Here is a 115,343-nt window from a genome sequence, read left to right on the forward strand (position 1 = left end):
ACAGGACCACAGGACCACAGACATAAAAAAAGCGAAGCCTCATTAGACTCCGCTCAGTTTATTTTTCCTCCAGGACCCAGGACCCAGGACCCAGGACCCAGGACCCTGCTCCTAAACCGCTCTTACCCTTTAAACCTCATCGACAAATCCATCGCTTTTAAATGCTTAGTCAATGCACCAACCGAAATGTAATCCACCCCTGTCTCAGCAAACTCTTTGATGGTATCCATCGTTACGTTCCCTGAATTTTCTAGTGCGGCGCGGCCTGCATTGATTGCTACCGCCTCACGCATCATCTCTTGAGTGAAGTTATCGAGCATGATGATATCAGCGCCGGCCTCGATAGCTTGTTTAAGCTCTGTTAGCGATTCGGTCTCTATTTCTACTGGTTTTCCCGGGTTCAATTGCTTAGCCGTTTCAATGGCCTTAGCGAGGCCTCCACAAGCAATGATGTGGTTTTCCTTAATTAGGTAAGCATCGAAGACGCCAATACGGTGGTTGTGACCACCGCCACAAGCAACAGCATATTTCAGCGCACTGCGTAAGCCTGGAATCGTTTTACGAGTATCAAGCAAGCGACACTGGGTGTGCGCTATTTTTTCCGCGTATTGGGCGGTAGTCGTCGCGCAACCAGACAGTGTTTGAATAAAGTTCATCGCATTACGTTCGCCCGTTAAAAGAATTCTCGCAGGGCCTGTCATGGTACAAAGGACTTGATTAGGCTCAACTTTATCGCCGTCGCTGACGTGCCAATCGATATTCACTTCACCACCCAGTTGCTTGAAGACTTCATCAGCCCACATCTGTCCACAAAAAATACCGTGCTCACGGGTAATAATGGTCGCCACGTTTTGGGTGTCGGCTGGGATTAAACTGGCCGTAATATCTGCGGTAACATCTAGCGTTCCACCCAAATCCTCACGAAGTGTATCGGCGACGGCACGGGTAATTTCGGTAGGGAGTTGTTGCTTTAAATACTCGAGGCGTTCTTGGCTATTATGTGTGTTTTTCATCGCTTAAGGCATCTGTATGGGGGAACAAAGTGGGCATGATACTCTGGCTTGTTTGGAATTTCAGCATCAATTCTCGCATTTTATTGGTTGTTGGATAAAATCATAGCCACCTAGCGTAGATGGATGCCGTTAATATGCAGAACACAGATAGACCACAAATGACCCCTTCCCGTTTATCTATTGATGAGCTTGGGTGGTATTTACCTGCACGGCAGGTGCCGTCACCGCATTTTGACGAGCGCGATGATGAACAAGATATCTCATTGCTGGTGGTCCACAACATCAGTTTGCCGCCGGGTCAGTTTGGTGGTGATCATATTGAGGCTTTTTTTCAAGGTCGTCTGGATGCGAGCCTTCATCCATTTTTCAAGGTTATTGAGCATGTACGGGTGTCTGCGCATTGTCTTATTCGCCGCGATGGTGAGGTGGTGCAATTTGTGCCTTTTACTGCTCGCGCTTGGCATGCTGGTGTCTCGAGTTTTGCCGGAAGATCGCGATGCAATGACTACTCTATTGGCATTGAGCTTGAGGGGACCGATTATCAGGCCTACACCGAAGCTCAGTACCTAAGTTTGGGTGCACTCAGTGCTGCCATTATGTCTCGTTATCCTAAAATCACTCCGCAACGCATTACAGGGCATCAATACATTGCGCCGTTGAGAAAGACCGATCCTGGCCTTGTCTTTGATTGGTCAAAATTCAAACAGCTAATGTAATAAAATATTAATCTCATCAATAGCTTGCCTAACATTAGAACGCTTTTATTTATTTTGTTACTCAAATTATAAATCCCCCCTTTCGCGACGTGACGTGGTTTTTGATATTGATCAAGTTTTCTTGTATGACAAATGTCTTTCTTAGTTATTGATTTTTAATGAGTTTTCTAGCACGAAAAATTCCCTATAGGTTTCGTGTATGTAATTGGTCTGACCATGGGTGTTGATGTTTTAATCTATAAATGTTTCATGGCTGTTAACGCAAGCCTGCTTCTATGATTTGAATCAATTTTTCACTAGACATTTACGTTTTAAATGTGTTAATTTTTAGCCCAACTTGAAATTGGTAATACCAATTGTCAGCATGAGAAAAGTAGAACTATAGACATGGCTTATCAAAGGATTCGTCAGCCCAAACTTTCGGATGTTATCGAACAGGAACTTGAGCGGTTGATCGTCGAAGGAACGCTTTCAGCAGGACAACAGCTCCCGCCTGAGCGTGAATTAGCAAAACAATTTGATGTTTCTCGACCTTCCATTCGAGAGGCAATTCAGCGCTTGGAAGCAAAGCGTTTGCTGACTCGCAGACAGGGTGGTGGAACGTTTGTAAGTGATAATATTTGGAAAAGTTTTTCAGATCCTTTGCTAGAGCTCCTATCTTCACATAATGAAACTCAGCTCGACTTGCTAGAAGCTCGTCATGCGATGGAAGGTATCTCTGCTTACTTTGCTGCACTACGTGGTACCGAAGAAGATTTTGCTCAAATAGAAAGCTGCTTAGAAAACATCAGTGAAGTGCAGGCAACAAAAAATGTAGATGCTGAAGCTTCTGCTGTGATGGCCTTTCTTATTGCTTTAACGGAAGCCGCCCATAATGTGGTGCTACTTCATATAGTGCGCAGCTTAGCTCCGCTACTTGAGCAAAATGTTCTACAGAATTTAAAGTTATTACATCGCCGCACAGAAGTGTCGGAGAAAGTCAGTAAACATAGAGCTAATATTGTGGATGCGATTGTTTCTGGTCAGCCAGAAAAGGCACGAGAAATGTCGCACTCTCATTTAGCGTATATCGAAGAAACATTGTTGGATTTGACTCGAGAAGAATCGCGCCGCGAGCGCTCTTTACGTCGAATTCAACAGGGTAATGAGTCGTAATTAAACGGCCCATTAAATGTTTAGTAGAATCCAACTAATAAAAGGATAGACCGCCATGTCTGACATGAAGCATGACGTTGATGCTCTAGAAACTCAAGATTGGTTAGAAGCACTAGAGTCAGTAGTACGCGAAGAAGGCGTTGAACGTGCACAATATTTACTAGAACAAGTTCTAGACAAAGCACGTTTAGACGGCGTTGATATGCCAACCGGCATCAACACGAACTACATCAACACCATCCCAGCAGCACAAGAGCCAGCTTACCCTGGTGACGTCACTCTTGAGCGTCGTATTCGTTCGATTATTCGCTGGAACGCAATCATGATCGTATTGCGTGCTTCTAAGAAAGACCTAGACCTTGGTGGTCACATGGCTTCTTACCAGTCAGCTGCAGCGTTCTACGAAGTCTGTTTCAACCACTTCTTCCGTGCTCCAAATGAGACGGACGGTGGCGATCTCGTTTATTACCAAGGTCACATCTCTCCAGGTATCTACTCTCGTGCATTCGTTGAAGGTCGTCTAACTGAAGAACAGCTAGATAACTTCCGTCAAGAAGTGGATGGTAAAGGTATCCCTTCTTACCCGCACCCGAAACTGATGCCTGAGTTCTGGCAGTTCCCGACAGTATCTATGGGTCTTGGTCCTATCTCTGCGATCTACCAAGCGCGCTTCCTTAAGTACCTTGACGGCCGTGGCCTGAAAGAAACCTCAGCGCAGCGCGTATACGCGTTCCTAGGTGATGGTGAGATGGATGAGCCAGAATCACGTGGTGCTATCTCTTTCGCTGCACGTGAGAAGCTAGACAACCTATGTTTCCTAATTAACTGTAACCTACAGCGCCTAGACGGCCCTGTAATGGGTAACGGTAGCATCATCCAAGAACTTGAAGGCCTATTCAAAGGCGCAGGTTGGAACGTTGTTAAAGTTATCTGGGGTAGCAACTGGGATTCTCTACTAGCTAAAGACACGACTGGTAAGCTTCTTCAACTTATGAACGAAACTATCGATGGTGACTACCAGACATTCAAATCTAAAGATGGCGCATACGTACGTGAGCACTTCTTTGGTAAGTACCCAGAAACAGCTGCACTAGTTGCAGACATGACTGATGACGAAATCTTCGCGCTTAAGCGTGGTGGTCATGACTCTTCTAAACTGTTTGCTGCATTCAACAATGCAAAAGAGACAAACGGTAAGCCAACGGTAATCCTAGCTAAGACTGTTAAAGGTTACGGCATGGGTGATGCAGCTGAAGGTAAGAATATTGCACACGGTGTTAAGAAAATGGACATGACTCATGTTCAACACCTACGTGATCGTCTAGGCCTAGAAGACATTCTTTCTGATGAGAAAATCACAGAGCTTCCTTACCTTAAGTTAGAAGAAGGTACGCCTGAGTACGAATACATGCACGCTCGTCGTAACGCTCTACACGGTTACACGCCTGCTCGTCTTCCTAAGTTTACTCAAGAGTTCAAGGTTCCTGAGCTAGACGCATTCGCCCCTCTACTAGGTGAGCAGAAGCGTGATATCTCTACAACGATGGCTTATGTACGTACGCTAAACATCCTTCTTAAAGATAAGAACATTGGTAAGAACATCGTTCCTATCATCTGTGATGAAGCTCGTACATTCGGTATGGAAGGTCTATTCCGTCAGGTTGGTATCTACAACCCACACGGTCAAGAATACACACCTGAAGATAAAGGCATTGTTTCTTACTACAAAGAAGCAACGTCTGGTCAAGTTCTTCAAGAAGGTATCAACGAACTAGGTTCTATGGCTTCATGGGTTGCGGCTGCAACGTCATACAGCACAAACGATCTACCGATGATCCCGTTCTACATCTACTACTCAATGTTCGGTTTCCAACGTATTGGCGACATGGCTTGGTTAGCAGGCGACCAACAAGCTCGTGGCTTCCTACTAGGTGCGACTGCAGGTCGTACAACACTGAATGGTGAAGGTCTACAGCACGAAGATGGTCACTCGCACATTCAAGCGAACACTATCCCTAACTGTATCTCTTACGACCCAACGTTTGCTTACGAGCTAGCGGTTATCATGCAAGACGGTATCCGTCGCATGTACGGTGAGAACCAAGAGAACGTTTACTACTACCTAACAGTAATGAACGAGAACTACGCAATGCCAGCAATGCCAGAAGGCGCTGAAGAAGGCATTCGTAAGGGTATCTACAAGCTTGAATCTCACGCTGGTGCTAAGGGCAAAGTTCAACTAATGAGCTCTGGTACTATCATGAATGAAGCACGTAAAGCGGCTGAGATTCTAAGCGAAGAGTACGGCGTAGCCTCTGATGTGTTCTCTGTGACGTCGTTCAACGAGTTGACTCGCGATGGCCAAAACGTAGAGCGTGACAACATGCTTCACCCAGAAGCTGAAGAGAAAGTACCGTACATCACGACTGTTCTTGGTCAAGAACCTGCAATCGCAGTGACTGACTACATGAAGAACTACGCTGAGCAAGTACGTGCGTACATGCCAACTGAGTCTTACAAAGTACTTGGTACAGATGGTTTCGGCCGCTCTGACAGCCGTGCAAACCTACGTCGTCACTTCGAAGTTAACGCTGGCTACATTGTTGTCGCAGCGCTAACTGAGCTAGTTAAACGTGGTGATATTGAGAAATCTGTGGTTGCTGAAGCGATCGCTAAATTCGATATCGACACTGAAAAAACTAACCCGCAATACGCATAAGACTTCCATTAAGATAGGAAAACACAATGACAATCGAAATTAATGTACCAGACATCGGTGCAGATGAGGTTGAAGTAACTGAGATTCTAGTAAACGTTGGCGACAAGGTTGAAGAAGAGCAGTCACTGATCACTGTTGAAGGCGACAAAGCTTCTATGGAAGTTCCTGCGTCTCAAGCGGGTATCGTTAAAGAGATCAAAATAGCAGAAGGTGATTCAGTTTCTACTGGTTCTCTTATCATGATCTTTGAAGAGGCAGGCTCTCCTGCGGAAGGTGCAGCAGCACCGGCTGCGCCAGCAGTTGAAGCGGCGGCACCCGTTGCTGCTGCACCTGCGGCCGCTGAACTTAAAGAAGTTCACGTTCCAGATATCGGCGGTGATGAAGTTGAAGTCACTGAAATCATGGTCGCTATCGGTGATGCAGTAGAAGAAGAGCAATCGCTTCTTACTGTTGAAGGTGACAAGGCTTCAATGGAAGTGCCTGCACCATTCGCTGGTATCGTTAAAGAAATCAAGATCGCTTCTGGTGACTCAGTATCAACTGGTTCTCTAGTCATGGTATTTGAAGTTGCAGGTTCTGGCGCTCCAGTTGCAGCCGCTCCTGCTCCAGCAGCGGCCCCTGTTGCAGCAGCTCCAGCTGCTTCTGCTGAAAAAGAAGTCAACGTACCAGATATCGGTGGTGACGAAGTAGAAGTTACTGAAATCATGGTAGCGGTTGGCGATACAGTAGAAGAAGAGCAATCTCTAATTACTGTTGAAGGTGACAAAGCTTCAATGGAAGTGCCTGCACCATTCGCTGGTACAGTGAAAGAAATCAAGATTGCAGCTGGCGATACCGTGTCAACTGGCTCTCTAATCATGACGTTTGTCGTTGAAGGCGCAGCTCCTGTTGCAGCACCGGCACAAGCAGCCGCTCCAGCGGCGGCACCTGCCGCATCGGCGGACCGTCCTAAATCAGAAGCACCTGCAGCGGCTGGCGACTTCCAAGAGAACGGTGACTACGCGCACGCTTCTCCAGTTGTTCGTCGTCTTGCTCGTGAATTTGGCGTTAACCTGTCGAAGGTGAAAGGTTCAGGTCGTAAGAGCCGCATTCTGAAAGAAGACGTTCAGTCTTACGTTAAAGAGGCGCTTAAGCGTCTTGAGTCTGGTGCAGCAGCATCTGGCAAAGGCGGTGACGGCTCTGCTCTTGGTCTGCTTCCATGGCCTAAGGTTGATTTCAGCAAGTTTGGTGATACTGAGATCCAGAAGCTTTCTAAGATTAAGAAAATTTCTGGTGCTAACTTGCACCGTAACTGGGTAATGATTCCACATGTTACTCAGTGGGACAACGCAGATATCACAGCGCTTGAAGCATTCCGTAAAGAGCAAAACGCGATTGAAGCGAAGCGAGATACGGGCATGAAGATCACACCACTTGTGTTCATCATGAAAGCGGTCGCTAAAGCACTTGAAGCGTTCCCAACGTTTAACTCTTCTCTATCTGATGACGGCGAAAGCATTATTCTGAAGAAGTATGTGAATGTTGGTATTGCGGTTGATACGCCAAATGGCTTGGTTGTTCCTGTCTTTAAGGATGTGAACAAGAAAGGCATTTACGAGTTGTCTGAAGAGCTAGCCGTGATTTCTAAGAAAGCACGTTCTGGTAAGCTGACAGCTGGCGATATGCAAGGCGGTTGTTTCACTATCTCTAGCCTTGGTGGTATTGGTGGTACGGCATTTACGCCAATCGTCAATGCACCAGAAGTGGGTATCCTAGGGGTATCTAAGTCTGAAATGAAACCGGTATGGAATGGCAAAGAGTTTGAGCCACGCCTACAACTCCCATTGTCTCTATCATACGACCACCGTGTGATTGATGGCGCGGAAGGTGCGCGTTTCATTACTTACCTAAATGCTTGCTTGAGCGATATTCGTCGCTTGGTACTATAAGCAAAGGTTAGAAAGTAGGGCGGCTAAAATAGTCGCCCTTATTTACGATATTCAATGACAATTTGATGATACTGTAATTTTTACAAATCGAATTGCTGTCTAGCTCACAGGCTAAATTGATTTACTTTTCACACCATTAACATCTCTGTAAACTGTTGGCGGTCTGACGTTGCATTGTTTAAGTGATTTTTATTTTAAACAACGCCTCAAAATAAGAAATCAATACCCACTCAGCCTGTTAGGGATAATGACTACAAGAGGTCAAAATGAGCAAAGAAATTAAAGCCCAAGTGGTAGTACTTGGTGCCGGTCCTGCTGGTTACTCCGCTGCATTCCGTTGTGCCGATTTAGGCCTAGAAACGGTTCTAATCGAGCGTTATAGCACGCTTGGTGGTGTATGTTTGAACGTGGGTTGTATCCCATCTAAAGCACTACTTCACGTATCTAAAGTTATCGAAGAAGCGAAAGCACTTGCTGAGCATGGCATCGTATTTGGTGAGCCACAAACGGACATCGATAAGATCCGTCTTTGGAAAGAAAAAGTTATTAGTCAACTTACCGGTGGTCTTGGCGGTATGGCTAAGATGCGTAAAGTGACGGTAGTGAACGGCTTAGGTCAGTTTACTGGTCCTAACTCTATCGATGTTGATGGCGAAGATGGCAAAACAACGGTTAACTTTGATAATGCGATCGTAGCCGCAGGCTCTCGCCCTATTAAGTTACCGTTCATTCCGCATGAAGACCCACGTATTTGGGATTCAACGGATGCGCTAGAGCTTAAAGAAGTTCCTGGAAAACTGCTTATCATGGGCGGTGGTATCATCGGTCTAGAAATGGCGACGGTTTACCATTCACTAGGTTCTAAGATCGACGTTGTTGAGATGTTCGATCAACTGATTCCTGCTGCTGATAAAGACATGGTTAAGGTTTACACCAAGCGCATTAAAAACAAGTTTAACTTGATGCTTGAAACCAAAGTGACGGCTGTTGAAGCGAAAGAAGACGGTATCTACGTTTCAATGGAAGGCAAAAAAGCACCAGCAGAAGCTGAGCGTTATGATGCGGTTCTTGTTGCGATTGGTCGTGTGCCAAACGGTAAGCTTTTGGATGCTGAAAAAGCGGGTATTGAAGTGGATGAGCGCGGCTTTATCAATGTTGATAAGCAAATGCGCACTAATGTACCTCATATCCACGCTATCGGTGATATCGTTGGTCAGCCAATGCTTGCGCACAAAGGTGTGCACGAAGGCCACGTAGCGGCAGAGGTTATCTCTGGTAAGAAGCACTACTTTGATCCGAAAGTCATCCCGTCGATTGCTTATACCGAGCCAGAAGTTGCGTGGGTAGGTAAGACTGAAAAAGAAGCGAAAGCAGAAGGTCTAAACTACGAAACAGCAAGCTTCCCTTGGGCAGCATCAGGCCGTGCGATTGCTTCTGATTGTGCTGATGGTATGACTAAGCTTATCTTCGACAAAGACACACACCGTGTGATTGGTGGTGCTATTGTTGGTACTAACGGTGGTGAATTACTAGGTGAAATTGGTCTAGCTATCGAGATGGGTTGTGATGCAGAAGATATCGCACTGACCATTCATGCTCACCCAACCTTGCACGAGTCAGTGGGTCTTGCCGCTGAAGTCTTTGAAGGTACGATTACTGACCTTCCGAATGCAAAGGCGAAGAAAAAGAAATAATCACCTTTCTTCATGATACAAAAAACCGCTCTTAAGAGCGGTTTTTTTACGTTTCTAAACTAGGTAAGACTACCTTTATCTATTGTTAGATGGGCGTCTTAATGATGTGCAACGTCTTTGTAGATACACACCATATTCATGTAACAATCCGTTAAAGACTTAATACTGTCACTGTCTTTATTACGATTTGCCTCAATGAATAGCGAATAACAAATCCCGTGGAAAAGACTCGTCAGATGTTTGGGTTCATGATGAGGGCAGACCTCACCACGCTCAATGGATTTAATGAACATATTCTCAACAAGCGCTTGGCTCGTTTTATTTGACGACATAAACAGTGGCCAAACTTCATCACGAGTTGACGTACTCCACTCAAACCATACCTTATTCCAATGACAATCTTCCATAACTAGGTCAACGACATTGTCGAGGATATTCGTTAGGTTCTCTTTGATAGTGACATCGAGATCAATGGTGTTAGATAAAAAGTTAGAATGTTGACAGACGACATGATTGAGCACTTCGTCGACGAGGTCTTCTCTGGTTGGGAAGTAGTTGAAAACTGTAGCAACAGAAACCTGAGCAATTTCCGCAATATCAGCGTGTCCACCACGGCCAATCCCACGTGTCGCAAATACTTCTAAGGCTATCTCCATGAGTTGCAGTTTACGCTTCTGAGGAGATAGGCGGGTTCTAGGTCTTTTAATGATTGAGTCCATGTTATTTCCTTGCCAATGTTGTTTGAGCATATGACGTAAATGCTCTTATTGTGATGCCGAGTCAGATGTCCGCAATGGGAGATGACTAAAGAAAGACGAGGTGACTTTCATTATATCGATTTCCATTTTGGAAATTTACCGCTTGGCTTTTTCTTTTAAGTGATAAGTGTAATGGTGCATATATAGGTTGGTCAATGCACATTCACTGATAATTATGATAATTAGTGCTTATTTACCTGCACATCACACTTTTTTTGAAAGTGTAATTTTTTTTCAACAGGTTACGTTAACAAGGAGCCTCATGTGGTTTAGACCACATGAGGCTGGTAGGGGGAAATAGCCTTGGTTTTTATCGAAAGGCATAAAGTGTTACCATACGGCCACTTTAAAAACGACTCTCCTAATCCTGATAGCTGGCCAGTATCAACAGAGATACCTGCCTAGGGTGACATGGTTGGAGTTAACAACAAAAATAGAGATCGATATGAAACATACCATTGAAGTGATGATTTCTGAGAAAGAAGTACATGACCGTGTTCAAGTCTTAGGTAAGGAAATTACCGAGTACTATAAAGGCAGCGAAGACCTTGTTATGGTCGGCTTGTTGAGAGGTTCGTTCGTCTTTATGGCTGACCTAGCGCGTGCTATTGATATTACGCACTCAGTCGATTTCATGACCGCATCTAGTTACGGTAATACCATGGAAAGCTCTCGTGATGTTCGTATCTTGAAAGATCTTGATGACGATATCAAAGGTAAAGATATCCTGTTGGTTGAAGACATTATTGATACTGGCAATACGTTAACGAAAGTGAAAGAGATACTTTCTTTACGTGAGCCGAAATCTATCCAGATCTGTACCTTGCTCGATAAACCGTCTCGCCGTGAGGTTCCTGTTGATGTGAAATGGATTGGCTTTGGTATTCCAGACGAGTTTGTTGTCGGTGTGGGTATTGATTACGCGCAGAAGTACCGTCACTTACCTTACATTGGTAAGGTTGTACCGCAAGAATAATAAAATGCCCACAGAAGTGGGCATTTTTACAATAGTGGTACTGTTGGGAATCGAGTTACTTCAGTACTTCACTATTGAGAATTTTTGCCATCGCGGCTTGATAGTTGACTTCGAGAGTTTCGCGGCTATAACAACGAACGCCTAGGTCTTGCAGCTTGCCATCACCGATGCCGTAAACCACGCCATGGATTTCAGTATCTTGTCCACGCTCCCATGCGCCCTGCATGACCGTTGAGTTACCGAGGTTGTATACCTGCTCAGCAACGTTGATTTCACATAGCTTATCGGCTCGCATGTCTTGCGGCAGCTCACCGAGCCAATTTCTATGTTTTAGGTATAAATCACGAATGTGCAGCAGCCAGTTGTTGATGAGCCCAAGTTGTGGATTATCGATGGCAGCATTGACACCGCCACATCCATAGTGCCCGCAAACAATAATATGCTTCACTTTCAACACGTCTACCGCATATTGCACAACGGATAAGCAGTTGAGGTCAGTATGGATCACTTGGTTTGCTACATTACGGTGTACGAAGAGTTCGCCAGAATACAAACCGGTAAGGCGCTCTGCTGGGACACGGCTATCTGAACAACCGATCCAAAGAAACCCAGGGTTCTGACCTTCTTCTAGCTTGGCAAAGTACGCGGGGCGTTCTGCTCTAATTTGCTCTGACCATTTTGAGTTATTGTCAAAGAGTTGTTTGATTTCTGGCATGGTTATTCCTTTAAGTGACTTAAATCACTATACACAATGTTACAATTTGAATCCCGTAAAAGTTATGTCAAAAAGCACTCATCTGACGTCTTCATGCACCGAAAATCAGCGACTTACACATTAAGTTTCGTTTTGAATATGAGTTATAACAATTGAATCAATTCATAACACTTCTTCATGGATGCTTACGTTTGATATTGTACGGCGATTTTTGATGTATTGAACAGGGATGGCTATGCAGTTAACACATCGTTTTAGTGACATGAGTTTGAAAGGAGATCTCTTTGGCGGTGTTACTACCGCAATCATCTCGCTGCCCCTCGCACTAGCGTTTGGGGTCGCATCGGGCGCGGGCGCAGAGGCAGGATTGTGGGGCGCCATTATGGTTGGCCTGTTTGCCTCGTTATTTGGCGGCTCATCAACGTTAATCTCTGAGCCTACAGGGCCAATGACCGTGATTATGACGGCGGTGCTAACCAGTATGATGGCTAAGTACCCAGAGACCGGGCTGGCCATGACTTTTACGGTCGTAATGATGGCTGGGGCGTTCCAAATGTTGCTGGGCACATTGCGACTGGGGAAATACGTCACGCTTATGCCATATAGCGTCGTGTCCGGTTTTATGTCGGGCATTGGCGTTATCTTGATTATTCTTCAGTTTGCTCCTTTACTCGGACAGGCTGCGCCGGCTGGTGGGGTGATCGGCACGCTGCAAGCGGTTCCTGATATTTTCGCGCAGCTGGATATTGCCGAACTATTTCTTGGCCTGTTGACGCTGGCGATTTTATTTTTCTTTCCTAAGCGGTATCAAAAATATGTTCCGCCACAACTGGTCGCACTCGTAGCGGTCACCTTATTGTCGGTGGTGTTTTTTGATTCAGACAGTATACGTCGTATAGGCGAAATTCCTGCAGGGCTCCCTACCCTTGTGATGCCTTATATCAATGCCGATATGTTGACTACGATGGTGATTGATGCGCTCGTACTTGGCACGTTGGGGTGTATTGATACCCTATTGACCGCCGTGATTGGAGACTCTTTGACTCGTAAAGAACATGACTCCGATAAGGAGTTGCGGGGTCAAGGTCTAGCGAACTTAGTTGCTGGACTTTTTGGGGCGCTTCCTGGTGCAGGCGCGACCATGGGAACCGTGACTAATATCCAAGTTGGGGCTCGTTCACCATTGTCTGGTGTGGTTCGTGCCATGGTATTAGCGTTAGTCGTTTTGGTGGCTGGTGGGCTAACTGAACCGATCCCAATGGCTGTTTTGGCGGGTATTGCCGTGTTTGTTGGGTTCAATATATTGGACTGGAGCTTCATCCAGCGAGCTCATAAAGTCAGCCTTCAAGGCATGGCAATCATGTACGGTGTGATGTTATTAACGGTGTTCGTTGATCTCATTGTTGCCGTCGGGCTAGGGGTGTTTATCTCCAATATCATTATTATTGAGCGCTTAAGCCGTGAGCAAGCTCGCCAAGTTAAAGCCATTAGTGACGCAGATGAAGATGATGTGCCGCTGACAGCGAATGAACGTCGTTTGCTAGAGCAAGCCAACGGCAAAATATTATTTTTCTATCTATCGGGGCCGATGATATTCAGTGTCTCAAAAGCCATTTCTCGCCAACATTCAAGTATCGCCGATTACGAAGCAATGATTCTCGATCTGACGGATGTGCCTATGATTGATGTCACCGTCGGGCTTGCCCTTGAAAATGCGATTAAAGATGCACTGGATGCCAACTGTAGGGTGTATTTACTTTGTCCTAATGAACAAACACAACAGCAATTAGATAAGTTCCACATTATTGATTTGGTGCCTGACAGCAACATCTACCCCTCAAGAGAGCTCGCATTGAGTGCCGCTTCACGTGCGCTTGCGACAAGCCCACTTACACAGGATAACGAATGAGGTTGCGTATACGATTGTTATTTTTCGACAGCAATATGAGTGAAGCAAGGGAGGCATAGATTCAAACGGATTGTACGCTTACTATTGAAAAGAGAGCGACGCGCCATCATGTTGGTGGGAGATAAATAACCACGACTTCTTTATTTTTCGATATAATCGGAATTGTCAAAACATCCTAGTCTGATCACAATCGGTGCACAGCATGTACGCATTAGAAATAGAACAACTCCGCAAGACCTATGCAGGTGGGTTTGAGGCGCTCAAAGGTGTAAGCCTGACCGTAGAGCAAGGGGACTTTTACGCCTTGCTTGGCCCAAATGGTGCCGGGAAATCGACCACAATTGGTATTATTACATCGCTAGTAAACAAAACCTCTGGTGGTGTAAAAGTGTTTGGTTATAACATCGATAACCAACTCGAGCAGGCAAAGCAGCAGCTCGGCCTTGTACCACAAGAATTTAACTTCAATCCATTTGAGACCGTGCAGCAAATCGTATTGCAACAAGCTGGTTATTATGGTGTCCCGCGTGATCTTGCTAAGCAGCGTGCGCAAAAATACCTAACACAATTAGATTTGTGGGAGAAAAAAGATGAACGTGCACGCCACCTATCGGGGGGCATGAAGCGTCGCTTAATGATTGCACGGGCATTGATGCATGAACCCAAGCTTCTGATCCTTGATGAACCAACCGCTGGTGTTGATATTGAGCTGCGTCGCTCTATGTGGGATTTTCTAAAAGAGATTAACAAGCAAGGTATTACCATTATTTTGACCACGCATTACCTAGAAGAGGCTGAATTGCTGTGCCGAAATATCGGTATTATTCAAAGTGGCGAGTTGATCGAAAATACCTCGATGAAGTCATTATTGAACAAACTTCATGTCGAGACCTTTATTTTTGATATTGCCGATAATCATGACATACCAGTACTTTCAGGTGTGACGGCTCAGCATATGGTGAATGGTTCGCTGGAGATTGAACTAGAAAAAACACAAGGACTGAATCACGTGTTTGAGCAACTGACTCAAGCGGGTATCACTGTATTATCAATGCGAAACAAAGCGAACCGACTTGAAGAGTTGTTTGTCTCGATTGTTCGTAAACCGCAACAGGAGCAGTAGTATGCACACTCTTTACTGGACTGCGTTTAAGAGCTTACTCACGAAAGAGATCAACCGTTTTACGCGTATTTGGGTACAGACCTTAGTACCACCCGCGATCACGATGACATTGTATTTTATTATTTTTGGCAGCTTGATTGGATCTCGAATTGGTCAAATGGGTGGGTTTAGTTACATGGAGTACATCGTCCCTGGCCTTATCATGATGTCGGTGATTACTAACTCTTACTCTAACGTTGCCTCCTCCTTTTTTAGTGCTAAGTTTCAAAAAAATATTGAAGAGCTGCTGGTCGCGCCCGTCCCTAATTATGTGATTATTGCTGGGTTTGTGATGGGCGGTGTGGTTCGCGGTCTGCTTGTTGGTACGATCGTGACGTTTGTATCGCTTTTCTTTGTTGATCTTCAGGTACAGCATTGGGGCATCATTATCGCGACGGTATTCTTAACCTCGGTCGTATTTTCTCTTGGTGGACTAATCAACGCGGTATTTGCAAAAACGTTTGATGATATCTCTATTATTCCAACGTTTATTTTAACGCCATTGACGTATCTAGGCGGTGTATTCTATTCAATCAGTCTCTTACCTGAATTCTGGCAAGGTATATCTAAAATCAATCCGATTGTTTATATGGTCAATGCCTTCCGTTATGGATTCTTAGGGGTATCCGATGTCGGGATTGTGACTTCATTTGGCGTACTCTTAGTGTTTATCGTGGTACTTTATGGGGTAGCACATTATTTAGTAACAAAAGGGATTGGCCTTCGAAGCTAATCGCTTGAATCAATTACTGAACTGATAAATTAAATGGTGGCGAATGAGTCACCATTTTTGTTTTTGGGTCGAGACAAGGACGACGAATGCAACTGCCAGCATCATTAGAATTACATACTCAACAGTCAATTGAGCGAATCCACGAACGATATGTAGACGCTTCGCATTGGCCTGCCACGCGTTTAGAGCAACTGCAACGTGTGTTGTCAATCAGCGAATTTGTTGAAGAAGCATTATTGAAAGATGAGGTTCTATTTCAACAGTTACCACAAATGCTCGAGCATCCAGAGCGCGCTGAATCTTACCGTGAGCACCTACGCACCGTGTTGTCGGCGTGCTCGATTGAAACCGATGGCCACCGTGAATTACGACGCTTTCGTAACCGTGAAATGACGTATATTGCGTGGCGTGACATGGTGGGCGACTGGACGCTAGAAGAGAGCTTGCAGCATTTATCGATGCTTGCAGAAGCCATGATATTTGAGACGTACCGCTGGCAGTATCAGGTATGTTGCAATGAGTGGGGAACCCCTTGCAATGCCGAAGGCGAAGCACAGCCAATGCTCATTATCGGAATGGGCAAGCTAGGCGGTGGTGAACTGAATTTCTCATCCGATATCGATTTGATTTTTACCTACCCAGAAAATGGTGAAACGCAGGGCGCACGACGCTCCATTGCTAATGCGCAGTTCTTTACTCGTTTAGGCCAGCGTATCATCAAGGCTTTGGATCAGCAGACCTTCGACGGTTTTTGTTACCGTGTGGATATGCGCCTTCGCCCCTTTGGTGAAAGTGGGCCGCTGGTGATGAGTTATGCCGCTCTTGAAGATTACTACCAAGAGCAAGGTCGAGACTGGGAGCGTTACGCCATGATAAAAGCTCGGGTAATGGGGAGTGAGATGTATCCTGAATACCAAGAGCTGCGCCAAATGTTGCGTCCGTTTGTGTTCCGCCGCTATATTGATTTTAGTGCGATCCAATCCTTACGCCGTATGAAATCGATGATCAGCAGTGAGGTGAGACGTCGTGGACTTGGCAATAATATCAAGCTGGGGCCTGGCGGGATTCGTGAGGTTGAGTTTATTGCACAAGTTTTTCAGCTTATTCGTGGTGGTCGAGAACCTAGCTTGCGAGGACGCGGGTTACTTGAAACGCTCGATGCCATTGAAACCCTCGCACTACTTGAGAAAAAAGAAGTGATGCACCTGCGAGAGGCTTACTGTTTCTTAAGACGTCAAGAAAACTTACTGCAAGCCATGGCGGATAAACAAACACAAACATTGCCAGAGAAAGAGACGGACCAAATCAAGCTCGCGTTTGCGATAGGGTTTGAGTCTTGGGATCTCATGCTGGAGGCGACGTCTCAACATATGCTTAACGTTCATTGCGTGTTTGGTGATCTGATTGGTGAAGATGAAGAAGAAACGCCGAGTCCAGTACAGAAGCACTTCCATGAATTATGGGATATGGTGCATGATCCTGAAGTCGTCGAACACATTCTTGAGCATGACTTGAACCTTGATAATGCAGATGTAAAGCGAAGCACGATTTGCCAATTTAAAAAAGATTTGGCGAAGAAAACCTTAGGGCCTCGAGGTCGAGAGGTGCTGAATCGCCTAATGCCTAAGGTATTCAGTGCTATTTATGCCCATAAAGATGCCGAGTTTGGTTTATCTCGAGTGCTGCATGTCTTGCATCGCATCGTCACTCGAACGACGTACCTTGAGTTATTAGATGAGCACCCAGCCGCGCTGGTTCAATTAGTTCGTTTATGCACAGCAAGCCCTATGATTTCAGAGCAGCTGGGTCGTTATCCTATTCTTCTTGATGAATTGCTTGATCCGTCTCATTTGTATAACCCTGTTCCTTTAGCGTCGTATAAAACAGAGCTTAGAGATTACCTTGCTCGTATCCCTGAAGAGGATATGGAACAGCAAATGGAAGCACTGCGCCAGTTTAAGCAAACCTGTATTTTGCGGATTGCGGCGGCGGATATTGCAGGGGTTCTGCCTGTGATGAAAGTGAGTGATCACCTAACGTACTTAGCCGAGGCCATTGTTGAAGCTGGTGTGAACCAAGCCTGGCAACAAATGGCGGAGAAGTTTGGAGAGCCGACTCATATCAAAGATCGCGGGAGCAATGGCTTTGCTGTGATTGGCTATGGCAAGGTGGGTGGTTGGGAGCTTGGATATAACTCCGACCTTGATATCGTCTTTATGCACGACTGTCCTGTGAATGTGTATACCGACGGTAAAAAAGAGATTGATGGCCGACAATTTTATCTACGCTTAGCTCAGCGTATTATTCATATCTTCTCGACGCGTACTGCGTCAGGTATTTTGTATGAAGTCGATACGCGTCTTCGTCCGTCTGGTGTCTCTGGCTTACTGGTGAGTCCGACAGAGGCATTTGATGAGTATCAGCATAATGATGCTTGGACATGGGAGCATCAAGCATTGGTTCGCACGCGGCTAATATATGGTGATGAACTACTGCATCAAGCCTTTAACCACACGCGTGTGGACGTATTGAGTAAGCCGCGTGATGCTGAAGAACTTAAACCCAAGGTGGTTGAAATGCGTGAAAAAATGCGCGCTCATCTTGGTGGAAAAAAAGCCGGGCGCTTTATGTTAAAGCAAGACCCCGGTGGTATTACCGACATTGAATTTCTGGCGCAATACCTAGTGCTACGTTTTAGTCATGAGAAACCAAAGCTGACTCGTTGGTCGGACAATGTTCGAATTTTTGAAAGCATGCTCCAGCAAGGAGTCATGGACGAAGAACAAGTGATGACATTAACCCGAGCCTACACAACGCTACGAGATGAAATCCATCATCGTAATTTGTTAAATTTGGATGCCGATGTGGCAGACGATAAGCTACTTGAAGAGCGAGAAGCGGTTAGGCAAGCATGGCAACAATGGATGACTTGACCACTGGAGTTTGGTGTCAGCCCTAAGAGTTGTGCTACTATCTTTTCAAAGTCTTAAATTCGTATTGTGATGCTTTATCCGTTGATAATTCATGTCGATACCGTGATGAGATGCCGTAACATAAAGAACAATTATAGCCTGGGAGCAAAAGCCCCCCCAGGCTTGTTATTTGGAGTGAGAGAATGAAACCCATCCTACCTAATTACAGCGATTCAGGTGTACTGATTGTTGGTGATGTTATGCTGGATAGATACTGGTATGGCCCAACAGGGCGTATTTCACCTGAAGCGCCAGTACCTGTAGTGAAAGTAGAAAACAACGAAGAGCGTCCAGGTGGTGCTGCCAACGTTGCGATGAATATTGCTTCGCTAGGCGGTCACGCACACACGATAGGGCTTGTTGGCAAAGATGAGCCGGCTAAAGTGTTGACCGATACGTTGTCGTCATTACATGTGACATGCGACTTCGTTGAGCTTGCCGATTACCCAACCATCACAAAACTACGCGTGTTAAGTCGTGGTCAGCAACTCATACGTTTAGACTTCGAAGATAAATTTGAAGGTACCGACCCTGCGTTAGTATTGAACAAGATGAAGACTGCTTTGCCTAATGTTAAAGCAGTGGTGCTATCTGATTACGCTAAGGGTGCCCTAGAGCATGTACAAGCGTACATCCAGCAAGCGAAAGCGGCGGGTGTCCCGGTATTCATTGATCCGAAAGGTGCCGATTTCGAGCGTTACCGCGGTGCAACATTGCTGACGCCCAACATGCTTGAATTTGAAACGGTTGTCGGCAAAGTTAAAAATGACCAAGAGCTCGTTGAAAAAGGTTGTGCGTTAATCGAAGAGTTCGATTTTGAAGCCCTACTAGTGACACGTAGCGAACATGGTATGACGCTGTTACGTCGCAACGAAGCACCATTTCATTTGCCGACTCAAGCCAAAGAAGTGTTTGATGTGACGGGGGCCGGTGATACGGTTATTTCTGTCTTAGCCGCTTCTGTTGCGGCAGGTAAGCCATTAGATGAAGCGTGTGCATTAGCAAATGCGGCCGCTGGTGTTGTAGTTGGTAAATTGGGTACATCTACGCTATCAACGATTGAACTTGCCGAGGCGGTACATGGCAGTCAGGATACTGACTTTGGTGTTATTAGTGAGTCCGCTCTAATTGAAGCGGTGAAAAAAGCACGTTCGAAAGGTGAGAAAGTCGTTATGACGAATGGCTGTTTTGACATTCTTCATGCGGGGCACGTGTCGTATCTTAATCACGCGGCTGAGCTAGGTGATCGCCTTATTGTTGCCGTTAACACGGATGAATCAGTTCGAGCGCTAAAAGGTCCTGGACGCCCAGTCAACCCAACAGATCGCCGCATGGCGGTGCTAGCAGGTTTAGGTGCGGTAGATTGGGTCGTTCCTTTCTCAGAAGAAACACCACAACGATTAATTGCTGAGGTTTTACCAAGTTTGTTGGTGAAAGGTGGCGATTATAAACCGGAAGAGATTGCTGGCGGAATCGAAGTGATTGCCGCTGGTGGTGAAGTTAAAGTCCTTAACTTTGAAGATGGCTGTTCTACAACAGAAATCATTGAGGCGATTAAAGGTGGGCAAGGCTAACGCTTTGTTTAATAATATATAAAAAGGGACGCATTCGCGTCCCTTTTTTCGTTTCTTTTAACGATATGTTGTTACTACTCTGCTTTCTTTAAGCCAGCATTGACATCAATGATATCTTGTTCGCTTAATGTACCCACCGACTGACGTAGGTTTAAAACACTCACAATGTAGTCGTATCGAGCATCCGACAAGCTGCTTTCTGCGTCATACAATGCTTGCGTGGCTTCTAGCACATCAACAATGGTACGTGTACCGACATCAAAACCAGCTTTAGTTGCCTCAAGCGCTGACTCTGCAGAGATAACAGATTGCTCATATGCGCGAATAGCACCAATTGAAGAGTTGATGTTGTTGTTGTTACCACGAACGTTTTTAACGACTGAGCGGTAAGTTTGCTCTAGCTGTTCGCTTGCTTCAACGTAAGCAAACTCTGCTTGTTTGGTTTGTGACGTGATATTGCCGCCGGTATACAGTGGAACCGAAAGATTAATGCCAGCATTAAATGAGTTAGTTGTCTCATTCGCTGTGCCGTAACGGCTAGACACACTATTTCTTTCGTTGTCATAACCATAGCCACCATCCAAGGTTAGCTTTGGAAGATGACCAGAGCTTGCTAACGTGATGTTATCTTTTGCGATGTCTTGACCAATACGTGCCGATAACAAGTCTAAGTTTTTAGATTGTGCTTCTTCTAAGAAAACGGAAACGGATTGTTGTGGACGAGCGGCAGAAAAACGATCGGTATCTAGGATATCAATATTAGAATGTTCTTGACCCGTAATTTCGCGCAGACCTTCGTACTTGTTCAGCAGGTCATTCTCGGCGATAACTTCATCCGCTAAGACACGGTCATACTGTGCTTGAGCATCATGAACATCGGTAATCGCAGACAAACCAACCTCAAAACGTTGCTTTGTTTGTTCTAGCTGACGAGCGACAGCCGCTTTGTTGGCTCTTACGGACTCAAGGCTATCCTTTGAGCGAAGAACCTCGAAGTAAGCTTGTGCGGTACGTAGGATTAGGTTTTGCTGAGCAGCCGCATAAAGCGAATCAGCTTGACGAGCATTTTTCTCCGCGGTATCAAGTGTGATCCAGCTTGAACGATTGTACAGTTCTTGAGAGAAACCCAAACCAGCGCTTATATTGTCGCTATCACCACCTAAGTTGTTGTCTACGCGGGTGAAATCATATCCAGCGGTTAGGTTTATTTGAGGGAGCAAAGTGCTTCGAGCAGAGTTAATGGCTTCAAATGCACGATCTCTTTCTGCAGCGGAACGCAACAGTTGAGGATCGTTTTGCTTAGCTTGGTCGTAGACTTCTGTTAAAGAGTCGGCCCATGTTGCTGCACTTGCGCTTCCTAATGCAGCTGCGATGAATAGTGGAAGCAGTTTTTTCATTTGTCCTGATCCTGCCTGAATACTGAATAAGAGGTATGATTCACAGTTTAACTTATAATCGACGTAATTCACTCGAAACTTTGCACTTTTTTACGCAACAGCACTCAAAATTGCGACAATAAATTAACCAAAACCTAATGTTTTTTGAATTATTACGTAAAAAGTTGAAGCTTGTCGTTGGTAGTTAGGCGATTCGTTGAGTAAACTGTAACATTCATTTTTAATGAGGTTTGTCATGAATAAATCAGAACAACCGTCCGCTACATATACATCAAAGGATGTCGAAATAATCTCTAAACAAACGGTGTTTAGCGGTTTTTTTGAAATGGTGCTGTATCGCTTTAAGCATCGCCTTTTTGATGGTGGCTGGAGTTCTGAGATTCAACGTGAAATGTTGGTTCGTGGCGGTGCTGCGGCATTACTGCCTTACGATGCTTATCGTGATGAAGTGGTACTCATTGAACAAATCAGGGTAGGGGCGCTGGAGCACGACTCCCCTTGGCAAACGGAAATTATAGCGGGTATCGTCGACAAACAAGAGTCTGTTGAAGAACTTGTGCAGCGAGAAGCAGTCGAAGAAGCTGGGGTGAATGTTGATCGGTTGACTAAAGTGACGTCCTATTATCCTTCATCGGGGGGATGCTCTGAAAAAATAGCCGTCTTTGTGGGACAGGTAGATTCATCGACAGCGAGTGGCGTTCATGGTTTAAAAAGCGAAGGTGAAGACATTCGAGTTAAGGTGGTGCCTCGCACGCAAGCCTATCAAATGATAGCCAGTGGTGAGATAGAAAACGGCGCTTCAATTATTGCATTGCAGTGGCTCGAGCTGAATTACGCTCAGCTACAGCGTGAGTGGTCATTATGAGCCCAACACGCCAAGGCGATAAAAAAGCGTATCATGTTGATCTTGTAGAGCTAATGCGAGTTTATGAAACCAACTACGCCAAATTAAATCGATTGATTCCCATCTCGCCAGAAGTTGGCGATGTGCGTTGTTACCAAGCCGGTTCATTGACGTATCAGCTAGTCATTCAAGAAGTGACGAAGTACACAACATTGGTGGAAATTTGCCAAGATGATGAACTTCCTGTTTTTCCTTTGCCTAAAATGATAGTTAGGCTCTACCATGACGCTAAAGTTGCCGAAGTTTGTCATTGTGAACAAACGGCTAGAGTGAAAGCGCGGTACGATTACCCTAATACAAAAATGCTCCAGAAAGATGAAAAATTTCAATTTAATCAATTTCTTAGTGATTGGTTGACGTTTTGTCTCAAAAATGGAATTAGTCGAGCTCCGATCATGTATCGAAGTTAAACAATAGTAGATATTCAGGTTTTATTATTTTGAAAACAACACCCAGTGGTGAATCTCAGTCTAGTGCCGTCAGGTTACTGCAGTTGACCGATACGCATCTATTTGCGCCCCCGGATGGCTGCTTGCTGAGTGTCAATACCCATGACAGCTTTAACGCTGTTGTATCTGAAGTGTGCAAGCAAGGGGCGCATTTTGATGCGCTATTGGCAACCGGAGATATTTCTCAAGATCATACCGAATTGTCCTATCGTAAGTTTGTTGAGGGTATTGTACCGCTCCAACTTCCGTGCTTTTGGTTGCCTGGTAATCACGATTTCAAACCAAGTATGAATAGTGTGCTTGATTCTCCTCTGATTCAAACGGCGACGCATAAGTTACTTGGTGAGCATTGGCAGGTTGTACTTCTTGATTCGCAAGTCGTCGGTGTTCCTCATGGGCGCTTGAGTGACCAGCAGTTAGAATACCTCGACCAAATCCTGACTCAGCATAGCGACCGACATACGCTGGTACTGCTCCATCATCACCCGATACTGGTGAATAGTGCGTGGCTTGACCAGCACTCCCTGAAAGATTCACAAGAGTTCTGGGAGATTGCCGACAAGCATGACAACGTTCGTGCGGTTCTATGTGGGCATATTCATCAGGAGCTTGATCAGTTACGCCGCGGTGTAAGAGTGCTTGCGACGCCGTCTACGTGTGTGCAATTTAAGCCTAACTCGAACGAGTTTTCTCTCGATACCCTATCGCCAGGTTGGCGTGAGTTAGAGTTGTTTGATAATGGACAACTAAACACCACGGTAAAGCGACTGCCTCATGGGGCTTTCCGACCAGACTTCAACGCAGAAGGTTACTAATGGAAAATAAACCATCGTTGTTGCTTTATATTCATGGTTTTAACAGCTCACCGCTATCGCATAAAGCGCAAGTCATGCAGCAGTTTTGCCAGGATAACCGGCCTGATATTACGGTGGTGGTTCCGCAGATGCCATGCTTCCCTCAACAAGCGGCGCATTATCTCGTGGATATTATTAGCCAATATGAAAAAACACATCATCTTGGTTTGGTGGGAAGCTCATTAGGTGGCTACCTTTCGACGTGGCTGCATGAGCGATATGGCTACAAGGTTGTGCTAATAAATCCAGCGGTCAAACCGTATGAGTTGCTTGCGGACTTTCTTGGTGAGCAAGAAAATCCTTATACTCATGAGAAATACACCTTAGAATCAAAACATATCGATGAACTGAAAGCATTGGATGTGAAAACGATTCGCTCCCCACAAGATTTTTGGTTGCTACAACAAAAAGGCGACGAGGTATTGGATTTCCGCCAAGCGGTGACCAAATATGCCCATTCTAAGCAAACTGTTGAACCTGGCGGTGACCATAGTTTTATCGACTTTGAGCGTTATCCTGAGCGAATCATTCAATTCTTAGCTCTATAAGTTTACTGATCATAAGTGCGTAGCTGAGGAGACAGTCATAAATTTCCCTCCAACTTTGGTGTGAAACTTGACAACACTTCCTTTGAGCCAGACTATGATATGTCTGTACTTACGCGTATGCCTTAATATTCTGACTTTACGAGTGTATTAAGGCGGATGGTGCGAGCACCACCGAACATCTTTTTTTTGCTGCTAAGTATCAATCTTTATTTGAGTAAAATTTCCGTATTATGACAGAACAATATAATGCTGGAGCCATTGAAGTACTCAATGGTCTTGAGCCAGTACGTCGCCGACCAGGGATGTATACGGATACAGCGCGTCCAAATCATATGGGCCAAGAAGTTATCGATAACAGTGTCGATGAAGCGCTAGCCGGACATGCCTCGAAAGTACAAGTGATTCTTCATGCCGATCAATCTCTAGAAGTGATTGATGACGGCCGAGGTATGCCTGTAGATATTCACCCAGAAGAAAAAGTGTCAGGGGTTGAACTGATATTTTGTAAGCTGCATGCTGGTGGTAAGTTTTCTAATAAAAACTACCAGTTCTCAGGCGGCCTTCATGGGGTGGGTATCTCCGTCGTCAATGCGTTGTCCAAGCGCGTTGAAGTGACGGTTCGCCGAGAAGGCCAAGTCTATGAAATGGCTTTTGAACACGGTAATAAAGTAGAAGAATTGACAGTAACTGGAACGTGTGGACGCCGTAACAAAGGCACCAGTGTGCACTTTTGGCCAGACACCAGTTACTTTGACTCGCCTAATTTTTCTGTGACTCGTCTTGTTAATAACCTGCGAGCTAAAGCGGTACTTTGTCCTGGTTTAGAGATTACCTTCACCGATAAAGTGAACGGCAAAGATTACAAATGGTATTACGAAGATGGTTTGAAAGACTACCTTGCCGAAGGGGTAAAAGGTTATACCGTCCTACCAGAACAACCGTTCACAGGTGAATTTAGCGCTGAAACTGAAGCGGCGACATGGGCTCTGATCTGGCAACCAGAAGGCGGTGAGATGATCACCGAGAGCTACGTCAACTTAATTCCTACTGCGCAAGGCGGTACGCACGTCAATGGCTTGCGTCAGGGCTTACTTGATGCCATGCGTGAGTTTTGCGAATTCCGTAACTTGTTACCACGTGGTGTTAAGCTGACCGGTGATGATGTGTTTGACCGTTGTTCTTACGTGTTGTCGGTGAAGATGCAAGATCCTCAGTTTGCTGGTCAAACAAAAGAGCGATTGTCATCAAGGCAGTGTGCGGCGTTTGTTTCGGGTGTCGTTAAAGATGCCTTTAGCCTTTGGTTGAACGAAAAACCTCAATTGGCTGAACAACTGGCAGAGGTATGTATTGCCAATGCCCATCGTCGTATGCGCGCCAGTAAAAAAGTGGTCCGTAAAAAAGTGGCCTCAGGCCCAGCATTACCAGGTAAGCTGACCGACTGTTCTCAACAAGATTTGAGTCGTACCGAAATCTTTTTCGTGGAAGGCGACTCGGCGGGTGGCTCTGCGAAGCAAGCTCGCGATCGTGAGTTTCAAGCCGTCATGCCATTACGTGGTAAAATCCTGAACACATGGGAAGTGGCGACCGATCAGGTATTAGCGTCCCAAGAGGTGCATGACATCTCGGTGGCGCTTGGCATTGACCCTGATAACGATGATTTAGACGGTTTACGATACGGCAAGGTCTGTATTCTTGCGGATGCGGATTCTGATGGGCTGCATATTGCGACCCTTTTGTGTGCGTTGTTTACTAAGCACTTTAGAAGCTTAGTATCGGCTGGGCATGTTTATGTGGCAATGCCTCCTCTGTATCGGATTGACTGTGGAAAAGAAGTCTTTTATGCACTTGATGATGATGAAAAAGACGGCATCTTAGAGCGATTGAGCAAAAAGAAAGCGAAGATCAACGTTCAACGATTTAAAGGTCTGGGTGAGATGAACCCACTTCAGCTGCGTGAAACGACGATGGATCCGAATACTCGTCGCTTGGTTCAGTTAACGATCGATGACGATACGGCGACAGATGAAATGATGGATATGTTACTCGGCAAGAAGCGAGCGGATGACCGCCGAAGCTGGCTGCAAAGTAACGGCGACATGGCCGAGGTATAAGTATAATGTCGACTGAAATGTCTTTTGATGGCGTTGAACAACTGCCGATGCGCAAGTTCACCGAAGATGCCTATTTGAATTACTCAATGTACGTGATTATGGATCGTGCATTGCCGTATATTGGCGATGGCCTTAAGCCTGTACAGCGTCGTATTATCTATGCGATGTCTGAGCTAGGGTTATCCTCTTCTGCCAAGTATAAAAAATCAGCACGTACTGTTGGTGATGTTCTTGGTAAATACCACCCTCATGGTGATTCTGCTTGTTATGAAGCAATGGTATTAATGGCGCAGCCATTTTCATATCGTTATCCGCTGGTTGATGGTCAAGGTAACTGGGGTGCGCCCGATGATCCTAAATCATTTGCAGCGATGCGTTATACCGAAGCGAAACTGTCGAAGTTTGCAGAAGTACTGCTTAGTGAGGTCGGGTTAGGAACGGTTGAATGGCAACCTAACTTTGACGGCACAATGAAAGAGCCAAAAATCCTACCTGCACGGTTGCCTCATATCCTTTTAAACGGGATTACTGGTATTGCGGTGGGTATGGCGACGGATATCCCTCCTCACAACGTCCGTGAAGTGGCTGAAGCTACGGTACATTTGATTGACAATCCGAAAGCGGAATTGTCCGATGTGATGGCCTACGTTAAAGGGCCGGATTACCCGACAGAAGCCGAAATCATTTCGCCGCAAGCGGATCTCGAGAAGATCTACCGCACCGGTCGTGGCAGCGTAAAAATGCGTGCCGTTTGGCACAAAGAAAGCTCGGATATTGTTATTACGGCCCTGCCACATCAGGTATCAGGTGCGAAGCTATTAGAGCAAATCGCTAACCAGATGCGAGCGAAGAAACTGCCAATGGTAGATGATCTTCGTGATGAATCTGATCATGAAAATCCGACACGCATCGTGATTGTTCCTCGCTCAAACAGAATTGACTGCGACCAGCTGATGAACCACCTGTTTGCGTCTACGGATCTTGAGAAAAACTTCCGCGTTAACCTCAACATGATTGGTCTAAATAATCGACCACAGGTTAAAGGCCTGGTAACGATCTTATCTGAATGGATTACATACCGTCGCGATACTGTGCGTAAGCGCCTACAGTTCCGTTTAGATAAGATATTAGCGCGTTTACATATCCTAGAAGGTTTGTTGGTTGCTTATCTCAATCTTGATGAAGTAATCGAAATCATTCGAACGGAAGACGAACCGAAGGCGGTACTCGTTGCTCGGTTTGGTATTACTGACATTCAAGCGGACGCGATTTTAGATATTAAACTTCGCCATTTAGCTAAGCTCGAAGAGATGAAGATCCGTGGTGAGCAGGATGAACTTGAAAAAGAACGTCAGAAGCTAGAAAGCTTGTTGGGCTCTGAGCGTCGCATGAACACCTTGCTGAAAAAAGAGATTCAAGCTGACGCTCTGACATATGGCGACGACCGCCGCTCTCCTTTGGTTGAGCGTGCTGAAGCGAAAGCCATGACAGAGCGAGATCTTGTTCCTAGTGAGCCGATCACCGTTGTGTTGTCAGAAAAAGGCTGGATACGCCACGCGAAAGGCCATGATGTCGATCCATCAACCCTGAATTATAAGTCGGGTGATACTTACTTGGCTTCAGCTCGAGGAAAAAGCAGTCAACCTGCAGTATTCCTCGGAAACGATGGGCGAAGTTATTCGCTTGAATCCCATTCGCTGCCTTCTGCTCGTAGCCAAGGTGAGCCGATTACCGGTCGCTTGAATATAAATGCTGGTACGACTATTCGTCAGGTCATTATGGGTGAAGAAACGCAACTGTGGTTGGTCGGGTCTGATGCTGGCTATGGATTTGTTTGTAAAGGCTCTGACTTATTGTCTAAAAACAGAAGTGGTAAGGCATTAGTCACTCTACCTCAAGCGGCCGAGGTGATGACACCGAGTGAGGTTGGTGACTTGGATTCGGATGAAATCATGGCCATTACGAATCAAGGGCGGATGTTGTTGTTCCCGATTAAAGACCTACCTCAGTTAGGGAAAGGGAAGGGCAATAAGATCATCAATATTCCTTCCGCTAAAGCGAAAGCAAGGGAAGAGTTTGTGTCCCACCTAATGGCTTTACCGCAAGGTGCGTCTGTGACGCTTTATGCGGGTAAGCGCAAGCTGGGTCTTAAGCCGAGTGACTTGGATAATTTCAGAGGCGAGCGAGGACGTCGAGGTGGTTTACTACCAAGAGGCCTGCAGCGTGTTACTCGGATTGATGTTGAGGGCGGCACCGCGCTGGAAACAGAAAATACCGAGGAATAAAACCTAACAAAAATGCCGCTGAATATTCAGCGGCATTTTTTATGATTTGCTTATCCGTTACTTCAATAGAATAACGGTATACGCACTGTTATCCGCGGCTATCTTCCGCCACTGTCACTTTTAACGTCATCTCTTTTCCATCACGAAGCAGGTTGACATCAACAGTAGTGCCGGGTCTTAAATCAGTAACAAGGTCAAGAACCCCTTGTCTGCCATTGAGCTTTTTGCCACCAATCGTCAGAATAATATCTTGAACCTTTATTCCTCCCTCCGCCGCAGGACCTTTTGGATCGAGCCCTAGTACAATTATGCCACCAATGTGTTCATTCCCTAAAAGGCGAGCGGTGACGGAGTTGATGTCTTGCCCGTCGATGCCGATGTAACCACGAATCACTCGGCCGTCAGCAATGATTTTTTCCATTATTTTGCTTGCCAGTTTATATGGGATAGCGAAAGAGATGCCGTAGGTTTCTAGATCGGTAGCTTGTTGGAAAGAGGCGGTATTGATACCAACTAACTCACCCTGTGTATTGACTAAAGCGCCACCTGAATTACCTTGGTTAATCGCCGCGTCAGTTTGGATAAAGGCTTGAATCCCGCCCGCACTTATCGAGGAGCGACCCGTCGCAGAGATAATACCGAAAGTTGTGGTTTGCCCAAGGTTATAGGGATTACCAATGGCTAATACGACGTCGCCAACTTTTGGGCTATAGCTTTGGTTTAAAGGGATAACGGGAAGGTCTGTGCCTTCGACCCGCAAAATGGCAATGTCAGTACGTTGATCCTTACCCACTAACTGAGCTGCGGCGATTCGACCATCTTGCAGGGCGACAACGATTTGGTCAGCATTAGCAACAACATGGTAGTTGGTGATGATGTAGCCTTTTTCACTCACGATGACACCCGATCCTAACCCTTGAGTTGACAAGGTAGTGCGATCGTTTTCTTTGTACTGTCGACTATAGATATTGACGACCGCAGGTGCCGCGTTACGAACGGCCTGATTGAATGAGACCTGTAGTGAAGTACCAGTAACTGGTTGAGTATCAAACTGCTCAGAGATGACCAGTGGTCTCAGAGACGGCACCGCGATTAGGACTAACAGCGCGGTGATCAACCCCATTGATACGGATCGGAATAAAAAGTTCAGCATTGTTCTCTCAATAAGATATCGGCATTGACGGTCAATGGGACAAAATAACAATCACTGAAGCTAGCATAGTATGAAAATGGTCTTAAACGATACGGATTGCCATGGACTTAATGCTTTTCGAGCAACAGCTTGCGATCAAAGCATATCATTTTGTTGAGAAATAATAAAAAAGGGCTGTCACGTTGGATAGCCCTTTCACTAAGAATTTACACAAATTGTGACGATTTAGCGGACCACTAAGTAAATTGTGCGATCGCCCCGTTGGATATTGAGTGCCAAAACCCCCGGCTTAGCCTCTAGAATCTTACGGAATTCACCCACATTTTTAACCCGTTCACGGTTAACGTCCATAATGATATCGCCCTGCTGAAGCTCATATTGTGCAGCAGGTGAGCCCTCAGCGACGGATTTCACTTTGACGCCCTCAACATCATCACTTTTTTCTGTATTAGAGAATTCAGCACCCGTGAGGCCTTCATGCAGCTTATCGGCTTTGGTGAGACTTTTGGCGCCTTCGGTGAGGGTGGCATCGACTGTCATGGACTTGCCATCACGAATGAGACCAAGAGTAATCGTTTTACCCGCTCCGAGTGTCGCGACTTTAGCTCTCAATTCACTAAAGGTCGCAATTTTTTTCCCGTTGACAGAGACGATAATATCGCCGGCCTTTAGACCGCCTTTTTCTGCGGCGCTATCAGGCATGACTTGGCTAACAAAGGCGCCTTTACTTGAATCATAACCTAGTGCCTCAGCAAGCTCAGAGGTTACCTCACCGCCTTGAACGCCGAGCATGCCACGTTTTACCTCACCAAATTCGATAATTTGTTTTGTTAGGTTATCCATCATATTTGATGGGATGGCAAAGCCGATGCCGACATTGCCACCATTGGGGCCGAGTATAGCGGTATTAATACCGATCAGCTCACCTTTTAAGTTGACCAGTGCACCGCCGGAATTACCGCTATTTATAGCCGCATCAGTTTGTATAAAGTTTTCGAAGTTTTCGAGGTTTAATCCACTGCGACCTAGCGCAGAGACAATACCAGAGGTAACGGTTTGTCCTAAGCCAAATGGGTTGCCAATTGCGACGGTGAAATCACCTACCCGTAATGAATCTGAGTCAGCAATCTTTATCTCAGTGAGGTTTTTGGCATCATCGAGCTTGAGCAGAGCAACGTCTGACATTTCGTCTCCGCCTATAAGCTCTGCGTCGTATTCTCGGCCATCTTGCAGTTTAACGTGAATCTCTTCAGCACCATTGATAACGTGGTAGTTGGTGACGATATAACCTTTTTTAGCGTTAATGACGACACCAGAGCCCAGGCCGCGAAATGGGCGCTCTTGAAGCTGCTCTGTTGGAAAGTCGGGACCAAAGAAGAATTTGAATTGCTCAGGGTACTGCTGCTTGGAGACTTGCGTGCCTTCAACGGCGATGCTAACGACGGCAGGGGTGACCGTTTCTAGCATAGGAGCAAGGCTTGGAAGTTGCTCACCATCAATGGCAAGAGGTAGAGCGGCAGAGACTGGCATGGGTGTGATGATTGAACTCAGGCTTAACGACAAAACAGTTAAGGCAAGTATCGGTTTTTTCATCATAAAACTCCTCTAGGTTTAGTAAGAGTTATGACTGGTTGATTTGAATAAAGTTCACTCAAAATAAAAAGCGGCAGAAAATCCCATCCAATAATCATTGAGGTAAATTCAACCGCTTTTATCCAAGATTGGCTACGAGGCTTTAGCTGTGATTGGCTCAGAGGTCACGAGTTCAGGTGACGCGACGACTTCTTTTGTTTCTTCTCGTAATAAGCCTGTCGCACCATTAGCGTAATCTTTAGGTTGCTCATCAGCATTAGAGGTGCTTTCCGATTCGATGTTGTGTTCCGCAATCTTCTTCACAAAAGGGTTATCTTGCTCTGGAAGGTTAGGTAGCAACTCAGCGGAGGTTTTTGCCATGTGCTGGTAAAGCTTCGTGTAGTCTTTACCGAGCGTGTCGAGCATCTCTGCACTTTGCGCAAAATGATCTGACAACTCTTGACGTTGTTGCTCTAAAGCGAATTTTGCTGATTCGAGATCTTTTTGAATCGTTTTTTGTTTTTTGTATTGTGGGGTAGTGAGTCGAGAAATCACAATTCCTAAAATGGCACCCACAAGTAGGCCGACGACGGCGTAAATCCAAGGCATAGCAGTTCCCTTATTATATTGTTTATTAACATGTGCGTTACCTGATGGTTACACACGTTGTTTTGTCATGGTACTATGAGTGTTCATGCCAATAAAGAAAAATACGCCATTTATGGTTGTTGGATCTGTGCTGCGAGTTATCCATGACACCGATAGAAAAATACAATTACGACATTGAAACCAATGGTTTTCAGCGCGATGCGGCCCAGCATCAAGCGGTGGAAGCATTAGATCGTCTTCATCACGAGTTCATTGAGTATTTGAACTTTGAAGCCCCGCCGCTCACTATGATGCAAAAATTGTTAGGTAAATCGCCAGAGCAAGCTATCGCGCCTCAGGGGTTGTACTTTTGGGGGGGCGTAGGGCGTGGAAAAACGTATTTAATGGATGCTTTTTTTGACAGTGTACCTTCAGAGAAAAAGATGCGGGTGCATTTTCATCGCTTTATGTATCGTGTTCATGATGAATTGAAAAAACTGGGCGATATTGAAAACCCACTCGACAGTGTTGCCAATATCTTTGCGGCTGAAGCAACCATTATTTGTTTCGATGAATTTTATGTTTCTGACATCACGGATGCGATGATTTTATCATCGTTAATGCAGGCGTTATTTAGTCGTGGTGTTGTTTTGGTCGCCACCTCGAATATTCCGCCAGAAAATCTATACCGTAATGGATTGCAGCGAGCAAGGTTTGTTCCGACAATCGCACTCATTCAAAAACACTGTGATGTATTAAATGTAGATAGCGGTATTGATTACCGGTTGCGCACACTTGAACAAGCAGAGATTTATCATTTCCCTCTCGATACCTCGGCGAATGAAAACCTTCATCGCTACTTTAAGCAGTTAGTGCTGGAAGATAAGACATTAGAATCATCGATAGAGATTAACCATCGTGCTATTCCAGTGGTGGCATCGGCTGATGATGTACTGTTTGCCACGTTTGAGCAGCTTTGTCAGACGATGCGTAGCCAAAATGATTATATTGAGATATCACGCCTCTATCACACGGTACTGTTGGCGGATGTAAAACAGATGGACAACAAAGTGGATGATGCAGCAAGGCGATTCATCGCACTTGTAGATGAGTTTTATGAGCGTCGTGTAAAGTTGATCATATCGGCTGAGGTTGAGCTGGAGTCGATTTATACGCACGGGCTGTTAGAATTTGAATTCAAACGCTGTATTTCGCGACTTACCGAAATGCAAAGCCATGATTATTTGGCTTCTGAACACCTCGCATAGGATTTTTACTTCATTTGGCTAAAAAATAGGTGATTTTTTCCTCTAGCTTCTCTATAATCCTGCGACCTACCGTTACTGCGAGCCTCTAACTTCGACGAAAGTCAGGTTATGCCAAGTGTTTCCAACACTCGAAGGGGTGATGAATGGGACTCTTAGACAGTGGGAACATATTGTTCCTTAAGTGTAAATTTTTTTAATAGGTAATTATTAGCATGAAAACTTTCGTTGCTAAACCAGAAACTGTAAAACGTGACTGGTATGTTGTAGACGCAGAAGGCAAAACTCTTGGCCGTATCGCAAGCGAGATCGCATCTCGTCTTCGCGGTAAGCATAAAGCTGAATACACTCCTCACGTAGACACTGGTGATTACATCATCGTTGTTAACGCTGAGAAAGTTACTGTAACTGGTAACAAGGCTAAAGGTAAAGTGTATTACCGTCACACTGAGTTCCCAGGTGGTCTTAAGTCTATCACTTTTGAAAAGTTGATCGACAAGAAGCCAGAAATGGTAATCGAACTAGCTGTTAAAGGTATGCTACCACGTGGTCCTCTTGGCCGTGCTATGTACCGTAAGCTAAAAGTTTACGCTGGCGCTGAGCACAACCATGTTGCTCAACAACCACAAGTACTAGACATCTAATTGGGGATATCAGAAATGGCAGAGAATCAATACTACGGCACTGGTCGTCGCAAAAGCTCAGCTGCTCGCGTTTTTATTAAACCAGGCACTGGCAACATCGTAATCAACAAGCGTGAACTAGAAGTTTACTTCGGTCGCGAAACTTCTTGCATGGTAGTTCGTCAGCCTCTTGAGCTTACTGAACTAACTGAGAAGCTAGATCTATTCGTTACTGTTAAAGGTGGCGGTATTTCTGGTCAAGCTGGTGCTATCCGTCACGGTATCACTCGCGCGCTTATGGAATACGACGAAACTCTACGTCCTGCACTACGTTCAGCTGGCTACGTTACTCGTGACGCTCGTTGCGTTGAGCGTAAGAAAGTTGGTCTACGTAAAGCACGTCGTAAACCACAATTCTCAAAGCGTTAATTTTTCGCTTTCAGAAATCTACTTTCCAGTTTTTGCTGGTTTGTGGTCCAAAAGCTCAGCCTTATGGCTGGGCTTTTTTGTTTTTATCACACCAGATAATCCCTCTAAATTCATCAACTCCCCTGAAGAGACTTCGCTTTTCCTCCCTTTTGTGAACTGGTAAACGATTTCCTGCTATAGATGTTACGAAAAGGTAGCTTTATCTTGTCAAAAAGTAGGGTTTTCTTTATCATTTGCTATCAAATAAAAACAACTAAAATTCTTATTTTGTTAGCCATGCTTTATTGGTGATAACTAGTATCAGAATGGACTCAAGTTCGCATAATTTATTTTAAATTTGCACGTTCAACGCAAGGAAGATAACCAAAGGAATGGTTCCCCTACGGTTATTTAACATGACAGAGCAGCTTGGATTCGCTGGATATTGGCCCAAAGGAGCATATGGGAGAAATGTTGGATGAGCAATGCGCCTTTAAATAACGGTCGTAGGCGTTTCCTTACTGCTACAACTGCGGTTGTTGGTGGTTTGGGAGCAGCTGCAGTCGCCGTTCCTTTTATTAAATCTTGGAACCCAAGTGCCAAAGCAAAGGCCGCCGGTGCTCCTGTAGAGGTTGAAGTCAGTAAACTTGAAGAGGGCCAGATGGTTCGCGTCGAGTGGCAAGGCAAACCGGTATGGGTTGTTAGGCGAGCACAGTCTGTTTTGGATAATTTGGGGACGTTATCAGATAAATTACGTGACCCACAATCTCAAGAAGAACAGCAACCGGAATATGCTCAAAATGGTTATCGCTCGATTAAACCAGAGTATTTTATTGCGGTTGGATTCTGTACCCACCTAGGATGTTCACCTACCTACCTTGCGGACTCTTTTAGTGAGCAAGTCCAAGGTGTGAAATCAGGCTTCTTCTGTCCTTGTCATGGGTCGAAATTTGACATGGCAGGCCGAGTATTCCAGAACGTGCCGGCACCACTGAATCTAGTGATTCCTAAGCATATGTATTTGAGTGATACAAAAATTCTTATCGGCGTGGATGAGGGGGATGCATAATGCAAGCTGTACTTGACTGGGTAGAAAAACGACTACCCGCAATGAATGCTTATAAAAAGCATTTATCAGAATATCCAATGCCAAAGAACTTTAACTTTTGGTATTTATTCGGCTCTCTTGCTATGTTGGTCCTTGTTAACCAAATCCTAACGGGGATTTGGCTTACCATGAACTACGTACCATCTGGTGAAGGCGCATTTGCTTCTGTGGAATACATCATGCGTGATGTGGAATACGGCTGGTTGTTGCGTTATATGCACTCAACGGGTGCATCTGCTTTCTTTGTGGTTATTTACCTTCATATGTTCCGCGGCCTGATTTATGGCTCATACCAAAAACCTCGTGAGTTGCTTTGGGTTTTCGGTATGCTGATTTTCTTAGTGCTAATGGCTGAAGCCTTTATGGGCTACCTTCTTCCTTGGGGACAAATGTCTTACTGGGGCGCTCAAGTAATTATTTCACTGTTTGGTGCCATCCCAGTTATCGGTGATGATCTGACATTGTGGATCCGTGGTGATTACATCATCTCGGGCGCGACACTAAACCGATTCTTTGCATTGCACGTTATTGCGTTACCAATTGTGCTACTGCTACTGATTGTCTTGCACGTTTTGGCGCTACATGAAGTGGGCTCAAATAACCCGGACGGTATTGAAACTAAGCTACCTAAAGGCTCAATGGGCGATGACTACAAAACGCAGTTCAAATTCCATGATTACTACAGCAAAAAATACGACATCATTGATTCGATACCTTTCCACCCATATGGAACGGTAAAAGATATGGTGGGTATAGCAGGCTTCTTCTTCTTGTTCTGCTACGTGTTGTTCTTTAACCCAGAAATGGGCGGCTATTTCCTTGAGCCACCAAACTTTGAAGCGGCGAACCCTCTGAAAACACCAGAGCATATTGCCCCAGTTTGGTATTTCACGCCGTTCTACGCCATCTTACGTGCGGTTCCTGATAAGCTGCTGGGTGTGGCTGCAATGGGGGCTTCAATTGTATTCTTATTTTTACTTCCGTGGTTTGACCGTTGTAAAGTTCGTTCTTACCGTTACAGAAGCAAAATCCATTTGATTAATATCATTCAGTTTACGATCAGCTTTATTGCGTTAGGCATTCTCGGTGCGCTTCCAGCAACGGCAACGTACACCTTGATGGCTCAAATCTTTAGTTTGGGATATTTCATGTTCTTCATTTTGTTGTATGTCTACAGTAAAAATGAGAACACCAAGCCACTACCGAAGAGGGTGACATTTAAATGAAAAAGTGGATTGTAGTACTTTTTGCACTGTTGCCATCCCTCGCGTTTGCGGCTGGTGGAAATGTGCATCTGGATAAAGCAAATAATGACCTCACCGATCAAGCTTCGCTACAAAATGGTGCGAAGCTGTTCATGAACTATTGTTTTGCTTGTCACTCAACGCAGTATCAACGTTATGAGCGTGTAGCGAATGACCTTGGTATTCCGGTTGATCTGGCTAAAGAAAATTTAGTTTTTGACCCGGAAGCAAAGATCGGTGACCTAATGGTTAACGCGATGCCGCAAAAACAAGCGGCTAGCTGGTTTGGCGCTCCACCGCCAGACCTAACCTTAGTCGCTCGTGTACGTGGCGCTGATTGGCTTTATACGTACTTGCGTTCGTTCTATGCTGACCCAAGTCGTCCGTTTGGTGTGAATAACACGACGTTCCCAAATGTCGGTATGCCTCATGTGCTCGAAGAGCTTCAAGGCATCCCAAGCCCAATCTTTGAGACTCATGTGGTTAATGGTCAAGATGTTGAGGTTGTTGTGGGAACTCAAACGGATGGGCGCGGCGAATTAAGCACTAGCGAATACGATGATGCGGTTCGCGACTTGGTTAACTTCCTTGAGTATTCGGGTGACCCAGTGAAGCTGGAGCGTCATGCAATGGGTTGGTGGGCAATGGCGTTCCTTGTGCTGTTTACCATTGTCGTTGTTTTGCTTAAGAAAGAGTATTGGCGTGATGTTCACTAATTGTGATATCATGTCGCGCTGATTCTAAATTTAGTTAACAATGGAGGCTTTGCCTCCATTGTTTTTTGTAAGTATTCCGGAGGGCTCCATGGCTGTAGCTGCCAATAAACGTTCTGTGATGACTCTTTTTTCTAGTGCTACCGATCTATATAGCCACCAGGTTCGTATCGTTCTAGCAGAAAAAGGTGTCAGTGTTGAGGTTGAGTTAGTGGATGAGTCAAACATCCCAGCAGAGCTTGCTGAACTAAACCCATATAAAACCGTACCAACTTTGGTTGATCGTGAACTAGCCCTTTACGATTCTAAGATCATTATGGAATACCTAGATGAGCGTTTCCCTCATCCACCACTTATGCCTGTATACCCGGTAGCTCGCGGTAACAGCCGTTTAATGATTTATCGCATTGAACGTAACTGGTATACGCTGGCTGAAAAAGTGGTAAGAGGAACTGCTGAAGAATCTGAAGCTGCACGTAATAAACTGCGTAATGACTTGCTGACACTCGCGCCAATCTTTGCTGAATATGAGTACTTCATGAGCGAAGAGTTTAGCTTGATCGATTGCTACTTAGCTCCGCTATTGTGGCGTCTCCCAGAAATGGGTATCGACCTTGTTGGCCCTGGTGCGAAAGAAATTAAAATATACATGAACCGAGTATTTGAACGTGATTCATTCCTGGCTTCTTTAACAGAAGCTGAGCGTGAGATGCGTTTAGTTCGCTAAGTTATTCATGGATATTACTAAAATGACGCCTCGCCGTCCTTATATGCTTCGTGCATTTTATGACTGGCTGGCAGAGAACGACCTTACCCCTCATATCGTTGTTGATGCAATGTTACCTGGGGTGCGTGTACCGCAAGAGTTTATTCAAGATGGACAGATTATCTTGAATATCGCCTCTAGGGCGGTAGGGCAATTAGAGTTAGGTAATGAAGCCATTACCTTTCACGCTCGATTTGGTGGAAAGCCGCACACCGTTATTGTGCCGCTTTATTCGGTTCAAGCCATCTATGCGCGAGAAAACGGCGCAGGTACGATGTTTGAACCTGAAGATGCCTATGCATCGATTGAAGGAGAAGACTTTGCTGAAGAGACACCCGTCTCTGGGCTAACGGTTGCAGAAGTACCGGTAGCGAAGCTTTCTGAAGAGTCGGTGTTGGAGTCTGAGCCTGATGGCGATGATGAGCCAGAGCCACCACGTACGAAAGGCCGACCAAGCCTTCGAGTCGTAAAGTAATAAAAAAAGACTGCCTTTGAGCAGTCTTTTTTTTCATCGGTATGTCTCATTCAAAACGATGTGACACAAGTTGCGTTAGTGGTTTACGTGCCTATAAGCGTTAGTGCCTATAAGCGCTAGTGCGTAAAAGACATTGCGAGCGCAGCGGCGATATTGCGAGATGTCATCTCAACATTAAATGCGGCTTCTTTTAGAGCGGTCGGTAGATCCGTTGCGCCGAGCACGACGCTATAAACGGCATCAATGCCGTGGTCATAAACAACGTGACAGTCTTTAGCCGTACTTCCTGCGATGGCAATCACAGGCACCTGTGTTTGTTTTGCTGTTCGCGCTACACCGACCGGTGTTTTGCCGTGAATGGTTTGGCTATCAATACGCCCTTCTCCAGTGATGACAAGATCCGCATCTTTAACTACATCACTTAAATTCACAGCGTCCATCACTATCTGAATACCTGGACGTAGACTTGCATTAAATAGTCCAAGGAATGCGGCTCCGAGTCCACCCGCGGCGCCTGCGCCAGGGGTATGCTTAACGTCTTTGCCATTTGTTGCTTTAATTACATCAGCATAGTGAGAAAGGTTAGCATCCAATATGGCGACCATTGCAGGTGTTGCCCCCTTCTGCGGGCCAAATACCGCTGATGCGCCTTTATGACCACATAACGGGTTATCCACATCACAAGCGATTTCCAGTTTGATATCACCTAGGCGCGGGTCCATATCCTCGGTGTGGATTGAGGCTAATTTGCTTAGTTCGCCACCTCCGTAGCCTAGCTCATTACCATTGCTATCGCGTAGTTGAGCACCCAATGCTTGTACCATGCCTAGACCTGCATCATTGGTTGCGCTGCCACCGATACCAACAATGATATGTCTCACCCCCATATCTAAAGCCGCCTTAATAAGCTCACCAGTTCCATAAGAGGTAGTGACTAGCGGATCTCGCTTATCTGCGGGGACAAGATGGATACCAGAAGCTGCAGCCATTTCGATCACAGCCGTTGAACCATCACCAACAAGACCTAAAAAGCCGTCAACAGGTGCGCCAAGCGGACCGGTGACATTAACGGAAATCAATTCTCCACCCGTTGCATCAATAAGAGATTGAACGGTGCCTTCCCCTCCATCAGCCATAGGCAGTTTGACGTATTCAGCATCAGGAAAAACCTGCTGGAATCCATTTTCTATGGCTTGTGCGACTTCCATTGCGGTTAAGCTTTCTTTATATGAATCAGGAGCAATTACTATTTTCATGATAATACCTTATACAAATAAACCAAATACACCGAACATCATGACGGAGACAAATGCGATCACTAAACCTACAGCCGATTCGTAAGGGATCAATTTTAGCCGCTCCTTAATGTCCATATGAACCGCACCGCCCGTAGCGTGGAAGAAGCTGCCATGTGGCATGTGGTCAAGTACAGTTGCGCCAGAGTGGATCATGGCTGCGCCAGCGAGAGCTGGGACGCCGAGTTCTAGAATGGTGCCGCTGAATACACTGGACGCAACAGCTGTACCGGCCGTTGTTGATGCCGTTGCTAGAGCCATCATGGCACCAGAGATAGGTGCTAATAAATAAGACGGTAATCCTGAAGCGGTAAGTACATCAATCAAACCATCTTTCAGCGCTGAGTTTGCAATGATGCCTGCCAGTGTCCCTGTCCCTAGCAACATCACGGCAACTGGCGCCATACGAGTTAGGCCCGAAACAGCAAAGTGGTTCGTGTCGGCGAATCGACCCATGACAACAGCGCCTATTAGGCCACCTAATGGCAGTGCGATGAGCGGGTCAACATTGATGCCTGCAATTGGTCGTAAAGAAAGCAGAGCGATGGCGACCATAGGGGCAACAATAGCCGCACTGAAGGAAGGCAGCTTAGAATGGTCAACAGCGACCACCTCGCTTTTTGTGACTTTTGAGCCCTTATTGATAAGCTTTTTAGCAATAAAGTACGCAACGAACATACCGCAAAGACCGGGAATAACACCGGCAGCCATGACGGAAGTCAGAGGGACATTAAAGGCGTCAGCGGCGGCGATAGCATTTGGGTTTGGCGACATAATATTACCGGCTTTACCACCACCGACCATCGCTAATAAAATCGCCGTTTTGGAAATATCAGCGCGATGTGCGATGGCTAGGGCGATAGGCGCAACAGTAATAACAGCAACATCCACAAACACGCCTACGGCGGTTAGGATCATAGTCGCGACCGCCAATGCCAATAAAGCGCGTGTTTCTCCCACCTTTTTGACAATCGTTTCAGCAATGGATGTGGCCGCCCCTGATTCAATCAACACACCAGCAAGCACGCCTGCTGCGAGTATACGAAGCACAGCAGTGACAATGCCTTGCGCACCACCAATCATGAGACTCACCGTATCGGTCAGTGAAACGCCGCCGACGACGCCGCCAACCAACGCGCCAATCATCATGCCATAGGCGGGTGGTACTTTTTTAAGTATGAGGCCAATAGCCACAACAAGGGCCGCTAAGGCGCCAAGAGTCGAAACTTCGATCATTATCAATTTTCCGTTAATTGTTATCAGTATTGTTAGGCGCAGAGTAACGCCCTGTTTTGAGCAAGGTTACCGATCGTATAGCGGTATTTCTTTATGCGAAGTGACAGATTTAGAGTGGAGATACACACATTAATTGTGCTGTTGCACAGTTATTGTGTGGGGTTATAGACATTTTAGGGCGAGATATAGTTGGATTTTATCCTCTAACTTGTTGATATCTAAGGATGTGATTGACTCGATCTTGTCTATTCGGTAACGAAGGGTGTTTCTATGAATATGTAGTGATTCACAAGTTTGAGCTAGATCGCAATTATGTGCAAAAAAGAGACGCAGCGTTTTGACAAGAACCTGTTTAGCGTCAGATTGAATGAGCTTTTCCAGGGGGGCCTTCAATTGTTGGGCGCGCCAGGGGTCATTCTTGATATTGCTGACCAAGACCGAAAGCTTGTGGTCGTGATAAAACAGAATGGATTTTGCTTTTGGTTCACTGATCGCCATCGTTGCTTTAGCTGTTTCATAAGACTTTGCTAGCCCGATAACGCCAGGGAAATAATCCCCAAGCGCCATCTGAATAGAGAAATCACATTCGTTATCGATTCGCCTCAGCAGTTTGGCGGCTCTTTTTTGTTCCTCTTGTCGGTTCCAAACAGAGTGACTCATGGTAATCGGCTTTAATACCACTATCTCATTCATCGATACTGATACGATACCGACAATGTTATCTCGCTCAGGAAACTCAAGCAGGTGTGTGAGGCGCTGTAAATGCTCTAATGTTAGTGTCTCTTTGGGTCTTGGAATGACCTTGATGACGGCGGCTACACGAGGTTGATCCAAGTCGAGATCTAACCGTTGAGCGATAGATAATAGTTGGCCTTCGTTCAGGCTGGTACCTTGAATAAGCTGTAATAATAACTCTTCTCTATGCCGTTTATCCCATTGAATTTGATGCATTAGCGCAGCTTGTTCAACAATGAGTTCCGCTGTCATTTTGACCAACTCCCCATAGCTACGAACCTCTTCTGGGGTGCCTGAAACCCCGACAACCCCAATGACGTTACCGTCGTAAATAATGGGTAGGTTGATGCCTTTTTTTACGCCAGATAGAGTGGAAGCAACGGCGTCATTAATCTCAATAATGCGGTTGTCTTTGATGGCTAAGAGTGCTCCATCATGGATGTGATGCAAACGAGCAGGATCGCTGGAACCAATAATGACACCACTGTCGTCCATAACATTGATCGAATGACGAATGATTTTTTTCGCTCTATCGACAATTTGTTTTGCTATCAGGGCGTTAAGTTGCATGACATCTTCTCTGTGCGACGAATATTTTGAGTATACCCGAGAACTTAAAAATTTGAGGTATAATCATTAGGTTATTGCTAAGAGACAACATGATGGAATTCGAATTTATTAAAAACTCACTGACAGGAGAATACCTAGTACGGTGTGAAATGGGGCATGAAGTATTAGCTCGTTTATTTCAAGAAGAGATCTCTACAAATGATCAGGTTATTACAGAGATTAAGAACCAACTTACCTCGGCGGCTCAGTATCCAAGCAAAGAGTTTCGCTGGGAAGGGAAGGAGATTTCATTGAGTATTCTTGAGTCTGAAGTACATGTATTTGAAAACTGTCTTAATTTTGATGTGACGAATGATAATGTCGAGGAGTTTGAGCTCTATAGCAGCGAGAGTTTTAGTGAGTCCGGCCTTGAAGATTTTAACGCAGTAATCAAGCAATGGGAGCGCTTTATTCACAATAGATAAAACGATTTGCACTTTAATAGTGCTCTTTGCTTGGGTTGCATTAATTTCGTGAACAGCTCGCACCATTATGGTGCGAGCTGTTTTCATTTCTATAACATGATTTCTATGTTTTCTTATTTTTCAATGACTTAAAAACTTGGCATGCACCTTGAAAGCTCTATTCTCATAACGGGATACAACACGGCGAAAGGGATGCTATGAAACTTATTAACGCGATTATTAAACCATTTAAACTGGACGACGTACGTGAGGCGCTTGCTGATGTAGGTGTTGAGGGTATGACAGTTTCAGAGGTCAAAGGATTTGGCCGACAAAAGGGACACACTGAACTTTACCGTGGTGCAGAATATCAGGTCGATTTTTTACCTAAAGTGAAGATTGAGATTGCAACGCACGCCGACAATGTCGACCGTGTTGTTGAGGCTATCTCAAATGCAGCGCAAACAGGAAAAATTGGTGACGGTAAAATATTCGTGTACGACCTAAGCCAGGCCGTTCGTATTCGTACTGGTGAAATGGATGCGGAAGCACTTTAAGGGATTGGAGACATTATGATGGAATTAGCAACGACTGTAAGCGAACTACGTTACGCGCTGGACACTTTTTACTTTCTTATTTCAGGCGCACTTGTTATGTGGATGGCAGCGGGTTTTGCCATGTTAGAGGCGGGTTTAGTTCGCTCTAAAAATACCACTGAAATATTAACCAAAAACTTTTGTTTGTATGCCATTGCTTGTACTTGTTATTTAGTCGTCGGTTATCACATCATGTACGTCGATAACGCAGAGGCGGGTTGGTTGCCTTCATTTGGCGCATTGATTGGTACGCAAGCTGAAGGGGCGGATCATTCACTTGAGTCAGATTTCTTCTTCCAAGTGGTGTTTGTTGCAACCGCAATGTCGGTGGTATCCGGTGCAGTAGCAGAACGTATGAAGCTGTGGTCTTTCCTTATCTTTGCGGTAGTTTTGACGGCGTTTATTTATCCTATGGAAGGGTATTGGACATGGGGTGGAGGCTTCCTAGCTGAAGCGGGCTTTAGTGACTTTGCTGGCTCTGGTATTGTACATATGGCTGGTGCTTCAGCGGCGCTTGCGGGTGTATTGCTGCTAGGTGCACGTAAAGGTAAGTATGGGAAAAATGGTGAAATATATCCAATCCCAGGTTCAAACATGCCTTTAGCGACGCTGGGTACCTTTATCCTATGGTTAGGTTGGTTTGGCTTTAACGGTGGCTCTCAATTGATGGTCTCTGATTTCGAGAATGCAACCGCAGTAGGACAAATCTTCTTAAATACCAATGCTGCCGCTGCAGCGGGCGCTATCGCCGCGTTGTTAGTTTGTAAGACCACATGGGGCAAAGCTGACCTGACGATGATTTTGAATGGTGCATTGGCTGGCTTGGTCGCGATTACCGCTGACCCGTTATCACCATCACCGGTTTATTCGGTTGCGATTGGTGCAGTGGCAGGCGTATTAGTCGTATTTAGTATCATCGGTTTAGATAAAATTAAGATTGATGATCCAGTGGGTGCTATCTCAGTACACGGTGTGTGTGGGTTCTTTGGCCTAATGGTGGTTCCACTGAGTAATGGTGACGCAACGTTTGGTGCTCAGCTTCTTGGTGCTGCGGTTATCTTTGCCTGGGTATTTGCTGCAAGCTTAGCGGTTTGGGCGGTACTTAAAGCGACGATTGGTATTCGTGTATCGGAAGAAGAAGAGCTGGAAGGTATGGACATGCACGATTGTGGTGTTGGCGCATACCCTGAGTTTGTAACTTCAAAATAAGATATTAAGCTGCATTAAAGTTACCAATGCATACACATACTGTTACATAGTTGATAAAAAACCTGTCCCTAGTGACAGGTTTTTTTATATCAGATCATTGTTTTCTAGCAGAAGATGCATATAATAACGCAACTGATAAACGTTCTCATTTTGAATTAAAGGAACTTAATAATGAAAAAACTGCTAGCCCTTTCAGCAATCGCCGTAGGATTTGCTGCACCAGCAATCGCCGCTGAAGAAGTCAACGTTTACTCTTACCGTCAACCGTTTCTTGTAGAGCCGATGTTCAACGAGTTCACTAAAGAAACGGGTATTAAGGTCAATGTAAAGTTTGCTAAAAAAGGATTAGCAGAAAAGCTACAACAAGAAGGTGAATACAGTCCTGCTGATGTCGTTCTAACAACTGATATCAGTCGCCTCGCTGAACTAACAGACAAAGACGTTGTTCAGGCTGTTGATAGCGAAGTAATTGCCGCTAATGTTCCGGCTCAATACCGAGATAAAGAGAACGAATGGTTCGCGCTAACACTGCGTACGCGTAATGTGTACTCATCAAAAGATCGCGTTGGTAAATTAGGTGATGACTTTAACTATGCCGATTTAGCCAAGCCTGAATATAAAGGCAAGATCTGTACTCGCAGCGGCAAACACCCGTATAACGTCTCTCTTGTTTCTTCGATGATCGCTCACCATGGTGAAGCGGAAACGAAAGCGTGGCTGGAAGGCGTTAAGGCTAACCTAGCGCGTAAGCCTCAAGGTAATGACCGTGGTCAAGTGAAAGCGATTAAAGAAGGCCTTTGTGATGTGTCTTTAGGTAACAGCTATTACCTTGGTAAGATGGTTAACGACAAAGAGCAAAAAGCGTGGGCGGATGCGGTTTACATTAACTTCCCGAATCAAGAAACAGAAGGTACACACGTTAATATCAGCGGAATGGCAATGGCAAAATTCTCGCCTAACAAAGAGAATGCCCTAAAGCTTATGGAATTTTTAACGGGTGATACCGCGCAACAAATGTATGCTGAAGTAAACTTTGAATACCCAGTAAAAGAGGGTGTTAAGCGCTCTGAACTGGTGGAGTCATGGGGTGACTATAAAGCAGATATGGTGTCACTTGATGACATCGCTGGCTACCATAGCGCTGCAATCAAATTGTTAGATGAAGTTAAGTTCGACCTTTAACCGATAAAAAGGGGTATAATGCCCCTTAATTGGTTCCGGTTACTGAACATCTCGACTCTATGTCGCCTGATGTATGTTTAGGCAATGAAAGAAAAAAATGTAGTTTGGAAAACCAGTAGTGGAGTGCTTACTCTGTTACTGGTTTTACCTATTTTAGCGATCTTCTATACAGCACTTGGTGAAACAAGTGACATCTTCTCGCACCTTTTTAATACGGTGATGCCGACTTACACCATGAATACGGTGTTGTTAGTCGCGGGTGTGCTTGTCCTTTCTTTATGTCTCGGTGTCCCTAGCGCATGGTTTATGGCCATGTGTAAGCTGCCATCGGAAAAAGTACTGCAATGGGCGTTGGTGCTTCCTCTCGCGATGCCTGGCTATATTATCGGTTATATCTTTACCGATTGGTTCGATTTTTCCGGACCGATTCAAATCTGGTTGCGCAATGTATTTGAATGGGGAGTAGGCGATTATTGGTTCCCCGATATACGAACAGTAGGGGGCGCGACGGTCGTCTTGTCTCTCGTACTGTATCCATATGTTTACCTGCTATGCCGCGCCGCTTTTATGGAGCAAAACGTCTCCTTACTTCAGTCTGCAAGATTATTAAAGTGCACGCCATTCGAAAGTTTTTGGCGCATCTCGTTGCCTCTTGCGCGTCCTTCTATCGCGGTTGGTTTGTCGCTGGTGGCGATGGAAACCATTGGTGACTTCGGCACGGTGAGCTACTTTGCCGTCAACACTCTGACAACGGCGGTGTATGATACGTGGCTAGGATACTCAAGCTTGAGTGCAGCCGCTAAAATATCGGCCTTAATGATGGTCGTTATTGTGCTGTTACTTGGGGCTGAGCGCTACAGTCGACGTCGACAGAAACTGTTTCAAAGCCAATATAATAGCCATGAAGATTTTCGTTACCAGCTCACTGGCTGGAAGAAGTGGTTTGCGGTTACTTGGTGCTGGGGCTTAGTGTCGATAGCCTTTATTCTCCCGTTAGGTCAGCTTGTCATCTATGCGTATAAGTATTTTGCGCAGAGTTGGACGCCTGAATTTCAAACCTACGCCATCAATAGTCTTAAGGTGTCAATCGCCGCTGCATTGATAGCCGTGCTGATTGCACTTGTCGTAAACTTCTACCGCCGATTATCGCCGAACACCTCTAGCCAAATTTTTATGCGAGCCAGCTCATTGGGTTACGCCGTTCCCGGCACTGTGTTAGCTATCGGTGTCATGGTACCTGTTATTTTCATGGACCACGCTGTTAATGATTTCGCTGTTTGGATGGACTGGAAGCGACCTGGGCTTATCTTTTCTGGGTCGATGTTTGCTATTGTTGTTGCCATGGTCGTTCGCTTTTCTGCGGTTGCTATTGGCAGCATAGAGACCAGTTTAAGTAAGATATCACCATCACTGGATATGGCTTCTCGTACGATGGGCTGTAAGCAAAATCAAATGTTGGCTCGGGTGCACTTTCCTCTTATCAAGCGTGGCATTTTGATTGCTGGGTTATTGGTATTCATTGAGTCGATGAAAGAGCTGAATGCCGCCTTATTGTTACGCCCGTTCAACTTCGAAACGCTCGCAACCTATGTGTATAACTTTGCTTCTGATGAACATTTGGAGCTGGCGGCGATGCCCGCTGTCTTATTAGTTCTCGTTGGGCTTATCCCTCTCATCATTGTTAATCGATCTCTGGAGCAACCCCACTAATGACAACCGCTCTGTCTATTGAAAATCTATCCTGCCAATATGAATCTCAAATGATACTGGAAGCTCTGTCGCTAGAGGTTAACCAAGGTGAAATTGTGTGTTTGTTGGGGGCGAGTGGTTGTGGGAAAACCACGTTACTCAAAGCGATAGCTGGCTTATTGCCATTGGCTGGCGGCACCATGACGCTGAACGACAATGTTATTGATGATGGAAAGACATGGTTGCCCCCTGAGCAGCGTAATATAGGTATGATTTTTCAAGATTATGCCCTGTTTCCTCACTTAACCGTTGCTGAAAACGTTGCCTTTGGACTCAAAGGTCACTCAAAGGGAATGCAGGATTCTATTGTTAATGACGCACTCTCTTTGGTGCACTTAGAGGCATTTAAAGCACGGTATCCACATCAACTGTCTGGCGGCCAACAACAACGGGTTGCCATTGCACGAAGCTTGGCTTACAAGCCCGATCTGTTGCTCCTAGATGAGCCATTCTCAAACATTGATACGCAGGTCCGCCATGAGCTAATTCGAGAGATTCGAAAGATTTTCAAGAAACAAGGTATTACCGCTATCTTTGTCACCCATAGTCGAGAGGAAGCTTTTGCTTTTGCAGACAAAATGGCAGTGATGAACGAGGGGGTCATTGAACAGTATGGCAGTGCTTCAGAGCTTTATTTTTGTCCATCAAGTAAATTTGTTGCCGACTTTTTAGGTGGCGGTAGCTATTTAGAAGCGACACATATTTTTGGCTCTACGTTTGATACGGAAATAGGACAGATAGCAGCGACATCTTGCAGCTTTATTGCCGAAGGTGCGACGTGTCAGTTGCTGGTTCGTCCACAACAAATCCAGCTTTCGTCTTCAGAGCAAAGCAGCATCCATGTGGTCGAGCAGCAGTTCATGGGCGACCATTGTCGTTATGTGGTGGATATCAAGGGTACACGTGTATTAGCTACCTCGATGGAAGCCTTGAATGTTGGACAAAGTGTGGCGGTAAGTGTCGAATCTCAAGGGATTGTCGCCTTTAGCTAAGACAGATAGTATCGAGTTAAGATAGATGCTATCGAGTGTTTTTAAGTTAAGTACGAGTAAGAATCCTGGGTTACTTTAAGCTGAGATTCGAACCCTAAAATGGGTAGCGAAAGACATAAAAAAGCCCGATAATTTCTCATCGGGCAAAATGTTCTCCACCTATAGGGTGTTTCTTGTGGCGGTGTTTACTGTTTACTTCGCGCTAAATAATATCGGCGCTACGATCAGGTAAACAGTCATTCGGTCCACAAGAAGTGAGGAAACAGAGACTACAATGACAAAAAGCCTTTCATCTGTTGAAGAACATGTTCGGCTTGTTCTTTATCTTCCATCTCACAGAAGATTCGTAAAAGAGGCTCAGTTCCCGAGAAACGAGCAATGACCCACCCCCCATTTTTGAAGTACACTTTCGCCCCATCCGCATAACTTACCTTATCAATATCGTAGCTAAATTCAGGTAACTGTTTTTCAATATAGAGTTTGTGATAAAGGCTATCCTTCTGTGCGGACTTGAATGTACAGTCGCCCTCTGCCGTGTACGCGTAACCATATTGAGAGTAAATATCGCTGAGTAACTCTGAGAGTTTCTTACCGGTAACACTCAGCATCTCAACAAGTAGGCTGGAAGCAAATACGCCATCCTTACCCTTGATGTGGCCACGAATGGTGAGACCTCCAGAGCTTTCACCGCCAATTAGCGAGTCGTCGGCTTCCATTTGAGCACTGATGTGCTTAAAGCCTACGGGTACCTCAAAGGCTCGCTGTCCATAGTGTGAGGCAATCTTGTCAAGCAGGTGTGTGGTTGCGATGTTACGCACGACAGACCCGGTCCATCCTTTGTATTCCAGCATGTAGTAATACAGCAGCATCAGCACCTCATTAGGGTGGATGAAATTGCCTTTTTCATCGATGATACCAAGGCGGTCTGCATCACCATCGGTACCGATGCCGATGTCATAGCCTTCTGCGGCGACAAGGTGTTTTAGGCGGTAAAGTGTCGCGGCGTTAGGTGAGGGCATTAAGCCACCAAAGTCGGGGTTTTTACCATCATTGATAACATCAACATCGCAGCGGCCATTGATCAAAACGGTTTGCAACGCATTCTTGGCTACACCAAACATAGGATCAATCAGCACTCGTAAATTGGCTTGTTTGATCGCTTCAATATCGATGAGGTTGATGATCGAATCTACGAACTGATTCATTGGGTTGATCTCAGTGATCTTGTGTTCTTGTATCGCGATGTCAAAGTCAAGGAGCCGAATTTGAGAGGCCGTTAAGGTTGCGATCTGAGATTCAATCTTCTCTGTGATGATCTCATCGGCGTCTCTACCACCCTCAATGAATACCTTAATGCCGTTGTAATCCGCTGGATTATGAGACGCAGTAATGCATGCTGAGTACGCACAATTCATTTCTTTTGCTTGATACATGACAATAGGTGTTGGCACAAATTTGTTAATAAAGCTGACTGGGATGTCATTGCCAGCCAGTACTTCTGCAAACCACTGGCCTGCTTTGTCGGATAAAAAACGTCGGTCATAGCCGATCACAAACCCTCGGTCTGCGACCTGTTCCTGATTGATTATGTTGGCAAGTGCTTGTGCCACGATTCTGACATTATCTCGGGTAAACTCTTCGCCAATAAATGCGCGCCAGCCACCGGTACCAAATTTAATCATAGCTTTCTCCTAACGAGCCCTGTCGGGCTCGTAATGTTGGTGAATCGATAGTGGAATTAACCCAGTACGACATGAACAAGGTTGACTGAGCCTTCAGGTTGAGGAGCAATCGCGCCGCTCGTATTGACGCCATTCAATGTGAGGGACTGCACGCCTTTGCTGACACCATTTGGATTTTCAACCTTGATTTGATACGTCGCGCCGCGCCACTCTCGCGTGACCTCAAAACCAGGCCAGTCGACAGGGATGCAGGGATCAACAATCAAGCCATCAAAACTTAACCTCACGCCGAGGATATAGTTGGTCGCGGCAAAGTAAGCCCAACCTGACGTGCCCGTTAACCAAGGGTGATTCGCTCGACCGTGATCCTGATGATCACGTCCCATCACGAATTGCACATAAGAATAGGGCTCAGTGATCCGGGTTTCTATGTTGTCATTTTGGTTGTAGGGGTTGAGTGCGTCGTAGAACTTCATTGCTTGGTCGCCACGGCCTAATTTTGCCTCAGCGACCCAAGCCCATGGGTTGGGATGAGAAAAGATCGCCCCATTTTCTTTTACGCCTTGATAAACACGAGTCACAAAGCCGATATCATCATTAGGCGTTGCAAATGACGGTGCATTGAGATGTAAGCCATAATCTGAATACAGGTACTCATCAACGGCGTTCATGGCTTTCTTGCCTCGCTCTTCCGTCACTGCGCCAGAGATCACCGCCCATGTGTTGGATTCAAGATGCACCTTTCCTTCAGCCTGTTGGTTGGTACCGACTTTATCGCCGGTTTTAGTGATACCTCGGATATACCAACCACCGTCATCATCCCAAAGATGAGTCTCACAGGCGTCTTGTACTTTTTTTGCCATCTGTTCATAACAGAGAGCGTCTTCAGATTTGTTTAAGTGCTTGGCAAGGTCGACAAACTCCTGCAACGCCCAGTAGTGAAGGAAGGCGACCATGGAAGATTCGCCACCGCCAAGATTAAGACAGTCATTCCAATCCGCTCTTAAGCCTTTTGCGATACCCGTCGCACCGACATGTTTATCGGTAAAATCCAATGCTGCTTTCATGTGTTCATACACAGTGGCATTACCGCCGTCAGCATAAGGGATGAGTTCGTCAAAGAACTCAGTCTCTCCGGTTTCCATCACATAGCGGCAAATGGTTGGGATCAACCATAAATGATCATCAGAACAGGTATCAGCAATGCCGTGGATCTTATCTTCGTCACTCGGCGTTGGAACCACGGTTGGCGATTTAGATGGTTCGACGTCGGCTTTCTCGGGATCAAACCAATCGGGGTCAAATAAGTGGAGGCCGTAGCCAGCTTTAACCTGACCACGCAGCAAGTCGATGATGCGTTTTTTCGTCATTTCAGGGTTAGAGTGCGGCACCGCCAATGCGTCTTGAGCGGTATCTCGATAGCCCAGTCCTGTGCGCCCACCGACCTCGATAAAGGAGGCAAACCGAGACCAGACTACACACGTTTCGGCCTGGTAGAGTGTCCATGCATTGAGCATGGTATCAAGTCCTTGGTTAGGCGATTTAACTTGGAATTTTGCGCAGCGTTCATCCCAGTGCGTCCGAATAGCCGCAAAGGCTTTATCAACCTCGCTAAGATCTTGATACTTCTCTCTCAGCCGTGCACCGTTGCCCTTGCCGATACCCAAGACATAAGCAAAACGCACCTCTTGGCCCGGTTGAATCGTGAATTGCTTATGCAGAGAACCACAATGGTTGTAACAGGTTTGTGTGTGATTAGAGCATTGACCACGCTCTACCGCGATGGGGTTTGATTCATCTCGGTAGAGGCCTAGGAAACTGTCTCGTTGGCCGTCATAGCTGTCAGGTTCAAACGTTGAGGCTAGGTAATAAAAGCCTTCTTTTTCATTGGTGTTGTAGAACAGGTCGTATTCAATCACGCCCTCCTGGTAATGAGTACCTGCGGAATACAGCGACATTTGATGGTTTTGATTGTCCGATGCAATGTGGCTAAAAGAGAACTCGACAAATGAAAAAGTACTAATGGTGCGCGGCTTATTACTGTTATTACGTAATACCACATCCCAGATTTCGGCATCTTCACCTTTAGGGATGAATAATGTTTTACTCGCCTCAATTCCGTTGTAATCACACTTGAATTTTGAATAAGACAAGCCATGACGCACTTCATATTGCGCTTCCTCTAGGCTCTTCGCGACAGGTTGCCAAGAGATAGACCAGTAATCACCTGTTTCATCATCTCTAAGGTAGACGTAGTGACCTGGTCTATCAAATGTTGCATTCGGTCTGAACTTAGTGACGCGGTTGTATTCTGGCGAATTGTAAAATGAATAGCCGCCTGCATTGTGTGAGATAACGGTACAGAACTTCTCTGTGCCGAGATAATTAGTCCATGGCGCTGGAACGTCGGGACGAGTGATTACATATTCACGATTGTCGTTATCGAAATAGCCGTATTGCATGAGTATATCCTTATGAAATCTAATCTTAATTTTCTAGCCGTGATCCTGGTCGTTAGTCTCGGTATGATCACCATTCTTGTTATCAAGTCAGCCTATTCTGACCAAGGAGGCCTGTATTGAATGCGTTGCCTGTCCAGCAAGGTTAAGTGCGGTTTTAGTCTTGCTAAAAAGTGTGAGTAATTTTTATTTAGGTTATGACTCCAAGCGGTTTCGGACAGGGCGAGTAAGCGTGGAAAAACCATATAGTCCAGGCGATCTTGATGGGCAATGAGCTCTGTCCACAGCGCGGCTTGGATACCTAATATGCGTTTATTAATGGGGTCATCATGGGCAATGTCCGACAGTGGTTCATACTGGTAAGCTTGCTCGAGTGAAATGACCGATGCCCAATCGACACCGGGTTCATCGCTGGTGAGCTCTTGAGCCATATCGAGATAGGTGGTTTGAGCGGGTTGAAGCACAACGTCGTAACCCATTTTTGCGCAATTGATGGCGGCCTCTTCACTTAACCACGAGTAAATAACGGTATCTTTACTGACTTTGTTACCAAAATGGGCTTCTTCCCAACCCAGCATTCGTTTACCGAGTGAGCGAAGTTTGTCCTCTGCGTATCTGAGAAGGTGCCCTTGCAGTTCTTTAGTGCTGTTATAGTCGTGGGTTTGCATGAGCTTTTGACAGCTTGGGCTGCTTGCCCAAGAACCAATTGGCACTTCATCAGCGCCGATATGCAGGTAAGGTGCTGGAAATAGCTGTGAGACTTCTTCCAATACGGTATCTAGAAATTGATACGTTCCTACAATACCAGGGGATAAGGTGTTATCGGTATAGTGCTGGACGCTACGGTAGGTAGAGCGATCATCGTGATCAACGAGCATCTCAGGCAGAGACTTAATGGCTGCTCGGCAGTGACCAGGGATATCAATTTCGGGTATCACTTGAATGCCACGAACGGCAGCGAACGCGACGATATCTTTGATTTCTTGTTGTGAGTAAAAACCGCCATATTTGTTCGAAATATGATGAAATTGTGGTTCTAACACTTCTTCTGGTCCGCGCCATGCGCCGATATCGGTCAGAGCTGGCAGTGCTTTTATTTCTATTCGCCATCCTTCATCGTCGGTAAGGTGCCAGTGGAATGTGTTGAACTTGTAGTGTGCCAATAGATTAATAAAGCGTTTTATTTCATCAACAGGCTGGAAGTGACGCGCGCTATCAAGCATGACACCACGGTAAGAAAAACGAGGTTTGTCTTGTATGGAAACAAACGGCACCGTTAATGTTTGTCTTGCTTCGTCAAAATGAAAAAGCTGGATTAGTGTGCTAGCCGCATAGATAAAACCAGCGTCAGATGTGGCTTCAATAGTGATACCTGAGCTATCGATATTGAGTTTGTATTCTTCTTTTGATAGCACAGGGCTGCGTTTGAAGTGAATGCCTTGTTGTCCAATGGACTTAGGCGTAATAGAAAATAAGCGTTCAACTTCTTGTTGTAGCCATTCGGCAGCGCCTTTACTCTCAGGGTGATCACAGGTGATCTGACTATACCGAGTGAGCTCAAACACGCCATCAGACTGTGTGAAACTCATTGGCTCAGGGATCAATTGGTGTGTATGTGAGTTAACATCAGGTGTTAGGGTGTGGTGGTGATGTGGGTCTTTCAGTACGATTGGCGATACGCTAACGCCTGCTCGAGATAGTGAGTCAGTATCTAGATACGCTTCTTTAATACCATCAGAAAGAAACCGGAAAGGGGCGGTTAAAATTGAAAACTCAACATAGACATGATGATTGGAATACAACACTGATTCTATTATATCGAGTGTACAAAAACTGCCTACTTGTGTGATCTGCCCACCTGAGATGCTACTTGGATCAATGTAGCGATCAAAGGTGAAACTTAGACGCCAATGTGCGTAGCTTTTTTCAGAAAGATTGTGCAGGGTTAAGCCAAAGCGACTGCCTTTCGTGTGGCTCTCTAGTACTGCGATATCGACGCGAAAATCCATAGTCATCCCCATTTAATATAGATTGTGCTGGCGTTGACCCGCCATCATCAGTGCCCCATCCATCGCGTCACCTTGCGGTTCGACTATCCAGCACTGCGCCTTTGGTGATAACCAATCATGGATGCGTTGTGCGATGCTGCCCATTAAACAGATACGCTGTGCACCTTGTTGATTCAATGCTGACAGGTACATCTCAATATCGTCAGCGGTGTGTTGAAGTAACGATTTTCCTAGCTCCTCGTTGAGCAATGCATAGTCGAAAATAGCGGGTGAAAATTGCCCATAATCACAAGGCAATGCCGTTTTGGACCATTCCACAATGCGATCGACATCGTGATCAAAATGACTCATAACCAGATCGGCCAGTGGAGACGGTGGCTTGATACCATCTTGAATTAGCAACACCTCTTGTATAAGGCGAAGCCCCATGATGGCACCGCCACCCTGATCTGAGATTGGAAACTCTCTACCACCCACAACAAACTGCTGGCCGTCCTTTAGCAATATTCCACATGATCCTGTGCCTGCAATCATGATCGCGCCATCTTGACCACGGTGTGCACCTAAGCACGCTCCGTATGCATCAGTATTAAGTGTCAGGCTGGCAAAGGGGTGTTCAGTGCTCATAAAGGCTTGATATGCCGCTTTATGTTCTGCCCCCGCGAGCGCTAAACCAACATGAACCTGAGACAGCGCATCGCGATTTAAGCCGCCTTGAACGAGAGCGGCTGTAACGGCTTTTATGACCGCAGACATCGCCACATCCGCCCCTAGCATAATATTGGCACTACCACTTTTTCCTTCGCCAATGCGTTCACCCTGTTCGGTTAGGATTCGTGCTCGACACGATGTACCACCGCCGTCGATACCAGCGATAAATTTAGGCATGGGAACGCTCCTTGAGGTGGTAGTGCTGATGAGTGAGCGCCGCAGCCAACAGGAACCAAGCCGCGTGTGGGATCCACTGTTCTCCCCAGCGCCAGTTTTGTAGCATGTCATCTTTTTGATTTGGCGGATTAAAGGCAATGTCGCCTTCATTATCGAATCCAGCGGTGATGCCGTTACAAATGCCGCCATGAGCATTAAAAAAGCCGAGGTTAGCCAAATACTCAGGGTTATTGTGGCCATGCCCGTCTAACATGCACATGTCGTAAGGGTTAGCGCCTAGAATCCAGTTCATGGCGTTAGCGGCGTAGTTTTCAAGCTCTTCTTTTAACGCTGAATTATCGAGTTGAGATTGCACGGTAAGCGCCATCGTAGCTAAAGACGCAAGACGGGCGTTTTCCCCTTGCCACCAATATCCAGATTCGTTGTTGTGAGGAATAAAGAAAGCGCTGCGTTTTACACCATCGATTGGTTTTGTGTATTGGCGAGGGTAGCCAAATGGGTTAAACACCTCTTGAGTGATGGTAAGTTCGAATTGACACGCTTCTTGTATGAGCTGAGTAAATCGCTTGGCTCGAGAGGCATCATCTTCTATTAGTACATACTCATTAAGTGCGATAACCGGTAACCCAGCTTCTGCGGCATGATAATAAGGACGAGAACCGTCCGTATTGCTTGACCAGTAGAATGCATACTGCTCATCGTGTGCGGCGCGCTTTGCGAGCGCCTCTGCCCAAGACCTTGCTTCCGTTAGATACTGTTTTTGGTTGGTTGAGCGATACAGTTCAACGCTGGCTAATAGCGCGCAGTACTCGTCGATGATGTTTTCGATGCCATCATCGAGGTAGTGTGTATTGTATTGTTTGAGGTGGGCATAACCCGCTTCGGCCGCGGCTAAAAATTGTTGGGCCTTGTCTGGTGCCACGTTGGCGATGAGACTCGCTTTCGCTAATGCAGCAATCGACATCCCACCACCTTGGCGAAAGCCAGCCTGATAGTCCGACTTTTTGTGCCCAAGCTGTGTCTCATAGGCGCAGATTTCGCGTTGCTCTGTGTCTTTACTCCATTTATCAAACACCGTCATGTAGAAGTAACCATCGGGGTGCTGCATGCGAAGCAAAAATTCAGCCCCAAAACGCGCTTCTTCATGCACTCTTGTTTGAACAAAAGAGTGCGCCAAGCTGTCGCGTAAGACCTCTTCGGCTTTAAGCAGATTCCACACCACCATTGGGGTTTGTTGAGGATTGAGATAATTGGCGTAGGACAAATGACTTAAGTACTTACTTACATCACCTGAGGCGTCATACCATCCTCCATGAACATCAATGCGTTCGTGGCTATTGACCACTTTCGCTGCGCGGTCTGCGTCATCAAAGATACTGCCACTGCATCGCTGGGATTTGAAATAATGGATGATGTCTGAAAAGGCACGATCCATAAGCTGGTGGTCACCAATTTTAAAGGTGTGTGAGTAAGCCGATTGGTAGCTGAGATAATACTCGCCAGGTAACTGACACTCGCTAAAATCAATCTCAAAAAAGTACCCCTGATGCCAGTTATCAACGCGAGAACCTCCTGATAAAGGGATCTCCAAAATCCTGGCGTGGCTTGTTGCGTTGATTAAAAAAGCACTGCCGATTTCGGTGAGCGCATCCTCAGACATAAGGACCGCACATTTAGTGCCTGTTGCCTGATAACCAATGTGGTTTGTTAAAAATTGCATGATGTGTCCCAGCCAGCCGTGTCACTAGGCCCCGTGTATGAGCAGGCCCAATGATTGGTTTTTGTCGTAATTAGCTTTTGTATAAATAAATTAGTTTTCGTATAAGTAGCAGCGTACAAAGTGGTTTTCAGCCAGTTTGGTGACGCTTGGTAAGGCTTCTGAGCAGCGCTTGGTCGCGTGCGCACAACGTCCAGAAAAAGGGCAGCCGATGGATTGAGGTGTCCATAATGGGATTTCACCTTTATTGCCTTTTAGCTTTTCGTGGATAGATTTAGCGGGATCGGGTACCGCGGAAACCAAGAGTTGTGTGTAAGGGTGTTGAGGGTTAGCGATGACCTCATCGGTATCCCCCCATTCCACCATATGACCGACGTACATCACGGATATGTCCTCTGCGATATAGCGAGCAGTGGCAATATCATGTGTGATGTAAAGCAAGGACATTTGCTTCTCGAACTTCATCTCTTCCATGAGGTTCAAAACCCCTGCGCGAATAGAAACATCGAGCATGGATGTTGGTTCATCGGCTAAGACGACTTCGGCACCAATCGCAATGTTTCTTGCGAGGTTGACACGTTGACGTTGCCCACCAGAAAGTTGATGCGGATATTTAGCGGCTGTTTCTTTCGCAGGAATCAATCCAACTTGCTCAAGCAAGTCATAGATACGTTCTTCCAGCTCTTTTTTATTGCGCTTGTTGACCTTGTTATGGATCAGCAAAGGGCGCGCAATGTGGTGGAAAATGGTGTGGGTAGGATTGAGTGATCCAAACGGGTCTTGCCACACCATTTGTACACCTTGGCGATACTGAGTCAGCTCAGCTCGTTTAGTAATATCTTGTATATCACGGCCACGATATTTAATTTCACCACCACTTGGTGCATACATTTTTGCGATCATCTTGGCGGTGGTTGACTTACCTGAACCCGACTCGCCAACAACGGCCAGACCACGACTCTTATACATCTTGAATGACACGTCATTAATGGCACGCATCATTGGTTGAGACAGTGTATTGCTGTTAATTGGAAAGTCTTTTACGACGTTGTTGCCTTCAATTAGCAGTTCACCATAGTTGCTCATATTCATCTCCAGAAATGGTATTGTGGCTTATTTTTTACTGGTGGCTGTCTATGACAACGCTTCAGTGACCGCGATATGTTCGCCGTATAAATGACAGTTTGAGAAGCGATTCGCTTCTATCTGACGCAGCTGAGTAGGTATCTTGGTACAGGCCTCATGCACGCGTTCACAGCGAGCTTGGAAGCGGCAACCTTGTGGGATTTCCAGCAGGTTAAGTGGATTACCAGGAATACCAGTTAGCTTTGTCTTAGGTCCCGTCAATGGAGGAAATGAACTTCCCAGCCCTTTGGTATAAGGATGGTAAGGTGATTCTAATATTTGCTTTGAGGGTGCTATCTCGATCAGTTCACCGGAATACATGATCCCGATACGGTCGGAGAACTCCACCATCAATGAGATATCATGGGTGATGAATAAGATAGAAAAGCCAAACTCTTCTTTCAGGGCGTATATCTTCTGTAAGATCTCGCGCTGCACGACCACATCTAACGCTGTTGTAGGCTCATCCATAATGATCATTTTTGGATTGAGCGCGAGCGCGATGGCAATAACAAGACGCTGACGCATGCCGCCAGAAAACTGGTGGGGGTAATCATTCAGTCGACTTGGATGAATATCGACGATCTCAAGCAGCCCTTCAGCACGTTTCTTCGCTTGCTGGCGTGTCATGTTGGTATGGCGCATGATGACATCGCAAAATTGCTCTTCGATGGTGAGTACTGGATTTAGCGCATTCATGGCGCTTTGAAATACCATCGACATCTCGCTCCAACGAAAAGTCTGCATGCGCTCATCACTGTACTGCAAGATATCTTCACCGTTGAAAATAACCTGCCCTGAGCTGATATAAGCGGGCGGCTTGTGTAAGCGCATGAGTGAGAATGCAACGGTTGACTTGCCACAGCCTGACTCCCCAGCAAGGCCAAAGACCTCACCCGGTGCGATATCGAAACTGACGTTATTACAAGCTCGTACATCACCGGCATCGGTAATGTAATCGACGCAAAGGTTGCGGATTGAAATTAGTGGATTAGGCATCATTAACGGTCTCCGCTCCAAAGTGCATTCTGTGGTGGAAGTTCAGGTTCACGAGTATCTTTGTCTTGCTTAGCGAGTTTTTTCCAACGCTTCATACCTTTGTGAGAACGAAGTTGCGGGTTGGCAATCTCATCAACAGCAAAGTTAAGCAGCGCTAAACCAGTCACGAGGAGTATCAGAGCAAAACAAGGTGCGAGCATTTCCCACCACGCGCCAATCAACATCGCCGATGAGGTTTGAACGTTGTAGAGCATGATGCCCCAGCTGACAGTATTCGGATCGCCCATCCCTAAGAAAGAGATGATGGCTTCCATTGAGATCGCATACATGACGGAACCGATGAAGCTCGCGCCAACAATCGAGATTAGATTCGGGAGTAGCTCAACAAAAATAATACGCAGTCTTGATTCCCCAAGGACTTCCGCTGCTTTTACAAACTCTTTTTCGCGTAGTGAAAGTGTTTGTGAGCGAATAACCCTTGCCCCCCAAGCCCAGGACATAAAGCCTATCACCAGAGAAATGGTTAATGGTCCGGCTTCGCCGATAAAGGCGGCGACCACAAATAATAAAGGGTACTGAGGAATAACCAGCATGATATTCATGGCAGCTGTTAGTACATCGTCGACTTTTCCACCAAAATAACCGGCTGAAATACCGATAACGGTTGCCAAAATGCATACGGTTAATCCAGCACCGAAACCCACCATTAAAGACACACGAGCGCCATAAACGACCTGTGACCAGACATCACGTCCCATACGTGTCGTGCCCAATGTGTGGTCGGCTTTTTTTGACATAAGCAGTGCTCGGCGATTGTCAGCCAGATTTTCAGCGACCCATCCATCCGGATTTTCTTGTGCCATTTTGACAACAAATCCAGGGTATTCATGAGGGTTTCCGGTGCGTTTATCTGGTGCATGCTTAGTAATTAATGGCGCTGCGATTGCCATGAATATGAATAAACCAACAATAATGAGTCCAATACGAGCGGTGGTATTTCGCCATACGAGAGAAAGGAATCCTTTCATAATTATTTGCCTCCTTTGCGTAGGCGGGGGTCAAGCACGACATACAACATGTCAGCGACTAAGTTAAAGAACAGCATAAAGAGCGTCATGATAAGCAGTTGGCCCTGTAGGACTTGATAATCACGAGCATGAATCGCGTTAAGCATGACACTGCCTAAACCGGGGTAGTTAAAGATGATCTCGATGATGAGTTGTCCACCAAGCGCCATGCCTAGAGACATAGAAAGTGCGGTGACACTTGGCAGCATGGCGTTTCGAGCCGCATAGTTGAAAACGACACGGTTTTCGCTTAAGCCTTTGCCTTTGGCCATCGTGATGTAGTCTTCGTTGAGCAGGTTAATCATGTTGTTACGCATGTTGACGAGGAAGCCACCAATTTGAATGATCGTTGCACAGATAAGGGGCAGAACGGCGTGATACAGCACGTCTTTAATGAATGCCCAGCTGGTCCAGTCGGGTGTGGTACCGGCGGTATAGGCATAACCGGTGGGAAACCACTTAAGGCCGATAGCAAAAATGAACAGTGCTAACATCGCGATAACGACCTGTGGAATTGCTTGAATAATCAGCATTCCAGGGGTGATAAAGGTGTCAAAGCGACTGCCTCGTTTCCAAGCTGCGAAGATACCCAGTACCGATCCTACAGAGAAAGACAGAACGACAGCACAACCAGCAAGAAACAGAGACCAGCCAAATGCACTGCCAAGTAAGCTGTTTACTGATAAGGGGAAAAACTGCACTGAGGTACCAAGCTCCCAGCTCAGAATGTTTTTCATGTAAGCGAGATACTGAACAAAGTAATTACCATCTACGAAGCCGAGCAACTCTTTCATTGCAGCAATTCGCTCTGGGGTAATTTGTACCGTAGTATGCGCGAACATCATGGTGACGGGGTCGCCAGGCATTGCGCGTGGAATAATAAAGTTGATAGTGGCCGCAACTAAAAGCGCCATACAATAAAAGGACAATCGTCTTAAAAAATAACCCATAACTTACACCTTGTTTACCCAGCATCTTACTTGCCGGTATTGCCGTCCATAACATTGAGACGAGCTATCCCCTGACGACAAACGCCACACATTCAATTGAATATAAAAAGGGGATGAAAGCGGTACGGAAGTACCGCTCTATTTACTGATGATTTATTTAACTGGCTTTAGGTCCAGTACGTGTAGCAAGCGCTCAGGGATACCAGCCCAGATATTTGGACGGCCTTGAGGGTTTTGCTCATTCCACCAACCTGTGTAGCGAGTGGTGTTATATTGGAACATGTAGGCGCCAGACATGACGGGTACTGTTACTTGATCCTGAGCGATGATTTTTTGAATACCGTGAGCGATCTTCATTTGCTCATCTTTATCAGCCGTTTTATAGAAGCTGCTTAGCAATGAATCTAGGTCTGAGTTTTGGTAAAAATGCATCGCAAAACGTGGCATACCATCACCGTGTTGCAGTGTTGAGTTGTACGCGCTGTTCCAATATGTGTAAGGGTCGGCACCATGGAAATAGTTGGTGTATGCGACGTCGTATGAACCCTCAAGCATTGATTGGTTGTAGACGGAGAAGTCAGGGGTACGAGCTTTCGCTTTGATACCAACCTCAGCAAGTTGCTCAACAGCAAGTTGTACCGTGTTGTTGAAATCAGTCCAACCATTTGGCGATTGAATCAACAGCTCAAAAGACTTACCTTCTGGCGTATCAACAAAGCCATCATTATTGACATCTTTAAAGCCCGCTTTTGAAAGCAGTGCTTTTGCACCCTCAACGTCATAAGAGTTATAACCCTTAAACTTATTATGTGTCGCTTCATCAGACCAAGCGGTAAAGGCATAGCCCAAGCCCGATGCGAAGTCGTTCACCGTGCCACCACCGTAAAATGCAATATCAATGATGGTTTGGCGATCAAGCGCCATTGAGAATGCACGACGGAAATCAACGTTGTTGAGTGCTTCATTTTTAACTTCATCTGGGTTCTTAAAGTTAAGCATGAACGCTTGTGTACCTGATGGCGGGTACCAGTAGTGATGATTAGGGCTTGCCGCAGCGTAGGTGCGGTCAATATCTGGAATAAATGATGACGTCCAATCCATCTCAGAGTTGACGACCTTACCTAAGAACTGGTCATTATTAGCAATCTGAGGGACGCGTAAACAATCCACTTCTAGGTTGTCGGCATCCCAGTAGTTCTCGTTGCGACATTGAACGTAAAGCTGGCCTGTAAAGGTATCGATCTCAGTAAATGGACCAGAACCGACAGGGTTTTCATTAGTAAACGTAGCTGGGTCTTTAATATCTTTCCAAACATGCTCAGGAACGACAGGGACCTTTACGATCTCATAAGGGACGTTTGAGTTGGCTTCAGTGAGATAGAATTTTACCTGATGGTCATTAAGCTTCTCGACTTTTTCTACCCAAGAGTTAATACCGCTTTGATCAAGCTCTGGTTTTGACTTAACAAGATTGAATGAGAAAAGAACATCGTCAGCGTCAAAACTTTCACCATCAGACCACTTCACGCCTTTACGAATGTCGAAGGTGACCGTCATTAGGTCATCTGACATTTCAAAGCCTTCTGCAAGACGGAATACCGGTTTATTGCCGTGCATTTCATTGAAGACAACTAAAGGCTCATAAATAAAGTCGGTGGTAGTATGTAGGTTTGTTGCACCCAAATATGGGTTGAAGTTACGAACAAAGGTATTGAACTCTTTCGGGTGAACCGTCAGTTCATTGCGCTCTGCCGCCGCTGCTACAGAGCTGAATCCGGTTACCGCTGTGGCAATCATTGCTGTCGCGAGTGCTGTTTTTTTAATATGCGCAAGCATAGCTATTCCTTACTATTTGCTTTTGTTTCACTGGGTAAACATTGGAGATTTACCCTCACGTTTTGCTAAAGCCTACCTCTTGTGTTTGTGTCCTGAAGAGTGGCCTGTAAGCCTTAGGCACTACTAGAAAACACCTTAAAGAAAGATTTATCAATTACGCTCTCCGTCAAAAACGTCCATTTTGGGCCTAGTGTTGTCAAAAACGTTAAAACCACAGCCTTTTGCTGGTTTTTTGAGCGATGAGATAGGGTGATATCAATCACATTCAATAATTTTATATTCTTGTTTGTTAGTGTTCACTACGGCTTTGTTCTTTTTTATTCAGTGCTTCGTGGTGTTTGTTGAAAATGGTGATGGTTGTCACGTTGAGAATTGACACGTTAATTTAACTTGATAATTAGTAATGGCAATTTGTTGTGATTGTGGTCGCAAACTGGTTATTTACTCCTGGTTTCGAGGCTGCAATTTGCAATTTTCATCCCTCTATTGCCTTGTCATGACACCAATAATATCACTTGTTTCGTATCGTACAAAAAGAGGCGTCAGGAAGCAGGATGGCATGTCAGGGGTAAAAAGGCGCTGTGGGGGCTGCCTAATTTCGAGCTAAGTGTTGGTCATCTTAATAGAATGGTTAAGCATTGCTTTACCGTGGTGAGAGGATGTCATGGTCACGAGTAAATGAGCTAATAGGTAGGGCGTTTGGAATAAAGGAGAGCACTCGAAGTCTTTCCGGCTTCGGTAGTTTACAACAAAGTCTCTGTCCAAAGGTGCGTCAGCGTATGATCTTTTTCAGGACAGAATAGGTTCTGGCATGTTATTGCTCTCAAAAAAATAACCGTCATCCCCTTGAAAAAGGGGATCTTCATCAGCGTGTTTGAGAGCCTAATATTGAAGACGAATTTTTAGCAGCTGGTTTGTACTAGCAAGTGTTTTTAACATTAAGTCTGTCAGAAGACTTACTTTGCTGTTAATGCGACTCCATCAAAATGAATGCCTACCCAACCGTGCTGAATGAAGTTACGAATGTTGGCATGATCGCTACCATTAGGGTGTTTTAAAACGTCGTCACGATAGAATTGACCAAAACAAGCGAGCGTTGATGATTCATCTAACCCTTGAGCCTGAGCAAAAGCAAAAATCTTACAAGACCCATTATTTTGTCCTGCTTGATTTTCGGTTTCTCCGTTTACGAAGCGGACTGGGTTAAACTTAAAATGCTCGTCAATAACTTGCATCGTTTGCTCAAACATGACTTCATTAGGCTTTGTAGCCAGTAACTCTAGAAATTTATCCATATTATGTTCTCCCTCGTGATTCATCAGAGCCCGTACTATATCATCAGGCCAATCGAAAGTGAGTAACAAGTAGAAAAAGTACTTGTTGATGGACAGTTACGTTCCTACAGTTTTATTTCGGCAGCTCGTTATTTACAAATTTGAACGGTTCAAAAACGTGTCAGCTCTGTCTTCGCTAGCGCAGAATGAAGTTTGGACTGTAACTGCTCCCACAAATAAAGACTAACCGTCACCCCTTGGAAAAGGGGGGGAGCTTCATCAGCGCGTCGTGAACAGCTTCCTAGTACTTGGTTTTCGTCAGCGCAGAATAGACTTTGGCATGTGACTGCTCCCACCAATCAAAATAACCGTCATCCCCTTGAAAAAGGGGATCTTCACCAGCGCGTAGTGAATTGGTTCTTAGCACTTGGTTTGTATTTCAAGTGAGTTGCTCGCTTTGAGTCATCTTTGTTTCCACAAGGATGATGACTTAACTTCGGTGGGTCATAGAAGAGTCGTCAGTCATTTATATTTCGCTTGAATGTCGATACTTCTTGAATGGTATTGTGCTAGAGCAAAGAGAAAACTCAATGCGTCTAATGATGAGATAAATCATTTGAGGTAGAAGAGGGTGAGCTTAGATTTTTTGCTATAGAAGAGCAGAAAAGCAAAAGGCCTGAGAAGCAATAATGCTCTCAGGCCTTTCTGTATTTGGTGGCCCCTCGCAGACTTGAACTGCGGACCAATCGATTATGAGTCGAGTGCTCTAACCACTGAGCTAAGGGGCCTTATAGGGAAGAGATTATAGGGGATGGTAGGCAAGCTGTCTAGACGTAAGCAGGGCTAATTGCGCTTGCTTTTTAATCACTTAAACCAATAGACACAAAAAAGGTGAGCTAGTGCTCACCTTTTGTCTGATTTATGCGGTTGTTACTCGTCTAGGAAGCTGCGCAGAGTCTCTGAGCGGCTAGGGTGACGAAGTTTACGCAGTGCTTTCGCTTCGATTTGACGAATACGTTCACGTGTTACGTCGAACTGTTTGCCCACCTCTTCAAGAGTGTGGTCAGTGTTCATATCAATACCAAAACGCATACGAAGTACTTTCGCCTCACGAGGAGTCAGACCCGCTAGAACATCTTTCGTTGCAACTCGTAGGCTCGTCATTGTCGCGGAGTCTAGAGGCAGCTCGAGAGTCGTATCTTCGATAAAGTCACCTAGATGCGAATCTTCGTCGTCACCAATTGGTGTCTCCATTGAGATTGGCTCTTTGGCAATCTTAAGAACCTTACGGATCTTGTCTTCAGGCATTTGCATACGCTCTGCCAACTCTTCAGGAAGAGGCTCACGACCCATTTCTTGAAGCATTTGACGAGAAATACGGTTCAGCTTGTTGATCGTTTCGATCATGTGTACCGGAATACGAATGGTACGTGCTTGGTCCGCGATTGAACGTGTGATTGCCTGACGAATCCACCATGTAGCGTAAGTCGAGAACTTATAACCACGACGGTATTCAAACTTATCAACGGCTTTCATCAAACCGATGTTACCTTCTTGGATTAGATCCAAGAATTGTAGGCCACGGTTGGTGTACTTTTTAGCAATCGAGATTACCAGACGTAAGTTCGCTTCAACCATCTCTTTCTTAGCACGACGAGCTTTCGCTTCACCGATAGACATACGACGGCTGATGTCTTTGATATTTTGTACTGAAAGTGACGTTTCTTCTTCGATAATATCCAGTTTTTGGATAGAACGACGAATGTCATTTTCGTAGCGACGAACTTTTTCAGCGTACGGCTTATCAGAGCTGAGTACTTCGTCAAGCCATGCGTCATTTGATTCATTGCCAGTAAAGAGGGCAATGAATGATTTTTTCGGCATTTTTCCGTATTCAACAGCCTGACGCATGATCAAACGCTCTTGAGTTCTTACGCGATCCATTGAGGTGCGTAGCTCTCTTACGAGGTGATCAAATTGTTTTGGTGTTAAACGGAATTCTTTGAAGACTTCTTGTACAAGGCCGTGAGACTTAGCCACTTGTGGGCTGTCGTATCCGAATTCGTTGATAACAAGCTGAAGGTCTTGGTAAGTGTTACGCAGAGCCGTGAACTTCTCTAAAGCAAGTTCTGGGTCAATACCTTGATCTTCTTCTTCCTCATCGTCCTCGTCAGAGTTGTCTTCGCCTTCTTTATCTTCGTCAGCAAGATCAGTTTCAGCAAGTTCTGAACCGATGTGTGTGGCGGTTGGCGCGGTTGTACCATCGTCATCAGGATCAACGAAGCCTTGAATGACATCGGTCAGGCGCAACTCTTCGGCTTGAACTTTATCAAACTGCTCAAGAATATAAGGAATAGTACCTGGGTACTCAGCAACAGAGGCTTGTACCTGGTTGATACCATCTTCGATACGCTTAGCAATATCGATTTCGCCTTCGCGAGTCAACAACTCAACAGTGCCCATCTCACGCATGTACATGCGGACAGGATCGGTGGTACGGCCAATTTCACTTTCTACGCTTGAAAGCGCGGCAGCAGCCGCTTCGGCAGCATCTTCATCGGTGATAGACTGTTCATCACTCAGTGCAAGGTCATCGGCATCAGGGGCAGTTTCTACCACCTTAATACCCATGTCATTAATCATCTGAATAATATCTTCTACCTGCTCAGAATCAACAATCTCTTCAGGTAGGTGGTCATTTACTTCTGCGTAGGTCAGATAGCCTTGTTCCTTGCCCTTGATGACAAGCAGTTTTAGCTGTGACTGCGGATTTTGCTCCATAGACGATATCCAACTTAGATCTAGTGAAGGGTTTAGTATGCGAAATGCAAACCGTTAATAGTAACAAATTTATTTATTGCTGACTAAACAAATAGGGTTACGCTTTTAAATCTAGCATCAAGGCCAGTAGCTCCCGTTTTTCATCGACTGATAAGCCGACGCTTCTTTCTTTAGCTTGCAGGTTTTCGATTTGTTGTTCCACGCATTGGGCTAAAATTCGGTCCAATGAGTCAATAAATACATCTTCTTGATTGTCATCGTCAACCTGGAGATCCCAGCTTGCGAGACGAGACAGAAGCGCCTCATTCTTAGTATTACGCCAATGTTCAAGCAGTTGACCTGTAGTCATATGGGGGTGTGCTTGACACTTATCAACCACTTCGCCCAATAAAATTAACCCAGGAAGTGATAAATCTCTCACTGTTGAGAGATCCGGTACCATTTGAGCATAGCTCGGATTTTGCAAAAGTAGAGCGATTACATCACGCATTGGTGTTCGTTTGATCACTTTTTGCGGTTGTGGTCGTGTTTCTACGTTGGTTTTGCGAGCGCGCCTGAGTTGATTATCAAAGCCTGTTCGTTCATCTAAGCGCTTTTCTAATAACTCCTGAAAGTAAATATCAGGAATTTTATTGATCAATTCGCTCGAAAGGGCGCGTAAGGCTGATTTTCCTTCATTCGACCCTAGATTGAGCTTGTTTAGCTCAATAAGGTTATCGAATAAATAAGAAGACAATGGTGTCGCGTTTTCAATTTGTTGCTCTAGTGCTTCTTTTCCGTACTTACGTACATAGCTATCAGGGTCTTCACCATCTGGCAAAAATAGAAACTTCAAGGTGTTGCCAGATTTTAGGTGTGGCAAGGCATTCTCAAGCGCTCGCCAGGCCGCGTCTCTACCGGCTCTATCACCATCATAACAACACACCACGGTGTTAGTTTGACGAAATAACACCTGCAGGTGATCGCCTGTTGTCGATGTTCCGAGCGAGGCTACTGAGTAATCAACGTTATATTGAGCTAGCGCAACCACATCCATATAGCCTTCAACCACGAGAATATGTGGTGGCTCACGGTAAGCTTGCAGGACTTCATACAAACCATACAGCTCTTTGCCTTTATGGAATATCGGTGTTTCGGGAGAATTGAGATACTTGGGCGTATCGTTACCAAGTACACGACCACCAAATCCAATTACACGACCACGTTTGTCCCTGATAGGGAACATGATGCGACCACGAAAACGGTCGTATCGATTGCCTTTGTCGTTTTCTATCAGCATGCCACCGGATACAAGCATATCCTGAGTGGCTTTTTGTTGGCCAAAATTCTTTCTTACGTTGTCCCATTCATCAGGTACGTACCCGATGCCAAACTTTTGAACGATTTCACCAGAGAGTCCACGACCTTTAAGGTATTCAATCGCAATTTTGTTGCTCGATACCTTGAGTTGATCTTTGTAGTATTGCCCGATAGCGGTCATGAGATCATACAAGGATCTTTTTTGTTCGCTGTTGGCCGTAGGCCCTTTGGTAAAGCCGCTTTTGCCGTTGGTTTGCTCTCTTGGGACCTCTAATCCTAGAGATGAGGCAAGTTCTTCTATTGCTTCTACGAACTCAAGACGATCGTATTCCATTAGGAAATCAATCGCGTTTCCGTGTACACCGCAACCAAAGCAATGGTAGAACTGCTTGTCTTGGCTGACACTAAATGAGGGCGTCTTTTCATTGTGGAAGGGGCAGCATGCGCCGTAGTTCTTACCTTGTTTTTTTAGTTTTACACGTGCATCAACGATGTCGACAATATCGAGTCGAGCAAGCAGGTCGTCAATGAAGTTGCGGGGGATGATTCCAGCCATAAAACCTTTTTACAAGAAAGAGATAACCCTTTTTACTAGAGTTGAGATACAAACAAGCCGTGCACTCCAGAGGATAGCACGGCTTGTTGCAATTCGATTGGGTGACTAAGCCAGTTTAGCGCGAACTAAACCACTTACTTTACCCATGTCTGCTCGGCCTTGAATCTGCGGCTTCAGCACGCCCATTACTTTGCCCATGTCTTGCATGCCAGCGGCACCAGATTCTGTAATAGCACTTGCGATAAGCGCGCTTACTTCGTCTTCGGTCAGTGGTTGAGGCATAAAATCCTCAAGAACCGTAATTTCAGCTTTTTCTGCATCCGCGAGATCTTGACGATTCGCAGCTTCAAATTGAGAGACAGAATCGCGACGTTGTTTAACCATTTTTGTCAGAATTGCAATAATGTCATCGTCGTTCAGAGTAATCCGTTCGTCGACTTCACGTTGCTTAATTGCTGACAGGGCTAAACGAATAGTGCCAAGGCGAGCTTTGTCCTTGGCTTTCATCGCAATCTTTTGCTCTTCTTTGAGTTGTTCAATAAGAGCCATAACTAAATTCCTCTTGGGACCTAGTTATTAGTACAGGCGAACGCGACGTGCGTTTTCGCGAGCTAGCTTCTTAGCGTGACGCTTTTGAGCTGCTGCTTTAGCGCGTTTGCGTACTGTAGTAGGTTTTTCATAGTGCTCACGACGACGCACTTCAGAAAGGATACCTGCTTTTTCGCAAGAGCGCTTGAAACGACGTAGTGCAACGTCGAACGGTTCGTTTTCACGTACTTTAACTACTGGCATATGCCTTTCACCTCAGGGTTTATCTGTTCATTAATGCTGGTGCTTTTGTTGTTAGCCCTAAGAAATTCCTTAGTTCTAATCGGTAAACCAGCTAAATCAAAAATGGTGCGGAATTTTAATCCGATCAGATGGGCTTTGTAAAGTGTTTTTCCGCTTATCTCTTGTACAAAATTTGTTTGAGAGGCGATGACGAGGTAATATTGCGCCAATTTCGAAATATGTCGAGAACATTATGCGCATTTTAGGTATTGAAACCTCTTGTGATGAAACGGGTATCGCCATCTATGATGACGAGAAAGGCCTGCTATCACATCAACTCTATAGCCAAGTCAAATTGCATGCTGATTATGGTGGTGTGGTGCCTGAGTTAGCCTCTCGTGATCACGTAAAAAAAACGATCCCATTGATCAAAGCGGCATTGGCTGAAGCGAATTTAACGCCAAAAGATCTTGATGGTGTTGCTTACACCTCTGGTCCAGGCCTTGTTGGTGCCTTGCTTGTTGGTACCACAATTGGTCGTAGTATGGCGTACGCATGGGGAGTGCCAGCGGTACCCGTGCACCATATGGAAGGGCATTTGTTAGCGCCAATGCTAGAAGATAACCCACCGCCGTTTCCTTTTATCGCGTTATTGGTATCTGGTGGTCATACCATGATCGTTGAGGTCAAAGGTATCGGTGATTATAAAATTTTAGGTGAATCCATTGATGATGCTGCGGGCGAAGCCTTCGATAAAACCGCAAAGTTGATGGGGCTTGAATACCCTGGTGGTCCGTTGTTGTCAAAATTGGCAGAAAAAGGCACCAAAGGTCGTTTTAAGTTTCCACGACCGATGACGGATAGACCCGGTCTGGATATGAGCTTTTCGGGTTTAAAAACCTTTGCTGCAAACACGATACGAGCCAATGACGATGATCCGCAGACTCGTGCTGATATCGCTTATGCGTTCCAAGAAGCCGTCTGTGATACGTTAGCAATAAAATGTAAGCGGGCACTAAAGCAAACGGGAATGAAGCGAATCGTGATTGCTGGTGGCGTGAGCGCAAACCAATTCCTACGTCAAGAGCTTGAGGCACTGGCCAAGAAGGTCGGTGGAGAGGTGTATTATCCTCGTACTGAGTTCTGTACGGACAACGGTGCCATGATTGCTTATGCTGGAATGCAACGGTTAAAGAATGGAGATATCGCTGATATGGCAGTAGAAGCCACACCTCGCTGGCCAATTGATCAGTTAACACCGATTAAAGATTAAATAGACGAGAGTGAGTTTATGACTCAAGTGGCTAGACATCATAGCCGCTTAATACTGTAGCAACTCAATACCGCAGTCACTCAATATTGTCATTCCCCCAAGGTTAGAATAAAGGTCACATCAGTGGCCTTTTTCAATAACAAATTTAAACAAAACACCTAAGGTTTGTTACTTTTAAAGCGTGCTATCTTAATAAAAAATATAGGGAATAAGAACAATGAAACAGTTTTCTATTGATGGCCAAATGATGGCGTATCAAGATATAGGCTCTGGCCCAGTTGTCGTTTTTGGTCACAGTTATTTGTGGGATAGTAATATGTGGGCACCGCAAATAGCCACCTTGAGTCAACATTATCGTTGCATTGTTCCAGATCTTTGGGCACATGGAGAGTCTGACTCAGCCCCAACGTCTATGCGCAACCTTACCGACTATGCTCAGCATATCGTGGCATTGTTAGATGAGCTCGATATCAATGAATTCTCTATTGTTGGTTTGTCTGTTGGCGGTATGTGGGGCGCAGAGTTGACCTCACTCGTCCCGTCTCGCGTGAAAAGCTTGGTCATGATGGACACCTTTGTCGGGCTTGAGCCTGAAGTCATGCACACTAAATACTTTGCGATGTTAGATACCATCACACAACTCAAAGCCGTACCTCAAGCGATCGTCGACGCCGTTGTGCCTATGTTCTTTGCGCAAGATGCTGTGAATAACACGCCACGGTTAGTCGAGGCATTCACCAGTCAACTCTCTAACTTGCAAGGTGAAGAGGCGGTCGAGGTTGCACGTATTGGCCGCATGGTATTTGGTCGACGAGACCTATGTGATGAGCTTGAGAAGTTCGCGTTACCAACATTGATTGCGGTGGGCGCAGAAGATAAGCCAAGACCAGTATTAGAGTCCTACTTGATGCAAGATTTAGTGTCAGGTAGCGAGTTGATGGTGATTCCAAGTGCAGGGCATATTAGCAACCTTGAGCAGCCCGATGTCGTAACCGCTAAGTTGCAAGAATTTTTAGCGCAGCACGCCGAATAGAGATCATTTTTCAGAAAAGGCACCGTTTACGGTGCTTTTTTTTGTCCAACTTTTGGCTCTGTGCCGTCAAATAGGCGACGAATATTTTGGTGATGGCGCAAAATGATGAGGCAACTCAACATCGCGACAGGGAGTGTAAACACCGGTCGTACCATCCAAGTGTAAAGTGGCGCGAGCATCACGGTTGTGATAGCAGCCAAAGACGAATAGCGAAAGATCAACGCAACAATCAGCCAAGTGCCAGTGATCAGCCCTGTGAGATCCCAACCGAGCGGAGCTATCGCTCCTAATGCTGTCGCGACCCCTTTTCCCCCAGTGAAATGAAAAAACAACGGATACATATGACCCAAGCATGCGGCAATCGCGATCACACCTAAAATGATAGGGTCGATATCTAGATAGTAGCCAATCCATACCGGTATCGTTCCTTTGAGCATATCGCACAGCAATACTGCGGCAGCGGCACTTTTTCCGCCTAGTCGTAAAACGTTGGTTGCTCCAGGGTTTTGAGAACCCACCGTTCTTGGATCGGGTAGGTGCAATAAGCGACAGATCAGCACTGCGCTCGACACGGAGCCGAGTAAATAAGCGATGATGATCATGGCGAGCGCTAACGGTGTCATTGCATACCTTTTCTCAAGAAATTATCAATAGGGACTGATATCATATCGGCAATAGTACGTTTTTTCCCAACAAATGGGTATCCGACCTCTAATAAAGGACAAATCATGGCATTGGACAAAGTATTTATTGAGCAGCTTGAAGTAATAACCACCATTGGTGTTTATGACTGGGAACAAGAAATTAAGCAGAAGCTGGTTTTAGATATTGAAATGGCACACGACAATGCGCCAGCAGGGAAGAGTGATAACGTAGAAGACGCGCTTGATTACTCTCAAGTGAGTACGGCAGTTATTCATCACATCGAAAGTGGGCGTTTTCTTTTGGTGGAACGTGTCGCAGAAGAGATTGCTGCATTGATTCAAACCCAGTTTTCAGTGCCGTGGGTTAAGATTCGTTTGACTAAACCAGGGGCAGTTGCACAAGCCAGCGGTGTTGGCGTTGTGATCGAAAGAGGTCAGGCATGACCATTGCCTATATTGGGGTTGGCTCCAATATTGATCGTAGAAAACACATTGTAGCGGCGTGCCGAGAGCTTGAATTATTGAGTCAAGATACGGCCTTTTCACCGGTGTACGCTTCTGAGTCCTATGGATTCTCAGGCAATGAATTTTATAATCTCGTGGTGCGAATAAAAACCTCACACACGGTGGCATCATTAAGCGCCGCACTGAAAGAAATTGAAGTGAAGTGGGGGCGAGAGTTAGGAGCCAAGAAATTTCAAAACAGAACATTAGATCTTGATATTTTACTGTTTGGAAATGAAATTTCACAAAAAAAACCGATTTTGCCACGAGAAGATATCTTTAAATATTCTTTTGTCATACAACCCCTGTATGATCTGGCTCCGGATCTAGTGATCCCTCAAGATGGTCGCACGGTGACGCAAATTTGGCAGGCTATGTCTGATCCCGTTGAACTTAGAACCATCGATCTTAACCTTTAATCAGTCTTACAGAGCACAGCTTTGCGGGCTGGACCGAAACGTTTTAGTGGTAGCAGTGAATAATGAGTTATTTTGAAGCCTTTATCTTAGCCTTGATTCAAGGGCTAACCGAATTTTTACCTATCTCAAGCTCGGCGCACTTAATCTTGCCTTCTGCCATTCTTGGCTGGGAAGATCAGGGACTTGCCTTTGATGTGGCGGTACACATTGGTACGTTGGTCGCCGTGGTGATCTATTTTAGACAAGAAGTGGTGACGCTGTTTAGCGCTTTGTTCGCTTCTATTTTTAAAGGTGAGCGAAGCAAAGAATCTAAGCTTGCCTGGATGATTGTACTGGCGACCATTCCGGCCTGTATTTTAGGATTGCTGATGAAGGACCTTATCGAACTGTACTTACGCAGTGCTTATGTGATTGCAACGACCACCATTATTTTTGGTTTGTTGTTGTGGTGGGTCGATAAACACGCGCAGCAAAATGCCGATGAATATCAGGCTGGTTGGAAGAAAGCATTGTTCATTGGTTTTGCGCAAGCGATGGCGATTATTCCGGGTACGTCTCGTTCTGGCGCGACAATTACAGCCGCTCTTTATCTGGGCTTCACACGCGAAGCGGCCGCTCGGTTCTCATTCTTGATGTCGATCCCAATCATTACTCTAGCGGGTTCGTATCTTGGTATGAAGCTCGTGACCGGCTCAGAGCCGATCCACTTTGGCTATTTGCTAACGGGGATGGTGGTATCATTTATTAGTGCATACATCTGTATTCATTACTTCCTAAAATTGATCTCACGAATGGGCATGATGCCCTTTGTTATTTATCGATTAATCTTAGGCTTTGGCTTGTTTGCGTTTTTGCTGATGGCGTAATGAATAAGGGTTGAGCACGTAGTTGTCCAATTACGTGCTCAACGGTTTCAATGCGCATCGCGCCTACTCTGTTCTATCCGTCTATATTATTGGTCTAAGAGTCTAAGAGTCCAAGACTTTAAGAATCTAAGGCTATTAGGGTTTGCTTTATTGCATCTGCACGGCGCTTATCCAACTCATCTTTGATGTCTTTACCTTGGAACCCATCGGCAATAATCGCCTGTACATTCACAGACAGCGCCGCTTGATAAGCCGCCCTCACTCGATCGGCTTGCGGGTATGGCATCATCTCTAATCCTTTGCGACCAAGGTGGTCGGCCTGGCAACAAAGGAGAATCTGCTCTAATTTAGCGGGTTTTCGCCAAACATCGAGTTGTGAGAATATCTTAATAAATGTTGTGGCTTTGAGTTCACTCGCTCTGTGAATATTTGAATGCTGAGCGCAGACCGCCACGGCAAGGTCACGGTAGTCATTGGGCACGCGAATACGTTGGCTAAGCTGCTTTATCAGTTTTTGTCCAGTATGACAGTGTCGCTTATGGCTCGGCCATTCCTCTTGTGGCGTGACACCTTTACCCAGATCATGAACTTGAGCCGCAAAACGAATGGTGGTGTCTTTAGTTAACCGGCTAGCTTGCTGCGTCACTAATAAGGTGTGTACACCCGTATCTATTTCAGGGTGCCACTTTTCAGGCTGTGGTACGCCAAAGAGGGCGTCGATTTCAGGCAATACCACACGCAGTGCGCCACAGTCTCTTAGTACGGTCAGAAATATTTCAGGATGGGGCGTGGATAACGACTTATGCCACTCTTGCCAAACTCGTTCCGGTGTCAGGTGAGCGAGTTCGCCATTTGATACAATGGATTGCATGAGGGACATAGTTTCTGGCGCAACCTGAAAACCAAGATGATGCAGTTTAGCTGCAAAGCGTGCAACGCGTAACACACGCAGCGGGTCTTCAACGAAAGCGGGCGAAACGTGTCGCAAGAGGCGCTGCTTTAGATCGATTTGTCCCTGGTAGGGATCGATAATATCACCTTGCTCGTTTTGAGCCATGGCATTAATGGTGAGGTCGCGACGAAGTAGGTCTTCTTCTAAGGAGACATCGGGAGAGGAAAAACACTCAAACCCAGTGTAGCCATGACCTGTTTTACGCTCCGTACGAGCAAGGGCATGCTCTTGTTTGTTCTTAGGGTGTAAGAAGACAGGAAAGTCTTTACCCACAGACTGAAAACCTGCGGTGAGCATTTGTTCTGGTGTGGCTCCAACCACAACCCAGTCTTTGTCATATACCTCAAGGTTGAGTAAGTGGTCACGTACCGCACCACCAACAAGATAGACTTGCAAATTGGCTCCCCTTTTTCACACTTTGCCGTTGGCATTCATTAAGCCCAATGGTACTTTGCTTTTTGTCATAATGTAAGGACGAGAGAATGTATAAGGATTTTTTTGGTTTCCACGAGGTACCGTTTTCAATTGTGCCGAGCTCTCGTTATCTTTTTTTGAGCCAGAGACACCGTGAAGCCATGCAGCACCTACAGGCTGGATTAGGGCAAGGTGGTGGTTTTGCCATGTTAACTGGGGAAGTTGGCACCGGTAAGACAACCGTGGCTAAAGCGATGTTAGCGGCGCTTGATGATAAAACAGCCTCTGGATTCATTCTCAATCCCACCTTTTCTAGCCAAGATCTACTTGAAGCAATCTGCGATGAATTCAGTTTAACCTACCCAGAAAGAGCCTCGCTCAAGCAGCTTAGTCAGGCAATTTATCGTTATTTACAAAGCAATGAAGAGCAGGGCGTCAACACGTTACTGGTCATTGATGAGGCGCAACACCTGTCAGCCGATGTGTTAGAGCAGCTTAGGTTACTGACTAATTTGGAAACGGATGACCGCAAATTACTGAAAGTATTATTGATTGGGCAGCCAGAGCTGCAAGATAAGCTGCGTACTATGCAACTGCGTCAACTCGCACAACGAATTACCGGACGCTACCATTTGCTGCCACTTACTGAGGGGGAAGCTCGCCAATATATAGAGTTTCGTCTTTCGATGGCTGGTGGCCAAAGCACGCTCTTTTCAAAAAGTGCGGTCTCGGTGATCAATCATTCAAGCCAAGGAATCCCACGTCTTATCAATCTTATTGCCGACAAGTCTCTACAGTACGCCTATCACTCCGGACAAAAAGACGTATCAAAAGTACTAGCGCAAAAGGCGAGCGAAGACATTTTATCATTTCAAGCTCCGGGTTTTGTTAATGGTTCACATCATTCGAGAGCGACACCAAATGCCATCAATATCCGTACGATTGTCGGTTATATGTCGTTAGGAACGGTTGGAATGTCGCTGGCCTTGTTGCTTTATTTCAAAGGGCCGGAGCTGTTGGCACTGTGGCCACAAAGCCAAAAAAGCCCAGCGGGTGAGGCGATGGTTTCTGATTCTAAGGTGCTCACGAATACGTCTCATGTTGATCCTAGCGTTACATCGTTTGAAGCAACCCAAATACGCATGGGGTATTCTGCTACATTGATAGATTCGGTATTTTTAAGGTCGGATAAAGTCGCCGCAATACAAGAGTTGTATAAAATTTGGGGGTATCGAGCCAGTGTCCTTGATGGTATGTGTGAAGGTGATGGCAACAGTACATTTGTCTGCCAGAAGCGTTTAGGTACGTTGCAGCAAGTGCGGGATAACAATTTACCGGTCATGATGCCGATGTATTTAGATGGACGCGAAAGTTATGTTGTGCTGTACAAACTGTCAGACACCCATGCACAGATCCTCAATGGTTCAGAGCGGCTTCAGGTGTCGATTGATACATTGGAATCATTATGGACGGGTGAATATTACTTTATCTGGCAGCGGGCATTGACTCAAACTCTGAGGCTAAATCAAACAGGAGAAGCGGTACAGATCTTGGATGAAAAGTTATCAAAGGTCTTAGGGAGTCAACCGTCTGGTCATAATGTTTTCGATCAGCAATTAAAGAGGAAAGTTGAAGTGTTTCAACGCTGGCAACACATGGATGTTGATGGTATTGCAGGGCGAAATACCCTACAAACCCTCGAACTGTTAACACAAGCTGATGCTCCATCATTGACGCTTGACGCCTCTGTAAAGGAGGTTAAGCATGCAATGTAACCGATTGAACACGATGACACTTGTTGCGCTTAGTGGTTTGATTTTGTGGCCTGTGGTGCATTCAATGCCGTCTTTTGCCTCAGAAGAGGCTTTAGGGTCTACGACGACCTCGAAGGTCACGTCATTGGAAAAAATGAATACTGACTCGACTTCAAGTGAATCGGAACAGAGTGAAGTCATTAAGTCCGACAGTGATGTTCTCGTTCTTACTTATCCAGATTTTGGGCCGCTCAATACATTGCCTGAAGATAAGAGGCCGATCATTGAGCAACCCTCTGTTCAAAAACAGGAGAGTGTGGATCCTGCGTTATTAGCTATCCATTCATCGAGTGATAATAACAGACAATCACAATCACAATCACAGTCACAGTCACAGTCGCCAGCAGAGCGTAATGTACCAGACGAGCCGTTTACTCTTGAAAGCTTAGATCTGAGTGGGCTTGATCCTGAAATTGCTCGAAAAGTGGCATCGGCCATGAGTCAGATAGATACCCCTAACCCTGTGACCACCAATCGTATATCGCTTGAAGATAATGAAAGCAAATATCAAGGTCGCCTCCCTGCAATGAACCTTCAAACGCATATGTATTCTTCAGATTCGAATCGTCGGTGGATAAAAATTAATGGTCAGGAGCTGAGAGAAGGGGATCGGTTGAACAACGTTCAAATCGTAGAAATAAGCCCCCAATCAGTGACAATCCGCTTTGACAATGAATTGATAGAAGTGCCTGCGCTTTATGAATGGGCTGGGTAATAGAGCGTCGCCTTACAGATCGGCGACTTGCTCATACTCACTGATGGGAGTGTTGGTCGAATAGGCGCGATTAGCGCCATTCTTGAGTCGCGTTATTGACCCGTTGGGTCGGTTGGTCGGGACGATGATGGCGGACGTTCGTTGGTGCTGACCGCCTGGCCCGAAAACGTTTCGTTAGGAAACAAGTATTCAGCTTCTGTAAGCACTTGCAATGCCCGGCTGCTATCACCAATAGCGTAGTACGCGAGGATCAGGTTTTGGTAGAAAGCCGGTCGCGGCTTACGTTTTATGATCTTAATTGACCAGTCAATGTATGGCTGAATATATTGAGGTTGCTGGCTGCTCAATCCAATTTTTAGATAGGTACTGTATACATCCCAGTCATACCGATCTTTCCAAACGACAGGGTTTGAGACTTGCTGCAAAATATCAGGATTACGAGGCTTACTATGCTCGAACTGTGTGAGTACATAGTTAGTATGCAATGCTGCCACCATATAGGCGGTTGTTACGATGGGAACCACGAGTGACATGACTCGAACTAACGTTTTTGTTACGCGAGAAAATGAGGTTTGTTTTAACTGAGAACCTCGTTGGTCGACCCAATAAATTAAGACAATAAATGTCAGCCAATGCACCAATGAGTGGTAGAAAGGATACTCAAGTTGCGTATGTAAAATGATAGGAATAAAGAGCGCAAAGATAGCCAGCCGTGTTCCTGGTTTGGAGGTATAGATACGGCTTAAAATAAACACGGCAGCCAAAATAATACCTAAAATAGCCACGATCCCCCCCTCTATTCCCCAAAAGAGCAGTTCATTGTGTGGATGATCTAACGCGGGCATACCTGGTTCAAATTGCTCATTGAGCTGATGTTGTCGCGCGGTATAAAGGATGTACTCCGATTCAAACTTGCCAAGCCCATAGCCTGTCAGAGGCTTTTCTATCAACATATCAATAGATTGGCTATACAGCGTTGTTCTCACGTCTTGTAGTGTGGATTTATCTTCGATGAGTGTAGGATTTCCACTGCCACCAAAAGCGAGTAGCATGCCTAATGCCAAGCCGGTTAAGTTTGCGAGCGTCCAGCCGCGAAAGCGTTTGCGAGTGGAGTGACGATATAGGTAGGGCACCAAAAACAAAGCGCCAGTAGACGCGCCCAGCCAGCCAGTTCTTGAACCCAGTACAACGATCAATGGAATTAAGACGATAGGGGTCAAATACAATAAGGATACATCACTGATTCGACGATGATATTTGTGCTTTTGTCGAGCGAGTAAGTAGCCAGACAGCACTAGGCCGGTGGCGAGGAAGCTAGCCATGACATTGGGCTGTTGAAATATCCCATAAGGTCGATTGGCGATTGCGTTGTAACCAAAAATATTATCAACAGGTAGCCAAAAAAATTGGATGTAGCCTAAGATAGCTTCCATTAAGCTGGCGAGAACTATCAACCACAGCAGCCGTTGTTTTTGTTTATTAGTAAATTGAAATTGTTGCAGTAGAACAAAAAATAAGAAGCCACTCCACAGCGTGATGAAGCGGGGTAAAACGCTGCCAATGTTAGGCTGACTATACAATAACGGCAACGTCAGCAGCACACATGCAAATAGCAACCCAATGGTGAGCTTGCTAAAGCGTAAGTACTGATTACTGCCCAATTGGTATAGCCCAATGGCGAAGGCCACACTAAAGGCAATCCAGGTCGTGTTGTTAAATGACAACGCAAGGCCAATACCACCGGGATTAGGCCAAAAGAAATGCATAGCAACGAGATACACCACTGCCATTGCCGATAAAAATTTTCGGTTCAGTGGTGGGCGCGTGGTGATAGTGGCTAATTCAGTGCCATTGATAAATGTTGTTGCCATCGTAAGTCTGGTTTCACTATAGCTAAGAAAAACTAAGTGCCTAGGAAGTAGGCACTTAGTCAATAGGGACTATTTATTCTTTTAACATAGTTTTTAGGAAGTCACACCGTCTTTAGGAAGTAACAGCGGTTTTAGGAAGTGAGCGGTATGTGAACCTTCGACTTGTGACACAGATTCAGGTGTACCTTCTGCAATTATTTTACCACCGCCTTGCCCACCTTCTGGACCAAGATCGATCACCCAATCAGCGGTTTTTACCACGTCAAGGTTGTGCTCAATCACTACGACGCTATTGCCATGATCACGCAGGCGATGTAACACCGACAACAGTAGCTCAATATCATGGAAGTGAAGGCCGGTCGTCGGCTCATCAAGAATGTAGAGTGTTTTACCTGTGTCTCGTTTGGAGAGTTCTTTCGCGAGTTTCACGCGTTGTGCCTCGCCACCTGAGAGTGTGGTGGCTGCTTGACCTAAACGAATATAAGACAAGCCAACATCCATTAATGTTTGTAGCTTACGGGCGATCATCGGTACAGGATCGAAGTATTCTCGTGCATCTTCAACGGTCATCTGCAAGACCTCATCGATGGTTTTACCTTTGTAGCGAATCTCTAAGGTTTCGCGATTGTAACGCTTACCTTTACAGATATCACAAGGGACGTATACATCGGGTAAAAAGTGCATTTCCACCTTAATCACGCCGTCACCCTGACAGGCCTCACATCGTCCGCCTCGTACATTAAAGCTAAATCGACCGGGTTTGTAACCGCGAGAACGTGATTCTTGCGTGCCTGCAAACAGTTCTCGAATCGGCGTGAAAATACCGGTGTATGTCGCAGGGTTTGAGCGGGGTGTTCGGCCTATTGGGCTTTGATCAATATCGATGACCTTATCAAAGTGCTCGAGCCCTTCAATTTTCTTATAAGGTGATGGTTCAGCTGTCGTGGCACCGTTAAGCTGGGTATGAGCAAGCTTAAAGAAGGTGTCGTTGATTAGGGTTGATTTCCCCGATCCTGAGACGCCAGTGATGCAGGTAAATAACCCCACAGGGATCGTTAAATCGACGTTCTTAAGATTGTTGCCCGTCGCACCAGATAAGGTCACAACTTTCTTTGGGTCGAAAGGCGTGCGTTGCTTAGGAATCGAAATCTCACGTTTGCCACTTAAGTACTGCCCCGTTAATGAGGCCTCGGAAGCGAGAATGTCATCAATCGTGCCTTCTGCAACGATATAACCGCCATGGACACCGGCTCCAGGGCCAATATCAATGACATGATCGGCAGTGCGAATCGCCTCTTCATCGTGCTCAACCACCAGCACGGTATTACCTAAATCACGCAGATGGATGAGTGTATCGAGTAGGCGTTCATTATCACGTTGATGAAGGCCAATTGACGGCTCATCGAGAACATACATGACACCAACAAGCCCAGCACCAATTTGGCTTGCTAGACGAATACGTTGCGCTTCACCACCTGATAATGTTTCCGCACTGCGAGATAGATTGAGGTAATTCAGTCCAACATTAATCAAAAATTGTAACCGGTCATTGATCTCTTTCATCACCTTATCGGCTATTTGCGCTCGCTGACCTTCTAAGGAGAGTGAGTGGAAAAAGATCATCGCGTCACTGATACTCATCTCGACAATCTCAGGCAGCGTGGTGTCTTGGATGAATACGTTGCGTGCTTCTTCTTTTAACCGAGTCCCTCCGCAAGAGGTACAAGATTTGGTCGAGATATATTTCGTTAGGTCTTCACGTACGGAGTTCGATTCGGTATCACGGTAACGACGCTCAAGCGTATTCAAAATACCCTCAAATGGGTGATGTTTAACTCGAATGTCGCCTCGGTCATTCACATAGTTAAACTCAACCTCGGTGCGTCCTGACCCTTTAAGTACGACGTCTCTTATTTTTTTCGGCAGTGACTTAAAGGGCGCAAATAAATCGAAATCATAGTGCTTGGCTAATGAAGAAAGCATTTGAAAGTAATAGTAATTCTTTTGATCCCAGCCACGAATAGCCCCCTCAGCGATACTGATGGTCTCATCTTGAATGACACGGGCGGGGTCAAAATACTGTTGTACGCCCAGGCCGTCACAGGTGTGGCAAGCCCCAGCAGGGTTGTTGAATGAAAACAGTCGAGGTTCTAATTCTTGAATACTGTAGCCACAATACGGGCAAGCAAAATTAGCTGAAAAAATAATATCGTCTTTCTCGGCATCATCCATCCAACCCACGGCGACAATGCCACCTGATAACTCTAATGCGGTTTCAAAGGATTCAGCGAGTCGTTGTTGTAGGTTATCACGGACCTTGAATCGATCGACAACGACCTCAATGGTGTGCTTTTTATGCAGCTCTAATGGGGGCGGATCGGTAAGATCACAGGTTTCACCGTCGATACGAGCGCGTATAAAGCCTTGTGCGGCCAGATTCTCGAGTGTTTTTACGTGCTCCCCTTTACGCTCTTTTACGATAGGTGCGAGTAGCATCATCTTTGAGCCTTCGGGTAGCTCCAGTACTTTATCCACCATCTGGCTGACCGTCTGGGCGGCGAGAGGTGTTTTGTGTTCAGGACAACGAGGCTCTCCAACACGGGCATACAGGAGACGTAAGTAATCGTATACCTCGGTGATCGTACCAACGGTTGAGCGCGGGTTGTGTGATGTGGATTTTTGTTCAATAGAGATGGCGGGAGAAAGCCCTTCGATATGGTCGACGTCGGGTTTTTCCATCAAGGATAAGAACTGTCTCGCATACGCCGATAATGATTCGACGTAGCGTCTTTGCCCCTCAGCATACAAGGTATCGAATGCAAGCGATGACTTGCCAGATCCGGAAAGGCCGGTAATGACAGTGAGTTTATCGCGAGGAATCGTGAGGCTGACGTTTTTTAGGTTATGGGTTCGAGCACCCCTAACTTCGATCTTATCCATTGTTGCCACTCATGTAATATGCAGTGCGATAAGTATTACATAGTGTGAAGTTTGTGCAAAGAAATACTGGATAAAAAAACAGGCTTAAAGCTATGGAAGCGTCGACAAAAAACGCCACTTCTTAAGAGAAAGTGGCGTCTGATAACACAGGGATTGGCAATAGATTACGCTTTTTTCGTCGCGTGTTTGCCAAGCTCTGAGGTTTTTTCATCTTTTAGGTAAAGGTTTTCAAAGCAGTAGTTAGTGGCTTCGATGTAGCCCTCAACACTGCCGCAATCAAAACGTTTGCCCTTAAATTTATACGCTAAGACACAGCCTGATTTTGCTTGTTTAAGCAACGCATCGGTAATTTGGATTTCGCCACCTTTACCTGGCTCGGTTTGCTCAATAAGCTCAAAAATATCTGGGGTTAGGATGTAGCGACCAATAATAGCAAGATTACTTGGTGCTGTGCCCGCTTCTGGCTTTTCTACCATGTCGTCGACGCGGTAAAGGTCGTCTTTAATCATTTCACCGGAAATCACGCCGTATTTATGCGTTTCACTTTCTGGCACTTCTTGAACCGCGACAATTGAACAACGGAACTGTTTGTAGAGTGCCGCCATTTGTGCCAGTACGCCTTGCTCTTCATTAACACAAAGGTCATCCGCTAACACAACAGCAAATGGTTCATCACCGACTAATTCTCGTCCCGTTAAAATAGCATGACCTAAGCCTTTCATTTCACGCTGACGGACATAAGTGAACTGCGCTGATTCGATGATATCGCGAATATCGTCAAGCAGTGCTTCTTTGTTTGTGCCGTTGATCTGATGCTCTAGCTCATAGTTTTTATCAAAATGGTCCATGATGGAGTGTTTACCACGGCCTGTGACGATGCACATCCCATCCATTCCGGCTTGAATCGCCTCTTCAACACCGTACTCAATGAGTGGTTTGTTAACGACTGGCATCATTTCTTTTGGCATTGATTTTGTTGCCGGAAGAAAACGCGTTCCATAGCCAGCGGCTGGGAACAGGCACTTTTTGATCATGATAAAACCCTTTATCTTTATAATATTTACATCGTATCGCCAACGACGGTTATCTTGCTAGTCTACCGCTAATTAATTTGAGATAACAGCGATATCCAACAGCAATAACGCGACATTATTGCGACTTAGTTAACATCGTTTATTAAGAGTCTAGGGTCATATTTTAAGAGAGTAGGTGCTGATTCGCCCAGGCAATGGCTTGTAAACGATTCTTTACCGAGAGTTTTCGAAACACCTGATACAAGTGTGACTTGACGGTGGATTCGGTGATAAAAAGGTCTTCCGCCATTTGCATATTGGTGGCGCCAGACTGCAAGCTGCGAAGTATGTCTATTTCTCTGACGGTGAGATCGACCACTGCCGGTGAGGTATTCGCTGCGACAACGTGTCGATAATGATGCAGTAATTGGCTCGACACGTCTCTTGGCAGCCAATTTTTGCCATTAATAATCTCACCGCATCCGATAACAATTTTTTCTGGCGATTCGTGGCTATAAAAGAGGCCTTTGATATGGCCGTACTTAAGAATTTCTTCCGTCGTAAGTCTATGTGGGACATTGACTAAAATCGTCTCAAAATGCTTGCTGACGAGCGGTAGCTTGAGAACTTGTTGAAACATATCGAGGGATTCGTGATAGTCGAATAATAAGATCCGGTTCCGTACACTATTGCCGGCAATCAGCAAACTTTCAGGTTCGATAGTTTTGATTTCATTGATACTTAATGCTGACAGCCTTTGGATTAGAGGGTCGGAGGCTGTGGTGCTCAGCGTGACATGTTGAATGACGCGTTTGTAATTACTTGTTCGCATAAAGGTATCGTTACTCCCAGTGTTTTATGCATGCTGACGAATACGGTGGCGAGGTGCTAGGGCAGTACTAAACATTTGGGAGTCACTTAAAAAATCTAAGTAACTGATATAAATAACAAGTTGATTTTTTAGCGGTGCAAGATGACAGTGAGCGTACAGAGCCAATCTGCGGATTGATGTATTAAGCACTGTTGTCGAAATGGCGTATCGTGTTATCCTGTTGCGCTAATTTAAGACATCTATTGTGGTTACGGAGCAAAACATGGCAAGCCGTGGAGTAAACAAAGTCATTCTAGTGGGTAACTTAGGTAACGACCCAGAAATTCGTTACATGCCAAACGGTGGTGCGGTAGCGAATATCACAATCGCCACGTCAGAATCTTGGCGTGATAAAGCAACGGGCGAACAGCGTGAAAAAACAGAGTGGCACCGTGTTGCTTTGTTTGGAAAGCTGGCTGAAGTTGCAGGCGAATACCTAAGAAAAGGCTCTCAAGTTTATATTGAAGGTCAATTGCAGACGCGTAAGTGGCAAGATCAAAGTGGTCAAGACCGCTATACAACCGAAGTGGTTGTTCAAGGCTTCAATGGCGTGATGCAAATGCTTGGTGGTCGTCAAGGCGGCGGTGCTCCGATGCAACAAGGTGGAATGAACCAAGGCGGCATGCAGCAGCAACAAGCACAACAACCTCAACAAGGTTGGGGCCAGCCACAGCAGCCGGTTCAACAAGCACAGCAGCAGCCTGCTCAGCAGCAAAAACCAGCGCAGCAACAGCCGCAATACAACGAGCCACCAATGGACTTTGATGACGACATCCCGTTTTAGCTTGGTCGTGATAGTAAGCAATAACGTTGCTTGCAGCTCGAATAAAAAAACCGCGAGTATTTCGCGGTTTTTTTCGTTTATTAGAATTAGCGTGACGAATGAAACGTACGTTTGCTGATAAATCTGTTATAACAAATAGTTAACGTAACATTGTTGTCGGTATTTAAGCATTATCGATAATGTACTGCGTGAACCTTTCTCTCGAGTAGAGAAGATAAATGGATCAAAAAGGACTTGAGCATTTATGAGACAAACCCCAACCTTGAAATTGAGTACTCGCTTAGTGGCGTTTGTCACGGTGATAGTGCTCAGTGCGGTTTTTATTCTGTTTGTCGGTGGTACGCTGTCGATAAAAAAAATGGGTCAAGAATACCTTAACCACCATTTGTCAGGCATCGTGAAGGTGATCGACAAAGAACTTGAAGATCCTGACGCGGCATACATAATGCAACGCTGGATGCCTAAAATGCTGCAAGCCAGTAATATTATTGAGATGCAGCTATCTTCTTCAGCTGGTGTCGTTTACCGCTACAAAAACACTTCCCCAATGATCGACCGCACGATCACCTACGAAAAAACGTATACCTTAGAGCGTAATGACGGCTATACCATCAGCTTTACAGCACTTCCGCCCTACCTGGGGGTCCGCTATTCTTTAGAGGCGATGTGGTCTGTTACATTGGCTTTTGGTTTGATTGTTTTTTGCTTAGTGCAGGGAGTGAAATGGGTCAGAGCGCAGCTTATTGGATCGGAACTGCTTGAAGAGCGAGGGCGAATGATCTTAGGTGGGCGGGTTGAACAGTATGCAAAAGGTGATTTACGCGAGTGGCCTTACACTGCGAGTGAAGCGTTAGATATATTGATTGAGGAGCTACAAGATGCTCGTCAAGAGCGCAGCCGCTTCGACACTTTTATTCGTACTCAAACCTTCCTTGATCCATTGACAGGCAGTGCAAACCGTATGCTTTTTGATAGCAAACTTGAGTCTGCGTTACTGGAAAGCGGTGCTCAGGGTGGTGTGATGCTGTTTCGCATTGAAGATTGGGATCAGGTCAGTGAGCTAAATAGTAAAGCGGTGTCCGATGACTTCTTGATTGAAGTGGGCGAGGTCATCTCTAATGCGGTACAAAAATACCCAGATGCGATCTTCTCTCGATACTTTGATGCCGACTTTGCAGTTTTTGTTCCCCATCAGAGTGCTAAAGATTTGGGGAGTTTGGCCAATCAATGCCTTCGCCAGTTAGAAAAGGTGACGCCACCTACGCCACTTGATGAAGATAACTGGTGCCACATTGGTGTGAGTATGTATGCGGAATCAGAGCGCCAGGGACGAGTTATGGAAGAGGCGGAAACGGCTCTGAAAAGTGCTCAGCTTCAAAAAGCCAATAACTGGAGCCGGTTTAGTAAACAAACGCAAAGTATGGATGAGCGTGGCAGTGTGCGCTGGCGAACCTTATTCGATAAAGCGCTGCTACCGGACAATTTGTTGATTTTTTCCCAGCCTTGTTACCTGTATGAAAAAGGCCAAGATCTGAGTACGCTTCACCGTGAGCTATTCGCTCGAATTGAAGATCCAGAGAGAGGAGTGATCAAAGCTTCTCGCTTCCACTCGGCGCTGATTCAAGTGGGGTATGAATCCAATTTAGATCGTTCTGTTTTGAACAAGGTGCTTCGTAATATAAAGCAAGGTAAAAATATCCTCCCGATCTCCATTAATCTGTATGTGGTTCCTTTTGCTAACAAGCGTCACTTCAAATGGTTTAGGGATGAGTTATTACAGATGCCTATTGCTCAAAGACAGCAATTATCATTTGAATTTTCTGAAGCGAGAGTCATTCAGCACTTGGACTATATTCGTCCTGTCATTAGAATGCTATCTGGTTTAGGGTGTACCGTTATCGTTGGCCAAGCTGGCCGTTCGATTGTCAGTACTCATTACATTAAAGATCTGAAAGTTGATTACCTGAAGTTGCACCGTAGTTTGATCAAAAAGATCGATCAACGAGACGAGAACCAACTGTTTGTGCGCAGCATGGTTGGAGCGTGTGGTGATTCACCCACTAAGGTCATCGCGGTTGGAGTGGAAAGCAAAAAAGAGTGGCATACCCTCATTGATTTAGGTGTTTCTGGTGGGCAGGGACGTTACTTTGCTCCTGAAACGCAATTGCTACCTGAGGCCTCGGTAAAAACAGCCGTAATCAAACCGGGTCGTCGCAATCGTTGGCGTAAAACCTAGTGATTGTGAAGTTTTGTTATCACGAATGACGAATAACCCCACATTGAATGAGTCACTTATAAAGAAGAAATAAAGTGAGTTTGCCGCTAATTACTGTCAATTTTTTGCGTTAAGTAAGGAAACTGTAAGAAAATGGGGTTTTCCCCCCATGTTTCTGCCTCAATGCCTTGCTGATATGGCAACGCATTGGTACATTTAGTGCAATTTTTGTCTTCTCATTCTTGCAGGACGAGCGAAGAATATGTTTAAAAAACTGCGTGGCATGTTTTCTAACGATTTATCGATAGATCTAGGTACTGCCAACACACTGATTTATGTTAAAGGGCAGGGCATCGTACTAGACGAGCCTTCTGTAGTCGCTATTCGCCAAGATCGTGCTGGCTCTGCAAAGAGCGTCGCGGCCGTTGGCCATGCGGCTAAGCAAATGTTAGGCCGTACACCGGGTAACATTTCGGCCATTCGTCCGATGAAAGATGGCGTAATTGCCGACTTTTATGTGACTGAAAAAATGCTGCAGCATTTCATCAAACAAGTACACGACAACAGCGTTTTAAAGCCAAGTCCACGTGTATTGGTTTGTGTACCTTGTGGTTCAACTCAGGTAGAACGTCGTGCAATCCGCGAATCGGCTCTGGGTGCGGGCGCTCGTGAAGTGTATTTGATTGATGAGCCAATGGCGGCAGCCATTGGTGCCGGTTTACGTGTATCTGAGCCAACCGGTTCTATGGTTATCGATATCGGTGGCGGTACTACAGAAGTCGCCGTTATCTCACTGAATGGTGTGGTGTACTCATCTTCAGTGCGTATTGGTGGCGATCGTTTCGATGAAGCCATTATCAATTACGTTCGTCGTAATTATGGCAGCTTGATTGGTGAAGCAACCGCTGAAAAAATCAAACATGAGATTGGCTCTGCGTATCCTGGTGATACGGTCAATGAGATCGAAGTTCGTGGTCGTAACCTTGCTGAAGGTGTGCCTCGTAGTTTCAGTCTCAACTCAAATGAAATCCTAGAAGCGCTTCAAGAGCCGTTGACCGGTATTGTCTCTGCCGTTATGGTTGCTCTTGAGCAGTGTCCGCCAGAGTTAGCTTCTGATATTTCTGAAAATGGAATGGTATTGACGGGTGGTGGTGCATTGCTGCGCGATCTCGATCGTCTTATCACTGAAGAAACAGGCATTCCTGTTGTTATCGCAGAAGACCCTCTGACTTGTGTTGCTCGTGGAGGCGGTAAAGCGTTAGAAATGATCGACATGCACGGTGGCGATCTGTTTACTGAAGAATAATGGTTTCACTCTGGTTTTGGTGTGGTACTGAAGCTAGAGTCCACACCAGGATAATGAGTTCATGAAACCAATATTTGGTCGAGGTCCATCCTTACAACTTCGCCTATTTCTTGCGGTATCCTTATCAGCTGGCTTAATGCTGGCTGATAGTCGTTTAGATACCTTCTCCCACGTACGCTATTTACTGAATAGTGTGGTAGCCCCTATTCAATACACCGCTAATCTACCGAGAAGTATGTTTGATGGTGTGTATGAGCGCTTTAATACCCGCCAAGGTCTAGCTGAGCAAAATATTAACCTCAAACGAGAGGTTTTACGCTTAAAGAGCGATTTGATTTTGCTGGATCAATACCGAGAAGAAAATCAACGATTTCGTGATCTGCTTGGGTCGTCATTTGTACGAGACGAAAAGAAAATGGTCACGGAAGTGATGGCGGTAGACACCTCTCCTTATCGTCACCAAGTCGTGATTGATAAAGGAAAAACAGACGGTGTGTATGAAGGCCAACCTGTCATCAACGAAAATGGTATCGTTGGACAGGTGACGTTTGTGGGGGCTCACAATAGCCGAATCATGTTGTTAACCGATTCAAACAGTGCGATTCCCGTGCAAGTAATTCGTAATGATATTCGAGTGATCGCTTCTGGAAATGGATTGGTCGATGAGATTCAACTAGAGCATATTCCAACGAGCACGGATATTCAGCAGGAAGATCTTCTTGTTACCTCGGGATTGGGAGGCATATATCCAGAGGGCTATCCCGTTGCGTATGTTAGAAAAGTGCAGCGAGATAACCGACGCGAATTTGCCAGCATCATCGCAGAACCTGTCGTGGATTTTGATCGTTTACGATACTTACTGCTGATTTGGCCTAATCAAGATAGGCAGCAGCAAGAAGTTGAAGCGACACTTAATGCGGAATAAGAGACGAGAACTAGACTATGACTAATCGTGGATTTCGCAGCCAGTTAGTAATTGGTGTGTCATTACTGCTCGCGCTTACTTTACAAACCATCCCATGGCCAGGAGTGCTCGATTTTATTCGCCCTTCATGGCTATTGTTGGTGATGTGTTATTGGGTGTTGGCGTTACCGCATCGTATCAATGTCGGTACCGCCCTTGTTGTCGGCCTAGTATGGGATTTACTCGTTGGTTCGACCTTAGGGATTCGTGGCATGATGATGTCTATCATCATCTACGTAGTGGCACTGAATTTTTTGGTCCTTCGCAATATGGCGTTGTGGCAACAAGCAACGGTGATCGCTTTGCTTTCTATGGCCCTAGAGGTCGCAATATTTTTCGGTGAGTATTTGATCCAAGACGTAACTTTTAATCCAATGTCGCTGTGGAGTGGTTTGATTAACTGTATACTTTGGCCATGGATGTTTTTATTGTTGCGCCGCATGAGAAGGCATTGGCATGTCAGATAATTTATCACAATACGCTATCGTGTTAGCGTCGACTTCACCTCGACGCAAAGAGCTACTGACGCAACTAGGCTATGATTTTCATGCCGTAAGCCCTGATATTGAAGAGCTTAAAGGGGTGAATGAATCCGCAGAAGCATACGTTGAACGTTTATCACTAGAAAAAGCCATGGCGGGCTATGTGCTGGTGAATGTTGCTTCGCAGAATCCTGCCATCGTTATCGGCTCTGATACCGTTGTTGTACTGCATGGGCAAGTGCTTGAAAAGCCGAATGACTACGCTGATGCACAGCGAATGTTAAGCCAGTTATCGAATAATCAGCACCAAGTTTTGACGGCCGTAAGTGTCGTTGCTAAGGACAAGCAAACGTCTGTTATTGTAAAAACCGACGTCTGGTTCAAGCCATTAACTGAATACGAAATACAACAATACTGGTTAAGTGGTGAGCCGCAAGATAAAGCTGGCAGTTATGGAATTCAAGGACTCGGAGGGCGATTTGTCTCTCGTATCGAAGGAAGCTACTACGCGGTAGTAGGATTGCCACTCTATGAAACTGACCAGCTCCTGCAAGAATTTATAAATAATTAAAAATTGAGGTGCGCTCATGAGTGCAGAGCTGTTGCTAAACGTAACCCCTAGTGAAACGAGGGTTGCTATGATCGAAGGCGGAATCCTTCAAGAAGTTCACATTGAACGTGAAGCGAAACGCGGAATTGTAGGTAATATTTACAAAGGAAAAGTCAGTCGCGTTTTACCCGGAATGCAAGCGGCCTTTGTGGATATCGGCTTAGAGAAAGCAGCTTTTTTGCATGCCTCGGATATTGTTCCACATACCGAATGTGTAGCGGAAAATGAGAAAAAACAGTTTCAGGTACGAGATATTTCAGAGCTCGTGCGTCAAGGGCAAGACATTGTTGTTCAAGTGGTTAAAGACCCGCTTGGTACCAAAGGCGCCCGACTAACAACCGATATTACCTTACCGTCTCGCTACCTCGTCTTTATGCCAGGTGCTAGTCATGTTGGTGTGTCTCAGCGTATCGAGAGCGAAAAAGAAAGAAACCGACTTAAACGCGTTGTTGCTGATTATTGCGATGAAAATGGTGGTTTTATCATTCGTACTGCGGCCGAAGGGGCGAATGAAAAAGAATTGGCTCAAGATGCTCAGTTCTTGAAGCGTCTATGGCTAAAGATCAATGAGCGCCGCAAAAAATACAAAACACGCTCAACCTTATACGGTGAGTTGGGTTTAGCACATCGCATTATTCGTGATTTTGTTGGAACCGAATTGACTCGTATTCAAGTCGACTCCCGTCTTATCTATGAAAGCCTAAAAGAGTTCACTCATGAGTTTGTGCCTGAAATGGAATGCTTGCTTGAGCTTTATGAGGGTGACAAACCTATCTTCGATATGTACGACACGGAGAATGAGATTCAGCGTTCATTGGAGCGTAAAGTCAATCTAAAATCCGGTGGCTACCTGATTATTGATCAAACGGAAGCCATGACGACCGTTGATATCAATACTGGGGCGTTTGTAGGACGAAGAAACCTCGAAGAAACTATTTTTAACACCAACGTTGAAGCGACCCAAGCGATTGCTAGGCAGTTAAGACTACGAAATTTAGGTGGCATCATCATTATCGACTTTATCGATATGGGTATAGAAGAGCATCGCCGCCGTGTCTTAGTGTCGTTAGATGCGGCGCTGGCAAAAGATCGAGTGAAAACCAATATCAATGGCTTTACTCAGCTTGGACTTGTTGAGATGACCCGTAAAAGAACGCGTGAAAGTATTGAACATGTTCTTTGTAGTGGTTGTCCAACATGTGAAAGCCGTGGTTCAGTAAAAACCGTTGAAACGGTGTGCTATGAGATCTTGCGTGAGGTAACCCGAGTAAACCGTGCCTATGATGCGGATAAATTTGTTGTCTATGCCTCTCCAGCTGTTGCTGAAACATTGGAAGGCGAAGAGTCTCATGCCCTTGCAGAACTTGAAGTCTTTATTGGAAAACAGGTTCGTATTCAGGCTGAACCTTTGTATATTCAAGAACAATTTGATGTTGTTATGATGTAATGAGTAGTGTGTGAGTCCTCGCGTTAATCAATTAGTACGTTTTTTTCTTTGGATATTGTTGACCGTATTGGTGTTACTTGCCTGTGCGGTCACAATGTTGCGTGTCACTTTACCTCAATTAAACCGAATTCAACCCGAAATCGTTTCTTGGATAAATCAAGGAAGCGGATTCAATGTGTCTATCAGTGATGTTCGTGGTTTCTGGCGAAACACCCACCCCTCTATTTCGTTGCAAGGTGTTGCGGTGAGTCTTCCTAAAAGCGAAGACAGCAAGTTAGAAGTGAACAACCTAGAACTTGAATTTGATTTAGTCCAGACCATCATTCAACGTCAGCCTGTTATCGCCGATATGTCGATAAACGGTATGATTTTGGATGTACGAACCGTTGATCTTCTTCACTCGTCAAACAATCAAAAATCAGTCGACCCTGCTAACGTTGAGTCGGCAGAAAATGGTGAGCAGATCCTTAACCGCCTTGATAATTTATTGCTAAGGCAGCTCGATCGTTTCTCTGTGGCTCAATCCACGATTTTTTATAAGGCGATATCAGGTGATACACGTCAACTGGATATTGAAAATCTGCAATGGCGAAATGAAAATGACCGACACCTTGCACAGGGGACCGTGTCTATTGCGGATGCAAATTTAGACTCGCTTGAGGTTCGTGCTGACTTTGTTGATAACGGCTCACTCACTGATGTCACGGGGGAGTTCTATGTCACGGTTGATAAGATGTCAGTATCGCCATGGCTTAGTGACGAAATTAGTCAAAAAACAGGCATTACGGGTGGGGATGCAAGCCTGCGCGCTTGGCTAACTCTTGAGCAAAGTAAGGCCAGTGATGCGTATGTTGAGGTATTACCCTCTGAGTTGGCATGGCAAAGAGACGGGGTTAGTAATCAGATTGTGCTGGAATCTGCCGTGCTTCATGTACACCCATCAGAAAAGGGTTGGCAGCTTAATGCCCATGAAATCCAGGCGAGAACGAACGATACTCCATGGCCAGAATTAGATATTGCTCTGGATTGGAACAGACAAAACCAATGGCGAATGAACGCTTCTCAATTAGATATCAATGCCTTAAAGCCGCTCGCATCTTTAATGCCAGATACGACGGTTAAAGAGTGGTTGGATAAGCTGAATCCGGGTGGACGCATTGAAAATATCCGAGCCACTCAACAAAATGGTGCTGAGTCTTTGCTGTACTCCGCGAGTTTTAGGCAGCTGTCGCTCTCCCAATGGGCATTACTTCCTGGCTTTTCTCATGTCTCCGGTAGTGTTGCCGGCAGTGTGAACAAAGCGGATGCGACGGTGATGGTGGTCGATGACAAATTTCCTTACGGAGATGTTTTCCAAGCCCCGCTTAATATCAAGCAAGGCTTAGTCAATATTCATTGGGAAAATAATGGTGAAAAGGGCTGGTCGCTATGGTCTGATAAAGTGACGGCCGCCACCTCTGATATTCAGGTATTGGGAGCGTTTCGACTTGATTTCCCTAAAGATAGCAGCCCATTTTTGTCATTTTATGCCGAAGCCGATTTGTATAATGCGGGGGAAACGTGGCGTTATCTTCCAACCCTTGCGCTTGGGCAAAGCCTAACCGATTATTTATCCGCTGCTATTCAAGCGGGACACGTCAATACGTCGAAGTTACTTTGGTACGGCCAGCTTTCCGATTTTCCGTATAAAAAACATAATGGCATGTTTCAAGCGTGGGTGGGGTTACGCGATGCTAAATTTAGCTTCGATACCAATTGGCCACCATTGACCGATTTGCAACTCGATTTGCTGTTCCAAAATGAGGCGATGCACATTGACTCGAAAGCCGCCACGCTGATGGGGGTGAAAGGTAAGAGGATTACTGGACGCATTCCCGAGCTTCGTGGTGATGGTCATTTGGAGATTGAAGCCAAGGCCACTGGTAGTGGTAGTGCGGTACGCGATTACATGATGTCGACACCGTTAGTCGGCTCTGTTGGTGCTGCGCTGACTGCGGTGCAAGTAAGCGGGAAGGTTGACGCGGATTTTCAGTTGTACATTCCGTTTTCTGGTGACACGACGCCGTCTCGTGCTTGGGGCGCTGCAAAACTGAAAGACAATCATGTCGAGATTGACGCACCACCGATGACCTTAGAGAAGGTATCAGGAAGCATTGCATTTGATAACGATGTCATCAACGCTAAAGGCTTATCCGCGACCTTGTTGAATCAGCCCATAACCCTAGACTTTAATGGCCAGAACTCCGGTAAAGGCTATGGTGTCGATCTTGATGCTATAGGCGATTGGAATATGGGGCCATTAGAACCCTATGTCGGAGAGCGGTATGTCAGTGGTTTAAAAGGGCACGCCCCTTGGAATCTGGAAGTGGATCTTCAGCTCAATGACGTTGGATTTACTTATCAATTGGATCTCAATGCTAACTTGGTGACGATTGCGAGTGATTACCCCTATCCATTAAAGAAAGCATTTGGTGAATCAGGAAAAGCAAGGTTACAGGCCTCTGGTAACCAACAGGCGATTACAGCACGATTGCAGCTTCCGTCTGTTAAATACCAAACTGAGATTGATATTACCAAGGAAACGCCGGTGCTTAAGGCAACCAATCTCGTGCTTGGTAAGGGCGGTTTTAAGATAAGCCCTATTGTTGGACACGATTTCCAGATACGTTCCGATCGCTTTAACTTGGACGAATGGAGTGCCTTAACTAAGCAGCCAGCAAGTACTAAAAAAGCCATGCTGGATGACTTAAATACACCTACAATCCCCTTGCCAACACGCGTAAATATAGAAGCAAAGGAGTTTATGCTCGGGGGGATTGAGTGGCATGATGTCGACTTTAATGCGAGATATAAACAAGGTGGCTGGCAATTCGAACTTGATAGCCAAGAAGCAAAAGGGCAGGCAAATTACAGCGACGATAATCAACTTTATGTCGCCCTTCAACGACTGCATGTTTATTTACCGTCGCTCGCTGAATCTGCCAGTCCAGATGACTCATTGATTCTTCAAGATGATTTGTCAGCGCCACTGGTGAGTGATTTTGACCGTAAGCTCTTTAATGCCATTCCTGATACTAAGTTAGATATAAAAAACTTTTGGTTTCAAGGGTATAAAGTTGGTGACGTGGATATGGATGTTGCTCGACAAGGCAACAAACTCGTTTGGAATAAACTTAACCTGAGCAGCGGCAGTAACAAGGTTCGTATCGATGGTAGCTGGATGGTTGCCGGACAGCAAAATAAGACCCAGGTGAATCTAGAGGTTGAAGGTGAGAATAACAGCGATCTAATGGAACGCTTCGGTATTACTTCCGGTATTCAAAAAGCGCCTTTTGAGCTTAACTCAAAACTGACTTGGGATGGCGCGCCTTGGTCGATGAGAATTGATACCGTTAATGGCGACATTGATACTAAGCTCGGCAAAGGCGTGATCTCTGATGTCAGTGGTGCAGCGCGTCTATTGGGATTGTTTAGCCTTGATTCGATCATTCGTAAGATGCAATTAGATTTTACAGATGTCTTCGATAAGGGGATGGCCTTTAATTCCATTACCGGTAGCGGAAAAATTAGAGACGGGATGTTTGTTACCAATGATATCGAGATGGATGCGATTGCTGGTGATATGAAAATCAAAGGGTTGGCGGATCTTACTTCACAAACCGTGGATGCAGAGGTCAACTTTACCCCGGATATGACCTCAGGGATTCCGATTATTACTGCCTTTGCTGTGACGCCGCAAACGGCATTAATCGTATTGGCTGTCACGACCGTGATCTCTCCGGTTGTGGAGGTGGTGACTCAGGTTAATTATGCCGTGAAAGGGCCACTTGCATCGCCTGAAGTCAGTGAAATATCGCGTACAAAGGGCGAATACAAACTTCCGGATAACCTAAAAAAGGAGCAAAAGTAATCCCATGAGCAAGGAACGCTTCGGTATTATTCAAATGACCTCGGGCCCAGACCCTAAACAGAATCTTGCCTTTATCGACGAGCAAGTTCAGCTTCTTGCCCGTAAAGGGGCGCGTTGGATCTTGACACCAGAAAACTCGTTGATATTCGGAAAAAGAGAAGACTATCATTCTCACGCCGAGTGGCTGGGTGACGGTAAGCAGCAACACCAGCTTGCCGATATTGCTAAGACACATGCCGTTAATTTGATCATTGGTAGCTTTCCCATTCGACAGTCCGCTACGGAAGTGACCACCACGACATTAGTTTTTGACAGTAATGGGCAGCGACTAAATCACTATGATAAGCTGCACATGTTCGATGTCGATGTGGACGATGGATTTCAACGCTACCGTGAATCTGAGACGTTTAAAGCAGGTACCGATATTGCGATGGTACCTGTTAACTTTGGTGCGATTGGCCTAACGATTTGTTATGACTTGCGCTTCCCACATCTCTACAGTGCATTAAGAGCGCAAGGGGCAAGCGTGATTGTCGTACCGGCTGCCTTCACTGCGGTCACGGGGCAAGCTCATTGGGAAGTATTGCTTCGAGCAAGAGCGATAGAGAACCAATGTTGGATCGTCGCGGCTAACCAATGTGGCACCCACCCATGTGGCAGAGAAACGTGGGGCCATTCGATGGTCATTTCTCCATGGGGTGAGGTGCAAGGCCAACTCGGCAATCAAGTGGGTACTATCATTGCCGATTTAAATTTTGATGTTGTTAAAGAAGTCAGGCAAACCATGCCTGTTGCGAAGCATATTCGCTTTGAACAACACCTACACTCATTACGATAATAAGAGTACGAATATGGAACGCATAGAAGATGCGCTACTTGGGCCTACTGGTCTAACTGAGCAAGATATCGAAGCTACACTCGCAAGTATTGCGACTCGCCAAATCGATTATGCAGACATTTATTTTCAGTCTAGTTGGCACGAGTCACTCGTCCTTGAAGACAGTATTATCAAAGACGGTTCTTTTAATATTGATAGGGGTGTTGGTGTACGTGCAATCACGGGGGAAAAAACCGGTTTTGCTTATTCTGACCAACTGACCCTTAATGGGTTGAAGCAGAGTGCCATTGCGGCTCGAGGCATTGCTCAACAAGGGAAAAATGCATCGGTTAAGGCGCTCACTCGCCATGATAACCAAGCTTACTATGCGGCAGTTAACCCACTGGAAAGCTGGGAAAAACAACAGAAAACCGAATTACTGAAAGAACTTGATGCATACATCCGTACCAAGGAGCCTTTGGTGAGTGAGGTTTCCGTCAGTTTAAGTGGTGTGTATGAGCAAATGCTTGTCGCTGCAACTGACGGCACCTTTGCTGGCGATGTGAGACCTTTAGTCCGTTTATCCATTAGCGTCTTAGCTCAAAAAGGCGATCGTCGTGAGCGTGGTAGTGCTGGTGGCGGTGGACGTTATGGTTATGATTTTTTCATCTCAGATGAAAATGGCCGACAGGTCGCTTACCACTATGCCGATGAGGCCATTCGTCAAGCATTGGTTAACCTAGAAGCCATTGATGCCCCAGCGGGTACTATGCCGGTCGTGTTAGGCTCTGGCTGGCCAGGTGTTTTGTTGCATGAAGCCGTCGGCCATGGCTTAGAGGGTGACTTTAACCGTAAAGAGTCATCGGTATTCTCGGGAAAATTGGGCCAACAAGTGACCTCAAAACTATGCACTATTGTCGATGATGGTACGCTAAAAGATTTACGTGGCTCTTTGAACGTCGATGATGAAGGTGTACACGGCCAGCACAACACGCTGATTGAAAATGGTGTGCTGAAAGGTTACATGCAAGATAAGCTCAATGCTCGCTTGATGGGCGTGAATCCAACCGGGAATGCACGCCGAGAATCATACGCGCACCTTCCTATGCCGCGTATGACGAATACTTACATGCTGCCTGGCCAACATACCCCAGAAGAAATCATTTCTACGGTGAAGAAAGGCTTGTACGCCCCTAACTTTGGTGGTGGTCAAGTGGATATCACCTCAGGTAAGTTCGTGTTTTCAGCATCAGAAGCGTATTTGATCGAAGATGGTAAGATCACCACACCGGTCAAAGGTGCGACCTTGATTGGCTCTGGCATTGAAGCGATGCAGCAAGTGTCGATGGTGGGGAATGATCTTAGTCTTGATCGCGGCGTGGGGGTCTGTGGTAAGGCAGGACAAAGCGTGCCAGTCGGTGTAGGCCAACCAAGCCTAAAAATCGATGCACTGACGGTCGGTGGTACTGACTAGCCTCTTTTCTATTAAAAAATCGCGGTTTTATACCGCGATTTTTTTTGCAATCAAATCAGGTAACGATCATCATCTTGCAGGACCCAGGACCCAGGACCCAGGACTCATTTACAAATTCTCTTCCGCATATTCTGCCAACCGGCTTCTTACCACGCCATTCAAGTGAATGTTGGCACTGCCGGAAAAGTTTTTAAACCGTTCAACCATATACGTTAATCCCGAAGTGACGGGCGTCAAATAATGAGAGTCAATTTGTGCTAGGTTCCCTGAACAGACGATTTTTGTTCCCTCTCCGCAGCGAGTAATGATGGTCTTTATTTGAGAGGCTGTCAGGTTTTGGCATTCGTCGAGCAATACAAAAGCATTTTGTATAGAGCGACCACGCATAAAGTTAATGGATTTAAATTGGATATTGGCCTTATCGCAAATGTACTTTAGGGAGCCTTCTGTGCAATGGTCGTGCTTATGTAGGGCCTCAAGTGTATCGGTGATAGCGGCCAACCATGGCATCATTTTTTCTTCTTCACTACCGGGAAGAAAGCCAATGGATTCACCGATATCCGGGGTATTGCGCGTTACGATAATTTTATCAAACATACTACGCTCAATCGTCATTTCAAGTGCCGCGGCCATGGCGAGTAGGGTTTTACCACTGCCGGCTGCACCCGTTAGGATAACGAGATCAATGTCGGGGTCAAGTAAGGCGTCCATCGCCATACCTTGGTAGATGTTTTTTGGTCGAATTCCCCAAGCCTGGCGAGTTAACATACGTTCTTGGCTAAGGTCTTTGATGGTGATGTCTTCATCATGGAGGTCGGCAACTCGGCCGGCAAAGTCACTTTCTTCATCAATGACATATTGATTCGCATAGGATGGTTCAATGGCGTGCTTTTCAAAGGTGTGAAAGGTTTTTCCGCCTAACACGGTGGTTTCGACGTTATCAATACCGTCCCAAAATACGCCAGGAACTGTCTGGAAACCCTTACTCAAATATTGGACATCATCAATGAGTTGATCGGTGCGATAATCTTCAACATGCAGGACCCCTGCGCCTTTTGCTCGCAGTCGCATGTTAATGTCTTTGGTGACTAAGATAATATCGCGCGGTGCCCGCTTGTTTTGTAAATAAAGCACGGCGTTAAGGATTCGGTTATCGCCTTCTTTGTCGGCAAATGCCTTGAAGGTTTCTTGAAGCATATAGTCCGCGAGTATCGAAATGGTGCCTGTTGCTTGTTGGTCGTGAGAAAAAGGAATACCTTCTGAGATTTCATCTGGCGTGGCATCTTTGAATATATTTTCAAGTGCTCGAATAGCAACGCGGGCGTCACGAGCGACGTCTCGTTTACTGTCTTTGATACGGTCGAGCTCTTCTAACACTGTCATCGGTATGACAACATCATGTTCTTTGAAAGAGTAGATAGCGAAGGGTTCGTGAAGAAGGATATTAGTGTCGAGAACAAAAAATTTACGGTCGGTGTCGCCCATAGAGTCTCCTTGCCGCATTCCGCGACTGTCCTAGTAAGCTGCTCACAGCTGAGACGAATCAGGCTTTGGATCCTCGCTGGCTCGTCTGTGTGCACGGTGAGTCAACTTTGGTTGCTTCAATCAAAATAAAACGAGATTGAATCTCTTATCCTTGTATACGTTCAAAATATCAACTTTGATTAACATTTATGTAACGTTTACATTTTGAGTATAAGCGAAAAAAATCACCTTACCGTTAACAAATGCCACTATTTTTTTTCAGTTTGATGTCAACGTGAATAAAACAAAAAAAAGTGCGCTTTTCCGTGCAATTGGCGTGACCTAAATCACGCCTTCAAGTAAGATTAGCGACCTTTCATCAAAGGGTAGAAATGCGCAATTTTTGTGTCATCATCTACTATTATTTGGATGGTGTTATGTGCTCGATATTAATGCAGAGCTACCATCAAAATAACCGCAAAGACATCTAAAAGAGTGAGGTATTCGTTCTATGACATTTGCTTTAGGGCAGCGCTGGATTAGCGATACGGAAAGTGATTTAGGTTTGGGTACCATCGTCGCAATGGATGCGAGAACAGTATCAGTGATGTTTGCTGCATCAGAAGAAAATCGAGTTTATGCACGTAGTGATGCTCCGGTAACCCGAGTCATTTTTAATGTCGGCGATGTTATAGATAGCCAAGAAGGCTGGTCTTTAGAAGTTGCAGATGTGTCTGAAAATCAAGGTGTCTTGACGTACATGGGTACGCGACAAGATACGCAAGAAACAGACATTGCATTGCGTGAGATTTTTCTTAGCAACCACATCCGTTTTAATAAGCCTCAGGATAAGTTGTTTGCTGGTCAAATAGACCGCATGGACAATTTTGTGTTGCGTTATCGCGCATTGACTAATCAATACCAGCAACATAAAAGCCCAATGCGCGGCCTTTGTGGAATGAGAGCAGGTCTGATTCCTCATCAACTCTTTATTGCTCATGAGGTCGGTCGTCGATACGCCCCTCGTGTACTATTAGCCGATGAAGTAGGACTGGGGAAAACAATTGAAGCCGGCATGATCATTCACCAACAGGTGTTATCGGGTCGCGCTGAACGTATCCTTATTGTGGTGCCAGAAACACTTCAACATCAATGGTTAGTTGAGATGATGCGTCGTTTCAATCTGCATTTCTCCATCTTTGATGAAGAGCGTTGTATTGAGGCATTTGCTGAGGCTGAAAACCCATTTGATACCCAACAATATGTCCTGTGCTCTCTCGATTTCTTGCGTAAAAGCCGTAAGCGTTTCGAGCAAGCGCTTGAGGGTGAGTGGGATCTACTTGTTGTTGATGAAGCGCACCATTTAGAATGGAGCCAAGACAAACCAAGCCGACAATATCAAGTCATTGAGGCATTGGCAGAGCAAACGCCGGGCGTTCTATTGCTCACCGCAACACCTGAGCAATTGGGGCGTGAAAGTCATTTTGCACGTTTACGCTTGCTCGACTCAGATCGCTTCTTTGACTACGACGCATTTGTTAAAGAAGAAGACCAATACGCGCCGGTAGCAGACGCCGTTACGGCATTATTTTCTGGTGAAAAACTGGCGAATGAAGCTAAGAATCAAATTACAGAATTATTGTCAGAACAAGACGCAGAGCCATTATTTAATGTGCTCGAGAGCGCCGCGGATGACACCGAGAAAGCCATTGCACGTCAAGAGCTTATCGATAATTTAATGGATCGCCATGGTACTGGCCGAGTATTGTTCCGAAATACGCGAGCTGCCATCAAAGGTTTTCCGACACGTAATGTCAACCTAGTTCCGATGCCGATCCCTCAGCAGTACACGACCTCTATGCGAGTGTCTGGCATGATCGGTGGCAAAATGGCACCTGAAGCTCGCGCAATGAAGATGCTGTATCCAGAAGAAATCTTCCAAGAATTTGAAGGCGAAGATTCTAGCTGGTGGCAGTTTGATTCACGTGTGAATTGGTTGATTGATAAGATCCAAGCCAAACGTAGCGAGAAGATTCTAGTGATCGCTTCACGTTCAAGCACTGCGTTGCAACTTGAACAAGCTCTTCGTGAGCGAGAAGGCATCCGTGCTACGGTATTCCACGAAGGCATGTCAATTTTAGAGCGTGATAAAGCCGCTGCTTATTTTGCACAAGAAGAGGGTGGGGCTCAGGTTCTTATCTGTAGCGAAATAGGCTCGGAAGGTCGTAACTTCCAGTTCGCTAATCAATTAGTGATGTTTGACCTACCTTTTAACCCAGACTTACTAGAGCAGCGTATTGGGCGTTTGGACCGTATTGGTCAAAGCCGCGATATTGATGTGCATGTCCCTTATCTTGAAGGGACATCGCAAGCGATCCTTGCTCGTTGGTTTGATGAAGGCTTGAATGCCTTTGCTGAGACGTGCCCAACAGGCCGCATGGTCTACGATCGTTATCAAGATGCCATCGTCAATATGCTGGCATCGGGTGACGTGACTGAGCTAGACGAGGTCATTGAAGGATCTCGACACTATAATCAAGAGCTGAAACACGAGTTGGAACAAGGACGAGATCGCCTATTAGAAATGCATTCTAATGGTGGTGAGGCCGCGCAAAAAATTGCGGATGACATCATGGCAACCGATGGTGACACCAATCTGGTTACTTTTGCTTTGAGCTTGTTTGATACCATTGGACTGAACCAAGATGACAAAGGTGAAAATGCCCTTGTTGTCACACCGTCTGAGCATATGATGGTACCGAGTTACCCAGGTTTGCCTTATGAAGGGGCGACGATCACCTTCGATCGTGATACGGCGTTGTCTCGTGAAGACATGAACTTCATTAGTTGGGAGCACCCAATGATCCAAGGTGGTATTGACTTGGTAATGAGTGAGGGTGTGGGCGCGTGTGCAGTGTCTTTGTTGAAGAACAAGGCGCTGCCTGTCGGAACGATTTTACTTGAACTGGTTTACGTGGTTGATGCTCAAGCACCGAAACGCAGTGGTATCAGTCGCTTCTTACCACCTGCTCCAATCCGACTTATGATTGATGGGCGTGGTAATGACTTATCTGCTCAGGTCGAGTTTGAGGGCTTCAACCGTCAGCTCAGCCCGGTAAACCGTCATCTTGCGAGCAAGCTGGTGACCTCCGTGCAGGCAGAGGTAGTACGCCTAATTGAAACCGGCAACGGTATGGTTGAATCTAAACTGACCGCAGCGAAAGAAGAAGCACACAAATCGATGTACAGCAGTTTGAATGGTGAACTGGAACGCTTGCAGGCGCTTAAAGCGGTGAACCCAAACATTCGCGATGAAGAAATTGAAGCGATTGATGCTCAAATTAAAGCATTGGATGGTTATATTAATAACGCTCAGCTTCAGCTAGATTCACTGCGTCTTATTGTTGTGAGTCATAACTAACGCTTAGTCAGCATAATGCGATGCTAAGGCGGCGCTGTGTATTTTTGGCTTTGTTAAAATGAAGGTAAACTGTAAAAGGTTTACCTTCATTTATATCTATCCCTTTTTGTTTTGGTATTCACTATGGCTATGATCAGCTACACCCCCCCCACTGACCCTTGGATTGACATTGTCTATGAGGATGAGGATATCCTTGCCGTGAACAAACCATCAGGGTTGCTATCTGTACCAGGACGAGCAGAAGAACATTACGACAGCATGTGGAGTCGCTTACATGCCGAGTACCCTGATATTCAGGTGGTACACCGCTTAGACATGTCAACTTCTGGGTTGATGTTGTTGGCAAAAAACAAACCGGCAGAGCGGTCAATAAAGAAGCAATTTCAATATCGACTCACTCACAAGGTGTATTATGCCCGCGTTTGGGGAACACCAGAAAACAGTGAGGGCCTGATTGATGAGCCGTTAATCTGTGATTGGCCAAATAGACCAAGGCAGAAAGTCTGTTATCAAGATGGAAAGCCATCGCAGACGTATTACCAAGTGGTTGAGGTTGATGATAAAACCAGTATTGTTCGCCTATTTCCTATCACGGGTCGCTCCCATCAACTGCGTGTTCATTTATTGGCAATTGGGCATCCGATTGTGGGTGATGAATTTTACGCACATGAGGAAGCGATGCAGTTCTCAGAGACGTTGGGTCTACATGCCAGTGAGCTCTCCTTCTATCATCCAGAGAGCTTAGAGCTGAGTTCTCTCTTTGTGCCTTGTGATTTTTACCCTCAAGCGACGCAAATGGTGATTGAACACTTTGACCCTGCATCTGTTTTACCGGATTATAAGACATTGCCTAAATGCTAATACGGCCATAACAGTGTTGTCGGTCGTTGCTATTCGAGGAAAACCAATGGCCGATAATCATCACTCTTTCGATACTAATACTCGTACTAAGATTGTATTTCTAGATCGTGACACTATCCCTGCACATATCTTAATTCCTTCGCCATCATTCCCGCATCAATGGGTGTCATACCCTGAAACAGCGTCGCCAACTCTTGCAGAACGCATTGCCGATGCCGATATTATCGTCACTAATAAGATCCCCCTTAGTGCTGACGATTTATCCTGCGCACAAAAGGTTAAGCACATCGCCGTGACCGCAACCGGCGTGAATAATATCGATTTAACGTATTGTCAGTCTCGTGGGATCAGCGTGTCGAATATTCAAGGTTATGCGACACGTTCCGTACCAGAACATGTTATTGCATTGCTGTTTACTTTATTTAGAAACCTTCCTGCTTATCACAATGATATCGCTCAGGGTGAATGGCAAAAACAGGGTAAGTTCTGTTTTTTTACTCACCCAATTCAAGATGTGGCTGGGGCAACACTTGGCATTATTGGTTCAGGCGCATTAGGTCAAGCGACCGCCAAGTTGGCCAGCGCTATAGGGATGAAGGTTATCTTTTCTGAGCGAAAAAATGCGCCAACTACGCGTCAGGGGTATGTGGATTTTGAAACGGTTTTGCGACAATCCGATGCGGTGTGTTTGCTGTGCCCTCTGACGGAACTTACTCAGGATCTAATTGCTGAAAATGAACTCGCGTTAATGAAGTCGTCAGCGGTATTAATCAACACCGGGCGGGGAGGTTTAGTGGATGAACAAGCCTTGGTGAAGGCTCTTATTACAGGGAGTATTGCTGGGGCTGGTGTGGATGTCTTTACGCAAGAGCCAGCATTACCGAGTAATCCTCTTATTGCCAATATGCACTTGCCGAATTTAGTGTTGACGCCGCATGTTGCGTGGGGAAGTGATTCTTCTATCCAGCGACTCTGCGACATACTTATTGAAAATATAGACGCTTTTTGGCAAGGAAAAAACACCAATCATGTGGTTTAGTGAATAGGCTTGCAAATAGAAAAGGTAGCCTAAGGCTACCTTTTATTCATTACATGGTTGATGACAACGGCGGGAATGATTGTCAATTAATCAGACTGTGGTTTCACAACTAAGACATTAATTGGCGAGTTTTGTACGACCTTACTCGCCACGGAACCTAAAACGACTTTATCGATCTTTGAGCGTTTATGGCTTGGCATAACAATCAAGTCTGCACCTAACCGTTCTGCATAATCTAAGATGGTTGCATAAGGCTTGCCTTCAGCAACGTGGACTTTAAAGATCACTTCATCGTCAATATGTTGATTAGCGAACGCTTTTAGCTGTGCCTTCACGTCGCTCTTCATCTTGGCAGCGGCATCTTTGGGAAAATAAGTGGCCACCATCGACATGTGAATGCCTGGCAGTACATTGAGAATATGAATCTCAGCGTTTGAATGCTTGGCGTGCCAGACCGCAATCTCGACGGCTTTATCAGAAAAGCCTTTATCATTTAGATCGACAGGAACAAGGATTTGTTTATACATGTGATTTCTCTTCTTAATTCACGCGAGGTGAGGTCGCTTTATCCTTTTTAAGGCTCCACCACATGTGGAGCCTTATCCGTCTTATGCGCTCAATGCTTCCCTACGAGCACGACGTTGTTGGTTCATGGCCATCGCAAGTAGGATGAGTAGGGCTGGAACAAACATCCACTCTTTCATTGGACGCTCTGCATCTTGGACAATGGATTTGATTTCCCAATCAAAATCTAAACCAGATGCCTCAGCTGGGCTGCCAAACTCCACCATATCGATGATCATTTTACCGTCGTTTTCTGTCAGCATTAGGCCCATTGAAGCAATGCGATCTTCTGCTGTTACTGCGTCATCTTCAAATGGTAAACGTACCGCCTTCTCGAGGTATTTGCCCTCTAGCGTTTCACCTGCCACTCTTAATTCGATGGATTGTCCAACATTCAACGTCTTAGTGATTTGCGCTATCTCAACTCCTGGTGAGAAAACCTTGGCTGGATAGACCATATCCCACCAAAAACCTGGGCGGAAGAAGGTAAATGTTAAGACGAGCAGTAATACGGTTTCCCACCACTTATTTTTGGTGAACCACCATCCTTGCGTCGCTGCCGAGAATATCAGCATGGCAATAATGGAAGAAATGACCGTTAACGCGAGGTGCCACCAAGAATCAATCCCCATCAATAATAACTGGGTATTGAAGATGAACATAAAGGGTAAAATGGCGGTACGAATATCATACATAAAGCCTTGAATACCCGTTCTTATTGGATCGGATTTCGCGATGGCTGCAGCAGCAAATGCGGCAAGTCCAACAGGCGGTGTATCATCGGCTAAGATACCGAAGTAGAACACAAAGAGGTGAACGGCAATTAATGGGATAATCATCCCGTGCGCGGCACCGAGGGTGACAATAACGGGAGCCATCAGCGTGGATACGACAATGTAGTTGGCCGTCGTTGGTAATCCCATCCCCAAGATAAGACTGATAACCGCGGTAAACAACAACATGAGAATGATACTGCCGCCAGAGATGAACTCGACAAAATCAGTCATGACAAGGCCAATGCCCGTCAGTGTTACGACGCCAACCACGATACCCGCTGCCGCTGTCGCCACACCAATGCCTATCATGTTACGCGCACCGGATACCAAGCTCTCAGCAAGATCATTAAAGCCTACTTTTGTTTGCTGTGCGACGTCACCGGATTGACTCATTAGTGCAATGAGAGGACGCTGGGTGATGAGAATAAAGATCATGAACACGGTTGCCCAAAAGGCGGATAGGCCCGGAGAAAAGCGTTCGACCGTCAAGCACCATACCAAAACGACAATCGGTAATAAGAAGTGAAGCCCTGACTTAATGGTTGGTCCGGGATCGGGCACTTCTGTTAACTCTGCATCTATATCCATTCCGCCTTCTTTGGCATAGCGAGCGGAAATTCGTAATAGGGCCACGTAAGAGATCAGTAATGCTACACCGACGATAGGCGTTGCGGCTTCACCAAAGACGCCTTTAGTCCAACCCACACCGTAGTAGACCGCGGCGCTGATAACACATAAGCCGAGTATTGTGCCCGTAAACGACAAGAGGCTTTGTACCAAGGTAGGATTATGACGACGCGGTAATCCGGTCATGCCTGCTTTACAAGCTTCTAGGTGAACAATGTAAATTAAGGCGATGTAAGAAATAAGAGCAGGAAGCAAGGCTGCTTTGATGACTTCAACGTAGGAGATGCCCACATACTCGACCATCAAGAAGGCCGCGGCGCCCATAATTGGTGGAGTAAGCTGACCGTTGGTCGAGGCTGCCACTTCGACTGCACCCGCTTTGGTTCCAGGGAAGCCAACACGCTTCATGAGAGGGATAGTAAATGTACCCGTGGTCACAACATTGGCAATGGATGAACCAGAAACCAGCCCTGATAGACCCGACGCAACAACGGCGGCTTTTGCTGGGCCACCACGCATATGCCCTAATAGAGAAAAGGCGACTTTTATAAAATAAGCCCCTGCGCCAGCACGTTCTAGCATGGCTCCAAATAGTACAAACAAGAAGACAAATGAGGTAGACACGCCAAGTGCAACACCAAATACACCTTCAGTGGTGAGCCAGAGGTGTGACATGGCTTTATTTAGGCTTGCTCCTTTGTGAGCGATAACGTCAGGCATGTGTGGACCACCAAACGTATACAGCAGAAATACAGCGGCAACCACCATAAGAGGTGGCCCTAATGCACGTCGTGTCGCCTCAAGTAATAGGATCATTCCAGTGACGGCTGCCACAATATCCATGGTTGTAGGCGCACCAGAGCGCTCAGCAAGCTGGGTATAAAATAAATAGATGTAGGCGGCAGAAAAGCTACCTAGTAGTGCTAACACCCAATCTACAGCAGGAATGCGATCTCTTGGTGATGATTTCATCGCAGGGTAAGCCGTGAATGCGAGGAAGATAGCAAACGTCAGGTGTATTGAGCGTGCCTCAGTGTCGTTTAGGACAGCAAAGTTGAAAATAAATGGTAGCGGAGAGGCGTACCAAAGCTGAAAAAGTGACCAACATAGTGGAACAAACCAGAGGATTTTTGCTGGTATTCCTTGAGGGCTTCGCGCTCCGGTATCGGATTGTGCGACCATTTCCTGCACATCTTGCGACGGTTGTGATGTCTGCGTCATGTACTTTATCCTTTATTATTAATGGTCCAATGTTTCCCAACAACGGATTAAAACCATAATTCGCATTTAACAGTGTAGTCAATGTCTGCGAAGGAATGGTTGTTGTTGTGTTTAGTTTGGCTCGAAAATCGTGGGCTGTGAACGGTGAGCCCAAATAGCCTCACCAGATAAGAAAATCTGGTGTCTGTTAAGTCTTTGTATATGGTCTAGAAAGTAGTAGGGAAGCAATGCTTCCCTACTCGGTATGTTACTTAAGAAGACCGACTTCTTTGTAGTACTTTTCAGCACCTGGGTGAAGAGGAATCGAGATTCCAGCTTTTACCATGTCTTCTTTCTTCAGGTTTGCGAATGCTGGATGCAGACGCTTGAAGGTGTCAAAGTTTTCAAATACCGCTTTTGCCACGTTGTAAGCCACTTCATCTGAAACATCAGAGTTTGTCACCATTGTTGCCGCTACACCGAAGCTTTTTACGTCTTCATCCGAACCGCGGTACATGCCAGCTGGTACTGAAGTGTATGCATAGTAAGGGTTAGCCGCTACGATCTCATCGACTTCAACGCCGGTCGCTGGGATCAGGCGAGCATCACAAGATGTCGTTGCTTCTTTGATGGATCCGTTTGGATGTCCAACCACATACACGAACGCGTCAATCTTGTTATCACAAAGTGCTTGTGAGCGTTCTGAACCTTTAAGCTCAGAGGCAAGTTTAAAGTCATCGTTAGTCCAACCCATTGCGTCCATAACAACGCCCATTGTTGCGCGGTCACCTGAGCCTGGATTACCAATATTGACTCGTTTGCCCTTTAGGTCTGTCACGTTTTCAATGCCAGAATCAGCACGAGCAATGATGTTGAAAGGTTCGGTATGCAGCGAGAACATAGCACGAAGTTTTTTGTAAGGACCTTGGTCTGCAAATTTACTGGTACCGTTATAACCATGATATTGCCAATCAGATTGAACAACACCAAAATCTAGTTCACCAGCACGCATGGTGTTCACGTTATAAATTGAACCGCCAGTAGATTCGACAGAACAACGAATGTTGTGATCCTTACGACCTTTATTTACAAGCTTACAAATTGCACCACCAGTAGGGTAATAAACACCGGTGACAGAGCCTGTACCTATCGTGATGAATTCTTGAGCCTGAACAGTGCCAGCGCCCATGACGACGGCTGCAATTGCGCCGACTTTAATTAGTTTCTTCAATGCCATGAATTTCCCTTCCTTTATTCATTACTAACTCTGCATAACTATAGTCGTCTTCAGAGGCTTCCTATGCGGAAACGGCATCTTTTTCAATCCGTTTGTTGAAAAAGTAGCGCAATCATACCAAATAAATTGGAAGAAAATTATCATATTGTTAATAAAGATAGGTGATTTGTCTGTGCTAGAAGGTGAGCTAGGAATTATTGATGTAATATGTGTATGTTTTAAAACAATGACTTAAGTGATTTTTTGGGAGGGAAATCAGATTTTTAAAGATGTGATGTGTATCACGGACTAGGGGGTTCCGTGATACATTATTCTGAATGTTACCGTTTGAAATTACCCAGCGTACTCAAATAAATCACAGACAGAATCAAATAATTGTTCAGTGGTGATATTCAAAGTCGGGGTGATAAAAATGGTGTCATCACCAGCCACAACACCGAGGATACCTTCGGCTTTCCCAAGAGAATCTAACAATCTTGCGATAAGTTGTGCAGCCCCTGGCCCGGTATGAATCACCACAATGGCATTGTTATGATCAATATCTAGAACCAATTCACGTAATGAGCTCGATACGGTGGGAACACCGAGTTCTGCGGGTAAGCAGTACACCATTTCCATTTTGGCATTTCGTGTTCTCACTGCGCCGAACTTTGTGAGCATGCGTGACACCTTTGACTGGTTGATGTTTTCAAACCCTTCAATTTTTAGTGCATCGACGATCTCACCTTGTGAGCCGAAACGCTCTTCTTTTAGGAGTGCTTTAAAGGCACGAATGAGCGTATCTTGTTTATCATTATTGCGCATAAACGCCTCTTAATTTTGTCCGACAAGCAGTGATCCATCTATTGTTGCACAGAACCCGTTTATTGACCAAATAATCCAGAGTTTCTGTCGACAATATCACGATAATATATTGTCGAACTAAGCGTTATAACCTCATAAAAACCAAGAAGAAAATAAGGTTATTATCGAGAACGATTCATGCTAATTTAGTAGCACGTATTTAGTGAGGTGCGCAACCTCGCAAAGCTGAGGTTAATTGATTGTAATCAATTGGTGAATATTATAGATTTTCTCTAATTGATGAAAAATTACCCTACAAAACTATTAATAAGAGATATCGTCTCAAGGAGAACGCCCATGAAAGTAGCTGTCATTGGTGCCGCAGGTGGCATCGGCCAAGCTTTAGCCCTTCTATTGAAAAACCGCCTCCCTGCTGGTTCTGATTTAGCCCTTTACGACATTGCACCGGTCACCCCAGGCGTTGCTGCTGACTTAAGTCACATCCCAACTCCTGTTTCTATTAAGGGCTATGCGGGTGAAGACCCAACTCCGGCTCTTGAAGGTGCTGACGTGGTACTAATTTCTGCTGGCGTCGCTCGTAAACCTGGTATGGATCGCTCAGACTTATTTAATGTGAACGCTGGCATTGTAAAGTCGTTGGCTGAACGTATCGCGGTAGTATGCCCTACAGCATGTATCGGTATTATTACCAACCCTGTTAATACTACGGTTCCTATTGCTGCGGAAGTACTTAAAAAAGCGGGCGTTTATAACAAGCGTAAGCTGTTCGGCATCACGACATTAGATGTGATTCGCTCAGAGACATTCGTTGCTGGTTTGAAAGATAAAGATCCTGGTGATATCCGTGTTCCTGTTATTGGTGGTCACTCTGGCGTAACTATTCTCCCGTTGCTGTCTCAGGTTGAAGGGGTTGAGTTTACTGCTGATGAAGTGGAAGCGCTAACGAAGCGAATTCAAAACGCAGGGACTGAAGTGGTTGAAGCGAAAGCCGGTGGTGGTTCAGCAACGTTATCGATGGGCCAGGCTGCATGCCGTTTCGGTTTAGCATTGGTGAAAGGCCTGCAAGGTGAAGAGAACGTTATTGAATGCGCTTATGTAGAAGGCGAGGGCGAACATGCTCCGTTCTTCGCACAACCCGTTAAATTGGGTAAAGATGGCGCTGAGGCGGTGTTAGGCTATGGCGAATTAAGTGACTACGAAAAAGCAGCGCTGGATGGCATGCTCGAAACACTGAATAAAGATATTGAGCTTGGCATCGAATTCGCGAAATAACTTTTTAGCGATAGTATATGTGTAACACGATAATAAATATCTATAAAGTGATGACCGTAGCAATATAAGTGTATTGATACAGAGTCATATTAATGAAAACCGATCTTTTTAAGATCGGTTTTTTGATCTATACCCTAACTATCTCGGTATACATGACTACGATAAGAGTGAGGGATGATCATGGATATAAAAGATGTTTCACGAGGGATGTGGGTTGAGTCTCAACACGGTGTAGGAAAAGTACTTGTTGTAGACGAGGTGTCGGGGTCTGTGTTGGTCGCACCGACAGGTACTGAACTGCAGTGGGCGCTATCTGTTGATGAAATAAATGAAAATCTTCAACTTCATAACGGTTGCGACCAGTATTACTAGGGTTGATCGACATCATTATTGGGATGACGCAACGGTGCTCGCTCGCGAGCGCTAGAGTCAAAATAAACACATAGAGCGACACTTAATTAGTTTTTGAGCGTCGCTCTGTGTGTTTATCTGATGTGCTTATTATAAGCCAACACGCCTGTAAAGCTCTACGCGGTTCTTTTGACCGCCATGTAAGCAAGTGCGATAAGGGCATCCTTATATATGCTTCCAGGCAATATATCGAGCTCAGCAATCGCTTTGTCCGCTTCTCTGTACGCTTGCTCCTCGGTGTAGACTAATGAGCCGACACGCTTCATTGTCGCGAGAATAGCGTCAATTTTATCAATACCGTTAGATTTCTCAATCGCCTCTCTAATCATCGCCGTTTCTTCGGGCTCACCATGTTGCATGGCATGGATGAGAGGCAGTGTTGGTTTCCCTTCTGCTAGGTCATCGCCAACATTTTTACCCATATCGTCACCGGATGAGGTGTAATCCATTACGTCATCGATCAGTTGAAATGCGGTGCCTAAGTATTTGCCGTAGTTTTGCAAGGCGAGCTCGGTTTCAGGTGAAGCCTCGTTGAGAATGGCACCGACTTGAGTTGCCGCTTCGAATAATCGAGCGGTTTTTGAGTAGATGACCTGCATGTAACTGGCTTCGGTAGTATTGGGGTCATTACAGTTAATTAACTGTTGCACTTCGCCTTCAGCGATCACATTCACCGCGTCACTCATCAATTCTAGGATTCGCAACGAACCAAGCCCAGTCATCATTTGGAAAGAGCGAGTGTAGATATAATCACCTACTAAGACGCTGGCGGCGTTACCAAAGGCGGCATTTGCCGTCGCTTTCCCACGGCGCATATCTGATTCATCAACCACATCATCATGCAATAAGGTTGCAGTATGAATGAATTCGATAAAGGCTGCAGCCGTCGTGTGAGCTTGTCCTTCATAGCCTAAGGCTTTTGCTGATAATATCGCCAACAGAGGTCTAATGCGCTTTCCGCCACTGTTGACAATGTAGAAGCCCAATTGATTGATAAGGCTAACCTCAGAATTCAATTGAGCTTGAATCGTTTCGTTCACTTTTACCATGTCACTAGCAGTTAGTGATTGGATAGCTTTAAAATCCATTACGTACCCGGTTGAGCATAGAGCCTATAAGGCTTAGTCGATTATTATAATTTGTGAATAATACACTAAAAAACGTTGATTAATACATGCTTAAAAGGCATTATTGCCGCACTTTTCTTTGGCGATTAGCTTTTCGCCAAAATTTTTAAAATATGGCTTGTCATAGGATAATGGTTCGCGTAGAATCTGCGCCCTATTGATGATTAGTTTAGCGCACACCCTCATTGTTCAAATAACAATCAAAAGGCTGTGCGGAAAAAGCGGAGTAAAATATGTACGCTGTTTTCCAATCTGGTGGCAAACAACACCGAGTAAGCGAAGGTCAAACCCTTCGTTTAGAGAAATTAGACGTTGAAACGGGCGCAACTGTAGAATTTGATAAAGTTCTTCTTGTTGCTAACGGCGAAGAGATCCAAGTTGGCGCACCTCTTGTTGAGGGCGGTAAAGTGGTTGCTGAAGTAGTACAACACGGTCGTGGCGATAAAGTTAAAATCGTTAAGTTCCGTCGTCGTAAGCACTCACGTAAGCAACAAGGTCACCGTCAGTGGTTCACAGAAGTGAAGATCACTGGTATCAACGCTTAATCGATTAGGAGAGTTTAACAATGGCACACAAAAAAGCTGGTGGTTCTACTCGTAACGGCCGCGATTCAGAAAGCAAACGCCTAGGTGTTAAGCGTTTTGGTGGTGAAGCTGTTCTTGCAGGTAACATCATCGTTCGTCAACGTGGTACTAAGTTCCACGCTGGCACAAACGTTGGCATCGGTAAAGACCATACTCTTTTCGCTCTTACTGAAGGTAAAGTGAAATTTGAAGTTAAAGGTCCTAAAAACCGTAAGTTTGTAAGCATCGAAGCTTAATAATTACGCCTAGCGCCTAATTATTAATTAGCTTTTAGCTGAATTCAAAAGCCCTGCCGATTCGGCAGGGTTTTTTATTTATAGGCAGTCGATAGAGACGAAGCTCTCCTTACTATTATCATAATAGGTTCAGTGGGGAATCGTCTCTGTCATCTGCTAAAATGTAGTGATAATTGTTTTAGCTTAGAGGAATGTTGATGCGCAGTTATATTATGCAAATCAACCGATGAGACTCTAAGATATACACGCGAAGAAGTAGTCGGAGTAAGAGATGAAGTTCGTAGATGAAGCGGTAGTAAAAGTCCAAGCTGGTGACGGCGGTAGCGGCGTTGTGAGTTTTTGGCGAGAAAAATTTGTGGCTAAGGGCGGCCCAGACGGCGGCGATGGCGGCGATGGCGGTGATATCTACATCGAAGCTGATGAGAACCTTAACACATTGATTGATTACCGTTTTCAGCGTTTTTATGATGCCGAA

At 45.6% G+C, this 115,343-nt stretch carries 93 protein-coding genes and 1 tRNA gene (1 of these 94 running past the window's edge); 56 read left to right on the top strand and 38 right to left on the bottom strand.

Features of this window, described 5'->3' with window-relative positions; all coding sequences use genetic code 11:
• Positions 1-122: 122 nt before the first annotated feature.
• Entirely contained in the window at positions 123-1,013 is an 891-nt protein-coding gene (nadC, locus tag AB4405_RS04845; RefSeq protein WP_372059852.1) for a carboxylating nicotinate-nucleotide diphosphorylase, read from the bottom strand.
• Positions 1,014-1,147: 134 nt separating this feature from the next.
• Here nadC and ampD point away from each other — a divergent pair, with 134 nt between their 5' ends.
• The 5 genes from ampD (at position 1,148) to lpdA (ending at position 9,225) form a co-directional block, all read left to right on the top strand.
• On the top strand, positions 1,148-1,729 hold the full coding sequence (ampD, locus tag AB4405_RS04850) for a 1,6-anhydro-N-acetylmuramyl-L-alanine amidase AmpD (protein ID WP_372059853.1): 582 nt from the start codon (positions 1,148-1,150) through the stop codon (positions 1,727-1,729).
• A gap of 387 nt (positions 1,730-2,116) precedes the next feature.
• Complete coding sequence (gene pdhR, locus AB4405_RS04855) at positions 2,117-2,884, top strand: pyruvate dehydrogenase complex transcriptional repressor PdhR (RefSeq protein ID WP_372059854.1); 768 nt, start codon at positions 2,117-2,119, stop codon at positions 2,882-2,884.
• A gap of 55 nt (positions 2,885-2,939) precedes the next feature.
• Entirely contained in the window at positions 2,940-5,603 is a 2,664-nt protein-coding gene (gene aceE, locus AB4405_RS04860; protein ID WP_372059855.1) for a pyruvate dehydrogenase (acetyl-transferring), homodimeric type, read from the top strand.
• A 26-nt stretch (positions 5,604-5,629) separates the two neighbouring features.
• Entirely contained in the window at positions 5,630-7,531 is a 1,902-nt protein-coding gene (gene aceF / locus AB4405_RS04865) for a pyruvate dehydrogenase complex dihydrolipoyllysine-residue acetyltransferase (protein ID WP_372059856.1), read from the top strand.
• Between the two features lie 266 nt (positions 7,532-7,797).
• The gene (gene lpdA / locus AB4405_RS04870) at positions 7,798-9,225 is read left to right on the top strand and encodes a dihydrolipoyl dehydrogenase (protein ID WP_102469778.1); all 1,428 of its coding nucleotides are present in this window, start codon (positions 7,798-7,800) and stop codon (positions 9,223-9,225) included.
• A 98-nt stretch (positions 9,226-9,323) separates the two neighbouring features.
• Here lpdA and AB4405_RS04875 read toward each other — a convergent pair whose 3' ends face one another.
• Positions 9,324-9,944 (bottom strand): LuxR/HapR/OpaR family quorum-sensing transcriptional regulator, encoded by a 621-nt coding sequence (locus AB4405_RS04875; protein WP_372059857.1) that lies wholly within the window; start codon positions 9,942-9,944, stop codon positions 9,324-9,326.
• A gap of 484 nt (positions 9,945-10,428) precedes the next feature.
• Here AB4405_RS04875 and hpt point away from each other — a divergent pair, with 484 nt between their 5' ends.
• A complete protein-coding gene (hpt, locus tag AB4405_RS04880) occupies positions 10,429-10,959 on the top strand; it encodes a hypoxanthine phosphoribosyltransferase (RefSeq protein WP_102469780.1) in 531 nt (176 codons plus the stop codon).
• 55 nt (positions 10,960-11,014) lie between these two features.
• Here hpt and can read toward each other — a convergent pair whose 3' ends face one another.
• Positions 11,015-11,674 (bottom strand): carbonate dehydratase, encoded by a 660-nt coding sequence (can, locus tag AB4405_RS04885; RefSeq protein WP_102469781.1) that lies wholly within the window; start codon positions 11,672-11,674, stop codon positions 11,015-11,017.
• A gap of 235 nt (positions 11,675-11,909) precedes the next feature.
• Here can and AB4405_RS04890 point away from each other — a divergent pair, with 235 nt between their 5' ends.
• The 5 genes from AB4405_RS04890 (at position 11,910) to hldE (ending at position 20,024) form a co-directional block, all read left to right on the top strand.
• Positions 11,910-13,583, top strand: a complete 1,674-nt coding sequence (locus tag AB4405_RS04890) for a SulP family inorganic anion transporter (protein WP_372059859.1) — start codon at positions 11,910-11,912, stop codon at positions 13,581-13,583.
• Positions 13,584-13,785: 202 nt separating this feature from the next.
• Entirely contained in the window at positions 13,786-14,706 is a 921-nt protein-coding gene (locus AB4405_RS04895) for an ABC transporter ATP-binding protein (protein WP_102469782.1), read from the top strand.
• A gap of 1 nt (position 14,707) precedes the next feature.
• On the top strand, positions 14,708-15,478 hold the full coding sequence (locus AB4405_RS04900; protein ID WP_372059860.1) for an ABC transporter permease: 771 nt from the start codon (positions 14,708-14,710) through the stop codon (positions 15,476-15,478).
• A gap of 86 nt (positions 15,479-15,564) precedes the next feature.
• The gene (gene glnE / locus AB4405_RS04905; RefSeq protein ID WP_372059861.1) at positions 15,565-18,411 is read left to right on the top strand and encodes a bifunctional [glutamate--ammonia ligase]-adenylyl-L-tyrosine phosphorylase/[glutamate--ammonia-ligase] adenylyltransferase; all 2,847 of its coding nucleotides are present in this window, start codon (positions 15,565-15,567) and stop codon (positions 18,409-18,411) included.
• Between the two features lie 182 nt (positions 18,412-18,593).
• Entirely contained in the window at positions 18,594-20,024 is a 1,431-nt protein-coding gene (hldE, locus tag AB4405_RS04910) for a bifunctional D-glycero-beta-D-manno-heptose-7-phosphate kinase/D-glycero-beta-D-manno-heptose 1-phosphate adenylyltransferase HldE (protein WP_372059862.1), read from the top strand.
• Between the two features lie 74 nt (positions 20,025-20,098).
• Here hldE and tolC read toward each other — a convergent pair whose 3' ends face one another.
• On the bottom strand, positions 20,099-21,421 hold the full coding sequence (gene tolC, locus AB4405_RS04915) for an outer membrane channel protein TolC (protein WP_102469786.1): 1,323 nt from the start codon (positions 21,419-21,421) through the stop codon (positions 20,099-20,101).
• A gap of 235 nt (positions 21,422-21,656) precedes the next feature.
• On the opposite strand from tolC, the gene nudF reads away from it, so the two are divergent.
• The 6 genes from nudF to parC all read left to right on the top strand — a co-directional run bounded on the left by nudF (position 21,657) and on the right by parC (position 28,572).
• The gene (gene nudF, locus AB4405_RS04920; protein ID WP_372059863.1) at positions 21,657-22,286 is read left to right on the top strand and encodes an ADP-ribose diphosphatase; all 630 of its coding nucleotides are present in this window, start codon (positions 21,657-21,659) and stop codon (positions 22,284-22,286) included.
• The gene (locus tag AB4405_RS04925) at positions 22,283-22,735 is read left to right on the top strand and encodes a DUF1249 family protein (protein ID WP_372059864.1); all 453 of its coding nucleotides are present in this window, start codon (positions 22,283-22,285) and stop codon (positions 22,733-22,735) included. The genes nudF and AB4405_RS04925 overlap by 4 nt, the downstream gene beginning before the upstream one ends.
• Positions 22,736-22,764: 29 nt before the next feature.
• Positions 22,765-23,589: a 3',5'-cyclic-AMP phosphodiesterase gene (gene cpdA / locus AB4405_RS04930; RefSeq protein WP_372059865.1), complete on the top strand. Its 825-nt coding sequence runs from the start codon at positions 22,765-22,767 to the stop codon at positions 23,587-23,589.
• A complete protein-coding gene (gene yqiA / locus AB4405_RS04935) occupies positions 23,589-24,176 on the top strand; it encodes an esterase YqiA (RefSeq protein ID WP_372059866.1) in 588 nt (195 codons plus the stop codon). The genes cpdA and yqiA overlap by 1 nt, the downstream gene beginning before the upstream one ends.
• A gap of 230 nt (positions 24,177-24,406) precedes the next feature.
• Complete coding sequence (gene parE, locus AB4405_RS04940) at positions 24,407-26,287, top strand: DNA topoisomerase IV subunit B (RefSeq protein WP_372059867.1); 1,881 nt, start codon at positions 24,407-24,409, stop codon at positions 26,285-26,287.
• Between the two features lie 5 nt (positions 26,288-26,292).
• Positions 26,293-28,572: a DNA topoisomerase IV subunit A gene (gene parC / locus AB4405_RS04945; RefSeq protein WP_372059868.1), complete on the top strand. Its 2,280-nt coding sequence runs from the start codon at positions 26,293-26,295 to the stop codon at positions 28,570-28,572.
• An 88-nt stretch (positions 28,573-28,660) separates the two neighbouring features.
• Here the strand turns inward: parC and degS are convergent, their stop codons facing one another.
• The 3 genes from degS to zapG all read right to left on the bottom strand — a co-directional run bounded on the left by degS (position 28,661) and on the right by zapG (position 31,906).
• A complete protein-coding gene (gene degS / locus AB4405_RS04950) occupies positions 28,661-29,725 on the bottom strand; it encodes an outer membrane-stress sensor serine endopeptidase DegS (protein WP_372059869.1) in 1,065 nt (354 codons plus the stop codon).
• Between the two features lie 225 nt (positions 29,726-29,950).
• Positions 29,951-31,318 (bottom strand): Do family serine endopeptidase, encoded by a 1,368-nt coding sequence (locus AB4405_RS04955; RefSeq protein WP_372059964.1) that lies wholly within the window; start codon positions 31,316-31,318, stop codon positions 29,951-29,953.
• Positions 31,319-31,450: 132 nt separating this feature from the next.
• Positions 31,451-31,906: a Z-ring associated protein ZapG gene (zapG, locus tag AB4405_RS04960; protein ID WP_102469795.1), complete on the bottom strand. Its 456-nt coding sequence runs from the start codon at positions 31,904-31,906 to the stop codon at positions 31,451-31,453.
• Positions 31,907-32,049: 143 nt separating this feature from the next.
• Here zapG and zapE point away from each other — a divergent pair, with 143 nt between their 5' ends.
• The 8 genes from zapE to sspB all read left to right on the top strand — a co-directional run bounded on the left by zapE (position 32,050) and on the right by sspB (position 38,487).
• Positions 32,050-33,153: a cell division protein ZapE gene (gene zapE, locus AB4405_RS04965; RefSeq protein WP_102469796.1), complete on the top strand. Its 1,104-nt coding sequence runs from the start codon at positions 32,050-32,052 to the stop codon at positions 33,151-33,153.
• A gap of 212 nt (positions 33,154-33,365) precedes the next feature.
• Positions 33,366-33,794, top strand: coding sequence for a 50S ribosomal protein L13 (gene rplM / locus AB4405_RS04970; RefSeq protein ID WP_102469797.1), 429 nt, complete (start codon positions 33,366-33,368; stop codon positions 33,792-33,794).
• A gap of 15 nt (positions 33,795-33,809) precedes the next feature.
• Positions 33,810-34,202, top strand: a complete 393-nt coding sequence (gene rpsI / locus AB4405_RS04975) for a 30S ribosomal protein S9 (RefSeq protein WP_102469798.1) — start codon at positions 33,810-33,812, stop codon at positions 34,200-34,202.
• Between the two features lie 457 nt (positions 34,203-34,659).
• Positions 34,660-35,250, top strand: a complete 591-nt coding sequence (gene petA, locus AB4405_RS04980; RefSeq protein ID WP_102469799.1) for a ubiquinol-cytochrome c reductase iron-sulfur subunit — start codon at positions 34,660-34,662, stop codon at positions 35,248-35,250.
• A complete protein-coding gene (locus AB4405_RS04985; protein ID WP_102469800.1) occupies positions 35,250-36,515 on the top strand; it encodes a cytochrome bc complex cytochrome b subunit in 1,266 nt (421 codons plus the stop codon). Before petA ends, AB4405_RS04985 begins: the two co-directional genes overlap by 1 nt.
• The gene (locus AB4405_RS04990; protein WP_372059870.1) at positions 36,512-37,249 is read left to right on the top strand and encodes a cytochrome c1; all 738 of its coding nucleotides are present in this window, start codon (positions 36,512-36,514) and stop codon (positions 37,247-37,249) included. Before AB4405_RS04985 ends, AB4405_RS04990 begins: the two co-directional genes overlap by 4 nt.
• A gap of 88 nt (positions 37,250-37,337) precedes the next feature.
• A complete protein-coding gene (gene sspA / locus AB4405_RS04995) occupies positions 37,338-37,973 on the top strand; it encodes a stringent starvation protein SspA (RefSeq protein ID WP_102469802.1) in 636 nt (211 codons plus the stop codon).
• A 7-nt stretch (positions 37,974-37,980) separates the two neighbouring features.
• On the top strand, positions 37,981-38,487 hold the full coding sequence (gene sspB / locus AB4405_RS05000; protein WP_372059871.1) for a ClpXP protease specificity-enhancing factor: 507 nt from the start codon (positions 37,981-37,983) through the stop codon (positions 38,485-38,487).
• Between the two features lie 116 nt (positions 38,488-38,603).
• Here sspB and AB4405_RS05005 read toward each other — a convergent pair whose 3' ends face one another.
• From AB4405_RS05005 to AB4405_RS05015, 3 genes are all read right to left on the bottom strand, one after another.
• A complete protein-coding gene (locus tag AB4405_RS05005; protein WP_372059872.1) occupies positions 38,604-39,743 on the bottom strand; it encodes a glycerate kinase in 1,140 nt (379 codons plus the stop codon).
• 9 nt (positions 39,744-39,752) lie between these two features.
• Positions 39,753-41,018: a GntP family permease gene (locus AB4405_RS05010; RefSeq protein ID WP_372059873.1), complete on the bottom strand. Its 1,266-nt coding sequence runs from the start codon at positions 41,016-41,018 to the stop codon at positions 39,753-39,755.
• A gap of 162 nt (positions 41,019-41,180) precedes the next feature.
• Positions 41,181-42,323 (bottom strand): sugar diacid recognition domain-containing protein, encoded by a 1,143-nt coding sequence (locus tag AB4405_RS05015; protein WP_102469806.1) that lies wholly within the window; start codon positions 42,321-42,323, stop codon positions 41,181-41,183.
• A gap of 89 nt (positions 42,324-42,412) precedes the next feature.
• Between AB4405_RS05015 and AB4405_RS05020 the strand changes: the two genes are divergently transcribed.
• The 6 genes from AB4405_RS05020 (at position 42,413) to AB4405_RS05045 (ending at position 48,494) form a co-directional block, all read left to right on the top strand.
• The gene (locus AB4405_RS05020) at positions 42,413-42,787 is read left to right on the top strand and encodes a YacL family protein (protein WP_372059875.1); all 375 of its coding nucleotides are present in this window, start codon (positions 42,413-42,415) and stop codon (positions 42,785-42,787) included.
• A gap of 197 nt (positions 42,788-42,984) precedes the next feature.
• Positions 42,985-43,323, top strand: a complete 339-nt coding sequence (glnK, locus tag AB4405_RS05025) for a P-II family nitrogen regulator (protein WP_102469808.1) — start codon at positions 42,985-42,987, stop codon at positions 43,321-43,323.
• A gap of 18 nt (positions 43,324-43,341) precedes the next feature.
• Complete coding sequence (locus tag AB4405_RS05030; RefSeq protein ID WP_102469955.1) at positions 43,342-44,571, top strand: ammonium transporter; 1,230 nt, start codon at positions 43,342-43,344, stop codon at positions 44,569-44,571.
• Between the two features lie 171 nt (positions 44,572-44,742).
• The gene (locus tag AB4405_RS05035; protein WP_372059877.1) at positions 44,743-45,753 is read left to right on the top strand and encodes a Fe(3+) ABC transporter substrate-binding protein; all 1,011 of its coding nucleotides are present in this window, start codon (positions 44,743-44,745) and stop codon (positions 45,751-45,753) included.
• A gap of 84 nt (positions 45,754-45,837) precedes the next feature.
• Positions 45,838-47,463, top strand: coding sequence for an ABC transporter permease (locus AB4405_RS05040; RefSeq protein WP_372059879.1), 1,626 nt, complete (start codon positions 45,838-45,840; stop codon positions 47,461-47,463).
• Positions 47,463-48,494, top strand: coding sequence for an ABC transporter ATP-binding protein (locus AB4405_RS05045; protein WP_372059880.1), 1,032 nt, complete (start codon positions 47,463-47,465; stop codon positions 48,492-48,494). Before AB4405_RS05040 ends, AB4405_RS05045 begins: the two co-directional genes overlap by 1 nt.
• A gap of 269 nt (positions 48,495-48,763) precedes the next feature.
• On the opposite strand, the gene AB4405_RS05050 is transcribed toward AB4405_RS05045, so the two are convergent.
• From AB4405_RS05050 to rpsU, 16 genes are all read right to left on the bottom strand, one after another.
• Positions 48,764-50,176, bottom strand: a complete 1,413-nt coding sequence (locus AB4405_RS05050; protein ID WP_372059882.1) for a phosphoglucomutase/phosphomannomutase family protein — start codon at positions 50,174-50,176, stop codon at positions 48,764-48,766.
• 56 nt (positions 50,177-50,232) lie between these two features.
• The gene (locus tag AB4405_RS05055) at positions 50,233-52,638 is read right to left on the bottom strand and encodes a GH36-type glycosyl hydrolase domain-containing protein (protein WP_372059883.1); all 2,406 of its coding nucleotides are present in this window, start codon (positions 52,636-52,638) and stop codon (positions 50,233-50,235) included.
• A gap of 92 nt (positions 52,639-52,730) precedes the next feature.
• Positions 52,731-54,644 (bottom strand): beta-N-acetylhexosaminidase, encoded by a 1,914-nt coding sequence (locus AB4405_RS05060; RefSeq protein ID WP_372059884.1) that lies wholly within the window; start codon positions 54,642-54,644, stop codon positions 52,731-52,733.
• Positions 54,645-54,656: 12 nt separating this feature from the next.
• Positions 54,657-55,532 carry a BadF/BadG/BcrA/BcrD ATPase family protein gene (locus AB4405_RS05065; RefSeq protein WP_372059885.1) on the bottom strand — a complete coding sequence of 292 codons (876 nt, stop codon included), beginning with the start codon at positions 55,530-55,532 and terminating at the stop codon, positions 54,657-54,659.
• Positions 55,525-57,252 (bottom strand): glycoside hydrolase family 9 protein, encoded by a 1,728-nt coding sequence (locus AB4405_RS05070; RefSeq protein ID WP_372059886.1) that lies wholly within the window; start codon positions 57,250-57,252, stop codon positions 55,525-55,527. The genes AB4405_RS05065 and AB4405_RS05070 overlap by 8 nt, the downstream gene beginning before the upstream one ends.
• Before the next feature lie 90 nt (positions 57,253-57,342).
• Positions 57,343-58,335 carry an ABC transporter ATP-binding protein gene (locus AB4405_RS05075; RefSeq protein WP_102469817.1) on the bottom strand — a complete coding sequence of 331 codons (993 nt, stop codon included), beginning with the start codon at positions 58,333-58,335 and terminating at the stop codon, positions 57,343-57,345.
• Between the two features lie 48 nt (positions 58,336-58,383).
• Positions 58,384-59,373, bottom strand: a complete 990-nt coding sequence (locus AB4405_RS05080) for an ABC transporter ATP-binding protein (RefSeq protein WP_102469818.1) — start codon at positions 59,371-59,373, stop codon at positions 58,384-58,386.
• Positions 59,374-59,375: 2 nt separating this feature from the next.
• Positions 59,376-60,401 carry an ABC transporter permease gene (locus AB4405_RS05085; RefSeq protein WP_372059887.1) on the bottom strand — a complete coding sequence of 342 codons (1,026 nt, stop codon included), beginning with the start codon at positions 60,399-60,401 and terminating at the stop codon, positions 59,376-59,378.
• A gap of 2 nt (positions 60,402-60,403) precedes the next feature.
• Positions 60,404-61,390, bottom strand: a complete 987-nt coding sequence (locus tag AB4405_RS05090; protein WP_372059888.1) for an ABC transporter permease — start codon at positions 61,388-61,390, stop codon at positions 60,404-60,406.
• 153 nt (positions 61,391-61,543) lie between these two features.
• Complete coding sequence (locus AB4405_RS05095) at positions 61,544-63,226, bottom strand: ABC transporter substrate-binding protein (RefSeq protein ID WP_372059890.1); 1,683 nt, start codon at positions 63,224-63,226, stop codon at positions 61,544-61,546.
• Between the two features lie 956 nt (positions 63,227-64,182).
• On the bottom strand, positions 64,183-64,521 hold the full coding sequence (locus AB4405_RS05100) for a HopJ type III effector protein (protein ID WP_372059891.1): 339 nt from the start codon (positions 64,519-64,521) through the stop codon (positions 64,183-64,185).
• A gap of 691 nt (positions 64,522-65,212) precedes the next feature.
• Positions 65,213-65,288, bottom strand: a tRNA-Ile gene (locus tag AB4405_RS05105).
• 142 nt (positions 65,289-65,430) lie between these two features.
• Positions 65,431-67,281 (bottom strand): RNA polymerase sigma factor RpoD, encoded by a 1,851-nt coding sequence (gene rpoD, locus AB4405_RS05110; RefSeq protein WP_102469832.1) that lies wholly within the window; start codon positions 67,279-67,281, stop codon positions 65,431-65,433.
• Positions 67,282-67,378: 97 nt separating this feature from the next.
• Positions 67,379-69,136: a DNA primase gene (gene dnaG / locus AB4405_RS05115; protein ID WP_102469833.1), complete on the bottom strand. Its 1,758-nt coding sequence runs from the start codon at positions 69,134-69,136 to the stop codon at positions 67,379-67,381.
• Between the two features lie 105 nt (positions 69,137-69,241).
• On the bottom strand, positions 69,242-69,685 hold the full coding sequence (locus AB4405_RS05120) for a GatB/YqeY domain-containing protein (RefSeq protein WP_102469834.1): 444 nt from the start codon (positions 69,683-69,685) through the stop codon (positions 69,242-69,244).
• A gap of 27 nt (positions 69,686-69,712) precedes the next feature.
• A complete protein-coding gene (gene rpsU / locus AB4405_RS05125) occupies positions 69,713-69,928 on the bottom strand; it encodes a 30S ribosomal protein S21 (RefSeq protein ID WP_001145625.1) in 216 nt (71 codons plus the stop codon).
• A 232-nt stretch (positions 69,929-70,160) separates the two neighbouring features.
• Here rpsU and tsaD point away from each other — a divergent pair, with 232 nt between their 5' ends.
• Complete coding sequence (gene tsaD / locus AB4405_RS05130; protein ID WP_372059892.1) at positions 70,161-71,180, top strand: tRNA (adenosine(37)-N6)-threonylcarbamoyltransferase complex transferase subunit TsaD; 1,020 nt, start codon at positions 70,161-70,163, stop codon at positions 71,178-71,180.
• Positions 71,181-71,397: 217 nt separating this feature from the next.
• On the top strand, positions 71,398-72,213 hold the full coding sequence (locus tag AB4405_RS05135; protein WP_372059893.1) for an alpha/beta fold hydrolase: 816 nt from the start codon (positions 71,398-71,400) through the stop codon (positions 72,211-72,213).
• Positions 72,214-72,239: 26 nt separating this feature from the next.
• On the opposite strand, the gene plsY is transcribed toward AB4405_RS05135, so the two are convergent.
• Entirely contained in the window at positions 72,240-72,836 is a 597-nt protein-coding gene (gene plsY, locus AB4405_RS05140) for a glycerol-3-phosphate 1-O-acyltransferase PlsY (RefSeq protein ID WP_372059894.1), read from the bottom strand.
• Between the two features lie 105 nt (positions 72,837-72,941).
• On the opposite strand from plsY, the gene folB reads away from it, so the two are divergent.
• The 3 genes from folB (at position 72,942) to AB4405_RS05155 (ending at position 74,646) form a co-directional block, all read left to right on the top strand.
• Positions 72,942-73,301, top strand: coding sequence for a dihydroneopterin aldolase (folB, locus tag AB4405_RS05145; protein WP_102469838.1), 360 nt, complete (start codon positions 72,942-72,944; stop codon positions 73,299-73,301).
• Positions 73,298-73,780 (top strand): 2-amino-4-hydroxy-6-hydroxymethyldihydropteridine diphosphokinase, encoded by a 483-nt coding sequence (gene folK, locus AB4405_RS05150; RefSeq protein WP_372059895.1) that lies wholly within the window; start codon positions 73,298-73,300, stop codon positions 73,778-73,780. The genes folB and folK overlap by 4 nt, the downstream gene beginning before the upstream one ends.
• A gap of 62 nt (positions 73,781-73,842) precedes the next feature.
• A complete protein-coding gene (locus AB4405_RS05155; protein ID WP_372059896.1) occupies positions 73,843-74,646 on the top strand; it encodes an undecaprenyl-diphosphate phosphatase in 804 nt (267 codons plus the stop codon).
• 118 nt (positions 74,647-74,764) lie between these two features.
• Here the strand turns inward: AB4405_RS05155 and AB4405_RS05160 are convergent, their stop codons facing one another.
• On the bottom strand, positions 74,765-75,994 hold the full coding sequence (locus tag AB4405_RS05160; protein WP_372059897.1) for a multifunctional CCA addition/repair protein: 1,230 nt from the start codon (positions 75,992-75,994) through the stop codon (positions 74,765-74,767).
• 86 nt (positions 75,995-76,080) lie between these two features.
• On the opposite strand from AB4405_RS05160, the gene AB4405_RS05165 reads away from it, so the two are divergent.
• Entirely contained in the window at positions 76,081-77,787 is a 1,707-nt protein-coding gene (locus AB4405_RS05165; protein WP_372059898.1) for an AAA family ATPase, read from the top strand.
• A complete protein-coding gene (locus AB4405_RS05170) occupies positions 77,777-78,541 on the top strand; it encodes a general secretion pathway protein GspB (protein ID WP_372059900.1) in 765 nt (254 codons plus the stop codon). The genes AB4405_RS05165 and AB4405_RS05170 overlap by 11 nt, the downstream gene beginning before the upstream one ends.
• Before the next feature lie 92 nt (positions 78,542-78,633).
• Here the strand turns inward: AB4405_RS05170 and AB4405_RS05175 are convergent, their stop codons facing one another.
• From AB4405_RS05175 to AB4405_RS05190, 4 genes are all read right to left on the bottom strand, one after another.
• Positions 78,634-80,412 carry a PglL family O-oligosaccharyltransferase gene (locus AB4405_RS05175; protein ID WP_372059901.1) on the bottom strand — a complete coding sequence of 593 codons (1,779 nt, stop codon included), beginning with the start codon at positions 80,410-80,412 and terminating at the stop codon, positions 78,634-78,636.
• A 93-nt stretch (positions 80,413-80,505) separates the two neighbouring features.
• Entirely contained in the window at positions 80,506-83,352 is a 2,847-nt protein-coding gene (uvrA, locus tag AB4405_RS05180) for an excinuclease ABC subunit UvrA (protein ID WP_372059902.1), read from the bottom strand.
• A 164-nt stretch (positions 83,353-83,516) separates the two neighbouring features.
• Complete coding sequence (galU, locus tag AB4405_RS05185; protein WP_372059904.1) at positions 83,517-84,386, bottom strand: UTP--glucose-1-phosphate uridylyltransferase GalU; 870 nt, start codon at positions 84,384-84,386, stop codon at positions 83,517-83,519.
• A 163-nt stretch (positions 84,387-84,549) separates the two neighbouring features.
• Positions 84,550-85,197 (bottom strand): LuxR C-terminal-related transcriptional regulator, encoded by a 648-nt coding sequence (locus AB4405_RS05190; RefSeq protein ID WP_102469847.1) that lies wholly within the window; start codon positions 85,195-85,197, stop codon positions 84,550-84,552.
• Between the two features lie 262 nt (positions 85,198-85,459).
• On the opposite strand from AB4405_RS05190, the gene AB4405_RS05195 reads away from it, so the two are divergent.
• From AB4405_RS05195 to tldD, 10 genes are all read left to right on the top strand, one after another.
• Positions 85,460-86,020, top strand: a complete 561-nt coding sequence (locus tag AB4405_RS05195; RefSeq protein WP_372059905.1) for a single-stranded DNA-binding protein — start codon at positions 85,460-85,462, stop codon at positions 86,018-86,020.
• Between the two features lie 244 nt (positions 86,021-86,264).
• The gene (gene csrD, locus AB4405_RS05200; RefSeq protein WP_372059906.1) at positions 86,265-88,256 is read left to right on the top strand and encodes an RNase E specificity factor CsrD; all 1,992 of its coding nucleotides are present in this window, start codon (positions 86,265-86,267) and stop codon (positions 88,254-88,256) included.
• Positions 88,257-88,497: 241 nt separating this feature from the next.
• Positions 88,498-89,541, top strand: a complete 1,044-nt coding sequence (locus tag AB4405_RS05205) for a rod shape-determining protein (protein ID WP_102469850.1) — start codon at positions 88,498-88,500, stop codon at positions 89,539-89,541.
• 61 nt (positions 89,542-89,602) lie between these two features.
• The gene (gene mreC, locus AB4405_RS05210) at positions 89,603-90,466 is read left to right on the top strand and encodes a rod shape-determining protein MreC (protein WP_372059907.1); all 864 of its coding nucleotides are present in this window, start codon (positions 89,603-89,605) and stop codon (positions 90,464-90,466) included.
• A 17-nt stretch (positions 90,467-90,483) separates the two neighbouring features.
• Positions 90,484-90,972 (top strand): rod shape-determining protein MreD, encoded by a 489-nt coding sequence (gene mreD / locus AB4405_RS05215; protein WP_372059908.1) that lies wholly within the window; start codon positions 90,484-90,486, stop codon positions 90,970-90,972.
• The gene (locus AB4405_RS05220) at positions 90,962-91,558 is read left to right on the top strand and encodes a nucleoside triphosphate pyrophosphatase (RefSeq protein ID WP_372059909.1); all 597 of its coding nucleotides are present in this window, start codon (positions 90,962-90,964) and stop codon (positions 91,556-91,558) included. Before mreD ends, AB4405_RS05220 begins: the two co-directional genes overlap by 11 nt.
• A 16-nt stretch (positions 91,559-91,574) precedes the next feature.
• Positions 91,575-93,044: a ribonuclease G gene (gene rng, locus AB4405_RS05225; RefSeq protein WP_372059910.1), complete on the top strand. Its 1,470-nt coding sequence runs from the start codon at positions 91,575-91,577 to the stop codon at positions 93,042-93,044.
• Between the two features lie 10 nt (positions 93,045-93,054).
• Positions 93,055-96,954 carry a YhdP family protein gene (locus AB4405_RS05230; RefSeq protein WP_372059912.1) on the top strand — a complete coding sequence of 1,300 codons (3,900 nt, stop codon included), beginning with the start codon at positions 93,055-93,057 and terminating at the stop codon, positions 96,952-96,954.
• A gap of 4 nt (positions 96,955-96,958) precedes the next feature.
• The gene (locus tag AB4405_RS05235; protein WP_372059914.1) at positions 96,959-97,792 is read left to right on the top strand and encodes a carbon-nitrogen hydrolase family protein; all 834 of its coding nucleotides are present in this window, start codon (positions 96,959-96,961) and stop codon (positions 97,790-97,792) included.
• 13 nt (positions 97,793-97,805) lie between these two features.
• Positions 97,806-99,245: a metalloprotease TldD gene (gene tldD, locus AB4405_RS05240; RefSeq protein WP_372059916.1), complete on the top strand. Its 1,440-nt coding sequence runs from the start codon at positions 97,806-97,808 to the stop codon at positions 99,243-99,245.
• 108 nt (positions 99,246-99,353) lie between these two features.
• On the opposite strand, the gene AB4405_RS05245 is transcribed toward tldD, so the two are convergent.
• Positions 99,354-100,730: a PhoH family protein gene (locus tag AB4405_RS05245; protein WP_372059918.1), complete on the bottom strand. Its 1,377-nt coding sequence runs from the start codon at positions 100,728-100,730 to the stop codon at positions 99,354-99,356.
• 490 nt (positions 100,731-101,220) lie between these two features.
• Here AB4405_RS05245 and rapA point away from each other — a divergent pair, with 490 nt between their 5' ends.
• From rapA to AB4405_RS05260, 3 genes are all read left to right on the top strand, one after another.
• Complete coding sequence (gene rapA, locus AB4405_RS05250) at positions 101,221-104,130, top strand: RNA polymerase-associated protein RapA (RefSeq protein ID WP_102469859.1); 2,910 nt, start codon at positions 101,221-101,223, stop codon at positions 104,128-104,130.
• A gap of 123 nt (positions 104,131-104,253) precedes the next feature.
• Positions 104,254-104,991 carry a bifunctional tRNA pseudouridine(32) synthase/23S rRNA pseudouridine(746) synthase RluA gene (gene rluA, locus AB4405_RS05255; RefSeq protein ID WP_372059920.1) on the top strand — a complete coding sequence of 246 codons (738 nt, stop codon included), beginning with the start codon at positions 104,254-104,256 and terminating at the stop codon, positions 104,989-104,991.
• 46 nt (positions 104,992-105,037) lie between these two features.
• A complete protein-coding gene (locus AB4405_RS05260) occupies positions 105,038-106,030 on the top strand; it encodes a D-2-hydroxyacid dehydrogenase (RefSeq protein WP_372059922.1) in 993 nt (330 codons plus the stop codon).
• An 86-nt stretch (positions 106,031-106,116) separates the two neighbouring features.
• Here AB4405_RS05260 and AB4405_RS05265 read toward each other — a convergent pair whose 3' ends face one another.
• From AB4405_RS05265 to argR, 4 genes are all read right to left on the bottom strand, one after another.
• On the bottom strand, positions 106,117-106,557 hold the full coding sequence (locus AB4405_RS05265; protein ID WP_102469862.1) for a universal stress protein: 441 nt from the start codon (positions 106,555-106,557) through the stop codon (positions 106,117-106,119).
• Positions 106,558-106,638: 81 nt separating this feature from the next.
• Positions 106,639-109,218 carry a TRAP transporter permease gene (locus AB4405_RS05270; RefSeq protein WP_372059924.1) on the bottom strand — a complete coding sequence of 860 codons (2,580 nt, stop codon included), beginning with the start codon at positions 109,216-109,218 and terminating at the stop codon, positions 106,639-106,641.
• 247 nt (positions 109,219-109,465) lie between these two features.
• Positions 109,466-110,434: a TAXI family TRAP transporter solute-binding subunit gene (locus AB4405_RS05275; protein ID WP_102469864.1), complete on the bottom strand. Its 969-nt coding sequence runs from the start codon at positions 110,432-110,434 to the stop codon at positions 109,466-109,468.
• A gap of 333 nt (positions 110,435-110,767) precedes the next feature.
• Complete coding sequence (gene argR, locus AB4405_RS05280) at positions 110,768-111,238, bottom strand: transcriptional regulator ArgR (protein WP_102469865.1); 471 nt, start codon at positions 111,236-111,238, stop codon at positions 110,768-110,770.
• A 336-nt stretch (positions 111,239-111,574) separates the two neighbouring features.
• Here argR and mdh point away from each other — a divergent pair, with 336 nt between their 5' ends.
• Both mdh and AB4405_RS05290 read left to right on the top strand, forming a co-directional pair.
• On the top strand, positions 111,575-112,510 hold the full coding sequence (gene mdh, locus AB4405_RS05285; protein WP_372059925.1) for a malate dehydrogenase: 936 nt from the start codon (positions 111,575-111,577) through the stop codon (positions 112,508-112,510).
• Positions 112,511-112,690: 180 nt separating this feature from the next.
• The gene (locus AB4405_RS05290) at positions 112,691-112,882 is read left to right on the top strand and encodes a hypothetical protein (protein ID WP_102469958.1); all 192 of its coding nucleotides are present in this window, start codon (positions 112,691-112,693) and stop codon (positions 112,880-112,882) included.
• Between the two features lie 155 nt (positions 112,883-113,037).
• Here the strand turns inward: AB4405_RS05290 and ispB are convergent, their stop codons facing one another.
• Entirely contained in the window at positions 113,038-114,009 is a 972-nt protein-coding gene (gene ispB, locus AB4405_RS05295) for an octaprenyl diphosphate synthase (protein WP_372059927.1), read from the bottom strand.
• 272 nt (positions 114,010-114,281) lie between these two features.
• Here ispB and rplU point away from each other — a divergent pair, with 272 nt between their 5' ends.
• The 3 genes from rplU to cgtA form a co-directional block, all read left to right on the top strand.
• A complete protein-coding gene (gene rplU, locus AB4405_RS05300; RefSeq protein WP_005437376.1) occupies positions 114,282-114,593 on the top strand; it encodes a 50S ribosomal protein L21 in 312 nt (103 codons plus the stop codon).
• Between the two features lie 20 nt (positions 114,594-114,613).
• Positions 114,614-114,868, top strand: a complete 255-nt coding sequence (rpmA, locus tag AB4405_RS05305) for a 50S ribosomal protein L27 (protein WP_102469868.1) — start codon at positions 114,614-114,616, stop codon at positions 114,866-114,868.
• A gap of 271 nt (positions 114,869-115,139) precedes the next feature.
• Positions 115,140-115,343, top strand: the 5' end (the start) of a protein-coding gene (gene cgtA, locus AB4405_RS05310; protein WP_102469869.1) for an Obg family GTPase CgtA. 969 nt of this gene lie beyond the right edge of the window; 204 of the gene's 1,173 nt are visible here — the first part of the coding sequence; its start codon is at positions 115,140-115,142; its stop codon lies off the right edge, out of view.

The organism is Vibrio sp. 10N.261.51.F12, assembly GCF_041471725.1.
Taxonomy (GTDB): Bacteria; Pseudomonadota; Gammaproteobacteria; order Enterobacterales; family Vibrionaceae; genus Vibrio.

Coding starts and splice junctions, on each gene's coding strand:
- nadC (WP_372059852.1), bottom strand. CDS start 1,013: ATGAAAAACACACATAATAGCCAAGAACGCCTCGAGTATTTAAAGCAA.
- ampD (WP_372059853.1), top strand. CDS start 1,148: ATGCAGAACACAGATAGACCACAAATGACCCCTTCCCGTTTATCTATT.
- pdhR (WP_372059854.1), top strand. CDS start 2,117: ATGGCTTATCAAAGGATTCGTCAGCCCAAACTTTCGGATGTTATCGAA.
- aceE (WP_372059855.1), top strand. CDS start 2,940: ATGTCTGACATGAAGCATGACGTTGATGCTCTAGAAACTCAAGATTGG.
- aceF (WP_372059856.1), top strand. CDS start 5,630: ATGACAATCGAAATTAATGTACCAGACATCGGTGCAGATGAGGTTGAA.
- lpdA (WP_102469778.1), top strand. CDS start 7,798: ATGAGCAAAGAAATTAAAGCCCAAGTGGTAGTACTTGGTGCCGGTCCT.
- AB4405_RS04875 (WP_372059857.1), bottom strand. CDS start 9,944: ATGGACTCAATCATTAAAAGACCTAGAACCCGCCTATCTCCTCAGAAG.
- hpt (WP_102469780.1), top strand. CDS start 10,429: ATGAAACATACCATTGAAGTGATGATTTCTGAGAAAGAAGTACATGAC.
- can (WP_102469781.1), bottom strand. CDS start 11,674: ATGCCAGAAATCAAACAACTCTTTGACAATAACTCAAAATGGTCAGAG.
- AB4405_RS04890 (WP_372059859.1), top strand. CDS start 11,910: ATGCAGTTAACACATCGTTTTAGTGACATGAGTTTGAAAGGAGATCTC.
- AB4405_RS04895 (WP_102469782.1), top strand. CDS start 13,786: ATGTACGCATTAGAAATAGAACAACTCCGCAAGACCTATGCAGGTGGG.
- AB4405_RS04900 (WP_372059860.1), top strand. CDS start 14,708: ATGCACACTCTTTACTGGACTGCGTTTAAGAGCTTACTCACGAAAGAG.
- glnE (WP_372059861.1), top strand. CDS start 15,565: ATGCAACTGCCAGCATCATTAGAATTACATACTCAACAGTCAATTGAG.
- hldE (WP_372059862.1), top strand. CDS start 18,594: ATGAAACCCATCCTACCTAATTACAGCGATTCAGGTGTACTGATTGTT.
- tolC (WP_102469786.1), bottom strand. CDS start 21,421: ATGAAAAAACTGCTTCCACTATTCATCGCAGCTGCATTAGGAAGCGCA.
- nudF (WP_372059863.1), top strand. CDS start 21,657: ATGAATAAATCAGAACAACCGTCCGCTACATATACATCAAAGGATGTC.
- AB4405_RS04925 (WP_372059864.1), top strand. CDS start 22,283: ATGAGCCCAACACGCCAAGGCGATAAAAAAGCGTATCATGTTGATCTT.
- yqiA (WP_372059866.1), top strand. CDS start 23,589: ATGGAAAATAAACCATCGTTGTTGCTTTATATTCATGGTTTTAACAGC.
- parE (WP_372059867.1), top strand. CDS start 24,407: ATGACAGAACAATATAATGCTGGAGCCATTGAAGTACTCAATGGTCTT.
- parC (WP_372059868.1), top strand. CDS start 26,293: ATGTCGACTGAAATGTCTTTTGATGGCGTTGAACAACTGCCGATGCGC.
- degS (WP_372059869.1), bottom strand. CDS start 29,725: ATGCTGAACTTTTTATTCCGATCCGTATCAATGGGGTTGATCACCGCG.
- AB4405_RS04955 (WP_372059964.1), bottom strand. CDS start 31,318: ATGAAAAAACCGATACTTGCCTTAACTGTTTTGTCGTTAAGCCTGAGT.
- zapG (WP_102469795.1), bottom strand. CDS start 31,906: ATGCCTTGGATTTACGCCGTCGTCGGCCTACTTGTGGGTGCCATTTTA.
- zapE (WP_102469796.1), top strand. CDS start 32,050: ATGACACCGATAGAAAAATACAATTACGACATTGAAACCAATGGTTTT.
- rplM (WP_102469797.1), top strand. CDS start 33,366: ATGAAAACTTTCGTTGCTAAACCAGAAACTGTAAAACGTGACTGGTAT.
- rpsI (WP_102469798.1), top strand. CDS start 33,810: ATGGCAGAGAATCAATACTACGGCACTGGTCGTCGCAAAAGCTCAGCT.
- petA (WP_102469799.1), top strand. CDS start 34,660: ATGAGCAATGCGCCTTTAAATAACGGTCGTAGGCGTTTCCTTACTGCT.
- AB4405_RS04985 (WP_102469800.1), top strand. CDS start 35,250: ATGCAAGCTGTACTTGACTGGGTAGAAAAACGACTACCCGCAATGAAT.
- AB4405_RS04990 (WP_372059870.1), top strand. CDS start 36,512: ATGAAAAAGTGGATTGTAGTACTTTTTGCACTGTTGCCATCCCTCGCG.
- sspA (WP_102469802.1), top strand. CDS start 37,338: ATGGCTGTAGCTGCCAATAAACGTTCTGTGATGACTCTTTTTTCTAGT.
- sspB (WP_372059871.1), top strand. CDS start 37,981: ATGGATATTACTAAAATGACGCCTCGCCGTCCTTATATGCTTCGTGCA.
- AB4405_RS05005 (WP_372059872.1), bottom strand. CDS start 39,743: ATGAAAATAGTAATTGCTCCTGATTCATATAAAGAAAGCTTAACCGCA.
- AB4405_RS05010 (WP_372059873.1), bottom strand. CDS start 41,018: ATGATCGAAGTTTCGACTCTTGGCGCCTTAGCGGCCCTTGTTGTGGCT.
- AB4405_RS05015 (WP_102469806.1), bottom strand. CDS start 42,323: ATGCAACTTAACGCCCTGATAGCAAAACAAATTGTCGATAGAGCGAAA.
- AB4405_RS05020 (WP_372059875.1), top strand. CDS start 42,413: ATGATGGAATTCGAATTTATTAAAAACTCACTGACAGGAGAATACCTA.
- glnK (WP_102469808.1), top strand. CDS start 42,985: ATGAAACTTATTAACGCGATTATTAAACCATTTAAACTGGACGACGTA.
- AB4405_RS05030 (WP_102469955.1), top strand. CDS start 43,342: ATGGAATTAGCAACGACTGTAAGCGAACTACGTTACGCGCTGGACACT.
- AB4405_RS05035 (WP_372059877.1), top strand. CDS start 44,743: ATGAAAAAACTGCTAGCCCTTTCAGCAATCGCCGTAGGATTTGCTGCA.
- AB4405_RS05040 (WP_372059879.1), top strand. CDS start 45,838: ATGAAAGAAAAAAATGTAGTTTGGAAAACCAGTAGTGGAGTGCTTACT.
- AB4405_RS05045 (WP_372059880.1), top strand. CDS start 47,463: ATGACAACCGCTCTGTCTATTGAAAATCTATCCTGCCAATATGAATCT.
- AB4405_RS05050 (WP_372059882.1), bottom strand. CDS start 50,176: ATGATTAAATTTGGTACCGGTGGCTGGCGCGCATTTATTGGCGAAGAG.
- AB4405_RS05055 (WP_372059883.1), bottom strand. CDS start 52,638: ATGCAATACGGCTATTTCGATAACGACAATCGTGAATATGTAATCACT.
- AB4405_RS05060 (WP_372059884.1), bottom strand. CDS start 54,644: ATGGATTTTCGCGTCGATATCGCAGTACTAGAGAGCCACACGAAAGGC.
- AB4405_RS05065 (WP_372059885.1), bottom strand. CDS start 55,532: ATGCCTAAATTTATCGCTGGTATCGACGGCGGTGGTACATCGTGTCGA.
- AB4405_RS05070 (WP_372059886.1), bottom strand. CDS start 57,252: ATGCAATTTTTAACAAACCACATTGGTTATCAGGCAACAGGCACTAAA.
- AB4405_RS05075 (WP_102469817.1), bottom strand. CDS start 58,335: ATGAGCAACTATGGTGAACTGCTAATTGAAGGCAACAACGTCGTAAAA.
- AB4405_RS05080 (WP_102469818.1), bottom strand. CDS start 59,373: ATGCCTAATCCACTAATTTCAATCCGCAACCTTTGCGTCGATTACATT.
- AB4405_RS05085 (WP_372059887.1), bottom strand. CDS start 60,401: ATGAAAGGATTCCTTTCTCTCGTATGGCGAAATACCACCGCTCGTATT.
- AB4405_RS05090 (WP_372059888.1), bottom strand. CDS start 61,390: ATGGGTTATTTTTTAAGACGATTGTCCTTTTATTGTATGGCGCTTTTA.
- AB4405_RS05095 (WP_372059890.1), bottom strand. CDS start 63,226: ATGCTTGCGCATATTAAAAAAACAGCACTCGCGACAGCAATGATTGCC.
- AB4405_RS05100 (WP_372059891.1), bottom strand. CDS start 64,521: ATGGATAAATTTCTAGAGTTACTGGCTACAAAGCCTAATGAAGTCATG.
- rpoD (WP_102469832.1), bottom strand. CDS start 67,281: ATGGAGCAAAATCCGCAGTCACAGCTAAAACTGCTTGTCATCAAGGGC.
- dnaG (WP_102469833.1), bottom strand. CDS start 69,136: ATGGCTGGAATCATCCCCCGCAACTTCATTGACGACCTGCTTGCTCGA.
- AB4405_RS05120 (WP_102469834.1), bottom strand. CDS start 69,685: ATGGCTCTTATTGAACAACTCAAAGAAGAGCAAAAGATTGCGATGAAA.
- rpsU (WP_001145625.1), bottom strand. CDS start 69,928: ATGCCAGTAGTTAAAGTACGTGAAAACGAACCGTTCGACGTTGCACTA.
- tsaD (WP_372059892.1), top strand. CDS start 70,161: ATGCGCATTTTAGGTATTGAAACCTCTTGTGATGAAACGGGTATCGCC.
- AB4405_RS05135 (WP_372059893.1), top strand. CDS start 71,398: ATGAAACAGTTTTCTATTGATGGCCAAATGATGGCGTATCAAGATATA.
- plsY (WP_372059894.1), bottom strand. CDS start 72,836: ATGACACCGTTAGCGCTCGCCATGATCATCATCGCTTATTTACTCGGC.
- folB (WP_102469838.1), top strand. CDS start 72,942: ATGGCATTGGACAAAGTATTTATTGAGCAGCTTGAAGTAATAACCACC.
- folK (WP_372059895.1), top strand. CDS start 73,298: ATGACCATTGCCTATATTGGGGTTGGCTCCAATATTGATCGTAGAAAA.
- AB4405_RS05155 (WP_372059896.1), top strand. CDS start 73,843: ATGAGTTATTTTGAAGCCTTTATCTTAGCCTTGATTCAAGGGCTAACC.
- AB4405_RS05165 (WP_372059898.1), top strand. CDS start 76,081: ATGTATAAGGATTTTTTTGGTTTCCACGAGGTACCGTTTTCAATTGTG.
- AB4405_RS05170 (WP_372059900.1), top strand. CDS start 77,777: ATGCAATGTAACCGATTGAACACGATGACACTTGTTGCGCTTAGTGGT.
- AB4405_RS05175 (WP_372059901.1), bottom strand. CDS start 80,412: ATGGCAACAACATTTATCAATGGCACTGAATTAGCCACTATCACCACG.
- uvrA (WP_372059902.1), bottom strand. CDS start 83,352: ATGGATAAGATCGAAGTTAGGGGTGCTCGAACCCATAACCTAAAAAAC.
- galU (WP_372059904.1), bottom strand. CDS start 84,386: ATGATCAAAAAGTGCCTGTTCCCAGCCGCTGGCTATGGAACGCGTTTT.
- AB4405_RS05190 (WP_102469847.1), bottom strand. CDS start 85,197: ATGCGAACAAGTAATTACAAACGCGTCATTCAACATGTCACGCTGAGC.
- AB4405_RS05195 (WP_372059905.1), top strand. CDS start 85,460: ATGGCAAGCCGTGGAGTAAACAAAGTCATTCTAGTGGGTAACTTAGGT.
- csrD (WP_372059906.1), top strand. CDS start 86,265: ATGAGACAAACCCCAACCTTGAAATTGAGTACTCGCTTAGTGGCGTTT.
- AB4405_RS05205 (WP_102469850.1), top strand. CDS start 88,498: ATGTTTAAAAAACTGCGTGGCATGTTTTCTAACGATTTATCGATAGAT.
- mreC (WP_372059907.1), top strand. CDS start 89,603: ATGAAACCAATATTTGGTCGAGGTCCATCCTTACAACTTCGCCTATTT.
- mreD (WP_372059908.1), top strand. CDS start 90,484: ATGACTAATCGTGGATTTCGCAGCCAGTTAGTAATTGGTGTGTCATTA.
- AB4405_RS05220 (WP_372059909.1), top strand. CDS start 90,962: ATGTCAGATAATTTATCACAATACGCTATCGTGTTAGCGTCGACTTCA.
- rng (WP_372059910.1), top strand. CDS start 91,575: ATGAGTGCAGAGCTGTTGCTAAACGTAACCCCTAGTGAAACGAGGGTT.
- AB4405_RS05235 (WP_372059914.1), top strand. CDS start 96,959: ATGAGCAAGGAACGCTTCGGTATTATTCAAATGACCTCGGGCCCAGAC.
- tldD (WP_372059916.1), top strand. CDS start 97,806: ATGGAACGCATAGAAGATGCGCTACTTGGGCCTACTGGTCTAACTGAG.
- AB4405_RS05245 (WP_372059918.1), bottom strand. CDS start 100,730: ATGGGCGACACCGACCGTAAATTTTTTGTTCTCGACACTAATATCCTT.
- rapA (WP_102469859.1), top strand. CDS start 101,221: ATGACATTTGCTTTAGGGCAGCGCTGGATTAGCGATACGGAAAGTGAT.
- rluA (WP_372059920.1), top strand. CDS start 104,254: ATGGCTATGATCAGCTACACCCCCCCCACTGACCCTTGGATTGACATT.
- AB4405_RS05260 (WP_372059922.1), top strand. CDS start 105,038: ATGGCCGATAATCATCACTCTTTCGATACTAATACTCGTACTAAGATT.
- AB4405_RS05265 (WP_102469862.1), bottom strand. CDS start 106,557: ATGTATAAACAAATCCTTGTTCCTGTCGATCTAAATGATAAAGGCTTT.
- AB4405_RS05270 (WP_372059924.1), bottom strand. CDS start 109,218: ATGACGCAGACATCACAACCGTCGCAAGATGTGCAGGAAATGGTCGCA.
- AB4405_RS05275 (WP_102469864.1), bottom strand. CDS start 110,434: ATGGCATTGAAGAAACTAATTAAAGTCGGCGCAATTGCAGCCGTCGTC.
- argR (WP_102469865.1), bottom strand. CDS start 111,238: ATGCGCAATAATGATAAACAAGATACGCTCATTCGTGCCTTTAAAGCA.
- mdh (WP_372059925.1), top strand. CDS start 111,575: ATGAAAGTAGCTGTCATTGGTGCCGCAGGTGGCATCGGCCAAGCTTTA.
- AB4405_RS05290 (WP_102469958.1), top strand. CDS start 112,691: ATGGATATAAAAGATGTTTCACGAGGGATGTGGGTTGAGTCTCAACAC.
- ispB (WP_372059927.1), bottom strand. CDS start 114,009: ATGGATTTTAAAGCTATCCAATCACTAACTGCTAGTGACATGGTAAAA.
- rplU (WP_005437376.1), top strand. CDS start 114,282: ATGTACGCTGTTTTCCAATCTGGTGGCAAACAACACCGAGTAAGCGAA.
- rpmA (WP_102469868.1), top strand. CDS start 114,614: ATGGCACACAAAAAAGCTGGTGGTTCTACTCGTAACGGCCGCGATTCA.